Origin of the sequence: Ditibartonella apihabitans (assembly GCF_002007485.1) — a bacterium.
Lineage (GTDB): Bacteria > Pseudomonadota > Alphaproteobacteria > Rhizobiales > Rhizobiaceae > Bartonella > Bartonella apihabitans.
This window is the reverse complement of sequence record NZ_CP015820.1, coordinates 1,845,485-1,960,827: the sequence shown is the minus strand read 5'-3', so window position 1 is coordinate 1,960,827 and position 115,343 is coordinate 1,845,485. Positions and strand designations below refer to the sequence as shown.

Below are 115,343 nucleotides of genomic sequence, written 5' to 3'. Positions count from 1 at the left end.
AAAAGAACAAGCAAGTTATTTACCGGATGAATATAGAAATTGGTCCCAATAAATTCATGTACTTAAGAATAAATGATTTTTCATCAAAGTTTAAATCACTGCCATCTCTATCAACCCGAGTCGGGCGATTATCTTGCGCGTTTTCGCTTTCCTTGTCATTGCAGGGTGATAAATCGCGCAAGGTGTAAAAGAAAAGGCAGGGAAGTGTCTGCCTTTTAGAAATCGTGTTTTGTGTTGGGATAAAACGGCGGGTTGGACTTCCGCTTTACGGGGGTGACCTCTTTTATAAATTTACGGGGGTAACCCCTCTCATAAGTTACAAGCCAAGTTTGCTCTTTCAGGCTGTAATCTTTGCTAAAAATAGACCTCGCTAACAAAATAGTCTTTCCGGCCGAATAACAGAATTGTAACAAAATCATAAAATTCCGGTCGCAATATAAATTTCCCACCACCTAAGAAATTCCGTTTGGAAAATAGAATTTCCGTTGCACCATCAGGGTCATTAAAAATTTAATGACCTTTATTGGCAAGGAAAAAATGCCGGTTTAGCGCGTTGAGTACAAGCCTTGTTGCGCCGACAAGGTGCGGCAATTCGAGATCTTCCAGCACGATATATTGCAAGGCGGCATAAAGGTTATCAATTCTGTTATCGAATTGTGCTTCCTGAATGGCTTCTCTTGCGGCAAGATATTGCTTTTTGGCGCGCTTGCAAAATGCTTCATAAAGTTCGGGATTAGGCGTGCTGTTAAAATCGTCGTAATAGGCGGCAGGCGAAAGCAGTGCCTTTTTATAATTGTTATCCACCTCGATAAATTTCAGTGCGGCATTGTACTGGTCTTCGCTAATGCCGCCGCATTCGGGACCGGCCAAAAAAAGCCTGCCAATATAGGTGGAAGCGCGCGGGTCTTTTGCCTGTTTTTCGGAAAGGCCTGTGTGCTTTGCACGCATCAAAATAGCCAGACGATCAATCGCCTCGCGCGGTTTTTTTGCGCGGCTGCGCCTGCCATTCGGTTCGCGCGCAATACCTTCGATACGCGGCCTTCCGCGCCCCCGCTTGAGCCGGAGTTTGCCTGCTTTTGAACGGGCTTTCAATCTGATAATTTCAACTTCCTGCATGGTTAAAGCCTTTCATGATCGCTTTTTGTCGGGTTGTTGTTTGAAGTGTTGAATTTGAAGTGTTGTTGTTTGAATTCTTGTGGTTCGCGTTTTGCCGCCCAAAAACCATTGGCCTTTTCATAGATGTCCCACGTTGTCTCTTATCGTCTCACACTGTCTCACATCGTCCCATCTCGTCCTATCTCGTCCCACATTGTCCCATTCCGTTTCATTCAGCTTCATCGAGCGCGCATTTCTTTTGCGGGCGGGAAACGTGCTGCCTTGTTTTCATGTTCTGTTGTTTTGTTTTCGCTTGCGGTGGTGGTTTGGTGGTGACAGGTCAGTTTTTCTTCCCGCGCCTTCGGAATTAAAACGTCGTTTGGCTCTTCTTCACCGGCTCTTAAAAGCCGTTCCACATGGTCGATTTTCAGCCATTCGGTTTTTTCGAGATGTTCGCAAAAAGCGGCAAGTTCCGGTGCTGTCGGCATGAAGGTTTTGTTGAAGCCTTCCGCCTTGCCGCGAATAATCAAAAGCACCGATTGCATAATGGCAAAGCTTGAAAAGCCGGAAAGCGCGATCATATAGGATTTGGCAGCACTTTCCCCGTCTATATCACGCGGCAGGCGCATACCGCCCGAAAGCAGCAAAAACTGGTCCATGATTTCGTCGCTTCGCACCTTTTTTAAAAGTGTGTTTTTTGCTTCCTCAAGCGTGTGCCTGATTGTTGCAATTTGAGCGTTTGTCGGTTTCTTTCCCGCTTTGAAGCGGGGCGGAAAGCCTTCACCTGTCGTGAGGGAAACGAGTTTGGTAAGCGTCAAATCGAGGTGCGAGGCGGGCCATCGCATCGGTAACTTTTCTGGCAGTTGATCTTTTATCATATTTAAATTTTGCATTTTTTCGCTCCAGAACGGGGGCCGGTTGGTCATTCCAGCGTTCCTGATTGAGAAACGTTGTCGGGTTAAGCCAGGGGCGGTCGGGCGGCTTGTCGGCAATATAGCGTTGAAGCCCCGCCAAAATGGCGGCGAGACTGTCTTTTTTGCGCGCTTTCAAAAACGCCGTTAGTGCCTTCGGCTTGCCGCATTTGTTCGGGAAAGCAGGCCAGAAAATTTCATGAAATTCGGCTTCAAAACTCCGTTTGTCAGTGCGGTTCTTTGCAACCTCTGGAATTTCGCTGTTCTCAAAATTCCGGCTTCCAAAAATTTCTGAAGGTGAAGATAAATGCGGCACGCCCGCGCTTTCACCGGAAACTGACATTGCGCCCGAAACTTCCTCCTTTCCAGCCGCAGACAACGTTCCGGTGATCTCTGAAAGTGGCGCACTTTTCGCTTGCGGCAAAGCGGAAATTTCTGACAAAGTGCAAGCCTTGGCTTTAGGCAAACTCTCTGCAAAAGAACAAGCTTTCTCAGGCTCGCACCCTGCGGGAAGTTCCGGTAAATTTCTATTTCCGCAAGGGGAGAAACCATGCCCGCTTTTTTTCTCTGTTGGTTCTTCGACAAGCGCATCCGAAGATGTTTCAGAGAAAGCGGGAAAGGGGTTATTTTCTTTAAGGGGGTGTGGGGGAACCTTTCTTTTAGGGGAAAGGGGTAATGTTTCCTCGCTGTTACAATTTTCCTCTTGTAACGTTACATTGTTTTTGCGTGTCAGCCTGAAACGGCGCACACGCTCGCGTGTACGGGCACGGCGTAAGTCTTCCCGCTCGTCTATATCGGCAAGAAGTTCAAGAATGGCCGACATTTGTTCGGTAGAAAGGTTCAAACCGGCAAGGCGGCGCAGTGTTGACGAATCCATTTTATAAAACTCTCTTCTCTGCCTTGAAAAATGCTGGTCGGCCGCACAACTCACGCGCAAAAAATTCTGATAATTCCGGAGGAAAAACGGTTTTGAAAAGACTTTCACCTTCAGGTGTCAAAGCACTGATTTTTCGGGTCATGCCTTTGATTTTTCCGCTTGCGCTTTTTGCTGACAAGCAGACTTTTGCTGCGCTTAAAACAATGCTTTTAAAAATTCGGTCTGATTTTTGTTGTCCTGCACGGGCAAGAATTGGCGCGTTGAAACAAAGCCTTTTCCCGAAAGCAGAAAGGCTCACCGGTTGAAAAATCGCGATTGCCTCTGCCTTGATAAAAACAACAAGTTGTTTAACTATTTCATCACGTGATTGATGAAAGACAAAGGAAAGAGAATGCCCGTTATTAACCCGATAAGATCTGCAACTGTCAATGCAGCAGCCACACCGGAAGAAGTCGCATTCCGTTTGTTCAGTATTATTGCCGGTGCTTCCGAAAATACGATTGATAGCAAAGATATTCTGCCGCTTTTTGCCAAATGTATGATTGCTGTCGGCAAACCGGAAAATATCCTTTCCGAGCCGCAGAAATATGATGTGACACTCGAAAACACCAATGCCAGAAAGGCTTCCGCCGAAGATGAAGGCTCGCCGGATAATGCCTCCGGGAGCGGCAAGAACGAATAAGCATAATTTGCTTTTTTTGGGAAAAAATCGGGCTAAAGAAGACGAGCTGCATAAAAGCGTTCGGCATAATGAACGGGGCGCAAGCATCGTCAGCCCGCAACAAGTGCTTCCCCCAGCAGTTTGAAATACGCTTTGAAGTTTAAATACGCTTTGAAGCTTGCCAGAAGAAGGCGCAACGCAAAAGCCGCACGTCAAGGCCTCTTCGCTTTTAAAAACATTTTCCCCTGCGGCTTCATTTTCTGCCGCTTCATTCTTGGATGAAACTTCTAAAGGCCAAGTCAACAGTGCGGGCTTGCGGTTAAAGTAGTTCACCAGCTGTTTTTCATGCAAAACATCAGTGTCGAATAATTGTGACACGCCAATATCTGACAACACGCCAATATCTGATTTGTCCATTTGTTCCACCCCGAAACATGGCAAATACGCCGTCTAAAAAACTCACAGGAAAGCGCACACTGCACTTTCCATCTCTTACCCGCCACTTTTAAACACTAATAATGTTATAATACACTCAAAAGTAGCGGATAGTTGTATAACAACATCATTTATAGCAGATTGTCAACATGATTTATGTTTATTATTCTGACATAATGTATGTTATGGACACGATGGGACAAAGATTGCGCGAAGCACGGCTGAAAGCGGGCTTTTCATCTGCGACGAAAGCTGCGGATGCAATTGGTGTGAGTCATTCGACCTATCGGGCGCACGAAAACGGGCAGAATGATTTTAGCCCTGAAGACGCGGCAATTTATGGCCGCAAATTCGGCATAAGCGCATCTTATCTTTTGACAGGTGAAAATGCCGCAAAACACAAGATTGTATCGAGTTTTGACCCTGATATTCCTGACCGGATTGATAGCGATGTTAAAATAAGATCGCAATTGAAAGACGGTGAAATTCCCGAAATTGATGTCAAGGCGGGCATGGGGGCCGGCGGGGAAATTATGATCGTCAACGGTGCCAAAAATGCTGTTCAAATTTCAACTGAAGTCATACGGGATTTTTGGCGTTTACCCGAAAGCCTGTTGTCGAAACTCAATGTCGTCGCGTCCAATGTTGCAGTCCTTCCCGCTTATGGGGATAGCATGTCGCCCACCATTCATGATGGTGATGCGGTGTTTATCGACATATCGCACCGCGTTCCGTCACCTCCGGGAATTTATGCGCTGGCTGACGAGCTCGGCGGGGTTATCATCAAACGGCTGGAAATTGTCTCGCGCCCCGGTGCGGATGAAATCGAGGTCGAGGTCATATCGGATAATCCTCACCATAAACCACGCATTCTGAATTTAAGCGAAATCACCATTCTTGGCCGCTATATCGGCCGTTTTACCCGCTAAATTCTCTAAAAATGGTGGTTTTCAATACGAATACATGTTGAATCATTTATATAGGCGAACATGGTCTATTTCGATAATTAAAAATTTAACAATTATGTTAATTATTATTTGTTGCTTTATAAAAAATTGTATAAAATATAATTTTTATTTCTATTTTGTTGCCAAATAAAATAATGAATAAAATAAAGGGCTGGGTAAAACTCAGCCCTTTATTTTACTTATTCGGCAACGAGTATTGGCCATGCTTTTAACCCGTATGCCGGTGCATAAAGCACTTTACCGGTTTTAGGGCATTTCCGACTAACACGGAAAATGTACTTGTAACCGTCGGGGGCCTTCAATGATTTTTTCATTGAATACCTCATCAGGGCGCTATTGCCTTTTTGCGGATGATGACATATAACAACGCTTGGGAGCAATTATTAAGGTTTTCATCCGAGGCTTTCTTATCAGCGAGCCCGGTGTGCCTGATAAGAAAAAATCTAACAACCTGAGTCTTTCTTACTCAGGTTGTTTCGTCGATTTAATCGGTTAACAGCGCAAGTATGCGAGATGCCGAAATTGTTCTCCAAATCACTAACAGTATCGTACGATTCGATGAGTTGTAAAGGTGCTAAAAGGCTAGCGGCAAAAACGTTGGCTTGAGGTTCTGTAAGTTTGTAGGGAGGCACAACTGCTCCGAACGGAACTCTTGACAATACCGTGTTTGAATGTAGGACGAAATGTCCGATTTCATGAGCGACCGTGAAACGCGCTCTTGGATCGTTTCTATGTGCTTTTTTATAGACATCTTCACGGAATGCTATAAAACTACCATCTGGAGCAGTAAATCCTTCCGCAGTTCCCATATCTTGTACTGTTTCGATACGGAGCTCTACTAGCATTAAAGATTGCGACATAATAATTTCTAATATATCCATTACAGGTAAAAATTTTTCACCCGTGGCTCCTATTGCCGTTCTGAATTCCCAAGCTTTATGCTCAATTTCATACCAAGATCGCGCTGTGGTCAAAAAGCTTTCACTCATTACTTTTCTCTTACCTTGATTGCTCACTCGAATGGCAGGCATTGAATTTTCGATCCCCTTCATTTTTTATTCCTTAAAATCTTTTGAATGCTATGAAGTTGATCTTCAGATAGTTCATTCATTCGCCTTGCCATGAGACTTACAGTATCTTTACTTAGGTCAGACTCGGGAAACAAAGTGAAATGTCGTCTAGAGCGCGAACACGCAGTTCTAATCCTTGCAGCACTTTCACCAGTAAGATTGTAAGCACCTATAATCAGGTCATCAAATGTAGCAGGAATAGATTTTTTGCCTCGTTCTATAGCTGAGATAAAAGCAGGCGACTTTTTGATCTTATCAGCCATATCTAATATCCGTTCGTTACGATCAATCCTCAATTTGCGTAATTCTTTACCTAAATCGTTCAGCATAGCCCATCTGCTCCTATTTTTTTTAAATTTACCACATAGGTTAAAATAATCAACCAAATATTGAAAAATAATTACAAAAATATAAAGATTTTGATGTGGGGGGAGTAGTTTAGATTGATTCGGTAACTAAGAAATAAGAATAACATATATCATGTTAAATTTTAAAGTATTGACATACAATATGTTATATCTTATAACTGAACTCATCAATGCATTACAATTTTAACTATGCTTTGAATCGAAGGATTTAAAGTTTTAGAAATAATGAAACCAGCGTTTCATAAAAAGGCGGCTTCTAACATCTTAGCTCAAGTCCAGTCGGCTAAAGTGGAAAATCCGTGAAATCGTCATATTCAAAATCGCATGTCAACGGCGGTTATTTTGATCGTTACGTTCTGTGCAAAAATGTATCATCGTATTTATAAGCGAACGGGAAAAGGCTTTTTATCGGGGGCCAATTAGTCTCGGAAATTAAGGCGAGGGGTGGGCGGGATGAAAAAGCCTAAAAATCATGGAAAAACTTTAAAGCCGCAAGCCGGATTTTTTCGTCCCCCTGATGAACCAAAAGGTTCGCCGGACAATGGTTCAAGCACTGACGAAGAAATACAACCTCCGTTCGATAAAACTGACTTTTCTTGCAAAGAAACAGGTCGCGCAGAAATAGATCACGGGCAAAGTAAATCTGCCGATGTAACAAGTAAAACTTTGGATAGCCAAAAATCCGAAGGGCTACGTCAAAAAAATCCGGTTAACCAAGCCGACAATGCAAGAAAAAAGCAGAATGAAAACGACTATTTCTCGTGGGGCGATATCAAGCCTTTTTTGAAAAGCCTGAAGACCCATTCGCGGGCAGAAAAAGTCATGGCGCTTGCATGGAAACTTTATCGTTCAAGCCCGATGACTGACGAGACATTCGATCTTTCAAGGTTTGCTCTTTTCATGAAAACGGCGCAGGCCGAAGTCGACCACGAAAACGACCCGCCGATCACTATGACGCGTAAAGAAATCCTCTTTATCGGTTCCGATTGCGCTACCAGACCAGACGAATGCTAATTGGCAGCGCCTTTCTTTTTTCTCCGCGGATAAAGCAAAATCGCGTTAAATAGACTTCTCTAAAGAGATTGCATTGTTTCATGACAGAATAGCTTCACTGATAAAGCCAAACTGAACCGGCTTAAAAATGAATGAAATATATATAGTTTTCCCGACTTCTATCATAAGTTCGTTACACGTTCTGGCGGTATCTTAATCACCTACCGCCTCGTTACTCGCGAAGGGGGGTACCGATTTTATCGGATAATGACCAACAACGTCATTTTTGCTTGATTGCTTTTATATAAGCCAACAACGCCAATCGCTTTCAATGGATATTTTAGTAGTGTCATGACATTCTACACGATATAAATAAAACTGACGGTGCAAAATGTACTTTTTCTAAACAAAACTATGGATTTGAAAGAACGTATAAAAAATTCGCGCATTGCAGCGAAGATGACACAAGAAGAGCTAGCAAGAGCCGTTGGTAAAACGCGTAACGCTGTAGCCCAATGGGAGTCTGGGTTGACTCACCCGCGCCTGAACACCCTTGAAGATATTGCCGGAGCACTTAATGTCTCAATTGATTGGCTTCTTACCGGTAACACTCCGAATGTTGCTGGAGCGGAAACGACCCGAACAAATAGCGAAATGAGCGATGTGAAGTTCAATAATAGTACTTTACCGCCGCGCCAATACATGCCGCAGGACGTTCCGGTAGTGGGGACTGCTGCTTGTAACACCGACAACGGTTTATTTAAACTCGATTCATCAATCATTGATTACGTTCATAGGCCACCCGCTCTGTTGATGACCAAGGATATATATGCCTTATACGTGGAAGGGGACACTATGGAACCACGTTTTAAAGCTGGTGATCTGGTTTTTGTCCACCCGAATAAACCGGTGCGTATCGGTGATTCCGTAGTGGTGCAGATTGCCAAAACTATAGATGAACCAATCAAGGCCATGATTGCAGTTTTGGCGAAACGAACATCGCACGAAGTGTTTCTACAGAAATATATCCCCGACAAAATCATCAGTTTTGATAAAAAATATTTTGGCTATTCATAAAATACTGGAAATTACAGAGTTATTCGGTCTATAATGCACATGGCGCTCAGCTTTTGATATGTAGGGAGAGAAATTATCATGGGATGCGACGTATATTATTATTGTGGCGCCATAAATTACCCAGGTTATTGGTTGCTGACAAAAGAAATTAAAAAGCAGAAAGAGGAATCGGATTTAAATAAAAGTGTTATTTTGGGTATAACCACTTTAGGAGGCGATCCCGATGCGGGCTATAGGATTGGGCGCGCGCTACAGCACAATTACGAGGATTTTTCTGTATTAATATCGAGCTTTTGCAAGAGTGCAGGCACACTTTTAGCTATTGCAGCCAACAAACTTATAATAGGTGATACGGGCGAACTTGGCCCTCTGGATATACAAATAAAAAAGAATGACGAGTTGGACGAGTCTAATTCTGGCCTCGACATAATGACGGCTCTGAATAGTTTGCAGGCGGTGTCCGCTGACTGTTTTGCAGAAACGATGAAAAGCATACACGATGACACCAGAATAAATGCTAAATTATCGGGGGATATGGCAGCCAAGATTATTGAAGCGATGATATCGCCGATAACTGCACAAATTGACCCTATAAAATTTGGAGAACACCAAAGAATCTTGAATATTGCAACAAGATATGGGGCCAACCTTAACCAAAAATTTGGTAATCTTAAGCCAGGAGTTTTAAATAAAATTATTGCAAATTATCCATCGCATGGATATGTGATAGATAGAAAAGAAGCTAGAGAATTGTTCAAGCGGGTTGTGGAACCTGAAACGCGTGAGATCGTTGACCTTTATGATACGTTTTATAGCCGCTTTCACAAAAGGGATTTCAGTTTTCAAGGAATTCCACAAGTAGAATATTTTTGCGAGCTCTCGGAGAATTGTGATGAACGATATGGATCTAAAGAGGAAGAATGTGACGATGAACGGGGCCATGAAGGAACTGCTGTTGCAAATGGAGCAGACAAGAAAACTGACAGTCGAGCAAATAAACGCAATAAGAAAGGCTCAAAACAAAACGATCCCATACCAGATCAAGCCGAGCAAATAAATTAATTTTTTTAAAGAAATCAATCCACCCCGCTTTTTGCGGGGTTTTTTATTGCCTTGCTTCGGTCTCCTATAACCGCTTAACAAGTTTAGCATTCGCGCTTATACAAAATATGCGAAAAATAACTTTTGCTTTTCATTGTGAACAGTTTGACTGGGCAAATAATTTATATGAAATTGATTGAGCACCACGAAGAAATGAAAGCCGATCGGACATTATCGGGGCGATCAACATATTTGCGATGAAACGAAATAATCGGTTGTTTATCAACGCCACAAAAAACTTCGCAAAATCTGCTAATGCTTCCGGAAATCGTTTTTCTTGGGGGGGTATAAAGCCTTTTTTGAAAAGCCGGAAGAACCATTCGCGGGTAGAAAAATTACGGAGCTTGCATAAAAACTCTATCGTTAAAGCCTGAACAGCATTTCCCAAATGCCGGTGTTCTGCTGCTTTTTACGGCTCGTTTTTCAGTTTTAAAAGCTCATTTCCACTGGTTTCCGGTTTTCACCGGTCCCGGCCGTTCCGCTTTGTCTTGAATGCCGAGCTGCCGCTATTCCCCAAATCCGTTTAAAAGTTCACTCCCACCGTTTTCCGGTTTTACCGGTTACGGCCATTGCGCTTCATGTTAAACGCAGAGTTGCTGCCATTCCTCACACCGATTTCTAATGTGAAAACACAAGCATTCAAAAATGCCGTTTTTTAAAAAACAGGTAATCGCGTGATGAACGCCAGAAGCAATTACCTGCGCGCTGGCGGGAAGCTTTTCGGCATATAAGTACCGGTCGGCTGATCGGTCAAAATTTCGTTTGGCCGCGAAGCATTGGATTGAGCAGTGGCAAGTTGTTCGGCCGCTTTTCCGTTTGTGGAATTCTCTCCGTTCCGGTTCAGAATTTCTTTGATATCGTTGAGTTCACTGTCAACCTCAGAAGAGGCTTCACCATCTTTCCCGAAATAGACATCAAGCTTTTGGTCAACTTCTTCCGCCTTTTTTGAAGATGGGTCAGCCATTGCCTCGACAATGTCTTCCGCCTTCAAGCCTAATTTATCAAGGCCGAGCCTTTTAGTGATGCCTTCCATAAATTCTTCATAACCTACCGGGTCTTGAGATTTCATGTAAGCCAATTTGCCGCGGATAAAATTGGCCAGACGTTTGAGATCTGCTCCACCTTTATCAAGATCAACGCCAACGCTCCTTGCTATTTCTCTCAGTATTTTTGCTTTGAATTCGGTTTTGCTCATACGGCTATTATCAAATACCGTAGCGCCTGCTATCTTGCTGCGGATTTTGTCATAGGTCGATTTTTCTTCCGCTTTCAAAGGAGAGCCTGTTTCTTTGGCTTTAAAAATCTGTTCCGTGGTCGTGGGAGCGCGTTTGGCCTGTTGTTCGACCTGATCAATTCTCTCTTGCAAGATTTTGACAGAAGCGAATTTCAAATTCTGGACCGGCGTCAGTGCCATGATAGTCTCTCCCACAATTTACTCGTGTTACAGTAGTCGGGCTACATCAATCTCTTAATAGATCATGTATTATTATATTATTATTTTACACGTTAATTTTTTGAAAGTAAAGTTTCAATATAAAACATGAAATTACTGCGCCGGCATTGAAGTTAAAAACAACATATCGAGAGAAATGTTTAACTCTGCTGGAAGATTGCGAAAATCTATTTCGCCAAAAGTTTAACTGACACTATGGCTTTTTGAATAAAAACAGAAGGCCAGAAAGCCGCTTTCCAAAAGCAATAGGATAATTTCGAGAATATCAACTAAAAACAAAATGTTAGGTAATACTTGCGCTTTAAAGGGAAGTCCTTTTTGTGAAAGCCGGAGCGGTCTTCAAAGGAGAGATAGGCTTCCAGAGCACAGTTTTATGGGCAAAACCGTGTCAGCTCACGGGCAGATTTCATCCGGTTACACAATTTTGATGGAGCACAATTATTTTTCATTGAATAGAAGAAAAACTGCCCACAATTCCTGCGCGTTAGCCAAATTCCAAGTGAAAAATGAAAAAAACCAAAATTAATAAACGACCATTTATTTTCATCAATATCCTCTCAGTTCATATTTAATGCCTATAAGCCAATTGTTTATTACACTATTGCTATCTATAATGAACCAGTTTTAATACCACGTGGGCCGTATTCATGAACAAAATAGCTTTCATACTTCCAGTGCTTTCGCTTTTAAGTGGATGTCTAGTTCCTTTTGACATTCCGTCTAAAACACAGGAAGCATGGAGAGGACGTCCTATCAGTGAGTTACAACAAAAAGTCGGACCGGGTGGATCATTTGGTACTGATAACAATGGTGAACGTTATTATTTTAGAAAACAATCAGGTGACTTTAGAATTATTAATCCAAGTGGCGGCTTAGTGAATCGCTCTTGTGAGTTTCGTGCTTATATAGATAACCAAAATAGGATTACACATTTCAAGAGGATCAATAACGGCCTTAATTGCACTAACTATATCTATCTCCTTGATTAATAGATCATTTGCAGTTTACCATTTTTACCGCACATGACATGAGCAGAAGTCGATCGTCATAAATTTGGCAGGAATTTTTCAGAAGTTCGTTTTTTGTTTATCTTATTGAAACTGTTCATTGCTTAAATGGCGTGGCATAGTTTTCTCTGAAGGGTTATCAAGAGTGGAATCGGTTGTCGTGATATTGATATTGCTGGTCGCTGTTATCATCAGCGGCGCAATATCGCGCGCGCTTCCATTACCCATTCCGCTACCGCTTATCCAGATTGCTGTTGGCGCAGTGGTTTCTCTTGCTGGCGACATGGGCGTAAAATTGCGGCCGGAAATGTTTTTCCTTCTGTTTTTACCGCCGCTTTTATTTCTTGATGGTTGGCGCATCCCGAAAGATGGTTTGAAGCGCGACCGCTGGACAGTGCTTGAAATGGCACTGGGGCTTGTTGTCTTTACGGTTTTGGGGGTCGGCTTTTTCACCTATTGGATGATTCCGGCCATGCCGCTTTCGGTCGCTTTTGCGCTTGCTGCCATTGTTTCGCCAACCGATCCTGTGGCCGTTACAGCAATTGCCAAACGCTCTCCCATCCCGAAACGCCTGATGCATATTCTGGAAGGTGAATCCCTGTTGAACGATGCGTCCGGTCTTGTCAGTATGCGCTTTGCTGTGGCAGCGGCCATGACCGGCTCCTTTTCGCTCATTGCGGCTTTCGGAACCTTTTTGTGGACAGCCGTTGCCGGTCTTATTATCGGGGCGGCAACCACCTTCTGTGTCACTTGGGTGAGCAATTTCTGGAACAATAAATTCGGCGAGGAAACAGGTTCACATATTCTCATAAGCCTGCTTATTCCTTTTGCTGCTTATCTTGCCGCCGAACAGGTGGATGCATCGGGAATCCTTGCCGCCGTTGCTGCCGGTATTTCCATGAGTTTCACCGAAGACAGTTTGCGCAACCTTGCTTTAACGCGCATTCGCAGGCTTGCTGTCTGGGACACGGTGCAATTTGTTGCCAATGGTGTCATTTTCGTCATTTTGGGCGAGCAGCTTCCCCATATTGTGAGCGGTGCGGCAATCGTGGTTCAGGAAACCGGACACCATGAACCGATCTGGCTTGTGGCCTATGTCATTTTAATCAATCTTGCACTTGCCTTACTCAGATTTATCTGGGTTTGGGTTTCTCTGCGTTTTACGCTTGCACGTGCTTATCGGCGCGGTTTCAAACCTTTCGTGCCAAGCTGGCGGCTCGTTGCTGTGACATCGCTTGCCGGTGTTCGCGGTACGGTGACCCTTGCCGGTGTTTTGACCTTGCCGCTGTTTTTGCCTGACGGTTCGCCTTTTCCCGCCCGCGACCTTGCAATATTTCTCGCAACCGGCGTTATTCTGATTTCGCTTGTCATGGCTAGTGTGTCTTTGCCATTCCTCCTCAAAGGTTTGGAATTGCCGCCCGAACCTTCCCACCAGAAGGAGGAAGAACGCGCCCATATTGCGGCTGCCGAGGCGGCCATTAAAGCGGTTGAACAGGCGGTGCACAATTGGGGTGAAGGCCGCAGCGATGCCGACCTTTATACAAGTGCGGGTGCGCGTGTCATGGCGAACTATCGTGATAGATTGGCCGACCAGAATATTTCGGATGCAGATGCAGGCAATACCCAAAAGATTGCCGAAATCGAGCGGCGTTTGCGCCTCGAAGCTTTGAAAGCCGAACGCCAAACCTATTTTGCTTTTGGCCGTCGTCACCAGCTTTCGGAAGAAACAACTGCAAAATTGATCCGCGAAGTCGATCTTCTGGAAACCCGTTTTTCAAACGGCTAAGGAACACATTTTGGAAACGGCTTATTGCCCGGCCTTTCCAAACCTGTAGGCCGGAAGTGTGCCGCCTAAATGGTAGAAAAGACTGGCCAAAAAAGAACAGCCAAAAACAGAAAGCAGAGTTCAAGATTTTTTGGCTTTTCCGCTTGTTAGCCGCAAGCCGCCTGTCAACACAGCAAGTAAAAAGCAGATTGTGCCGCACCACAAAGCATAGCGCGAGCCGTAATGGGAAGAGACAATCAGGAAGAATGCAACAAGTGTACTTCCCACCGATTGGCCGATAAGCCTTGCTATGCCCATAATACCACCGGCAGCGCCACTTCTGTCGGCAGGGGCGGAAAGCATGATAACGCGCTGGTTGGGCGCATTGAAAAAGCCCATGCCGCAACCACACACCATCATGCAGATCACAATCACAAGAACCGGCGTTCCCTCACCAAGAAGGCTTAACGAAAACATTCCGCTTGCACATAAGAGCATACCGATAGCCACAAGCAGAACCGGTGAAAAATGGTCGGAAAGCCTGCCGGTAAAGGTTGAGGTGAGTGCCGCAAAAGCAGGCCACGGCGCAATCAGAAAGCCGGTGGCAAACTGGCTTTTATGCATCAACATCTGGAACGAAAAGGGAAGCGCCACAAAAGCAATCCCTTGCGCGATAAAGGCAAAAAGGACGGCAAGAATGGAAAGGGTAAAAATCCGCGAGGAAAAAAGATCAAAGGCGAGAAACGGGGCAGGATGGTTTTTCTGGCGAATGATAAGGGCAAAAATGGCAACAAATGAAACGACAAAGGTCGGAATAATCATGGAAAGCGGCTGGCGGTGTGCACATTCGCCAATGCCGAAAATAAGAGCGGCAAAACCGATGCCGCAAAAACAGGCGGCAAGATTGTCAAAACGATAGTGGCTCAAAGGCGTTTTTGGTAGCGAATGGAAGGAAATAGCAAGCGCCACAAGGCCAAGCGGAACATTCATCAAAAACAGCCAGTGCCAGGTGGTAAACCACAAAATAAGCGAGGCGAGTGTCGGTCCCAAAGAAAAGCCAACCCCCATGCAAATGGCATTGATACCAAGCCCGACACCCAATTTTTGCGGCGGAAAAGTAAAGCGGATAAGCGGAAGGTTGGTACTCAATATTCCGGCCGCACCAATACCTTGCAAAATGCGTGCACCAACCAGCGTTGGAAGCGACCATGAAAGCCCGCAAAGAAGCGAGGCGAGGGTGAAAACCATGAGCCCGACAATGAAGATAATGCGAAAACCGATCACTTCGCCAAGGCTTGCGAAGGGAAGAGTCATTGCAACCATGGCGAGAAGATAGGCTGTCACCGCCCAAACGGTTGAAGCTTCGCTGGTTTTGAATTCCTGTGCAATTGTGGGAAGGGCGGTATTGGTAATGCCAGTGTCGATCATTGCCATGATAACGCCGAGGCAAATCGCAAAAATAGCGGCCAATTTATAGGATTTTGTTACTTCAGCATTTCTATTCACGTGCAACGTCTCTTTAACAATGCGAACTTCAACCTTGTGTCAGCCATCTTTTCGGCCAAGCTTTTTGCCCCATGACTATAAACATGAATAGGCTCTAAAAGCACAAGAATATTTTTGTGAAGAAAATCATTCCAACACATTTTTCGGGCAATTGTTTTTGCCCTTATTTTCTTATGTTTTATTGTTCTTCGACCGTTTTATTGATTTTTCCCTATTTATTCTTTTTTACCCGTCTTTTCGCCTAAAATGTTTCTGAATTGTTTGAGCGGCCGCTTTTTCTAAGTTTTTATCTCTAACACCCTCCAATGTTTTCGGGGGGCAGAGTTTTTTAAAAAAGCCGATCTAGCGGTAATAAACGGCAATTTTCTGCCCGTCTATATCTTTGACCTTGATATCGATATCATAAATTGCCGAAAGGATTTCATCTTTCATGACATTTTCAGGAGCACCGGAAAAAACGAGTTTTCCTTCTTTCAAAGCAATGATGAGATCGGAATAGCAAGAAGCAAAATTGAGGTCATGCATCACCATAATAATGGTTTTGCCCAATTCGTCGGCCGCATTGCGAAGCCGCTTCATCATTGAAACGGCATGGCGCATATCAAGATTGTTCAATGGCTCGTCAAGCAGGATGTAGTCGGTGTTTTGAGAAATCACCATGGCAACAAAAGCGCGTTGTCTCTGCCCGCCCGACAATTCATCAAGAAAACGTTTGCGATAGGGGTCTAGCCCCAGATAGCTTATGGCATTATCGACAAATGTCTTGTCTTCTTTGGTCAAGACACCATGCGAATAGGGGTAGCGGCCGAAGCTTACAAGATCTTCCACAGTGATGCGCGCTGTGAGCGTGTTTTCCTGTCGCAAAATAGAAAGCCGTTTGGCAAAATCGGCTCCTTTTGCCTTTGTCACATCAATCCCGTCAACCGTAATTCTGCCCTTGGTGATCGGCAGCAGCCGGCTTATCATGGTTAAAAGGGTGGATTTACCCGCACCATTCGGGCCGATAATCGAAACCATTCCGCCTTTGGGGATTTGAAGCGACAAATCCTCGATAATGCTATTGTCGTCATAGCTTTTGAATACATGGCTAATTTCAATCATCTCAATTTTCCCTTGATGAGCAGGGTCAAAAACACAATGCCGCCGACAAATTCGATAATAAAGCTCAACCGGCTTGCCATATTGAAAAGCTGTTCGAGAATGAACTGGCCGCCGACAAGGAAAATAATCGAAAGCAGAATGGCAACCGGTAACACGCTCATATGTTTGGCCGTGGGTGTAAACTGGTAGGCAAGGCTTGCAACCAGAAGACCGAAAAAGGTGACCGGCCCCACAAGTGCGGTTGAAACGGCAACCATGATCGAAACCAGCACGAGAATGCGCGTGACAGCCTGTTTATAATCGATACCGAGATTGATTGCCATATCGCGCCCCAGTGCCAGCACATCGAAAAGATAGCGCATACGCCAGCCGATCAGGGAAACAATCACAACAATAATCACTGCAATGCCGATGAGATTGGTGTTAAAGCGGTTGAAATTGGCAAACATCACATCGGTAAGATTGACCGCCTCGTCGGGGTTCAGTTGCAGTTGCAACAACATGCGCAAGCTGAAGAACAGGCCGCCAAACACAACGCCGATCAAAAGCGTCATGTGGAGTCCCTTGATGGTTCCCGAAAAGAGCCATGTGAAAAGGCTTGTCGAAAACAGTGTGAGAATAAGTGCCACAGCGATGAAACGCACTTCGTCGCTCACCCCGTAAATAACGGTCGAGCCGACAAAATAAACCACCACCGTCTGGATGAGAATATAAAGCTGGTCAAAGCCCATAATCGAGGGGGTAAGAATGCGGTTGTTGGAAACCGTCTGGAAAAGCACCGTCGAGACAGCAATGGTATAGGCAATCAGAACAAGCGAAACGAGTTTGCCCAAACGGAACGGCCAGATCACAACCGACATATTCCATGAAAGGTAAAGCGCAATAAAAATGGCCGCAACAACACCAAGGCCGATAAGAAGAGGCAGTGTCGAGCGGATTTTTTTTGATTGTTCGGGCTTGCTGAAGCTCAAATCTGCGGAGCCACTGCCGGTAATAGCCGTTTTGAAAGAATCCGCTTCTTTGGTGCTGATAAAGCCGGATTGAACGGCTGCATTTTCCCTTTCCGCTTCCTTGCCCAAATCCCTGTCTGTTTTCTTGTTCAGGATGTTGACTTCGTCAAGGCCTGCCTCGCCAATTCCGGCTTCGCCAATATCTTTTTCCTCAATTTCTGCTTCGACAATATCCGCTTGAACAGAAGCATTTTTTTGTTCATCCGGCGTGCTGGCATCCGTTTCGATAATTTCTGTTTCTGTGAAATTATCCTCGCCAATTGCAGTTTCGATATTATCGGTTTCAAGAAGGCCGGGTGTGGCAATGCCGGACTCGACCGCATTTGTTCCGGCAACGTCTTTTCCGGCCGCATTTTGTGGTTTCTCACCTTTGAGAGCGGGCTTGTTATTGTCCGGTGTTGTTCTAACCAAGGCGCTTTCTCCATTTCAAGAGAAGTGCGATGAAAAGCACACTGCCAAGAACGCCCATAATGGTTCCAACCGGTATTTCTGCCGATTTGCTCATCAACCGGCCGAGAATGTCGCAGGTAAGCACCAGTCCCGCACCGGTTATCATGACAAAAGGTGCTGTGCGGCGCATATTGTCGCCCATGACGATAGAGACGATATTGGGCACGACAAGGCCGATAAAGGGTATCCGCCCGACAGTGCAGATAACGGTTGCCGTTATCATGGAAATAATGACAAGGCCGAAAAGCATAACTTTTTTATAATCAAGGCCGAGATTACTTGAAAAATCCTCGCCAAAACCGGCAACGGTAAAACGGTCGGCCGCAAGATAGGCAATAAGGCAAAGCGGCAACGACAGCCATAATAATTCATATTTGCCTTCAACCACCATGGAAAAGCTGCCAAAAAGATAGGATTGCAGCGAAGGCAACAACATTTCCTGATCGGCAATGCCATTTGTAAGCGCACCAATCACATAGCCGAGCATGATACCTGTTAGCGGCACAATCAGTACGGATTTAAGCGGGATTTGCCGCAACAAAAACATGAAAATGAGCGAGCCGAAAAGCGCAAACAGGGCTGCCACCAGCATTTTTAAAATCACATCAAGACCGGGGGCAAATATCATCACCACAAGAATACCGAGCGAGGCCGATTCAACAGTTCCCGCTGTTGAAGGTTCGACAAAACGGTTCCTTGTCAGCATTTGCATAATCATGCCGGCAAGGGCAAGTGAAGCGCCTGAAAGAATAAGCGCAATGGTGCGCGGAACACGGGTTTGGAAAAATACAAGGAAGCTGTGCTCGTCACCGGCAAGAAGGCCGGAGAGGGTAACACTGGAAAACCCCAGAAACATACTGATAATCGACAGGACGATAATAACCGTTATGCCAATAATAAGAGCGCGCACTTCAATCTTTACCCGATTAAAAAACATCAGAAGCCGGCAGATCAATCTGCTGCTTCCGATGTTTAAGCGTTAAAGCTTGAAACAATCAACCCGTTTCATGACTTTTTCAGTCAACAACAGGCTAAATGCTTATTTTGCTTTTGAAAATACGTCATCAAGTTGATCGGCTGTCTCATGAAGACCCGAAAGTCCACCACCGATGAGATACCAGTTTTGCGGGTCGAGATAAACGATATGCTTGTTCTCTGCCGCTTTGGTTTTGTTGATAAGGGCATTATCAAGCAATTTTGCAGCCGCTTCCCCTTCGCGGCCAATCGCTGCATCACGGTCGATTACAAAGAGCCAGTCGGGATTGGTTTCCAAAATGAATTCGGGTGAAATCATCTGCCCGTGATTGCCCACTTCCAGTTTGTCGTTCGCCGGTTTGACACCAAAACCGGAGTGCAACAGGCCGAAACGCGATCCCGGCCCGAAGGCGGAAATTTTGCCACCGGTGGTCATAACAAGAAGGCCTGTTCCCTTGTCAGCCGCAACTTTCCTTACCTCTTCAAGCTTTTTGTTAAGGCTGTCGATTTCGTCTTTTGCTTCTTTCTGCTTGTTAAAAATCTGGCCTAAAATTGTCACATTGCGATCAACATCGGCAAGATAATGATTGTTGTTGACTGACAAATCGATTGTCGGGGCAATTTTTGCAAGATCGTTGAATTTCGCTGCCGAACGGTCGGCAATAATGATAAGATCAGGTTTCAGGCTTGCCACTGTCTCATAATTGGGTTCAAACAAGGTTCCGACCTTGGTGTATTTTGCATCATTATATTGCTCGAGATATTTCGGCTTTATCCCTTCCGGCACACCCACAATATTATCAATTTTTAACCGGTTCATATTGTCGAGCGTGGCAAGGTCGAACACCACAACCCGTTTCGGATTATCGGGAATAGAGGTTTCACCGGCGGCATGTTTGATGACAACATCGGCACTTGCCGGTGATTGAAATGACAAAACGGAAGCCAGTGCACCAAAGAGCAGTGCGGCGAGAGTATTACGTCTATTAATCATTTTTACCTCATTTCTTTTCGACTGGTTGAAGGGAGTTTGGGGGAAATTTTTGTTGTTTGAAATTTTTTGCATTCAACGCGAATTGCAGACAGTCTTTGATCGCAGGCGAAAGCATTGTGCCGTGGTTTTTATCGGAAAAGCTGTAAAACGTGTTGTCAACTGCCTTTGCCTTTCTCAAAATCTCTGAAACATCTTTGCCATTCGGACCGGAATGTAAATCCTTAACCGGCTTTTTATTCGGTTCAGTCACATTCTTATGATGGGTTTTAATGCCCGATGTTTCAATCAATAGTCGTGATTTTAACCCTTCCGGCTTGTTATAGGCGGCAAGTTTTTCCATAAATTCATGCCCGTTCCACCAGATTGACGGGTCGGCAGCACAATAGGTAGAAAAACCGTGACTTTCGGCCGATAAAAAACTCTTCATCACAAAAAGCCCGCCAAGCGAATGGCCGAAGAAGGTGATATTGTTGCGATTGACCGGCAATTCCATCAATATTTCGGGTAAAATCTTTTTTTCGATAAGGCTGCGAAATTCTTCTTCGCCGCCGGTTTTTGGCGCTTCCATGCCTTCACGCAGCGGAATTTTATCGGCCGGTGCATAAGAGGTGAGGTCATAAAAGCGGCGTTTTACAATCTCTTTTTTCTCGTCGGTGGAATAGCCGATTGCCACAATTACGGCATCGGGTGCTTGCCTGATTGCAGGCTTGAATGTCGTGTTGCCATCAAGGAGTAGAACGAGCGGAAAGCCCTCTCTTGGTGCCGGCTTTTCCGGCACAGCAATAAACAGGCGATAGCGCCTTATCTCGCCGTTTTCGTGCCTCTTTCCAGCCTTGATTGTTTCTTCGCTTGTTGCCTGTGCGGTGTTTATCCCTTGATCACTTTTTTCATCAGCATTTTCAAGCACGGCGCTCTCAGAACCGTTATTCCCGGCGCCATGAAACCCGTCGCTTGTTTTGAGCTCGTCCGACTTTTCCCCGCCGGTTTTTGTCGGGCTTTCTGCTTTGTTTTCCTTTTCATCTTCTTTGTTGCCAGCCGGATTTTGCGCTTCATCCGTTGGTAACAAAGCAATATGTCCATCCACAAAAGAAACGTCTATATCTTTGGTGAGGATGCGCATTTTTTCTGTATGTTCGTTTGTCACATTCGCAAAACTACAGGAAAGGCCGAAAAAAAGGCCGGCAACAACAAGAGCAGACATCTTCAAGCAGGAAAATGAAAAGCAGGAAAGTGGAACGCGGGAAAATGGCAAGACTTGCAAGCGGCAAACGCCCGCCCGTTGTGCGCGAATATCTCCTGCCTTTTCAGCCGGAACAATTCCCGCCCGTTCAGCCGGAACATTTTCTGCCTGTTCTGCCCGAATATCTCCTGCCTTTTCAGCCGTAACAATTCCTGTCCTTTCAGCCGGAACAATTCCCGTCCTTTCAACCGTAACAATTCCCGCCCGTTCAGCCGGAACATTTTCTGCCTGTTCTGCCCGAATATCTCCTGCCTTTTCAGCCGGAACAATTCCCGCTCTTTCTCCCGTAACAATTCCCATTCTTTCTACCCGAACATTTACCCCCTGTTTTTCCCTCACAAAGCGGGGGCTTGAAATAAACCGGCGCGTTCCGGAGAAGCAGCTTTCCAAACTTCGGGCTTCCGCCAAATTTTCAAGTTTTGCCAAAGCCAAAGATTTTTCACGAACAAAAACAATTGCCTGAAAAGGAGCGTTTTCCAGAGTTAAAGAATTTGCCGGAGCAAAAACATTCTTTGGAAAAAGGCCATTTGCCGGAAACAGGGAAGGCCGGTTTTTAAAAAACCGGCACATGATGTTTTTGATGTTTTTCATCAAACGCGAACTTTCAAAATTGATCCTGTCCTTCAAGAGTTGATCACTCTGTTCATCAGGGCATTAAAATTGCGAGTTCATGCTCAACCAGAGGCGGCGGCCTTCCACCACATCATTGAACTGGTCAACACCGACACTTTTGTCAAACAGGTTGTAGATTGCGGCATTCAGTTTGACATTTTCGGAAAAAGCGTAAGAACCGCCAATATCGAAGGTGACATAATCATCATATTCACGGCCGACAATTTTGCCGTTTTTGTAAACCGCCTTACCGGCAGTACCGGTTCTAAAACCCGCATTGGTTTCCTTGCCGTGATAGGTTGCGGCAGCAAAACTTTCGAGCTTTTCAATCGGTGTTTGCCATTCGGCGCGCAGATTGGCTATGTGTTTTGGCGTTCTTGCCAAAGGCAGCCCCTCATAATCGCCGCTCTTTTGTTCGGAATGGGTGTAGGTGTAGTTGGAACGGATAGTCAAAACATCAATCGGTTTCCACGAACCGGTAAGCTCCACCCCTTGCATCACAGCATCGTCGATATTGAGGTTTTCATAAAGCACATAATTCGGGTCAACCGACCATTCAACCGGATTGCCATTGCTATCCAGAACCTGCCGGTTGGTGATTTTGTCTTTGAAATCGGTGTAGAAATAGGTTGCCCCCAATTCGAGATTATCAAGATTGTCCCAAATGGAGGAAAATTCATAAGAGGTACTTTTTTCCGCTTCCAGATTGTCGGCACCGACAATCACACCGCAGCGGTTGCGCCCTTTCGGGGGATTGCGCCCGTAAAAGCAGTTACCACCTCCGGTTGTATAAGCATATCCGGGTGCAATTTCACGAATTTCCGGTGCTTTGAAACCGGTTGAAACACCGCCTTTGAAAACCAGATTGTCGGTGGCATGCCAAACAGCATAACCGCGCGGGCTCCAATGTTCGCCATAAATCTGGTGGTGGTCCATACGCACCCCGCCGGTTAGCGAGAATGTATCGGTCAGCCACCATTCATCTTCGGCAAAACCGGCCCATTGTTCGATGGTAAATTCTTCATCAAGTCCGGTGCGCATACCGGGGTTCTGGTCGGTCAATGCCCCACGGTTGAATTGCCCGCCTGTTACCAATGTGTGGCGGCCAAAAATGTCGAACGGGGTAGTAAATTTGCCATCGACAACGGTGTTCCTTATTTCCGGCGAACGCAAATTGGCAACATAATCATGGGTCGGGCTGTCCCATGTGTAATTGGTGCGGCTTGCGGTTTCCTGCAACACGGAAAAATCGGCAGTGGTAAAGCCGTAACGGCCGGTATAGCCGACAACCCAATGGTCGCGATCATTCTTGTTATAGGTGTCAACCGGTTTGCGGCTGATATTTTCGGTTCGCTCGATATTGTGGCCCACCGAACTATAGCGGCGCAGCCTCGTGTGACCGGCTTCAAAGGTTAAATCGTTGTTTTCGTCCGGTGTTACGGTAACTTTGCCGGTAATGTCGATTTCCTTTTTCTTCGGCGTACCGGAAATAATATCATCTTCCTCGCGCCCCAAACCTCTTCCCCAAAGCTGCATTCCCACAACATCGGGCGCCAGAGGGCCGCCGACATAATAGCTTCCTTGAGCGGTATTGCCGAATTTGCTGTACTGGTTTGCCGTGCCATCAATGGTAAAGGAACCGGTCCATTTGTGCGGCACTTTGCGGGTGATAATATTGATAACACCACCCATTGCATCCGAACCGTAAAGCGACGACATCGGCCCGCGCACAACTTCAATCCGCTCGATTGCGGCAGCCGGCGGAATGAAACTTTGCTCGAAACCGGAATTGCCATTGGTGCGTGCTTCACGCGTACTCTGACGTTTGCCGTCAACCAGAATAAGCGTATAGGCACCGGGAAGCCCGCGAATGAAAATATCCTGTTCGGCAGCCGTTCCCGTCACTGCAACACCTTGAACATTCCTCAAGGCATCGGTCAAATCGCGGAACGACCCTTTTTCGATTTCCTCGCGCGGGATCACCGAAATACTGGCCGGTGCATCTTTCACATTCTGCTCGAAGCCGGTCGCACTTACCACCACTTGGCGTAACATTGTACCTTCATCGGCAAGTGGAGCGGGATTATCAGCCGAAGCGGCAGCAGCAGAATTCGAAGTGGCTTCACTATCTTCACTTTCCGCCTTTTCCCCCGTCGCGTTTTGCTTTTTTTTCGCAAGAGAGGGTTTGCTTTCTTTGCCATTATTGGCAATTTTTAATTCGTTATTGACGGTCTCGGCAAAAGCTGCGCCATCAAAAAACAGGCTTGTTGAAAAAAACGTGCTGCAAGCAAGTGCAACCAACATTTTCCGGCTTGCGTTGAAACCTTTTGCCCCCGAGAAGCTTTCACCCGCACTGAATTCTTTCCCCCGACCGCTTTCGTTTTCCGCTCTGAAATCTTTTGCCCCCGAGAGGCTTTCACCCGCACTGAATTCTTTTCCCCGACCGCTTTCGTTTTCCGCTCTGAAACCTTTTGCCCCCGAGAGGCTTTCACCCGCACTGAATTCTTTCCCTCGACCGCTTTCGTTTTCTGCTCTGAAACTCTTTGCCCCACCGAAGCTTTCACCCGCACTGAATTCTTTCCCCCGACCACTTTCGTTTTCCGCTCTGAAGCTTTGGGCAGCCATGTCTCGGTGGCTTTTCAAAATTTTCTTTTCCGTCATTACATTCTGACAAGACGAAAATTCCTGATCGTCTGAAAAATGTTCTCCTTCACCGTACCCGATCGACATACGCAATCCCTCGAATTTTAAAGTTGATAAAAAAGGTATAGAATTGAGAAACAGTTAAAAAAATATTTAAACCTAATGTCAACACTCAAGTTTTAGAATAGTTCGAATATACTGTAAAAAACATTTAATAATAGGAGCTTAGACGCGAAAAAAATAAATTCATGAAATATAGAATGCAACTTCCGGCATGTGGATAGTTTTTCATTTATCGTTCTACTATTTATTTATAGGGGTGAAATAAAATATATTTTCGAATCGCTAAGGGAACGATCGTTATATTTTTGATCAGATACGAAATTCACTCGATAGAGTGCCTGTTATTTGGTTGAAATATTATGAACGACAATCAGAAAAAATAGCAAAAAACGGCGAGAAAATCGGAGATAAATTTAAAGAAAGTCCATGAAAAGAACCAAAAATTTTAAGCCTTTATAATCCGGCATTAAACCGGCATGATCCGTTCTTTTCCGTTCTTGTCGGTCAAAAATCAGGGCTTTGTGCCCTGCAAGTTTGCAACATAACACTTGATTCAATCGGTTACGATTTGGCTTTTAAAAAACAGGTGGGCGGAACAGCAAAATATGAAGCGGCTTTTCGAAGTTTGAATTTCCAAAAAAATCCAATTTCCAAAAAGCCCGCGTTTTTAAAAAACGACTTTGAATTGATGCACGCCACGTTGAAGGCAATAGGCTCTCGATGGGTGATTTTCATTTTCGGCAAGAAACTTCGTAACAGTTTCCAAGGAAAACAAGAAACTTTGTCACACTTTTCAAGGAAACTTGCCCACCATTTGCCCAAAGGGAGCAATCAAGTTTCTTGCCGGTCTTTTTAGCATTTTATAATTTCAGCACTTTATGAAATGCAGAGGTTTGATGACGTGCAAGGTTTTGGAATTCAGCTTTCTTTACTTTCCCTTATATTGCTCATCGGTCACTTCTTCCATCCAGTCGGCACTTTTGCCATCCACTGTTTCCTGTATGGCATAATGTGACATGGCCGTGTCGGGGGAAGCACCATGCCAATGTTTTTCACCCGCTTCAAACCAGACAATATCACCGGCAAAAACTTCCTTGACTTCTCCATTTTCACGGCCAATAAACCCGCGCCCGAATGTGATAATCAAAGCCTGCCCCTTCGGGTGCGTGTGCCAATGCGTGCGTGCTCCGGGCTCGAAGGTGACATGACCGGCAAGAAGGTTAGACCCTTGATGCGGGTCGATTGCCGGATCAAGTCTCACCCGACCGGTAAAAAACTCTTCCGGAACTTTGCCGGAAGGGCGGCTGCCACTTCTTTTAATTTCCATTGTTTTTCTTCCCTGAAATGTAGTTTGGTTATGAATTCCGGCTTTGCTTTGGATTTCAATATTCAAGCGCTGCCAACAAAAACATTCTCCCAAACATTCTTCCAAACGTTCTTTGAAAGCGCATGAACAGTACCCGCAAAAACACTTTTCCAAACAGTCTTTGAAAGCGCATAAACATGATTGGCTGAAAGAGCAGGGGCTTTGCCGGTTTGGGCTTTCGCTCGCTCGGTCAAGCCAAGCGCCAACAAGTTTTGTTGTGAGCGGGGCTTGTTGTGAGCGGGGCTTGTTGCTCGCCCCGCTTTCTCGACTTAAAACCTTTTTCCGGAATAAAATTTTTAGAACACAAGCGTTTTTCAGAATGACGCCATGTCAATGACAAAGCGGTATTTCACATCGCTTTTGAGCATGCGTTCATAAGCCTTGTCGATTTCCTGTGCTTTGATAAGTTCTATATCGGCGGTAATGTTGTGTTTGCCACAAAAATCGAGCATTTCCTGTGTTTCGGCAATGCCGCCAATGCAAGAGCCGGCAAACGAACGACGTGCCATAATGAGGTTGAAAACGCCAACCGGCAAAGGTTCGGCCGGTGCACCGACCTGCACCAATGTGCCATTGACTTTAAGAAGGTCGAGATAAGCGTCGATATTGTGCTTGGCCGCAATGGTGTCGATAATCAAATCAAGCGTTTTTGCCGCTTTTGCGAGGTTCTCGCTGTCGCGTGTCAAAACCACATGATGGGCACCAAGACGACGCGCATCGGCTTCTTTGGAAGGCGAGGTGGTGAGCATCGTCACATCCGCCCCCATAGCGTGGGCAAGTTTCACCGCCATATGCCCCAAACCGCCAAGACCGGCAACACCCACTTTCATGCCTTTACCGGCTTTCCAGTGGCGCAAGGGCGAATAGGTGGTAATGCCTGCGCAAAGGAGCGGTGCGGCTCCTGCAAGATCAAGATTTTCCGGCACCGACAAAACAAAGTTGTCGTTCACCACAATGCGTTTGGAATAGCCGCCGAAAGTATAACGGTCTTTTCCGGTTTCAGGGTCTGGGCTGTTATAGGTAAGGGTGTTGCCCTTTTCGCAATATTGTTCAAGTCCGGCGCGACAGCAATCGCACGTTCCGCAGGAATTGACCATGCAGCCCACACCCACCGTGTCACCTTCTTTGAAACGGGTTACTTTTTTGCCCACGCGGCGCACCTTACCGACAATTTCATGACCTGGAACACAAGGATAAAGTGTGCCCGCCCAGTCACTGCGCGCGGTGTGAAGGTCGGAGTGGCAAACGCCGCAATAGAGAATTTCAATATCCACATCATGGTCAAGCGGGTCACGCCGCTCGAATGTGAAAGGGTGGAAGGTCTGGTCAGCTCCGTCAACGGCAAATGCATCACATGTAAACATATAGGAAATGTCCTTTGAATAGTTGTTTTACTATCGGTTTTTCTTCATTTTGCTTTTTTGTTTTTTACTTTTTTATTTTCCGGTTTTGAATACCGTTTTTACTTCTCCGGCTTTTTTTAAAGCTCAAGCGGCGGTATTTCATCCGAAATTGAAATCATCCGGTTTCATCCTCTTTCCTTGCTCAAGCAATTATTCGCTTTTTCTAGCGGTTTTATAAGCGCAATTCTTGTTTAAAAAATTCCGCTCTTTTTAAATCCGGTTTCCCCAAGAAAATGACGGTCAAGAATGAAACGGTTTAACCGCAAATAGAAAGCGTCAATTCTATTTCCGGTTGTTTCGGGCTCAATTCTTTTTCCTGTTAATAACAACTATATTCTTCAAGATGAATTTGATAAGCTCTATCAAGATCATTGGGCTTATGAATATTTTTCATAAAACCCGACAAATGAAAAATAATTGAACGGCAAAATAATCGAACGGCAAAATAGAAAGTAGCAAAATGGCAAAAGTGGCTTTTATCGGTTTGGGTGTGATGGGTTATCCTATGGCAGGGCATTTGAAAAAGGCCGGCCATGATGTGACGGTTTATAACCGCACGGCAAAAAAGCCGGAAAAATGGGTGGAGGAGTTTCACGGCAAAAAAGCCGATACACCGGCCGAAGCGGCAAAGGGGCAGGATATTGTTTTTGCCTGTGTCGGCAATGACAATGATATAAGAGAAGTCACAACCGGCAAGGATGGCGCGTTCAAAACAATGGCAAGGGGGAGTGTTTTTGTCGACCATACGACAGATTCGGCAAAAGTTGCCCGCGAGCTTGAAGAGGAAGCCAAAAAATGCAGCATCGGTTTTATCGACGCGCCGGTTTCAGGTGGTCAGGCCGGTGCAGAAAACGGCAAACTCACCATTATGTGCGGTGGTGAGAAGGATATATTTGAAAAAACTGCCGATGTCATGAAAGCCTATGGCATTTCGGTAAAGCTGCTTGGAAAAAGCGGTAGCGGGCAATTGTGCAAAATGGTCAACCAGATTTGCCTTGCCGGTGCGGTTCAGGGTCTTGCCGAAGGGCTTGCTTTCGGCAAAAAAGCCGGTCTTGATATGAACGAGGTTCTTGATGTCATTTCCAAGGGGGCGGCCGGTTCATGGCAAATGTCAAACCGCGGCACCACTATGGTTGAAGGCAAGTTCGATTTCGGTTTTGCTGTCGACTGGATGAGAAAAGATCTCGGCATCTGCCTTGATGAAGCGCGCGCTAACGGCGCGGTTTTGCCCGTCACCGCTCTGATCGACCAGTTTTATGCCGATATTCAGGCAGAAAATGGCGGCCGGCTCGATACATCAAGCCTGATCAAGAGGCTCCCGCAATAGTCTCGTGACAGTCATTCATCTGCTGCAATTGGCTGCGTGGCATTCCGGTGAATGCGCTGCGCTTTCATTGCCGGTCAAATAACAAGCCGCCTGCTTTGCCTGAACCATTCTTGCAAGCGGCGGCTTTATTCGCCGTTTGAACCCGCGCAGCAAAATCGGCCGGTTCAACACCCATGCGTATTTCATTGAAAGCGTGGGTCGAAGAGAAGAATCCGGGGCGTGAACCCAATTCCGGAAGCTCCAAATGTGCCAAAAGAAGAAAACTCGTGCCTTATTTTATCGTGCCTGATTTCATATCTGTCTCGTGCGGGCTTTCAAGGTTGAACCGCGAAGAATCAATTTGCTTTTCAAAACGGTTTGCCGCACAGGTTTTAACGGGTTTTCAAGTCTTTCCATCAAACAATGATAGGCTTCGCGGGCAATGTCGCCAACCGGCTGGGCAATGGTGGTAATGCCGTTAAAGACAAGTTCCATCCATGGTTCGTCATCAAAGGCGGCAAAAGCCAGTTGATCGGGCACAACAATACCGGCTTTTTCTAAAAATGCCGCCGCTTTCAAAGCGAGAACCCCGTTGGTGACAATGAGCGCATCGCTATCGGGATTAGTTGCGAGCGCGTTTTTTAAAGATTTCGCCAAATTATCTTTTCCGTGTTTTATGGCTACACTTCGACCGGAAAGGTGAAGCGCCCTGATTGCGTCATCAAAGCCTTTTTGCCGTTCAAAACCGGTTCGGCTATCCGCTCCGTAAAGGCAAAGAATGTTTTTCCGGCCATTTTCATAAAGGTGGTGCACAAGTTTTTTGGCGGCAGCATGATTATCGATCAGTACTGAATCATAAATCATTTCATCGGGCGTGCGATCAACAAGAACAAGCGGGCGATGGAGTTTTGCCGGCTTTTCTTTGCGGCTTGTTATGTGTTTGCGGCTTGTTAAAAGCGTGGGAGAAAGAATGATGCCGGCAACATTTTCTTCCTCCATCAAGTCGAGATAGGCCTTTTCCTGCTCGAAATTTTCATCCGTATTACATAAGATCACATGCTGGTTTTTCGTTTTTGCTATGTCGTCGATTGCGCGGGCAAAGCGGGTAAAAAACGGGTTTCTGATGTCGGCAATGATAAGGCCTATCATATCATTGCTATGCCCTCGCAAACGGCGGGCGGCAAGGTTCGGCCGGTAACCGGTGGCAAGGATTGCCTTTTCCACTTTGCTTTTCAATTCATGGCTCACAACTTTACCGGAAACAGCACGCGAAACGGTGGCAACCGAAACACCGGCAAGTTTTGCAACATCCTTAATTGTGGCAGCCATTCGATTTTTCTTTCTTTCTTGGTGCCTGAACACGATAAATAGGCGTTTTTTCCTTGAAAACGTTTCCAGAATTTGCTGTAAAATTATATGACAGAATTAAACAGTTGCTTGATATTTTTCAAGAAAACGTTTTCAATTCATTTTGAAAAAGCCCGAGGGAGGAAACCCGTGGCAGCAGCATCTGAAAAGACAGCAATTCTTTCCGAAAATGCAATTTTGTTGAATGCGGATTTTCCCGACAAGGAGTCGGCCATTCTTGCCGCCGCTCAACTTCTTGTTGATGAAGGCGCAATTGAACCGGCTTATGGAAAAAGCATGTTGGCGCGTGAAAAAGTTGCCAATACGTGGCTTGGTTCGGGCGTTGTCATTCCCCATGGCATGGTGGAAGACCGCAACCTTGTCAATCGTGATGCGATCTCGGTTATTCAGGTGCCAAACGGGGTGGATTGGCAAAATGGCGAAAAGGCAAAACTGATTTTTGCTATCGCCGCCAATTCCGACGGCCATATTGAAATTTTAAAGCGGCTCACCCGCCTTCTCAGCCATCCCGACGCGTTGCAAAAACTTGAAACCACGGGCGACAAATCGGCCATTATGGCAGCCCTTGTCGAAAATGACGATGCACCGCAAAGTGAGGCTGCCGATCTTCGAGTAACCAAAGAATGGGTTCTTGATTATCCGTCGGGTCTTCATGCGCGTCCGGCGTCGATCTGGGTGGAATTTGCCAAAAAAAGCGGGCAGAAAATTCTGGTTCGTAATGGCAATAGTCAGGCCGATATGACAAGCCTTGCCGGCCTCTTGCAACTGGGCGGGAAAAATGGTGACACGCTCGTTTTTTCAACCGATGCGGAAAATGGTGAACAGCTTCTGGATGATGCGGTTTTAATGGCAAGAAAAATCACCTTGAGCGAGCGGGAAGCGGCCGAAAAGGCGGACGTAAAACCGAAGAAAATCTATGGCTTCCGGCCACCTTCAGGAAAAGCGGGAATTGACGGCCTTTCGGCAAGCCCCGGCCTTTCACTTGGTACAATTTTCATTCTCGAAAACGGGGCAGGCGAAGTTGAAGATAAGCCGGAGAAACTTTCTGAAGATGCAGCACGGCTTGAAAACGCTTTGGGGCGCACCAAAGACAAGATGAAAGCGATTGTTGATGATGTGACCCGTCGCATCGGCGCGTCGGATGCTGCCATTTTCAAGGCACAGGCCACCCTTCTTGATGATGATAACCTTATCGCTTCTGCCTGCCATTTGATGGCGGAAGGCCATGGCGTGGCATGGAGCTGGAACAAGGCGGTCGAAGAGGCGGCCAATGCCCTTCAACATATGGATAATCCTTTGCTTGCCGCCCGCGCGGTGGATTTGCGCGATGTCGGCGGGCGCGTTCTCGCCGAAATCGACCCGCTTTATGCCAAAGGTTCGTTCGAGAATATCGGTAACGGGGCAATTATTGTTGCGGAAGATTTAACACCCTCTGATACGGCCAATCTTGACCCTGAAAAAGTCCACGGTCTCATCACGGCATCGGGCGGGCCAACCTCCCACACCGCCATTCTTGCACGCACTTTGGGGATTCCTGCGCTGGTTGCAGCGGGAAACAAGGTTTTTGAAGCAAAGAATGGCGAAAGCGCGATTGTCGACGGCTATAACGGCATTTTATATCTTTCGCCCACAAAGGAAGATGTCGAGGCTGCACAAAAGCAAATCGTCAAATTGGCAGAAGAGCGTGAAAAGGAAGTTGCCGAACGTGCCAAGCCCGCAAAAACCACCGATGGCCATGTAATCGACATTGCCGCCAATATCAACCGCCCCGATCAGGTTGCCTTTGCATTGGATGAGGGGGGTGAAGGTGTGGGGCTGATGCGCACGGAATTTTTGTTTCTGGAAAGCACCGAAACGCCCGACGAGGAAACGCAATTTAAGGTCTATCGCGATATGCTTTCGGCATTAAATGGCAAATCGCTCATTATCAGGGCGCTCGACATTGGTGGCGACAAACAGGTTGCCCATCTTGATTTACCGAAAGAAGATAATCCGTTTTTGGGGGTGAGAGGTGCGCGGCTTTTATTGCGCAGAAAAGACCTGCTGGTGCCGCAATTGCGCGCAATTTATCGCGCCGCCAAAGAAGGCGGGGATCCGTGGATTATGTTTCCGATGATTATGTCGGTGAACGAAATTAGAGAGTTGAAAACGCTTGCCGAAAAAATCCGCAAAGATCTTGCCGCGCCGGTTTTGAAAATCGGCATCATGATCGAGGTACCGGCGGCTGCCATTATGGCCGATATTTTTGCCCCCCATGTCGATTTCTTTTCAATCGGCACCAATGATCTCACCCAATATACCATGGCGGTTGACCGGCAAAATCCCGATCTTGCGGCCGAGGCTGACAGCCTCGACCCGGCGGTTTTGCGGATGGTGGAAAGAACGGTTGCAGGGGCAGAAAAAGCAGGAAAATGGGTAGGCGTTTGCGGCGGTATTGCCGGCGACCCGTTTGGCGCGATGCTGCTTTCCGGCCTTGGTGTCAATGAATTGTCGATGACCCCGCGCGATATTGCAACCGTCAAGGCAAGGCTCAGGGCAAAAAGCCTTGCCGATATGCGCAAACTTGCCAACAAGGCTTTGCAATGTGAAACCGCCGAAGAGGTTCGCGCCCTTGACGAGGCCAAGTCATGAAAATTGCAACACTCACCGTCAATCCGGCAATTGATGAAACAATCCATTTGAAAAAACTTGAACGCGGCCACGTCCACCGTGCCGAAGAGGCACGTTTCAATGCGGGCGGCAAGGGGATTAATGTGGCAGCCTGCCTTGCCGATTTTTCTGTCAAAACGGCGGTCACGGGTTTTCTCGGAAATGCCAATAGCCGGCTTTTTGAAGAGCTTTTTCAAAGCCATCATATCGAAGACCGCTTTATTCGCTATGAGGGGGAAACGCGCACCAATATCAAAATCGTTGACGAGGGCGAAACCACCGACATCAATTTGCAAGGGGTAAGCCCGACGGTGGAAGAAATCTCGAAATTGCAAAATATTGTCGATGATTTTGTCGCCGAAGGGGCGCTTATTGTCATGAGTGGCAGCCTTCCCCCGAAAATGGATCCGCGTTTTTATAGAAACGAGGTTGAAAGGGCGGGAAAAGGCGCAAAAATTATTGTCGATTGCAGCGGAAAAGCGCTTCAGGAATTGTTGAAAGCGGAAAAACTTCCCCTTGCTATCAAACCCAATATTGACGAGCTTTCAGCCTTTTCAGGTCAAAAGCTTGAAAATGAAGGCGAGGTTTTAAACATTGCCCGCTCCTTGATTGAGCGTGGAATGAAGCTTGTTGCCGTCTCTATGGGCGAAAAAGGCGGGCTTTTTGTTTCCCGTGAAGGGGCAATCCACGCGCAATATTCGCTTTCGGGCGTCAAAAGCACCGTCGGGGCGGGCGATGCCATGGTTGCAGGCATTGCAAAAAGCATTTCCGACAATGCAAAACTTGAAGATATTGCACGCCTTGGCACAGCCTTTGCGGTTGGCAAACTTCAAAAATTCGGACCGGCTTTGCCGGAAAAGACGATAATCGAAAATTTGGCTCAAAAGGTAGAATGTCGGCAGGTCGGTTGATCGCCGCATTTGAACGAGGAGAAGAACATGACTTTGATAGCCTTGATAGATGGTGCGGGCGGTGATGTGCATAGTTTGCTTGCTCGCGAAGTTCTTCAAAAAGCCGCAAGCGAAAGGGGCGCACTTTTAAGCCTTGAAATCGTCGAGCCGGGAAGTTTGCCGCGCATTCCCAAAGATGCCGGTTCCGATACATTGCTGCTTGTCAGCAACAATCATGATTGGCAAAGCGATCACATCAAAAGCTTCAAAGGGCAATTGCAAAGGGTCACATTTGAAGAGCTTTTCAAAAACCCTTCTGCCATTATTTTTCCGAAAGATGGCGAAAATATTCTGGCAAAAAACGGGACAGAAAAAACAGCCGGTTCCGATGAATTTCGTCAGGATTTGAATGGCGCCAATCGCAGTCTTAAGATTGTCGGGGTAACATCCTGCCCGACAGGCATTGCCCACACATTCATGGCGGCCGAAGGGCTGACAGAAGCGGCCAAAGCTTTAGGCCATGAAATCAGGGTTGAAACGCAAGGGTCGGTCGGTGCCGGTACACCTTTGACGTCAGCCGAAATAGCCGCGGCCGATCTTGTTATTATTGCCGCAGACCGTGAGGTTGACCGCACCCGTTTTGCAGGAAAACGCGTTTATTCCTGCCCGACAAAACCGGCCATCAATGATGGCCAAGCTTTGATAAAGAAAGCCATTGAAAGCGCCGAAGTGCAAAAGCAGAAAGCGGTTCAGGACGGGGAAAGTGCTGAAATGAGCGAAACTGCCGGCGGTGTCTACAAGCATTTGATGACCGGTGTTTCTTTCATGCTTCCCTTTGTTGTTGCGGGCGGGCTTTTGATTGCATTATCCTTTGCCATTGGCGGCGTTGGGGTTACCAGTCAGGAAGGCACATTTGCCAATGCACTTTTTGTCATCGGCTCCAAGGGCGGTTTTGCGCTAATGGTGCCCGCACTTGCTGGCTTTATTGCCTATTCGATTGCCGACCGGCCGGGCATTGCACCGGGGATGATCGGCGGGTTATTGTCGCAAAATATCGGCGCCGGTTTCATTGGCGGCATTTTTGCCGGTTTCATTGCCGGTTATTCGGTTCGCCTCGCCATCAAATGGATCAAATTGCCGAAAAGCTTGCAAGGCTTGATGCCGGTTCTGGTCTTGCCACTCATTGCCACATTGATAACCGGCCTGTTGATGATGTTTGCCATCGGAACGCCGGTCGCAGCACTGCTTAATTTCCTCACCGAATGGCTCAAAGGCCTGCAAGGCACCAATGCCTATCTCCTTGGCGCCATTATTGGCGGCATGATGGCGGTTGATATGGGCGGGCCGGTCAATAAGGCCGCCTATGCAACTTCGGTTGCACTCATTTCATCTGGCGTTTATGGGCCGATTGCCGCAACCATGATTGCCGGTATGACTCCGCCCATGGCCTTGGCACTTGCCGCATGGCTTTTTCCCAACCGCTTTACAACCGACGAACGTTCCTCGAAAGTATCAACCTTCATTCTGGGGCTTGCTTTCATTAGCGAAGGGTCCATTCCTTTTGCCGCACGCGACCCGTTCCGCGTCATTCCCGCACTTGTTGTGGGGTCTGCTGTTGCCGGTTCCATTGCTATGGGGCTCGGCACGGGCCTGCGCGCACCCCATGGCGGCGTATTCCTTGCCTTTATTCCGGGTGTCGTTATCAATTATATCGGCTATTTTGCAGCCCTTATTATTGGTACCATTGTCACCACAATTGTGCTCGGGGTTTTGAAACAACCGCTTGTTACGGCAGAAAAAAAGGCCTGAACAATATAGCTTCCTTTCCGCCATATGGTTTATGGCGGAAAGCGGCTTCATGCGAAAAGTAATTGACTAAAACGAGTTTTACAAAATTTTGCTTGGGGCGCGAGGTCACAAAACCGGAACAGCTTTGTTGGGAAAAAACGCCTTGCCGGTGCGACGCTCATTGCCCTTGCTCCCTTCAAACTTGCTTTCAATTGGCCACAATGAAATCTGGCATTTCGGCGATAATCAAGTAGAACAGCTTATCAGAAAAAAGTTTTAAAACTTTCATTTAGTAAGTCAAAAGCACTTGCTGCACCAATTCATTTTGCCTTTAAAAACCGGAGGCGAAAGTTTACGACCTGTACTAAAAACATTCCTTTTAAAACCTTAAGTTGTGGAAACGTTGTTGAATAAAGACGTGCAATAAAAACATTGCCTTTACTTGCTTTTTTCCCAGTGAGAGATTTTATTAATTGGCGCATTGTGGCGGGCTTTTTTAAAAGCTTCTCGAAACGCAAGCAAGTAAGGCAATCTGAAAGGCAAAGCCGGTGGCAAATAAAAAACAGAAATGGCAATCGCCTATGACTTTGATGGCACATTGGCCGACGGGAACATGCAGGAAGCGCAGTTTTTGCCTAATATCCGTATGAAGCCGAAAGACTTCTGGAAAGAGGTCAATCAACTGGCAAAGAAAAATCAGGCCGATAACGTGCTCATCTATATGACACAGATGCTCCGCAAAGCCGATGAGGCAGGAATTTCTGTGCGGCGTGAAGATTTCAAGAAATTTGGCAAAACGGTCAAATTGTTCAAAGGTATCGAAAGCTGGTTTCAACGCATCAACCTTTACGGAAAATCAAAAGGTGTGGATGTCAAACATTACCTGCTTTCTTCAGGAAATTATGAAATTATTGCCGGAACGGCGATTGCAAAAGAGTTTTACAAAATTTACGCCTCCAAATTTTTGTTTAACCCCAGTGGTGCTGCTTTTTCTCCGGCCTTGGCTGTCAATTACACAACCAAAACACAATATCTTTTTCGCATCAACAAAGGCGCGTTCGATCTGAGCGACGATGTCAAGGTCAATCAATATGTGAACAAGGCAGACCGTCCCGTACCCTTTGAAAATATGGTCTATATTGGAGACGGAACAACAGATGTTCCCTGTTTTCGCCTTGTCAAAGATCAGGGCGGGCTTTCTATTGCGGTTTATAAAGCCAATAAAAATGGCGCACACGAAACGGCATCGAAATATATTGATGATGGCCGTGTCCAATGTGTTTTACCGGCAAATTATTCGGAAGGCAGCAAGCTTGAAGAGGTGATCAAAGCCAATATTGATGTTGTTGCCGCACGCGCTGCCCTTAAAAATCTGCTCTATCATAAAAAACAACCGCGAAAAACCCGCGCAAAAAAGAGCGATCAATAGTTCGGAATTTTAAAGAACCCGCAATTCTGCCAATCCCGCCAATTTTGAAAGCAGGAAATATTAGTCAGAACAATCCAATCTTTTTGATTGGTGGGGCAAAATCTTTCCGGAAAAACCACTGGAAAATTGCGCTGCAAAAGTCTTTTAAACACTGTCAACTGTTTTGCGATTGTTTGTAGCTTGCCTGATTTTCAAAAAACCGCACTAAATTAATGTGAGCAAAATCCGCTTCTTTTTGCCAAACGTGCAACGCCTCTTTAAAAAAATTGTAAAACCATCTTCAAACCAATAAAGCCTCATTTGAATAGCGGAAGGTCATCGGGAATATCGTCAAGTTTATCACGATAGAGGCTCACAAAAGTTTCAAGATCACAAAGCGTCCCAAGATCAGAAGCACCACTGTTCGCGCTTTCGTTTTTTTGCGGTGTTTTGGCGCTCTCCTGTTTTTCCGGTGCTTTAACACCCTTTGCTTTTTCCGGCGTTTTATCCCCTTTCTCGTCCATTCTGCCGGTTTCATCTTTTCCGGATAAACTGCATTCCGGATTGGTATAAATTTCGCGGGCAATCGGGTTTTTCTCTGAAAGTGGCGTTAAAAACCGCCATTCGTCAAGTGTTCGCGCAGCAAATGACAATTGCACAGCCAAGCGGCCGGTTTTGTTATTTTTATAACGCTTGAATATCAACATGCCACCGGGGGGAATATCGTCTGCCGGATAGGAAGCAAGTTTCCAATGAAAATCCAATATGGTTTTGATTTGTGAAATATTGGTGTCGTGGCCAACAAATATAACAAGAGGGGACCCGAGTTCTGGATAGCTTTCTTCATTTTCCGCCACGCTACCGGCAATAAGGCTATCGGTTATTTCATGCATTAAAATATTGCCGCCGGTTCTTGCAATTTCCATTGTATTGTCGAGAAGATCATATTTTGCCGCATGAAGGCTCATGAGCTTCAACACATCGCCCGCATTTTTTACGTGCCCGAATGCCACATCATGAAGGGGTAATCCCTCACTATATTGCAAGCGGATTGTCTCCGAAATTGCACTGGCAGACGAGACAGGGCCGGTCAATTTGTATTTTCCGGATTTTGTTTTTTTGAAGCCCCATTGTTCATCCAGAAATTGGCAGTCTTTCGGTTTTTTGCCACACACGGTTTGGCGCAATAGCGCCACATCATCGGCATATTTTTGTGCCGCTTTTTCGGGCGAGCCGCCCATGGCTTCCATCACTTCATTGTCAACCTTTTTCGGGTCCGGTCGCGCCAGCCCCATTTCCACAGATTGAAAAAGCGGGTCTTTTTTTTGAAGCGGCAAATGGCTTGGCGTTATACCGCATCCGGGAAACATCCCGTCGGTTAAAGCTTGCGCTGTTGCAACAGTCCGCTCGATAGGGCTTGCCCAGATGAAGACTTCATTTTTTTTCGGGCAAGGGGAGGAGAGTGCAAGGCCTTCGCTTTTCCAGTTTTCAAACATATAGCGGGATTGGTCGACGATACCGGCGTATCCATGGCCGCTCAAATTGCCGTCTGGAACTAACCATTGCGACCATTTCTTGCCGGTTGCTTGATCGAGTTTTGCGGTGTCGTTTTGCGGGCGCACGCCATGGCGCATTAAAACCACCACCTTGTCCAATGTGTAATCAGAAAAATCATCACCGGCTATCGCCTCCGGCTTTGATATAGACAAATTCAACAATAGAACGACAATGAAAACCGCCATCAAGCGGCATATTTTAGCCCGCAAAAAACGGATTGTCGCAATAGACATGTCGGTTGATTTTTTCATTGTGTGATCGCCTTCAAGCTCCGGCTTCAAAAAAATCGTCGTTCCACTCGAAAGAATGTCGTCAATTTTACAAATAGTCATTACGCGCTTTTTTGACAGGAAAAACGCAAAAACAAGCCGAATATTTTCCACCGCTATTTCAGCAAAAACGCATTATGCTTTTAAAAAATCGCATCTTTTTTCTTTTCCACCAAGCACAAAGTGGCCGGAATGATGACAGGTCTTCTAAACGAATAATACGTAAACAACCACGAAGCCCGTGCGAGAAAAAATGTGCGAAAAATAAATGAAAGTACAATAAAAAACAGCCCCCTGAGGAGCTGTCTTATTTGGTGCATATCTAGCTTGTTAACAGCCAGACCGCATTTTCTAATCTGTGAACATTAAATTATATGAAAATAACCAGTTGTCAATAGTTTTTTATTCTTGCTTATTTTTTCCTCTTGTTTAAATTTTTCAACGATTTTGCGTGAGGGGAGCGGTTATGACTGCAGAAAATTATTCCAATGTTCGTTTTTCTTTCGATATTGGCACGAATTCCATCGGCTGGGCGGTTTTTCAATTAAACGACAAGCGGGAAGCGGTAAAAATTCTCAATGCCGGTGCACGTATTTTCAGCGATGGTCGGGATCCGCAAAGTGGCGACCCGTTGGCGGTAAGGCGGCGTACCGTTCGTTCGGCTTCCCGCATGCGCGACCGTTATCTTCGTCGCAGGAAAAGAACATTGGATAAATTGATAGGCTATGGTCTTCTGCCTGAAGATAAAGCCGCGCGTGATAAAATACTTCTTGAAACAAATGACAAACCATCCGGTTCTAGAGATAAAAAGACCGACCCCTATTCGTTAAGAGCACGGGCACTTGAAGAAAAATTACCCTTGGCTTATGTGGCGCGTGCACTTTTCCATATCGGGCAAAGGCGCGGCTTCAAATCCAACCGTAAAGCCGACCGTAAAAGCAATGAAAAAGGCAAAATTGCTGTCGGTATTGAAGAATTGTCAGGCTTGATGCACCAAAGCCACGCACCGACTTTGGGCGCTTATCTTGCCAAACGGCGGGATGAGGGGCATGTTGTGCGCCTTCGGGCCAATTCCGAAGCGTTAACGGATAAGGCTTACGCCTTTTATCCCGAACGTTCCATGCTTGAAGACGAGTTCCGCAAAATCTGGCAAGCGCAGGCAGAATATTATCCCGATGTTTTAACAAAAGAGCGGGAAGAAGAATTGTTCCATGTCATGTTCTTCCAGCGCCCGCTTAAAGAACAAAAGGTGGGCTTCTGCACCTTGGTTGAAGGCGAAACAAGGCTTGCCAAAGACGACCCGCTTTTTCAACAATTCCGCCTCTATAAAGAAATCAATGAATTGGCGATTATCCTTCCCGATCTGTCACAACGCAAATTGACCATGGAAGAGCGCGATACACTCATCACATTGATGCGTCCGGCCAAAACAAAAACATTTGCCGCACTTCGCAAAGCATTAAAAATTCCGGCAGGCGGGCGCTTTAATAAAGAAACCGAAAATCGCAAGCAGTTAACCGGCGACGAAGTCTATTCGGTCTTTTCAAAACCGGAACTTTTCGGGGGTGATTGGGGCAAATTTTCAACAGTGCAACAGCGCGAAATTATTGACCAACTCAATAATGAAGAAAATCCCGATAAACTCGAAGAATGGTTGAAGGGCAAATTCCCGAAATTGTCGGATGAACAGCGGGCTGAAATCATCAATGCCAATCTGCCTGACGGTTATGGGCGTTTCGGGATTACAGCAACATCCAGAATTCTGGAACAAATGAAGAAGGATGTGATTAGCGAAGCCGAAGCCGCCCATCGTTGCGGTTTCGATCATTCATTGGCAAATCGCAATTGGAAGGGATTGGACGAGTTGCCACGCTATCAGGAGGTTCTGGAACGCCATATCGTTCCGGGAACCGGCGACAAGAATGATATTTATGACATTTATAAGGGCAGGCTCACCAATCCCACAGTTCATATCGGGCTCAATCAGGTTCGTCGCCTCACCAACAGGCTCATCAAGGCTTATGGCAAGCCGCAGCAAATTGTGGTGGAGCTTGCGCGCGATCTACCCTTGTCGCAAGAGCAAAAACGTAAAGTTAATAAAACGATCAAGAATAATACGGATGCAGCTATAAGACGTTCCGAACAACTTGGGGAAATCGGCAAAAGAGACAATGGTTATAACCGGCTATTACTGAAACTTTGGGAAGAACTCGGAGATGACCCGAACGATAGAAAGTCCATTTATTCAGGAATACCTATAACCGAACAGATGCTGTTTTCCGGCGAAGTTGAAATCGATCATATATTGCCTTTTTCAAGTACGCTTGATGATAGTTATGCTAATAAAATTCTCTGTCTGCGTGAAGAAAATAGATTGAAAAGCAACTTTGCGCCGGCAGATGTCGGAAAGTGGCAAGATCACTATAATGAAATCCTTGAGCGGGCAAAAATATTGCCAAAAAATAAGCAATGGCGTTTTGCACTCGGTGCAATGGATAAGTTCGAGGACAAGAGCGAATTTATTGCCCGTCAATTGACAGATACCCAATATCTGGCAAAGCTTGCCCGCGAATATTTTGATAGCCTTTATCCGGGGGAAGAGGCGAACGCGGATGGCGAGTTCAAAAAAGTTCAACATGTATGGGCAATTCCTGGCAAGTTAACAGAATTGCTTCGTCGCAATTGGGGGTTGAATTCTCTGCTAGCGGCTGAAGGTGATGAAAACGCAAATAGCCCTAAAAACCGTAAGGATCACCGCCATCATGCCATTGATGCCATGGTGATCGGCGTCACAACGCGCTCGCTTTTAAAACGTATTGCAACGGCTGCCGGAAGGTTCGAGGGCGAAGATTTCGAGAATTTTGTCAAAAAGGCAGTTTCCGAAATTTTGCCGTGGGAGAATTTCAGGAACGACGCGAAAGACGTTGTCGATAAAATCATCATCAGCCATAAGCAGGACCATGGCACAATAAGCCGTGCCGGTTACGCTCAAGGCAAGGGCAAAACCGCCGGACAGTTGCACAATGAAACAGCCTACGGTCTAACCGGTGAAACGGATGAAAAGGGCAACAAAATTGTTGTCACGAGAGAGAATTTCCTGTCGCTCGAAAGTAAAGATATTCCAACAATTCGTGACACGAATTTGCAAGCCGAGCTTTATAGTGCAACGCAAGGTTTGGACAAAAAGGAATTTCAGGAAGCTTTGCTCCGTTTTGCACGTGATCATAAGCTTTATAAGGGTATTCGCCATGTCAGGGTACTCCTGCCTCGTAATGTCATTGAAATAAAAGACAAAAATGGTGAACCCTATAAAGGCTATATGGGAAATTCAAACTATCGCTATGATGTTTGGGAAACTTTGGAAGGCAAATGGAATAGCGAAGTTGTTTCAATGTTTGATGCGCACCAACCAAAATGGAGTTCGCAATTCCATAAAAATAACCCGACAGCACGAAAGGTGTTGAGCCTGCAACAAAATGATATGGTCGCTTATAATGATCCGGAAAAAGGACATGTGATTGCCCGCATTGTCAAATTCGGTCAAAACGGTCAGATATTTTTCGCTCCCCATAATGAAGCGGATGTATCGAGGAGGGATTCAAATAAAAACGACCCCTTTAAATTGACTGTTAAAACAGCAACGGGGTTGAAAAAAATGCAATTCCGGCAAATTCGTGTGGATGAAATGGGGCGCGTTTTCGACCCCGGTGCGCAGGACAGAGAGTCCAAACAGGCAAGGTCATAGGAAATGAACCCTGTTTATAAAAAACTGTTGAGAACATGCCGTTTTGCGGCATGCTCTTTTCATGGAAAGAATAGTTGACATTACTGCCGATGGCTTACACCTTGCCATAAAAAGAGGTTTTTTAACCATTTCCAATCGAGAAGCGGAAGTGGGACGGGTTGCACTTGATGATATTGGAGCCTTAATTACTCATTCTTATGGTTTGAGCTGGACAAATCACGTCTTTATCGAATTGTCCGAACGTTCTATTCCAATCGTTTTATGTGGAAATAACCACCGTCCGGTTGCTATCGTTTGGCCGGTAGAAGGCCATTCTGTTCAAGCTGTGCGGATGAAAGCGCAGGCTTCGGCACCAAAGCCGATACAAAAACAGATTTGGGCAGAAATCGTTCGTTGTAAAATCAGGCTACAAGGCGCAGTGCTCAAAGCTTGTGGCAAAGAGGGGGCGGCTTTTGTCTCCATTGCCCGTCAGGTGCGTAGCGGTGACCCGGAAAATAAGGAAGCACAGGCCGCCCGCAAATATTGGAAAGCATTATTCGGAACCGCCTTCAAGCGTGACATAGCACATGAAGGCACCAACAGCCTTTTAAATTATGGTTACATCGTTCTACGTGCACTTGTTTCACGCGCCATTTGTGCGGTCATCCAACATTGGGCGTTTTTCATTCACATCGTGCCAATGCCTTCGCGCTTGCTGATGATTTGATGGAACCTTATCGTCCTTTTGTTGACCGCATGGTCTTCCACCTGCTTACTTAAAGGAAAAACAAAAGTTGATGCCGAGGTAAAAACTTATCTTGCTTCACTTTCAACACTTGATTTGAAAAGTCATGTGGGAACGTCGCCTGTCAGCCAGCAAGTTCAATACTTTGTACATTCGGTTGCGGAAAGTTTTGAAACGGGAAAGGTCAAGTTGGCTTTACCCGATGAACGTTCAATTTTTTCTTTGCAAAACGATCCGGTCCAAATTGATGACGCATGGGGAGAAAATGACAATTATGACAGCCTATCTTGAGCGTGCAACATCGGGTCCTAAACATTTAAGCGGGTATCGATTAATGTGGATATGAGTTACTTTCGACTTACCGGTAGAGACAAGAAAACAGCGCCACGACGCAACGAAATTCAGACAATTTTTGTTGGATATTGGCTTCGAGATGAGCCAGTTCTCGAATTATCTGCGTTTCTGTAACGGAAAAGAACAATTCGAATCTTATGTCAGGAAGATCGAATCCTCCTTGCCTGAACGAGGGAACATCTATATTTTCCAATTTACCGACAAGCAATATGAAAATATCGTAAGATTTTCCGATCAGGCACGTAGGAAACGTCAAAAAAATCCCGCCCAACTGGTGTTATTTTAATGAAAAACAGCATTTTTTTTAAAAAAAATGTCCACTTAAACCTTATAAAACGAAGGGTTAAGTGGACATCGGTTGTAACAGATTAGAAAATGCGGTCAAGCCGCAACTTCGGCGACAACTGTTCCATCACTTGTTGTGTTGTAACAGATTAGAAAATGCGGTCAAGCCGCAACATATTAGGCTAACGGGTGATCGTACGAACGGTTGTAACAGATTAGAAAATGCGGTCAAGCCGCAACAAATACGTACAGTCGGTGTAGGCAAAGAGCGTTGTAACAGATTAGAAAATGCGGTCAAGCCGCAACTACGTGTAAACAGACCCAATGCCAAAAAATGTTGTAACAGATTAGAAAATGCGGTCAAGCCGCAACTGAGAACCAACGGCTGACATATTTATTTGGTTGTAACAGATTAGAAAATGCGGTCAAGCCGCAACGCTATTGTGTGTAAATGTTTAAACGGTGTAGCATTGCAGGGGGAGGAACAAAATGGATGTAATAGTGAGCATATGGCTTCTGGTTGGCTTTATACTGTGCTGCTTCGCTGCAATAGGAAAGCTTGGGCACGTGATAAGACGGCGCACCGAGCACCCAATCAATCCTGAACCACGGCAGAATTATCAGACTAATCTACTTGATACTTCCATCCGTCCTGACAATCTAGAATTTGTCACACCGGGCGAGGCAACGAACCATCGCATCACCGATAATATTCAGTTTATGATTGAATATGTTGACAGGGACGGCGTGATAACCGAGCGTGTAATAGAGCCTCTGAATATCTATCGGATAGCCGGCAAAGCAACAATCTATATTGATGCTTTTTGCACTGTCCGCAATGCCATGCGCAGCTTTCGCAACGATCGCATTCTGTCGGCACGTGACATGCAAAACAATCAGGAAATTGCTAACCTTGGACGCTATTTGTGGGAGCGATACTGAATTTACTCTCTTCATGTGTTCGCTTCACAGCCTGCGGGTTGGACAAACTCCGACTTGACGCGAATGCCTTTACAAATAGTCGTGCCCTTTTTACTTTCCAAAATCGCCGCGTGTTGTTGTTTGGCAAAGTATGGCCAACGTTTTCATTTTTTTGGGCTTGGATTTCCAAAGGCACGAAAAACACGCGTCGCTAAATACCATCTGACGTGTTGTCAATGCGCGGCTAGTGGTTGCCTGACAGGATGATTTTGGATTGTGCTGGCAACAGATTAGAAAATGCGGTCAAGCCGCAACACCATTGGAGGATTGCAATGCTAACTGATTGTTGTAACAGATTAGAAAATGCGGTCAAGCCGCAATAGAATGATGCAATCTATGTGCGCGCCAAAAGTTGTAACAGATTAGAAAATGCGGTCAAGCCGCAACTTCAGGCGTCGATGTGCCATAAATTGTTATAGTTGTAACAGATTAGAAAATGCGGTCAAGCCGCAACAACCACGACGGGTTCCAACACGCCCGTGTAGTTGTAACAGATTAGAAAATGCGGTCAAGCCGCAACTCATTCTGCTGCCTCCGCTTTGTCTGCATTGTTGTAACAGATTAGAAAATGGGGTCAAGCCGCAACATTAAAGGCGGCTTCAAGTGCTTGTCTAGTGTTGTAACAGATTAGAAAATGCGGTCAAGCCGCAACGTGTCATTCATCTTCTCCTGTCGTTAAATAGTTGTAACAGATTAGAAAATGCGGTCAAGCCGCAACTTATACGTCGCGTCTTCACCTTTCCAATCCGTTGTAACAGATTAGAAAATGCGGTCAAGCCGCAACTCAACACCTTTCTAACACATGCTAATGAAAGTTATATCGGCCTATAAAATGCGATCAGACTGCAAGCATGGTCAAGAAAGCCATTATTGCAGCCTGAACACAACAGATTAAAAAATGCGGTCAAGCCGCAACTAAAAGTGTCAATAAACTAACACGTAATATTCTATCAGATTGGAACAAGCGGTCAAGCACGGCCATTCCGAATAGGCGCATAACTAAAGAAGTCGTTTCAAACAAAAAGGAAAATCATGGCGGAGAGGGAGGGATTTGAACCCCCGATAGAGTTGCCCCTATGCCGCATTTCGAGTGCGGTGCTTTCAACCACTCAGCCACCTCTCCATAAAGGCGAACGTTGTTTGTTAAACAAATATCCGAGCGCGTTAGCGGCTAAATAGCTGGCAATTGGCTTTGACACAAGCCCCTTTTTTGTTTTTTTGGAAAATTCCGCTCACCATTTCAAATCTGTTTTGTTCATTTTGCGCGGGGCCACGGGCGCGTTTTTAAAAAGCAACAGAGTTTTTCTGGCCTATTGCTCTTTGCCCGACAAAAAATGTTCATTGTCAAATGCATCCGGTTTTTTGCCATGATTGCCGGTTAATTCACAAAAAAGCTTTCCGGTTTTTTAAAGCTAGTCGATTGACAAGTGAAGAAAACTTCTGCATAAATCAGCCAAAGGCGTAGTGTGTCTACATTTGTGTGAAAAAGTGTATCTGCACTTGTCTAAAATTATGCCGGTCGGTTTTTAGGGCTGGCAAATTTTAAAAGACGGATAATTTAACGACTGATAAAAAGACGGGCTGTCTTATCGCTTTGAAGTGTTGGACAAGATCCGGATGGAACGAAAGGGTAAAAAATGTTCGCAGTCATCAAGACGGGTGGTAAACAATACCGTGTTTCCCCCAGCCAACTTGTGAAAGTTGAAAAGGTCGCTGGCAATGCCGGTGATATTGTGGAGTTCAATCAGGTTCTCGTTGTTGGCGAAGGTGAAACAGCAACAATCGGAACTCCTGTGGTTGCCGATGCGTTGGTAACAGCAGAGGTTGTTGAACAGGCACGTGCACGCAAAGTTATTGCTTTCAAAAAGCGCCGCCGCCAGAATTCGAAGCGCATTCGTGGTCATCGTCAGGAATTCACCACAATTCGCATTTCCGAAATTCTTACAGGTGGTGCAAAGCCTTCCAAGGCTGCAACAAAGCCGGCTGAAAAAGCAGCAAAACCGGTAGCCGCCAAAGAGGCAGCACCAAAAGCTGAAAAACCGGCTGCAAAGAAAGCCAAAACAGAAACAACCGAAAAAAAAGCAGCGCCGAAAAAGGCAGCCGCTAAAAAGTCGGAAAAGTAAGAGAGATTAAAGGAGAACAACCATGGCACACAAAAAAGCTGGTGGTTCCTCGCGTAACGGTCGCGATTCAGAATCAAAACGCCTAGGCGTTAAAAAATTTGGTGGTGAAGCAGTTATTCCGGGTAACATCATTATCCGGCAACGCGGCACACAATGGCACCCTGGCGAAAATGTCGGCATGGGTAAAGACCATACATTATTTGCCCTTAAAGCGGGCAAAGTATCTTTCTGCGTCAAAGCGAATGACCGCTCCTATGTGTCGGTGATTCCGATGGCGGAGGCAGCAGAGTAAGCCGGAGCTCTTAAATAACACCGGCGTCCCGTTGGACCCCGGTTAGCTTCCAAAGCAAATTAAAGGGAAAGATGGGACACCATCCTTCCCTTTTTCTTTTGCTCCAGGAGGTAACTATGAGCACTGAATTATTAGAAGAAATAAGAAAGAGGCCGCCCAGAACCTTGGATTGCCCGGTTCTGGTAACTGAAAGGCTTGTTTTACGCGCACCCAATGTAGAAGACATGGACGCCATTGCCGATCTCGCCAACAACCGGAATGTATCTGCCATGCTTCAATCTGTGCCTTTTCCATTCACACGAAAACATGCAGCAGAATACATTCTTCGTTCGGTGGCGGGCGAGATGGGCTATTGCGCCTATGCCATTACAAAAGCCGAAGATGGCGCATTTATCGGCGCCTGTCATATAAAGGACCGCGAAGAGGGCGAAGGCTTGAGTCTGCGCTACTGGATTGGCAAACCCTATTGGAATAAAGGCTATGCAACAGAAGCGGTTGGCAGCCTGATTGATGCCGCTTTCCGTGCAACCGATATTGATGCGCTTTATGTTTCGAATTTCGCGGCCAATAAAGCTTCCCGCCGCGTTATCGAAAAACAGGGCTTTGAATATATCGGAACATCCGAACAAAACTCGCTGGTTTCCGGTCTGGTTATCGCCGACAATTATGTCCTCGAACGCGAAAAATGGATCGGCCAGTTGAGCAAATGCGCCTGAGCAAGCCCGCTTCAATAAAGAGGCCTGAATAAACCAAGTTGAACTGGCAGGCCTTAAAAGCTTGGCTGAACAATCAGGCCTTTTGTAAAAAAGCCTGATGAGGCCGTTTCAATCGAGCCGATTGGATGAAACTGGCCGAGTGGGGCAGGCGTGTTCGGCTTTAGCCACGCTTAAAAATTGGAGCAGGCTCGTTCATTTTAGCCACGCTTAAAAATTGGCAGAAATAAACCGTATGTGCAAAAACGGTTTATCACGCTGTCTTACGGTTTTACACGCTGTCTTAAAGTCCGCTTTATCTAAGCGGGCTGCTTGTTAGATAGCACGGTGCATTCACAAGCATTTTAACAACGGAAAGCTCTCTTAAAAAATTGAAAACCGTGGGGGCGCAAAATTGCATGAGGTCTTTGTAAAAAAAAAGCCCGAACATGCTGGCCTAACCAGTTTTAAGAAGATCGCAACAACCTTGCCCAAACGATGAAATTTCGATATTTTTTTGCCTTACGGGACAAGCAAATTGATCGTGTGCTTATGTGAAAATCTTGTTAGATTTTCGGGGAAAACGTGGAAGCATGTCAAAAAAATCGAAAATTACCGGTGTTATTTTAATGAAAAACAGCATTTTTTTACAAAAAAATATCCACTTAAACCTTATAAAACAAAGGGTTAATCGGACATCGGTTGTAACAGATTAGAAAATGCGGTCAAGCCGCAACACTTTCACTAGTGGATTCATACCAGCATTGGTTGTAACAGATTAGAAAATGCGGTCAAGCCGCAACCTCAACAGTTGTTTTGACGTCGGTCTTTTCGTTGTAACAGATTAGAAAATGCGGTCAAGCCGCAACAGAACGGTAGCAAAATCTTGTTATACTCAATCTTTACTTCCTTCATGATGCTGTTTGTTGATTTTATTTGCCAATTCCAGTATATTTTCCTTGGACACCGAGCCATCCGGAGCGCCACCTTTTTGGTGTTGGGGGTTTCCGACCCAACGGTGTCGTCAAATTTTTCCTTTTTGGCTTTCTCAAATTTTCCAGCAACGTTTGATGTAAATTTGCTGTAAAGTCGTTATACCGAATGATGAAAGTTCGATATTTTTCTACCTTGAGGGACAAGAAAATTGATTGTGCACTTAAGTGAAAATATGGTTAGATTTTCAGGGAAAACGTGGATGACACGTCAAAAAATCGAAATTTACCGGTGTTATTTTAATGAAAAACGGCATTTTTTTTAAAAAAATATCCACTTAATCCTTATAAAACAAAGGGTTAAGTGGACATCGGTTGTAACAGATTAGAAAATGCGGTCAAGCCGCAACCCATTCTGTTTTGACCTGAACGCCGAATTTGTTGTAACAGATTAGAAAATGCGGTCAAGCCGCAACGAGAAACAAAAATAGTTATTGTTGCGGCCGGTTGTAACAGATTAGAAAATGCGGTCAAGCCGCAACCCATCGCATGAACTGCCGTCCAGCCGAGCAGGTTGTAACAGATTAGAAAATGCGGTCAAGCCGCAACAATAAGTTCGTCGAATTTTTCTGCTGAAATGTTGTAACAGATTAGAAAATGCGGTCAAGCCGCAACACCTTTCGACACATTCAGACAACCCACCGGGGTTGTAACAGATTAGAAAATGCGGTCAAGCCGCAACACAACATGGGTAATATTAACAATCAGTTTAGTTGTAACAGATTAGAAAATGCGGTCAAGCCGCAACGTATTTGCGTGCTACCATTTTCGCTAATAGGTTGTAACAGATTAGAAAATGCGGTCAAGCCGCAACAGAAGTCACACTGTCTCTTAAGACGGTGACGTTGTAACAGATTAGAAAATGCGGTCAAGCCGCAACAATATTTTGTATGGTGTCGTTTTAATTCCGTGTTGTAACAGAGTAGAAAACGCGGTCAAGTTGCGACGGAACGCCGGTAAAACTTCGTCATAATCAATCTTTACTTACTTCTTGATACTGTTTGTTGAATTTATTTTTCAATTACATTATATTTTTCTTGGACACCGAGCCATCCGGAGCGCCACCTTTTTGGTGTTGGGAGTTTCCGACCCAACGGTGTCGTCAAATTTTTCCTTTTTGGCTTTCTCAAATTTTCCAGCAACGTTTGATGTAAATTTGCTGTAAAGTCGTTATACCGAATGATGAAAGTTCGATATTTTTCTACCTTGAGGGACAAGAAAATTGATTGTGCACTTAAGTGAAAATATGGTTAGATTTTCAGGGAAAACGTGGATGACACGTCAAAAAAATCGAAATTTACCGGTGTTATTTTAATGAAAAACAGCATTTTTTTTAAAAAAAATATCCACTTAAACCTTATAAAACAAAGGGTTAAGTGGACATCGGTTGTAACAGATTAGAAAATGCGGTCAAGCCGCAACGGTGACCGCACAGAGGTATTGGATGTGCTCGTTGTAACAGATTAGAAAATGCGGTCAAGCCGCAACTAACAAAGCTAACTTTTTTTTTCACTGGCCAGTTGTAACAGATTAGAAAATGCGGTCAAGCCGCAACTGATGGATGCACAAGATCGGTGGGATAAAAGTTGTAACAGATTAGAAAATGCGGTCAAGCCGCAACTGCATCGTAAACGCCTACGGCTGTTCGGCAAGTTGTAACAGATTAGAAAATGCGGTCAAGCCGCAACTCCACTTGACTTATCCCCGTTTTTCATTCTGTTGTAACAGATTAGAAAATGCGGTCAAGCCGCAACACGGATTTACCCGTATTCGAAATGCCCTCGTTGTAACAGATTAGAAAATGCGGTCAAGCCGCAACAAAACAGTAAGAATTGTACGAACCAAATGGTTGTAACAGATTAGAAAATGCGGTCAAGCCGCAACATGAAAATACAAACGCCATTTCGCATTAAAGTTGTAACAGATTAGAAAATGCGGTCAAGCCGCAACGCATATGACCGAAACAATTTACGATCGCATGTTGTAACAGATTAGAAAATGCGGTCAAGCCGCAACCAGGGTCATATGGTGCTCGTGCAAGGCGGCGGTTGTAACAGATTAGAAAATGCGGTCAAGCCGCAACAATCAATCGGGTTCAGTACGTGCCCAGTTGGTTGTAACAGATTAAAAAATGCGGTCAAGCCGCAACTATGAAACCAATTGAGGCAATTAAAACCGCGTTGTAACAGATTAGAAAATGCGGTCAAGCCGCAACAAAACGAGATCCGCATCCATTTCCAAAAAGTTGTAACAGATTAGAAAATGCGGTCAAGCGACTGTAGAATATGTTTTGGTTTCATCTGTGTTGTGCGGTGGATTGTTTGCTTTTTTCGTTCAAGGCATGGCCTGCATCACGTGGCAATGTGCGGAAGATGAAGAAAGCAAGTGCCGAGATGAAGCCGACGACGAAAAAGCCCGTATGAAAATCGCCAAGTTTCAATATATTGTCGTGAAAGGAGCTGGCAATTTCCAGAACTGCGCCAGCAATTGCAATGCCGAGCGCCATTGAAGCCTGTTGGGCAACAGCGGCAATCGGCGTTGCCTGACTAATGTCTTCTTTGGCAATATCGGAAAAGGCAAGCGCATTGACACCGGAGAAGAAAAGCGAGCGCAAAAAGCCGCCGAACAAAAGCACGATAATCATCAGCAAATAGGGAGTGGTGGGGTAAAATAGACCATTGGAAGCGGTAAACATTGCCGAGACGAGAGAACCCGCCATCAACACTTTGCGAAAGCCGAAACGGGCATAAACTTCTTTTGCCCCGAACTTCATGCCGAGCGAGCCGATGGCCGCGGCAAGAACCATAAGGCCGGATTCAATCGGCGATAGGCCGAAGGCAAGTTGCAGCATCATGGGAAGCAGGAAAGGCACGGCCCCAATGCCAAGCCGGAAAACGCTGCCGCCGATAATGGCACGTGCAAAAACCGGATCGGAAAAAAGCTTAAGGTCGAGAAGCGGAGCTGTGCGGTTTTTTGCGTGTTTGATATAAATGGCGCCGAAAATTACACCCAAAATGGTGACACTGATGCCGACACTTTGCGGCAAGGCGGGAAGGCTTACAATCGAAAGGCCGAAAATAAAGCCGGAAAGGCTGATTGCCGAAAGGAAAAAGCCTGTCCAATCAAGCGGGCGGATATATTTTTTTTCATTTTTTGGCAGATAGATTGATGAAAGAAGAAGCCCGATAAAACCGATCGGGATGTTGATGAGAAAAATCCAGTGCCATGAAAAAAAGGTGGTAATGAAGCCGCCAAGCGGCGGGCCGACAAGCGGGCCGACAAGGGCGGGAATGGAAAACCATTGAAAGGCAATGACAAGCTGGTTTTTCGGGGTGGATTTAACGAGAAGAAGCCGGCCGACGGGTGTCATCATTGCCCCGCCTATGCCTTGCAAAAAACGCGACAAAACAAAGGAATGGAGCGAAAAGGAAAAAGCACAGCAAACAGAGCCGGCAAGAAAAACCACAATGGCAACACGGAAGATAATGCGTGCAGTGAAACGGTCGGAGATCCACCCGCTTATGGGGATAAAAACCGAAAGTGCCACGAGATAGGATGTCATGGCGAGTTTGAGCGCGATGGGGCTTGTGTTCAAATCGGCGGCAATGGCGGGAAGGGATGTAGAAATCACATTGGAATCCACATGTTCCATAAACAAAGCGACAGCCAGAACCATAGGAAGAATGCGCATTAAATACCCCGAACCCGACTTTTGAACGATGGAACCTTTATAACCAGTGTGCCTATATAGACTGAAAAACCTTTATGACTCTAAAACCTTATACATGAAAAACTGATATGGCCTAAACCGATAGAACTTGAAAACTGTTTATGACTGAAAATCGCGACAATCCCGATAGCATCATTTAGGCCGACATTATCTTGACCGGTTTCAACTGTGAAGAACAGTGAGAGCGACAAAAACCGGCTTCACTTTATCGTGGTTTTTCATTTCATTCTTGACCTTGAGGGAAAAATAAATTCTTCATCACATGTGTTCATGGAAAGTCCGAAAGGGCTACACATAACATTTACGACACCTATATGTTTTATATCATTATTTAAAAAACGAAGTTTTATCCGCTTCGGGTCAATCATTTTAAAAAAAGCGCTGATGGAGCGTCCACTTGCCGCATAAAAAAACAATTGTTCTCACTAATCTGACTGAAGGCCCGATCACCAGAACGTTGCTTCTCTTTGCCATTCCGACATTGCTTTCCAATGTTTTGCAATCGCTCAACGGTTCGATCAACACAATCTGGGTGGGGCGGTTTTTGGGCGAAAGTGCACTTGCGGCAACGGCCAATGCCAATATCATCACCTTTCTTTTGTTTGCCCTTGTTTTCGGTTTCGGTATGGCGGCAACCATTATGGTTGGTCAATCCATCGGGCGCAAAGATTTGCACCGTGCGCGACAGGCATTCGGCGCTTCTATCGGCTTTTGTCTGTTTCTCTCGGTGGTTCTGGCCGTTTTGGGCTGGTTTTTTTCGCCCGAAATCCTGCGCTTTCTTGAAACACCGGCAGATGCTTTTACGCTAGCTGAAGATTATTTGCGGGTTATCTTCCTTGCTGCACCCCCCGATCTTTTGATGGTTATGATTATGATGGGGCTTCGCGGGGCGGGCGATTCCATGACGCCGCTGATTTTCATGTGCGTCAATGTTGTGCTCGATATTATTTTCAACCCCGTACTGATCCTGGGCTTGTGGATTTTTCCGGAAATGGGCATTGCAGGGGCTGCCGCCTCGACATCTGTTTCGGGCTATCTCGCGCTTTTTGCCATGATTATCTATATCTATGTGAAGAAATTGCCTTTGCGGCTTAAAGGGCGGGAACTCACCTATATCTGGCCGGATTTCAGCCTGATGCGCTTTATCGTGCTGAAAGGCTTCCCGATGAGTCTGCAAATGGTCATTATTGCGACATCCGGCCTTGTCATGATCGGTCTTGTCAATCAGGAAGGGGTGACCACCATTGCCGCCTATAACATCATGCAGCAATTATGGACCTATCTGCAAATGCCTTCCATGGCGGTGGGAGCGGCAGTTAGCGCAATGGTTGCACAAAATATCGGCGCCGGTCACTGGAACAGGATTTCCAAAACCACATTGATCGGCTGTGCTGCAACATTTGTCATGACAGCCATTCTGCTTGGCCTATTGCTCATTTTCGATCGTCCGGTCATTATCCTGTTTTTGGGCAATGACAGCGCGGCCGTGCCAATGGCACAGCACATTCAGGCGATTGCAAGCTGGAGCTTTCTGTTTTTCGGCCTCGCAATGGTGCTCTTTTCAACAGTTCGTGCCAATGGCGCGGTTCTTGTGCCGCTCATTTGCCTGTTCATTGCCGTCTATCCGGTGCGCCTTGGCTTCTATTACATGTTTTATGGTTCCATGAAGGCTGATGCCATCTGGTGGAGCTTCACCGTCGGTGCTTTTGCCTCACTCATTCTGGCGCTTTCCTATTATCTTTCAGGCACTTGGAAAAAACAAAAAGTGCTCTAGCTTTCTATGAGGTGTGAAGCAGCAACAGCTTGATCGCGCTTGGCTCTTCAAGCAAATTTAACAGGAAAAGCTTGCTTCAAAAGAGAGCAAAAAAGAGGGAGAAAAGCTCTTTTGTGGCAAGGGATAAAAAGCTGCTTGAAGGGAGGCCCAAGAATAAGCGGCTTAAAGCAAAATCTGCCAAAGCTGGTGGACTTTGAAGAGAGTGACGAAACAGCGAAAGGCCGGAAGCGCGCTCTAGTCAGGAATTTTCAAGAATGGTTTTCGGCTTTGGTGTTTTGGGTTTGAGATATTTTTGCCCGAAAACCGTTAAAATCAACGCAAGAAAGCCGCCGACAATGGAAACATAAAAGCCGCTTTCGGGGTTAAAAGCATCAATCAGTTTTCCGGAAATGGCAGCTCCTGCTGCAACACCCATTGCCATTCCGGTAATTCCCCACGACATGCCTTCGGTGAGTTTTTCTGGCGGCACAATTGTGTCGATCAATGACATGGCAATGATGATTGTGGGTGAACAGGCGGCACCGGCAATGAGAAGTACGATGCTCAAATTCCATAAGTTTGTAACAAGCAAGAGTGGCAATGTTGTAACCGCTGCAATGGCTGTGGCAACGAGAAGCTGTTTTGACAATGTCATGCGCGCGGGCAGTGCACCATAAACAATGCCGGCAATGAAAGAGCCGGCCGCATAAAGCACAAGTGGCAGCGCAGTGTAATTTGACTGTTGCAGCGATTTGCCGATCGCCACGGCCGAAATTTCCGCAGTGCCAAAAATAGTACCGACGCAAAACATAATCACTGTTAATAGCGCAATCGAAAAAAGCCGGATAACCGAAGTGGAGCCTTTTTGCCGCTTGCCATGGGCGACCGGCTCGGTCGATTTTTGTAAGGTAAAGACCAGGCCGGCAATAAGCATGATAAGACCGGCGGCAAGTGGCCCGGCAGCCGGAAACAGATGGTTTGTAAGCTCGATCGCAATAATCGGGCCGACCATGAAGATCAATTCATCAACAATCGATTCATAGGCAAAAGCCGAACGCAAAAGCGGCGAACCATGATAGAGTTGCGACCAACGTGTGCGCACGAAAGAACCGAAACTCGGCATAAAACCGATAAGAATTGCGGCAATAATCAAGATGAAAAGTGGTGCTTTATAATGTGCGGCAATCAACAAGCCGCAAAGCGACAGAAAAGAAATAAAAAGTGCCGGACGCGCCACACGGGCTTGCCCGTATTCATCGGCAAGTTTTGATATTTGCGGCGTAATAATGGCATTGGAGAGAACATAACTTGCCGAAACGAGACCGGCGGTGGCATAGTCCAAACCTTCAATGGCAAACATCGTCATGATGCCGATCGAAATCATCGATATCGGAATACGTGCGAATACCCCCGTTACCGAAAAGGCAACAGTGCCGGGTTTTCTGAATAATTCACGATATATATTGGCCATGACAAATGTCCTCAAGCGCCCTTCAAAGGCGTTTCCTTCATCTATTGACATCACGTGCTTATGTCAATTTCTGCAGCCTTTAAATGAATGCCGTTTATTGTGGGATGAATAGCTGCTTGAAAAACTATTTATCCATTCTGCCTGATTGGCAGGGGAAAAGCAAAATTATCTCAAAAAAACACGAATGCAACGCAAGCAGATATTGTTCAAATGAAACGCGTTATCAATTCTGTTCAAAGCATTCTGATTGTTTTTTCAGGAATGCGGTTGATGGATTAAAATCCTGACCATTTTGCCAAGACTATCGGCGGGAAGAAAAAAGAAGCGCGACAGTCCCATTCGGTTTATTGGAAAAATGTAAATATAATGCGCTTACTCGCTTGTGCTGCATAGAGAAAAGGGAGGCGTTGAATTCATCCGCAAAGATTTGCCGCAATCGCTTTGAAAGCTACGCTGGAAAAATTCTTTTCCTGAGCGGGGCGGTTGCCATGAGCCTCAAAATTGTTAAAGGAAAATGTATCTTCGCCAGAACTTTAGTGAGACAAAAGATATTCCCGTTAAAACTGTAGCGTTTTGATGCACGGTGGTATTTCAATGCAGGCAACACCGGTTCACGTACCAGTGTTGTCTTTTTCTTTATGCCGTAAATAGCAAAAACATATTTTGCTAATGCAATTCAACCGGCCGAATGCATTGGCTTTTCAAAACGCTTTATTCGCCCCAAGTCCGTTCCAGAACCGAGATCCAGTTTTTCGAGGTAATTTTCTCGATCTCGTCATGGTTGAAACCGGATTTTTCCATTTCGGCCACAAGCTTCGGCAATTGTGAACAATCATGCAATTCATTCGGAATTGTTGTGCCATCGAAATCCGAACCGAGGCCCACATGTTCCACACCGACAATATCGACAATATAGCGCATGTGGTTGATAATGGTTTTAAGCGGTGTGTCGCGGTTGCGTTCGCCATCTTCGCGCAGGAATTTGACCCCGAAATTGATGCCGACCAACCCCTTGCTTTTTCCGATAGCGCGCAATTGTTCATCGGTGAGGTTACGGCTTTGATGGCTCAAGTGATAGGCGTTGGAATGGGAAGCAACAAGCGGCGCGTCGCTCAATTTTGCAATGTCCCAGAAGCCTTTTTCATTCATATGAGAAAGATCAACCATAATGCCGAGCTTGTTACACTCGCGAACAAGTTTTTTGCCGGTTTCTGTCAAGCCCGGTCCGATGTCGCCGGTCGAACCATATTTGAACGGCACTCCGAAACCGAATATATTGGGTCTGCTCCAGACGGGACCGAGGCTGCGCAATCCATCCTGATAAAGGCGGGCAAGCTCTTCCAGATTTTCGCCAATGGCTTCCGCACCTTCAATATGAAAAACCGCAGCAAACTGGTGCGCCTTGATTGCCTCTTTAATATCACGCGCGGTTTTGCAAATTTTGAAACGTTCGGGTTTGAGTTTTTCAATATCATGGAGAAGCTTTGCCATTTCCATGGTGGGTTTTGTTGCATCTTTTAACAATAATTCGGGATAGACACCGTTTTTATCGGGATGAAGATCAACCGATGGCGGATAAACCGCACAAAGCCCGCCAATCAGGCCGCCTTTTTCAGCCTTTGGCAGGTCAAGTTCTGCACTTTCAAAACCATTGATGAAAGCCGAAGGGTCAAGGTTTTTCTCGTCGCGGATTTTGGAGAGAATGTCATTGTGCCCGTCAAAACATTGGATGAGTGTTTCAGCCATAAAAATTGCCTTATCAGAATGTGTTTTCAATCATTATTCTTATACGCCACTATAGAGATTTAAAACAGCAACTGACAAAAGTTTGATTATAACGAGACAACACACTCCGCGCTGATAACGGTGACATGCTTGAGGTGCTGACTTCCCGTCATTGCCTGTTTAAGCGTGGGGCAGTGAAAGCTTGGGTTTGCATCAAGATTTTTATTTATGCCAAGCCCTATATTTATGAAAATTTTAAAAGCTCGTCATCAAGATTCCAGCCAATCAAAGCTGTCTTCACACGGGCACTCTTTTCGCGTTTCAGATAAAATCATCTTTAAAACGGTCGATCTGGTGCATGCGCTCATGCAATATTGTGACGATACCTGTATTGTTGTTTTTCAGCTTTTTCCAATAGATATAATGATGTTTAAAGTGATAGAAATAGCCGTGAACGGAAAATTCGGCAGGTATCGGTCGGGACATCACCTGACCATCGGCAATTACCTGAAAACAGTTGAATAAACCATTCAAATAGTCTTCCGCCCGTGCCGCGCCCGATTTGTTTGACGTGTACCGATAGATCTCGTCGAGACGGAAAATTGCTGCCTGTTGCAGCCGAAAACCGCTCATGACTTGTTCTTGTTTCTGGAAATAATGTCTGCCGCCGAAGCAGTAACGTAACTCTCGTCAGGTTCGGAAAACGCAAGCCGCAACTCGGCTTTCAGCCGGTTAAACGCCTGTTCGTCGTGGCGTTCCTTGTCTTTTCTTATGAGATCACGCACATATTCGCTCACATTTTCATAAGGCCCGTTATCGCCTATCTGGCGGGCAACATAATCACCCAGTGTTTCGCCAATGCGTACTGTCATTGTTGTTGTGCGAGCCATGCGATCTCCTTTATTGTATTACAAATAACCAATATTGAAGACAAGTCAAGGAGAGCTTGCAACAGTCACCACAACCGTTCACCCGATTTGCTTATCGAAAACTGCCACGAGGTGACCTGAACATCCTGAAGACAAGATGTGGCGATTCCTCACGACGACGATGAGCATTTTAAAGCATGGATGGCTTTAACGGCTATTTGCTATTCAAAACTCGCAATTTCAAAACATGAGTAGAGTTTTGGCTTCGAAAATTTTCGCTTTACTAAAGTTTTGCCCGCCAAAATTTTGCCTTCGCAAAGTCTCGCCTCGACAACCCAGAGTTTCGCTTTACCAGAGTTTTGCATGCCGGTTTATATCTTTATAGAGGAGATAACGGAATGGTTCCGGCCCGCCGGCATAGCAGGCTTGCGGGCAAAATGCGCGCAACCACATAAAATCGCCTTTTTCGACTTCCACCCAATCATCATTCAGCCGATAAACGCCTTTGCCTTGCAAGACATAAAGCCCGTGTTCCATAACGTGGGTTTCCATGAAAGGAATATGGGCGCCCGGCATAAAGGTGACAATGGCAACATTCATGTCATGGCGCATGTCGTTCATATCCATGAAACGGCTTGTCAACCATACACCCTCATGGCCTTTCATTTCGGCAGGCGTTATTTGCTGGTCGGAAGAAAAGATTGCATCAGGTTTATCAAGCCCTTCAACTTTTTCATAAGCCTTGCGGATCCAGTGAAAGCGCGCGGTGGTTTTTGCTTCATTAAGTAATTGATAATCTTGCCCCGCTGGAAGATAGGCAAAGCCACCTTTGTGAAGAACATGTTTTTTGCCTTGAAGCACAATGGTGAGTGCACCATCGGTCACAAAAAAGACCGCTTCCGCACGCTTGTCATTTTCCGGATGTGTTGAGCCGCCCGAAGGTTCGATCTCGCCGATATATTGGGAAAATGTTTCTGAAAAACCTGTCATCGGGCGCGCCAACACCCAGAAGCGGGATTTCGTAAAAAACGGCAATTGGCTTGTGACGATATCCGTCATGACAGAAGCGGGCATCACCATATAGGCGTCTTTGAAGGTCGCTTTGCTGCTTAAAAGTTCGGAACGTGGTTGTAATCCGCCAAGCGGAAAATAATAGTCTTTCTCATTCATCGAGTTGATATCTCCTCTTTTGTGAACGCTTTTTCAAAAAGTCTCACTTGTTAAAAAGTCTCTTTCATCGCAAGCCCGGCTCGTCAAAAAGCTTTTAAAACCGCTTCAAAAATTTGCTCGAATTTATCGTTGCTTTGCGCGTCTCGTCGGTCAAGTTTTCTAAAAAATTTATCGGATAAGCTTTGACCTTCTTTTAAGCGATGGCAAAGAGAGTCCATAATATTCAATCTGCCTCTTTTTCTTCTCCGGAAAAGCTTTGATTGCGTCGGCTAAGACTTTCTTTCATTTTTCTCGTCAATACATGTTGAAACTGTTGTTCAACCGGTTTTAACACGCGGTTTATCTGGTGGAACAATGTCAAAATGCGGTAGGCCGGATGGGTAATCACGGGAATGAAGAGAAATTCGTTGTCAAACCCTTCCGGCAATTCTGTGCGGCTTAAAATGGAAACATAGTTTCCCGTTGCAATGAGCTCAACGATCAATGGAATGGATGATGTTTCGACAATCGGAACAGCGGTCACAAGCGGGGGCCCAAGCGTTTCGATGAGCGATTTCAATTTTGTGCCTTTTTCGGGAAGCACCAAAGCTTCGCCGATAATTTCGGCAAGATTGACTTTGGTTTTTCCTTGCAAACGTTTTTCGAGACTATGACCTTTACGAAGAAAAAGCCCAAGCGGGCATTTCACCTCTTTATCAATTGCAAAACGGGGCTGCTTTTCAATGTCATAGGCCAAAGCAAGATCGGCTTTGCCATCAAGAAGCACATTTTGCACATCTTCATTTTGCGCCGTCAATACATTGATTTTGGTGGATTTATGGTTTTGCTGGAAGTCGACAATTGCCGAAAAAAGAAGGGTGCTAGCGAGATTTTCTTCGCATACAATTGTCAAATTCTGGCGGATAACACCTTTGAGAGCCTTAATCTCGCTCAACATCCGCTCTTCATTGCGCATTGTTTCGCGGATATGGCCAAGCACCAGTTCGCCGGTGGCCGTGAGTTCCAGCCCCTTATGGCTGCGGGAAAAAACCGGCGTGCCGATTTCTTCTTCAAAGAGCTTTATTTGCCGCTGGATGGCAGAAGCGGCAACATGGAGCTTTTGTGCGGCACTCCGTATCGAGCCGGAACGCGCCACCTCGTCAAGATATTTCATCAAACGGTGTTGCAAAATGCTAAATCCCCCCCTTGTCCGTTTTTTTTCTTTTGGAGCTTTCCTAATTTCAACCCTTTTTGATACTCCATGGGAAAAACAGTTTCTGGGTAAAAATAACAAGTTGGAACAAGATAAGCGAAATGGCAGCCAGCACAAAAAGCCCCGCCCAGGCTTGCGGTATTTTATAAATCGAGGTGGAAAGCTGGAGGAAGAAACCGATGCCCTTGTCGGCCGAAACAAATTCGGCAACAACCGCACCGATAACGCATAAAGTAATGGAAATTTTCAAGGCCGAGAAAATATAGGGCACGGCATAGGGCAGGCGGATTTGCAATATTTCACGGCGAACCGGTGCGCGGAGCGATTTTGACAATTCGATAAGTTCGGGCGGTGTAGAAAGAAGCCCTGTCGAGGTGGCAATGACGAGTGGAAAAAACGAAATAAGAAAGGTGATGAGAATGCGCGGAAAATCACCTGAACCGAAGGCGACAATGACAATCGGTGCAATGGCAACAACCGGTGTCGACTGGATAATGACCAACAATGGATAAACCGTTTTTGATAAAAGCGGCGAGCGGATAAGACAGACAGCAAGCGGCAAGGCAATCAGAATGGATACAAAAAAGCCGAGTAGTGCCACCCGCAAGGTTGCAAATATATGAACAGCCCAACGCGATCCATCAATGACATGGAAAGCTTTAAAAATTTCAACCGGCGCCGGCAGGATGAAAGAGGGAATGGCAAAAACCGTCACCGCTATTTGCCAGATCACAAGAATGGCCACAATGAGCAACACTGCCGGTAAGCCAGAGAGCAGCGAGGAGAGGTGAAACAGCTTTATCTTTTTCCTCTTAAGCGAGCTTGGGCTTGATGAGGAGGTTTCTGAGGGTGTGAGCGAAGTCATGGACCACCTTTTGGTTTGCAGTTTCGGCGTTGCGTGGCCGTCCGAGCGGCACGTCGAGTTCGGTTAAAACAGTTCCGGGACGACCGGCGAGAACCAGCACACGGTCGGCAAGAATGGCAGCTTCATTGACAGAATGGGTAATGAACATCACGGTTTTCGGCCTGTCGGCAAAAATTCTTAAAAGCTCAAAACCCATTTCATCGCGGGTTAGCGCATCAAGGGCGGAAAACGGTTCATCCATCAACAAAATATCAGGGTCGAGATGAAGCGCACGGGCAATGCCGACCCGCTGCTGCATACCGCCCGACAATTCGTCCGGCATACGTTTTTCAAAACCGGTAAGACCGATCATGCGCACAAGTTCGTGGGCTTTATCAATATCGGCGGAATTGACCTTGCCGAACTTGTGTTTGATGGGAAAAGTAATATTGTCCACAATATTGAGCCATGGCAGCAATGTCGGACGCTGAAAAACAATGCCGACATCTTCGCGCGGCTCCGTAACCGGCATCCCGAAAACTTCCACCTTGCCTTGTGTCGGTTTCAAGAGTCCGGCAATCAACCGCAAAAGCGTGGATTTGCCACAACCGGAAGGACCCAATACTGCAAGAAATTCGTGATAGCGAACATCGAAACTAATGTTGTGAAGGGCTTCTGTTCGCCCTGTTGATGTTGTGAAAAACTGGCTTAGCCCTTCAAAGCGGATAGAGGGGGGAGAAATCGCATTGCTGGATTTCATTTCAACGGATTGCAATTGGCTTGGTGTCATTTGAAGCCCTCCAGATTTTCGGAAAAACCGGTTTTTACGGCACTTTCAGCAGTCATCGCATCGGGGTCGAGGTTTAAAGCTTCGGCCGTTTTTTGCCATGTGCGTTGAAGCTTGTCGCGGCGGTAAGTGCCAAGGCCGTATTGATCTGTTTCGTCGTTGTAAATGAGCTTCAATGTATCCTGAAGTGACCCTTTAACACTCTGCCGATCAAGTTCGGGAACACTTTCCATCACCGCATCGACCGCCTCATCGGGATGTTCATGCATGAATATGATTGACTGGCGATAGGCCTTGATAAAGCGGGTAAGAACCTCGGGGCGCTCGGAAATGAATTTGTCTGCGGCAATCAGCGAACTGCCATAAAGATCAAGGCCGCTTTCCACCCACGGAAAGGCTCTGATTTCTTTATGCGCAATTCTGGCTTGTTCTTCGTAACGCGTATAATCGGTGAGCCAAGCAATAATCACATCGGTCTTTCCTGTTATCAACATCGGCCCCAAAGCACCGGAGTCGACGCGTGTAAGCGCAATATCATCCATGGATAAATTCTGCGTTTTCAGGAAAGGCGGCAAGAAAAGATTGGAAGCGGTAAAAGGCGAGGTGGCAACGGCTTTTCCCTTTATGTCGGCGATTTTCTGAATGGGGCTATCGGAAAGGACATAAAACGCATGTGGCGTTTTGTTGAAGATTGCCATAACCGCGCTTACCTTCACATTTGCTGTTGCGCGCGCCGCCATCAGCGCAGTAATGTCGGCTGCCCCCACATCGCTCACTCCGGCAGCAATGCGGGTAATGGCATCATTGCCGCCACGCCCGGGTTCAATGGCAACATCAAGCCCTTCGGATTTGCAAAAGCCTTTGTTCACACAAACATAAATCGCGGTTTTATCGCCACCGGGTAACCAGTCGAGTTGAAAACGCACTTTGTCAGGGGCCTTTTGAACCTCTTTGGCCTCAAGCGTTTGAGAAAACAAAAGAAGCGCCAAACTCCCACAAAGAAGGCTTGATGAAAGAAAACTGGCCGAAAGAAGCCTTCTTGGAAAAAGACTTTTAAAAGCAACTTTGGCTGCTGAAAAAGTGGCAAGCGGAAAAGCGTGTTTAAAAGTCGAAAATGCTTGTTTGAATTGCTTGCGAATAAAGCTTTTTATATCCGCCCTTTCGAGGCGTTGTATTTTCGAAGTTGCAATTGTCTTTTGGCCGTCGGGGCAAAAAGTGAGGTCCCGTGAAGAGCCGGTGCAAGGGAGGGAATAAAAAGCACTGTCGCTATTGTTTCGGCATTTTGCCTGCATGGACTTTTCCTCCCCGCTTAAAAAAGCATTCCGGTTTTTTTGAAAAACCCGAAAAACCGAACGGGCATCATGAACAATTTTGAGTTATGCCATTTGTGCTGTCGGGTATTATCCGTTTTCAAAAAACCGGATAATCAGCACAAGAAAGGCGGCGTATAGATATTCAACTTACGAAACCAAGCGTATTTTTTAACCTATAGTGTCATCCTGTATTTGCCGGAAAACCTTATTCTCTCTCTTTGAAGATGTTTCTTTTCTTCTTTTAAAAAAGAAAACCGGTTTTATTTCCGACGACCTAAGACTTACACGAACAACATCTGAAAACAAGAGAAAAAACTTAAAAAATAGGCGTTTTTATTTATTGATTAAATTTTATGCAATTTTAAAAAAGAAAAAATGAAAGAATAAAAAGATCAAATAAAATCAATGATTTGAAAAAACACTATTGACCGGCTCCGGTGCAGTCTCTGCGCTTTTATTAAGCGTTCTTAAAATTCGTACGGGTTGCTCTAAATTCTCTTAATACTGCTTTCGACTTTCGAGCGGGGGAAGAGTGAAATCAGAGCTTAAAAAATCAAACATAAGAACAATAAAAATCGCGCCACAAGGGGCGCGATTCTAAATGATTGAAAGGAACATGAAAGTTCCTGTTACTTTTCAGGTCAAGCCGGTTTTGGCAATTGCCAATTATCCGTTCACCCGAATGGCTTTTAACCTGCTTTTCCCATGGCGACCGGCTGGGGTGCTGTCAATTCCTTTTCGTCAAATGATCTCAGAAGGTCATAATGATAATCGGCATCTTCGCAGAACAATTCACTGCTTACCCCATAGGCAAGTCTCCGCACGCCGAATTTCAAAGCCGAAATTCCGGCCGATGCGGCAAGGCTTGGCATACCGGCAAAAGTATAAGTGAAAATGCGTTTGAGATAAGGCGCTTCACCTTTCACCTTTTCCTGAAATTGGAAGTTTGGTCCAAGATAAGGACAGCTTGCAATCACCGCATGTTCTTCGCCCGCCGGTGGGGTAAAATGGTCGCCCCAGGTTTCGATTTTATCGGCAAAACGGGCAATTTCCGGCCGCGTTTTAAGGTCGATAATCAAGCCTGTGCCGACAATCAGAAAATCGAATTCATCACTTTCATGCGGTGTGACAAGAACAAGCTTGTCTCCATCCATCCGGCAGCTTTTAATAGGGCTTGCAAGTTTCAATTCATAATTGCAGAATTTTGTGCACCGTAAATAGGAATCCTGTGTCGGCGGCTGGTTGACATCGAAGAGATATTTCATGAACTGCCATTTCTTGTTGTCATCAAGATCGGCAAAATGGCGCAAAAACCCGCTATATTCCATAAAACGGTAAGGGTTGACTGTTGGCAAAATGGAACGTCTGACAAAATGCGTTACCGATTTTGCACCGTGTTCCAAAGCTGTGGCACTATTGTCAAAAGAGGATGAACCACCACCGACAACGGCAACACGCTTGCCGGCAAGCTTGTCAAAATTGATTGCTTCGGCCGTGTGTGCATAAACTTTCTTGTCAAGAGCATCCTTGAACATATCCGGCACAACCCATTGGCCGCTTCCCTCAATACCGGTCGCTAAAACCACAAGGCGCGTATAGATCATATCGGGTTTGCCGTTTCTTTCGATATGAACTGCAAAAACATCATCTTGCAGCGGCTCTATGTCGGTTACAATTGTCCGGTTTGTGACCTCTATATGGGTAACTTTTTTCAACCAGTCGAGATATTCTGCCCAAAGATTGGTCGGTATTTTATAAAGCTCTTCCCAGGATTTATGCCCGAAACGCGCTTCCCACCAGGCACGCACTGTCAAACTGCCAATGTCGAGATCGGGCCCCGTCACATATTTCGGTGTGCGCAATGTGTGCATACGGGCGTAAGTGCGCCACGGCCCTTCAAAGCCGGCTTCACTTTTATCCAGAATGGCAATGTTTGTAACGCTTTCCCGCCGCAATTGTAGCGCCAATGTCAAACCGCTTTGTCCGCCGCCAATAATCACAACATCCTTCACCGGATTGCCGTGATATGTCTTCGGTTTTACCCATTGACGGGCAGGATAGTTCAAACATTCAAGATCGTATTTTGCCTGTCGCTCAAGCTTGGCAAGATTTATTTCGCTATTTTCTGGCATGTCTATTCCCCATTATTGGCAGGCCAAGGAACAAGCTCCGGCTTTTAAAAGAACCTTGGCTGCCGGTTTAAAACGGGGATGACACTTTGTGTCCGGATCGACCCGATCGACCCGCAAATACGCTTTTGCCGGTGGTTGAAAGGCTAAATATAAGGCAGAAAGTTGTCAAGATTAAAAATTAGGCAAAATCAAATATAATTTGCTGTTATTTCAAGCATAACCCACTGGTCAGCACGTATAAATGGGCTTTTATTTTGCTTGTTTTCCGTTTTGTTTTTTTCTTTTTCGCCAGTTCATCCTTTGTTCAATAGTATTGATTTTATTTTTGGGTAAATAAAGTAACGGAAACGATCTCTGCGGTCTGCTGCGCCGCAATTAAGCGAGGCTCCGACAATCAAGTGAAACACCGGAAGGGCATTACGTTCTCATAAAAAGCACTGGCGGAATGGATGAAAGCGGACAGATAAAAAGCACTGCCGGAAAGGAAAAACACGCACAAAAACTTTTCCTGAAATATCGGCGCATTTACGCCCCGAAAGCCAAGTGGCATGGCTCTTGCTTTTCATATTTTCAGCAACTGTTCAGATGCGGAAATTCCATTCGACTTCCGGACAGTGTTTTCAATTTTGTTCTTTAGGGAAGAAGAACCATGCAATCACTAAAAGACTATCGCGCCCGTGAATTTTATGGCTATGGGGCGAACCCGCCAGACCCCGAATGGCCGGACGGGGCAAAAATTGCGGTACAATTTGTCATCAATTATGAAGAAGGGGGAGAGAGCAATATCCTTTATGGCGACAAAGCCTCCGAGCATTTATTGTCCGAAATTGTCGGCGCAGTTCCTTGGGAAGGGCAGCGCAACCTCAATATTGAATCCTTGTATGAATATGGTGCGCGTGTCGGTTTCTGGCGGCTTTACCGGCTTTTTACCGAAAGGAATATGAAGCTTACAGTATTTGCCGTAGCCAAGGCTTTGGAACTCAATCCGGCTGTTGCGAAAGCCATGGTCGAGGCCGATTGGGAAATTGCCACCCATGGCTTTCGTTGGCTTGAATATAAGGATGTTGACGAAGAGGAAGAGCGTTTTCACATTCGCGAAGCCATACGCATCCAGAAACAACTAACGGGTGAACGCCCATATGGAATCTATCAGGGGAAACCGTCAATCAATACTTTGCGGCTTACCATGGAAGAAGGGGGCTTTATCTATTCGTCAGATAGTTATGCCGATGAACTTCCCTATTGGGTGGAAGGCATTGATAAGCCGTTTCTGATGATTCCTTATACATTGGATGTCAATGATATGCGCTTTGCAACCGCGCAAGGTTTCAACAGTGGCGAACAATTTTTCAACTATCTGAAAGACAGTTTCGATGTTCTTTATGAAGAGGGTGAAAAAGGCGCGCCGAAAATGCTTTCTATCGGCTTACATTGCCGACTGGTCGGCCATCCGGGGCGGGCAAAGGCACTTGAAAAATTTCTCGATTATGTGGCAGCCAAAAAGTCGGTTTACATTGCGCGGCGAATAGATATTGCTCGCCATTGGCAAAAAGTGCATCCGGCCAAATAAGCCTGAAACAGAATAAGAAAAACCGGAGAACAGGAAACAATGGTCGAGCACAAAAATCATAAAAAACAATTGCACGAGCTTGCCGTTTTAAAAATCGGAAAAGCCGAATTTTCTCCTTTTGGCGATGTAATCGACGTGAGGGAAGAAACAATTGCGCCCGACCAAATGGGTAAAGAAAATAATAGAGGCTCGGCTTACCAAAAAAATCCGGTTATGATCCCGATCAATCAGGGGCGGGCAACCCGTTTTCATGATCTTGCAAAGGTTGAAGCGGAGGGGGAAAAGTCCCGCGTTCTCATCAATGTCTTCCGGTCTCTGCCGATCAGTTTTCCCTTAATCATCGACATGATGGAGCGTCACCCTTATGGCTCGCAGGCATTTTTGCCAGTGGGCGACAATCCGTTTCTCGTTGTTGTGGCAAAGGATGAAGGGGGCAAACCTTCCGCCCCGCAAGCCTTTTATTGTCCGCCACGTGTCGGCGTTAATTATCATAAAAATGTCTGGCATTTTCCGCTTCTTGCACTTTTCAAGACAAGCGATTTTTATGTGGTTGATCGCGGTGGTGTCGAAAACAATCTTGAAGAATATTTTTATCAAGATGAGGCTTGGCAAATAAGCCATTTACCGGATTTTGGTAAATGACGGAAAGACTTAGCGAACTTGCGTTTTAAAGAACTTTAATAAGTGGAATATCAGAAGACACAAAAATACCGGCAAACAAATTAAGGAAAAAAGACCCCGTGAAAATTGAACAATTGAACACTCTTAGAGCCGCCGCTTTTATTGATTGTTTAAGCGGCATTTTCGAGCATTCCCCTTGGGTGGGGGAGAGTGTTGCGAAAAAACGGCCATTTGAAAATCTCGATGCGCTTTATGAAGCCATGGTCGAAGCGGTCAGACAAGCTCCGGAAGAGTTGAAAGACAGGTTGATTTTGGCTCACCCCGATCTTGCGGGTAAGCTTGCCCGTTCATCAAAATTGACGGCGCAATCGGAAAAAGAACAAAAAGGGGCAGGGCTTGATCGTTTGAGTGAAGATGAATTCGATCAATTCCAGAAATTGAATGAAGCCTATCGTGCAAAATTTTCCTTCCCCTTTATTATTGCCGTGCGGGGGCATGGCGGCAAAGCCCATGACAAATTTTCCATTCTCGCCAATATGAAAAAGCGCTTGAACAATGATAAAGATGAAGAAAAAGCCACAGCATTAACGGAAATCTTCCGCATTGCGCGCTTGCGGCTTGAAGATCTCATCGATAGCGAGGGATAAAATATGACCGGTTTGACAACCCATATTCTTGATACAGCATCCGGAAAACCGGCTTCCGGCGTCAAAATTCAACTCTACAAGCTTTGCCGAAAAAATGTTCCGGAAAACGAAAATAACAGGACAATAAACAAACCTCATGGGATGGATGAAAAAACGCATTTGGCGGGGGAAAAAACGCAATCCGTCGTCAAAAAATTGCTTGTTGAAACAAAGAGCAATCAGGACGGGCGAACGGAAAAACCGCTTCTTGATGAAAAGGCAATGGAAAAAGGGCAATATGAATTGCATTTTTTCACGGCTGCCTATTTTTTAAACCAAGGCGCAAAACTTGATAACCCGCCTTTTCTTGATGAAATCACCATACGCTTTTCAATAGCCGATAACACCGCCCATTATCATGTGCCGCTTCTTGTAAGCCCGTGGAGCTATTCGACCTATCGCGGTAGTTGAAAAATCAAGCTCGATATGCAGTTGAAAAATCAGACCCGATATTATGACCAGATATTATGACCGGATATAATGAGACGCGCACATCATTCTCGCCGCCTTTTTCAGGCATAAGTTTGTGAGCACTTGTTCCAGGCTTGTTGAATATTTTTTAGCGCTCTTGGGTTTAAAGTTCGTCGTAACGCTTGCCGATTTTCTTTCCCGAAATTGCCCAGAGACAGGATAAAATAAGTGCAAGCAGCATAATCACCGGCGGCTGGACAAGGTTGTTCATAAGCGTATCAATCCAGCCCCAGAATGCATCCGACCCGCGATAGACAAAAGTATCAATAGCGTTTTTTGCGCTGAAACGCGAATTTTCATCAACTGCCGAAAAGAGCATTTCACGGGCAGGGCGGGCAAGTGCATATTCTCCCACACGCCGCAATATCATCGCAATTGCCAAAATCGGAAAACAATAGAATATGCCGAGCAGGCCAAACAGGATCACCATCATGACAGGCAGGCTCACAAGCAAGAATGTCACGCCGAATTTTTTTGCAATGCGGGCGGTAACGAACATCTGGATAAGAATGGACGAGGTTTGCACAACCGCATCCATAATGGAAAAAAACTGTGTCTGTTCATTGGGATTGCTAAAGGTCGCCTGAACAAGACGCGCCTGCGCGTAATAAAGAAAAGTGGTTCCGGCCGAAGTGAAAATGGCATAAACGGCAATTTGGCGGAGATAAGGCGATTGCACGATAAGTTTCAAGCCAATCCATATGCCGGAATAGGTTTCACTTTTTTCTTTTTCCGTTTCGGTTCCCGTGTGCAGGTTTTGTTTCATGTCTTTGCCGCGGCCAAAATCACTTCGCCAGTGCACGAGAAAAAGCCAGAGAAAAAGTGTTGATAAAAACAGCGCTGTCGAAATTAAAAGCAGCCCCGCATAGCCCACTTTTTCAACCAGAAATGCGCTTATCAGCGGGCCTGTTATGCCGCCAAGGCTTGCCCCTGCCGATAGGGGGCCAAACAGGCGCTGTGCCTGTTCTTTGGTAAAAACCTCGGCCAAAAAGCTCCATGTCAGCGAAATAACAAACAGGTTATAAACCGACACCCAGACAAAGAATGCGCGCCCCACCCAAACATTGCCGCTATTATAATAAAGGCTTATCGTAAAGCCAAGCATGACAAGGCTACAAAAGAGTGTTGAATAGATAAAGAGATTGGTCTTTTTAATTTTCTGGCTGATAAAGCCGAAAATGGGCACAACGAGAAACATGGCGCAAAAAGTGGCAGTAAAAAGCCATGAGAGGTGATCAACACCACCGGCAATGCCGAATGTTTCACGCACCGGCCGCAACATGAAATAGCTGCAAAAGACAAGAAAAAGTGTGAAAAAGCCACCTAGAAAAGCAACTGTTTCATGCGCTTTTAGCGCGAACAGATGTTCAAATATATGTTGCAGCTTATTTATCATTATAAGCCAAGGCGTTTTCGCAATTTATCTGCCGGAAGGTGGGCACGAAAACCCGGCTCGCCGGGAGCAAAAATATGCGCTGTTTCAAGTTTGCCGGTCATGACAGGTTCGCAACCGGTTTCGCGCACAAGCTCGGCTACAACTTGCAATGCTTTTTCATCGTCACTAGCGATCGGCATACCAACAGCTTCTATTCGTTTATTGAAACAATCTTCAATGACTGTGGCGTCAACTGCCGAAAAAGCACGCACAAGGCGCACATCCGGCACATATTTTTTTACTGTTTCGGCAACGCCATTTTTCTTCGCTTCAATTGAAAGAGGCTCTAAATCTCCTCCCCACAAAGGCGGGTTTGTCGCATCAATAACAATTTTTCCCTTCATTTCGGCGGCAAAATCTTTGCCGATCTGCGGCCAGGCCGAAAACGGCACTGCAACAAGAATAACATCACCAAAATTTGCCGCCTGGCGCGGCGTGCCAATTGAAGCTTTTTCGCCAAGCGGGTTTGTCAAGCGCCGCAACTCATCCGGATGGCGCGAAGAAAACATCACCGAATGGCCGGATTTCACAAGGAGGGTTGCAACGGTTCCGCCAAGCGAGCCGGCACCAATGACCCCGATTTTAAGATTTTTGACATCAGCTTCCGTTTTTGTTGCGGGGCTATCATTTATTGTTTCTGCTTTGGATGAATTTGAAGTTTTACCTGCCGAATTTTCTGTATTTTGTGAAAAAGCATTGGACAGCGAAAAAATCTCTGCAAGAGACAGAGCTAAAGCCGATTTCAATATAAAACGACGATCAAGAGACATGTTGAACCTTCTTGTCTTGAACCTTGTTGTCCAGAACGGGAAACCTTCTTGTTCAAATCGGGAAAGCCTTATCAAGTCGGGCAAGATCGTCTTCATCAAGATGAAGAGAAAGTGCGGCGCTGTTTTTACGGCAATGTGCGGGCGAACCTGATTGGGGAATGGAAATGGTAAAATTGTTTCGGATTGTCCAGCCGATTGCGATTGCCGCAGCAGTCATTTGATGTTTTTGCGCGATGTCTTTTAACACCGCGTTTTGCAAAAGCGGTGTCTTGCCGGAGCCAAGTGGTGAATAGGCCATAATCGGCATAGCGTTATTTTTTGACCAATCGAGAAGGCCACCTTCGATAGAGCGGTCAACAAGTGAATATTCCACCTGATTGGTTGCGCATTGGTCGCCTTTTTCAAGGCTGAAAAGATCATTCATGTCATTGACGGAAAAATTGGAAACGCCCCAATCGACAATGGCACCTTCGCTTTTTAATTCTTCAAACGTATCAACCACAGTTTTGAGGTTTGAAATTCCGCCACGCCAATGCAAAAGATAAAGATCCATCTGCTTTAATCCCAAGCGTTGAAGGCTGTTTTTGCAGGCATTGCGAATGTCTTCGGCTTTTGTTGCGTGCGAAGGCATGACTTTGGAAACCACGTAAGGCTTTGTTCCGGCCTTTTTGATGACGCGGCCAACCATTTCTTCAGCTTTACCGGAACTATAAAGCTCGGCAGTGTCAATGAGGTTCAAGCCAAGATCAAGACCGGTTGCAAGCGCTTCCTCTTCCTGTTCGAGAGGGCGTTGACCGGCTGCAAGTGTCCATGTTCCCATGCCAAGCGTCGGGATCATCCGGCCGGTTTTAAGACGGATTGGAGGGTTTTTTATAGCTGTGGCTTGTGTTCTTGCCGAAATTGTCGGGCTAACCATGAAAGCTGCACCACAGGCGATAGCAAATTGTCGACGTGTTATGTCCATTCTAGCGCCTTTCCTATTTTTGTTGAGAGCAAGTATAATCGAGCTTTCAAAAACGAGAAAGATATTATTGTTCATTTGAACGATGAATGAAAATCATGAATGAACTTGCCCGTTAGATTTATTAACGATTGGAAGACGAATACGATTACCTCGCTTCCGTCAATAATGTTGATAAAACACTGTTCGCCAATGTTTATCTTTTTACCTACGACGGCAGGCAGTTTAAAGGGGCACCAACGTTGTCTGGATAAAAGGCGACATATTAGCTGCATAAAAATCCTGAGAGAAACGCATAACGGAGCAGCGTTTATTTACATTCTTACTTGCGGTAGTCATTATCTGGTTTGTTTTGGTCAACCTCTTTATTGGGACTGAAAAACTAGAAAAACCCGTTGACAGGTGGTTCTATTTCCAAGTTCAGGAGCCCACAGTTAAAGAGTGGAAACTTTTTAAAAAACCATGCACAGTCTTTATTAAATCTTTGGAATCTTATTATATAATGAGACTGACAAAATATTCTTGAAATAAGGCATGTGTCTTTAAATGTGTAAATCGGAGAAGTTAGTATACTTACTCATTGGCTGTGTTTCCGGGCTAATATTAATTAAAGTATTGGCATGTGTTTTTCGATTGATTCCAGACGATTGGATGAGTGGCTTTGCTGGTAACATTATAGGCGGGTTAATGACGTTGGTTGCTGCTGTGGTGGCTTGGCGGTCCGTTATGAAGCAAATAGAGTCAAATGAAAAATTGGCTAAAGAACAGGTTGCCCGGGAGGCAAAGCAAGCAGAGGAAGCACGGGATAATGCTCTAAGGGCAGTAAAACCACGCCTATTAAGATGTTTGTCTGCACTGATGGTCATTGCGGAGCGCAACATTAACCTACACTTCGTCTGTGAAACCAAGCCTCCTGTGATTATAGACGGAAAACGGTTAGACTTTTCGGATATTCCTGAAGCGAATGTTGAAATAATAGCTAAAGCGATCGAGCTAAGTAAAGGCACTGTTTCAAAGCGTTTAACTGACATTATCCAGAGTTTTCAGGTTGCTATTGGGGAAGAACAAGACGACGATGAAGAAGTTTGGGTTAAATTGACTAGAAATGGATGCGCAGAAAGCACAACGAGTGAGGGCATCAGCTCAAAAATGGCACATAATTGTCAAACGATGTGTAGTCGTGTAATCGAATGGATCGTAGTATATGCTATAGCGCAGTCCGCCTTAGGTTTTGCTCGGAGTATGAGTGGCAATATAGCGGAAACAGTTGATAAAAATACTGTCATTAATAAACTAACATCATTGTGTAAATTCGATACTTTACCTGATGAGTTTAATAAGGCTCTTGATAATTTGGAAAGTTATGGTGGTTTAGAGAGTTGGTATAGAGGTAACCACGCAAAAGGCGACATTAAGATGCGACGTTTTAAAAGTAATGGAAAGATTAATAATGGGTAACCACCTTCGGGTAGCTGCTAAGGGTTACATAGGTTCTCCGTTTCTTCTTTAACTCGCACAGTCATCCAACAGGGCACAATTTTCTCTTGCCAATCTCGAACTGGATGAAGAAAATAAAAAATATAAGTGTAAATTCATGTCATAAATGATTCATCATTCACTTTCCAAAGCCATTTCATTGAGGGGGGGCTGCAGTGGAATTAAAGCGTGAATTTGTTGTTTTTTTTAATTTTAAATATAAAAATATTTATTTGGAAGAAACGTATGGTCTGATGACCCGATTAAAATCCGAGATTATTTTATATGCCTCTTCCTGGGTTTTCAAATTAGAAAAGGATAATATTAATCCGCTCAAATCTTTTCTTTCTATTTGCCGGTTTGAAATGCAGCCAATTCCAAAATTTTCTTTTTGTGCAATTGTCATTAATTCCAGATCGTCACACTCAACACGATTTTTGAATAGCAATAATGTATTAAGTCCGTGATCGAAATTTTTTACATGGAATATATCGGAAACATATCTATTCAATGCATTTTGTAAAAATATTTGTCTTTTTTTATAATTAAGCCTCATTTTGTTCAAATGTTTGGCAAAATTACCAGAATCCATAAATTCGGATAATACAGATTGATTTAATATTGGAAATCCATCTATCCATCTTTGATAAAAATCGGTTATTTTTGGAACCATATATTTTGGAACAATAAAATAGCCTAGTCTTAGGTCAGGATTAATTAATTTACTGAAACTACCAATATAGATCATATTGGCGTTTCTATGATTATTGAGACTGGTGAGAGCCGGTAGTGGTTTGTTATCATATCGGAATTCGCTATCGTAATCGTCTTCTATGATAAATGTACCATTTTTCTCCGACCAATCTAATAAGGTGTTTCGATTATCATCTCCCAGAGCGTAGCCGAGAGGGCTCTGATGATTGGCTGTGACGATAATAAATTTAACGTCGGGATGTTTTTTCAAAGCATCAGAAATTTGCATTCCGTTATGATCAACAGGAACTGCGACAATATGTGTACCCGAACTTTTAACAATATCCAAAGTGGGAGGAAAACACGGGTCTTCCAAAAAGACTGTGTCATCCGGTTCACCAAGAGCTTGCATGAGCAAATTTAAAGCTCCGCGAAAGCCGCTACTGATGAAGACCTGATCGGGTTCGCAAACGATTCCACGGGACAGCCCGACGTAACGGGTGATGCTTTCTTTTAGCTTTTTAAGCCCGGTCGAATGGGGATAAAATAACGAGTTATGCGTTTCAGCAATCTTTCGCTTGAGAAGACCACTCCAGTATTTTGCGGGAAATAAATCAATGGCCGGTAAACCGATCTGGAGCTTTTTGAAGGCCGTTCCTTCGGCATAAATGGACCGATGTTTTACGGAATTGGTCTTAGTCTTTTTTGACGAGCTTTCAGGGGCGAGGGAATGGCTTGCAACATATGTGCCGGCAGGCCCTCTGGAGACGAGATAACCATCTCCAATGAGGCGACTATATACGCTTTCGACGGTGTTTTTTCCAATCCCCAGTTCACGCGAAAGAGCCCTGATCGAGGGTACGCGCTGTCCTATTTGAAAAGTACCGCTATCAATTAAATTAATAATCTGTTGGTAGAGGCTATCACCAATTCCTGCGCGAGACGATTTGGGCGAATAGCTTGTGCCCGTCAATTTTACGTTTTTAAGCCCGTTTGACATTCGTTTCCTCGCCGTCAGAAACATTCATAACAATCGATTTTAGAAAGAATATATATTCGCATTGAATGGGTCAAACCGGTGAAGAGTAGCGCGAAAATTTTAAACATGAGCGAGAGCGGATTTTTCTGCCCGACTTTGCCTCTAATGCCTTAAACGAATTATAATCATGACGAGGCGACCCACGGCTCATCACAATCCGGTTTCCCGTCATCGGTTGAAAGTAAAGGCATTCTTCAAGAGGTCGGCATCATGAGTTTAACGAATGGCAGAGGGGTTGGCGGGACAATGTCGTTTTCATAAGAAAAATGAACGCATGTTTGGTATTTTTTGCATCTTTTTTTTCAAAAACGAAACATGTCTGATTGATACCCGGACGCGCCCGAAGAAGTGACGCCCGAAAAAGCGTAGAAAAAGCCGTTTTCTATTTTTCATGCGGTAGCAGAATTATTAATACGGTAGTAGACGCCATCAAGAGCACAGCCTACCGCGTGCCAAAGTGAACTCTCCTATTCAAGCGATCATTCTTGGACCATAGGTTTTTGGACCAAAGAAGTGGTTCATTCAGCAAAGAGCGCTCTTATTTTATTCTCGATGACATCCAAAGCCGCGGTATCTTTTGCAACGGCGGTAATAATACCGGGACAGTTGGCCAAGTCGGTGGTCAACGGGATGGGACTATTGTCACCGAAAAAAAGTTTTACAGTGGAAACACCCGGAATAGATTGGAAATCTCTGATCAAGCGTGACGTATCGCTGACATGTCTATCCGCTTTTTCATTTATCAAAAAGATGATACGCCCATTTGTTCCAAGAATTGCGGGTTTTGAATTGAAGTTATCCGAGCATACAGAAACGGCCGTCTCGAGCAATCCGTTACTATAGCACTCGTTGAACAAAAGCGGGGCAATGCCGCCGTGTAATCTCGCTCCGACTTCAACCATCACCGGACCTGTCTTTGTCCATATAAGTTCCAGATGAGCCGGACCATATTCGATAGCGACAGCTTTGATGCACTCGACAGCACAGGACAATAATGGCGCATAGTCCTTGATTGTCAGGTCCAGAACCTCCAGCGCTTCATAAACAAAATGGCTGTTATTATGCGTTCCTTTTCTGTACCGGCATAAACTACAAACTTTTGTCACTCCTTTGAAGGAAACGAGATCAACGACATATTCATCGCCCGTCAGTCTTTCTTGCAGGAGAAATGACGTGTTTTTCTGGCCAACAGCATTTGTTCTATCCCAGTCGATTTCTTTGATGTGCTGCTTCACGTCATCAGGGTTTTCAAAAAACAGAACATCATCGGTTAAACAGGATTCGTTCGGTTTTAATACATATCCGGTTGGAGACGAAAATATTGGAAAATCCTTCATTTCCCGAGTGATCTTAATTGTCTTGATATGTTTTAGGCCATTGATTTCGAGGCGCTTCTGCATGTCAATCTTGCTACGGCGCCAATTTGTATGATGTACATCATTGCTTGGAGTGCCGAAATAATCGGCAAGCGCTTCTGTGCAGTAGACACCCGTTTCAGCGCCGCATAAGACCGCAAACACATCGTTAGAACCGAGCTTTTCTTTAATTTCGTCAGCCGAATATAAATTTTTGTCGAAAAAACCTTCACCGGTAAAACTATTCGCAAATTTGGGGGGAAGATTTGGGTCAGACTGAACACAATAACACAAATATCCAAGTTTCGATATTAAAGGGGCATAGAGAGCACCTGTTGACATCGGATCAACAATAATAACGCAATTTTTATTCATTCCGTTGCTCCCGATGAACTTCTGACTAAGACTATCCAAACAAACATGATCAAAGCGACAGCCGGAAAAAGATATATTGCTGAATAGGCCCCAGAACGGCGCTGCCGGTCAGGATGCCAAAAACCATCGGCCCGATGGACTGCGCTAAAGTATACATAAGCGCACTAACGCTACTTACCTGATCGGCCTCGTTGTCACTGCTGGTCTTATCGATGACTGTTTTACGTGCGTGAATGCGTATGGTGTTTATTGAAAAGCCGATAAATAAGCACGCCACGATCGCCATATAGGGATGCCAGGAGAGGGTAAAAATCAAATCCGCAAGAAGGAGCGTTATGGCCGGTATCAAAAGCCGGAACCAGCCGATGTTGATAAAGGCTGCCGAGAAAGCGCCAAGGCCAGCTACGGCACTGCATAAGCCAAAATATTCGCTGTTCAAATTTTTTACTTTTTGAAAAATGATCGGCGTAAGGACGTTGAATGCGCTAATATGAAGCCCCACCAAGGCAATGACGATACAAAGATAAATCAGACTTCTGGCGAGAGGCTTTCCTGAGAAATGTGCTGGTCGATCTGCTTCCTCAATTGTTGTTCCGGATTTTTCGGAAAAAATAAATCGTGCTGTTGCGCTGACGATGATGTCGAAAATGCATATCAGCGCAATCAGCTTATTATAATTTAGAAACAATAACAGATATCCACTCGCCATCGCTCCGAAAAAGGAACCGAGCTGAACGATTGTCTGCATCGTTCTGGATGCCATTTGCGAGCTGATGTGTCCCTGAAGAACAAGCTTTGTGTTTGCCGCTTCCAGTACTGTCAGTGTGAGTAGGGAAAGATAACCAATGCAAAGCGATGTGATGATAAAACCAATCCACGTGTCGGCAATAGAAAATAGGCTTTCCACCAATATCACCGCGAATACAATTATTCTTCGAAGATAAAGGCCGGCTAAACTTATCGATTTCTGCTCGTGACCACGTGCCAATTTTTTTAAGATTAATGGAAATATCACGCCTATCGAGAGTATGCAGCCAAGGAATAATGGTGAATTTGTAACCCGAAGAGAATTCCAGATATTGGAAAGCAACAACACCATATCGGAAAAATAAAGAAGGACGAGCACTGAATAAAATCTGTAGGCATGTGGATTCATAATTTCCATGACAGCGCTCGAGGTCAAAAAGACAAGAAACAGATCTTTACGTTTGTTCTAAAGACATATCCCTACAATGCATTTTTTGTGTTCGAAACCGAAATACATATGTCCCTATCAAATTGTCCCGATATGTCCCTATCGCTGTCAAAGGGTTTGCGACATTGTCTCATTCACAGAATTTGAGAATGGTGACGCATGTTTGACTTTGGCAAATCGTCTACGCTAAGGCGGGGCATATTTTTTGCTAAAGGGGGAATATATTTTGCTAAAGTCAGTTTAGCTATCAGCTATCTTTCGGCTGTATTTGACCGTTTCGGTTTTTGGGGTCATTTCGGTGAAACAGGTGTTTCATGGGGCTCGATGACCCAATTTTTTAAACATGTCTCAATACTGTGTCCCTGGGCTCCGGAAAACATGATTCCTGTTATTGGTTGGGTGGTCACAGTTTTAGAGGCAGTCATCGCTTTATCATATATTATCAACGCAAATAACAAAATCATTAACATTGCGAATATATTTATATTAATATTATTTATTATAAGTATGTCATTTTTTCAAAGTATAAAAATGATGATTAATTTTAATGTTATAGTTTGTTTTGCGCTTTCGTTATTAATATATTTTGCAGACAATAATGAGAATAAGGAGAAGAGAATATGAAAAATCTCAGATTGAAATATTTTGACTTGTCACCAGAGCTGATGAGTGGTTTTAGAGCCGTGAAAGTCGCCCTTGAGAAAAGCGTTGTAGAACAAAAATTGATTGAACTGGTCTATCTTAGAGTTTCTCAAATCAATGGATGCGCATATTGCCTCAATCTCCATACAAATTCCTTGCTAAAAGATGGCGAAACACAGCGCCGCATATCCGAAGTGGCCGGTTGGCGTGTGAGTGACCAATATTCTGAAAAAGAACAAGCAGCACTGAACTGGGCAGAGCAGTTAACAAACATATCGACAAGTCACGCCGATGACGAGTCCTACGAGGCATTAAAAAAGGTCTTTAGTGACAAAGAAATATCAGACCTTACATTTGCAATATCGCTGATGAATGGAATGAACAGACTTGCCATTTCTATGCGCCAGTGAGGCACATTAACGGCAATGTTGAATAGTTGGGTAAGTAAAGCATAAGTCATTTTACGGATTTTAGTTGAGGCGCTGGTCATTTCTTTTCTAAAGCTTTAAGCGCTTAATCAGGATAGAGACGAGATCTATCTTGAAACAGAAATGACCGGCGCTTGAGCAAAAGGTCTATAAAAGCTTTTGATTAAATTCTTTCCATGAAGACTTTAAAAGCATTGTGGAATGGTATTGAGACGATAAAATTTATAAAAAATACGTTGTTTTTATTTTGTTGAATTTTGTTTTGCACGAATTATTCATTTTTAGCACTCGATAGTTTATTTTTAAGACCCGTTACGATTAATAGAAAAATACATTTTGATATACTTGGTGGATCAGCCGAGAAATTTGCGTTTTCTTCAAGTATTGCGGATAGCCAGACTTGATCTAACAAACATTGAAAGACGTGAAAATATCAGAATTGTCGACGCAAACTTCATTTCTCATTTGAAGATGGAAGTTGTCCGATCGTATCTTGGACTTACTGGTTTTCGGGCGATGATATAGGAATGACTTGCTATTGTTCGGGAGCGATCGGGATTCCTCACGCTGTAACATGTCAACATAAACAATTTTTTGATGGTAAGTGTGAACACGTTCTCGGGCTTGTTCGGAAACAGATTTGATTAGACTTAACCGCCATGCGCCCCGACAAACGCTTAAGATCTTTTGGTAATATGTGTTCAAGATCTGCTTCAGTGCCATACAAGCATTGTGCTGGAGTGTTGATCTCTTCGAACTTGATGGCTGAGACAAGTGAGCGGAAGTGTTTGAAGCAGTCTGACGCGGACTTTTGCCAAGGAGCGGGATGAAAAGCGAAGATCGGGTTGATAAGTGAAGATAGCAAGATCGTCTCGCACCTTATAAACAGACGACGACCAATAGAAGATTCAGAAGTCGTATTTCTCTTCGAAATATGCTAATTCGAAATTATTGGGTGGAGGAGCAATTCAGTGGTTAAAAATACAGACAAACCATTCGAACCTGTGTTTGCTGTTTTGGATTATGTTGCCAGTTCTCTCAGAGCTGTCTCTACCACTGAAATTTCAGAGGAACTGAAGCTGCCTTTGAATACAACTCACCGGATTGTCGCTAACCTTGCAGCACAGGGATTTTTACGCCGCGTAGAAGACGCAAGAAAGATAGTTGTCGGTCCGGTTCTTGATCCCGAAACGGGCTTTGCTCGCCGAAAGGTTGCCGACCGCATTGTATTTATGGATCACGGCGCAATCGTTGAGGAAGACACACCTGAGACATTTTTTAAATCACCGAAAACCGACCGTGCGCGCGAGTTTTTGAACCAAATCCTTCACTAAAAAGAGCTATTATCATGACACTACAATTACGAACTGAAACGGATACATTGGGAACTGTAACTGTACCTGCCACAGCCTATTACGGGGCTCAGACAACGAGAGCAATTAACAACTTCCCGATTTCAGGACAACCCATTAGCCGTTTCCCTGATTTGATTAAAAGTCTGGCCTATATCAAGTGGTCGGCAGCGAAAGTGAATATGCGTCTTGGACTGCTTGATCGAAAAAAGGGAGAAATTATTTGTCAGGTTTGTGACGAAATCATCAAGGGCGATCATCTCGACCAGTTTCCTATTGATCTTATACAAGGGGGAGCCGGCACGTCCACAAACATGAATATGAATGAGGTCATCGCCAATCGCGGCCTTGAGATCATGGGCGAAAAGAGGGGACAATATCAGGCACTTCATCCCAATGATGATGTCAACATGTCACAGTCGACAAACGACGTTTATCCGACAGCCGTCCGTCTGGCCATCTTGTTCACTCATGAAAGACTGGTGAAATCCATTTCTGTTTTATGTGCAAGGTTCAAGGAAAAAGGCGTCGAGTTCAAAGACATAAAGAAGGTTGGACGCACACAATTGCAGGACGCCGTTCCTATGACGCTGGGTGAAGAGTTTCAGGCTTTCGCTTCTACACTCGAGCAAGACATCAGCCTCATCAAACAAGCCGTTTTACTCGTTCAAAAAGTCAATCTTGGCGGAACAGCCATTGGAACCGGCATCAATGCGAAGCCCGAATATCAAAAATCAATTGTGGAAGAACTGTCTGAAGCAACAGGGTTATCACTCGAGCAGACACCGGATAAGATCGCGGCAAGTTGGGATATGGGCGCTTTTGTTTCGATTTCAGGTGCTTTGAAACGGACTGCGATCAATTTATCGAAAATATGCAATGACCTGCGTTTGCTTTCAAGCGGCCCACGAGGCGGACTCCATGAAATCAACCTGCCGGCAATGCAACCCGGATCATCGATCATGCCCGGTAAAATCAATCCTGTCATTCCAGAGGTCGCCAATCAGACGGCTTTTCTGGTCATGGGCAATGACCAGATCATCACACTTGCCGCTGAAGCCGGACAATTGCAGCTCAACGCGATGGAGCCGATTATTGCGTTCAAAATTCTGGAATCGATGGAATTCATGTCTAATGCCATTCATATACTTGCTGAAAAATGCGTTGCAGGGATAACCGCTAACAAAAATATCTGTCTTGAATTTTTGGAATCCAGCACAGCAATGGTCACGGCCATGTCACAACAAATAGGCTATGAAAAGGCTGCACAGCTGGCTAAGGAAATTATTCAAAATGACCTGAGTTTTTCAGAGGCACTTAAAAAGCATAAGGAAATAAATGCTGAAAAATTCATCTGAAATACGTTTATGAAAATGCCAGAATGGTCAATAATCTCGAAGCCCCTATATAAGGATCTTCAGAATAGATTGAGGGTATAATGTATTATAAAAACTTATTTATTAGCCTACTGGCAATTGTTGTGCTGTATGGATGTGGAGCTCACCACAGCAGATTTGAGTCTCAATACCCGGATCGTCCTAGACCAGATAGCGAACGTGATATATTGCAAACTTTTGTGGGTAACCTGCCTCAACCTTAAACCGCTACTTGGGTAGCCCAGATGACCAACGTTTAGGTATTTGGGTATGGGGAGAAGAAAAATGGGTTTATGCATCAGTTAGTCAGAGCCATATAGGATCAACTGATATGAAAAGATCTAATAGAGATACATGTAGGGTTGTAGCAAAGACTAATGAACAAGATATCATTCAAAGCATTTATTATGAGGAAGATATTCTTGAATCAGGAAGCGTTAGATGCCCGACTATAGGAAATTTGAACAAACTTACATATATAGTAAACCCTGCATTGTATGAATATGATAAGAAACATGGGATAAAAAGAGATAATTACTGGATACCTAACTGATGGGAAACCTCATTGAGTTATTTACTCAGGCGGGTTTTAGTTGGCCTCACTCACGTTTAACATATTCAATTCGTTTCCTTTACCATCAATTGCGTTTCATAACCGAATAGAGATGCTGCAATCAGCCTTCGGAATCAAAAAAATAGTAACTTCATTTGTCAGCCGAATATGCTCATCAGCGTACTGGTGCTGTTGATGCTTCTATATATTTCCGTTTTTTCCAAAGAACCAATTCGTTTATCCCTGAAATAATGGTTTCTGATTATCAGGAAATACTCGAAAATGAATTTCGGTCTATGACAAATTCTAGTACTGCTTTGATAGGTTGTGGTGAACAATAGGACTTGCAACGTCTGGAAAAATTATGCGCATAGCCGTGGTTCAATGGCATGATTTATTTGCAAGGGCAGCACTTGATAAACGTGGAGAAACAGGAGTCTTATCCAATACTGATGTTCATTATTATGGACCTGTTTTGTTGTGTGCTTTAGCTGTTATAGCTTATGACAATAAGGAAAAATGTCGGTATGAAACCGCTTTAACGTTCGTCTTCTGTCGGCTGTTCATGCCATTATTATAGCCTCGCATAATAAAAAATATTTGAGACATTTTTACTTTTATAGATTGACACCTTGGTTTTTTGCTAGTGTTTTATGCCGAGTTTTTGAGGCAATTAAAAAGTTTCTGCAGCTCTTCGGCGCTTAAACCCCATTACCCGGCTCTGGTGTGATACTTATGGTCCTGCAAAATCTAAAATTATCAAAGCTCAAGGACGCTCGTTTAAAAATGTGGAAACCAATATGAATAGAAAAATTGTTCTATTACTATGCTTGTCTTCATTAAGTGTTTTTAGTGGTTGTGGTGTGTTTGAGCCTGGTTATATAGATCACGGCCCACCAGTTGCGGCTGCATGGTATCAAAAGCCAGGCGCAACACCGAAAGAAATAGCTGATGCATATTACAAATGTGAAGAACGCTATCCAGATGATCCAAAACTTGACCCAAATGTTGGACAGAATATCATTTTTAAACGAATATTTTGTATGGAAGATCAAGGATATTTTGCTAAGGATGGAACCAGAGCGATAAAGTCTTGTAGAAACTTTCATAATCCAAAAGTTCCCATTTGTGAGGCGAGGGGCGCTTATAATTAAAATAATGGAGTAATAATTATTGAGCTCTGGCCCAGAAGCTCATGCACAATAAACTGTCAATTTATTGAACAAATTGAGTGTTGGTAAAAAAGATGAAATGACTTTGTAACTTCATAATCGGGATTTTGTTGGGGGCTCGTTGGTGGCAATTCGGCCACGATGTGGGGGCTTCTGGTAGTAGTATGATGTTGGAATGGCTTAATATGTTTGGCAGTTTTGTTGGGAAGCGTGGTTTCTCTATCTATAGCTGCTAGAGACCAACAGCTTGATTGTGGCGATAATTATAATTCTGTAATATCTACAAATACCAAAGTTTAAAGACGCTCGTTTAAAAATGTGGAAACCAATATGAATAGAAAAATTGTTCTATTATTATGCTTGTCTTCATTAAGTGTTTTTAGTGGTTGTGGTGTGTTTAAGGATGGTTATGTAGATCACGGCCCACCATCTGCTAGTCAATGGTATCAAAAGCCAGGCGCAACACCGGAAGAAATATCTGAAGCAAATGACAAATGTGAAAAACGCTATCCAGATGATATAAAGCTCGACCCAAATGTTAGACAGAATATCGCCTTTCAAACATTGTTTTGTATGGAAGATCAAGGATATTTGCCTAAGGATGGAACCAGAGCGATAAAGTCTTGTAAAAATTTTCGTAATCCAAAAGTTCCCATTTGTGAGGCGAGGGGCGCTTATAATTAAACTGTTGGAGTAATTATTGAGCTTTGGCCCAGCAGCTCATGCACAATAAACTGTCAATTTATTGAACAAATTGAGTGCTGGTAAAAAAGACGAGATGATTTTGTACTTTCATAAGTATGATTTTGTTGGAGGGCTCATTGGTGGCAATTCCGCCACGATGTGGGGGGCTTCTGGTAGTAGTATGCTGTTGGAATGGCTTAATATGTTTGGCAGTTTTGTTGGGAAGCGTGGTTTCTCTATTCATAGCTGGTAGAGACCAACAGCTTGGTTGTGGCGATAATTATAATTCTGTAATATCTACAAATACAAAAGTTTGAAGACGCTCGTTTTAAAATGTGGAAACAAAAATGAAGAATAAAATTATTACATTACTATGCTTGTCTTCATTAAGTGTTTTTAGTGGTTGTGGTGTATTTAAGGATGGTTATATAGATCACGGCCCACCATCTGCTAGTCAATGGTATCAAAAGCCAGGCGCAACACCGGAAGAAATATCTGAAGCAAATGACAAATGTGAAGAACGCTATCCAGATGATCTAAAAATCGACCCAAATGTTAGACTGAATATCCACTTTAAACAAAGATTTTGTATGGAAGATCAAGGATATTTGCCTAAGGATGGAACCAGAGCGATAAAGTCTTGTAGAAATTTTCATAATCCAAAAGTTCCCATTTGTGAGGCGAGAGGCGCTTATAATTAAAATAATGGAGTAATTATTGAGCTCTGGCCCAGCAGCTCATGCACAATAAACTGTCAATTTATTGAACAAATTGAGTGCTGGTAAAAAAGACGAGATGATTTTGTACTTTCATAAGTATGATTTTGTTGGTGGGCTCATTGGTGGCAATCCTGCAACAATGTATGGGGCACTCGAGGGGTATAACCAATTAAAAGCAATTGGCGGTATGTTTGATCTTGATGGCAAACACTACTCTGTTCATAGTTGTTATGGTCTTGGAAAGAGTGATTGTGGGATGACTTATGGTCCTGCAAAATCTAAAATTATCAAAGCTCAAGGACGCTCGTTTTAAAATGTGGAAACAAAAATGAATAGAAAAATTGTTCTATTATTATGCTTGTCTTCATTAAGTGTTTTTAGTGGTTGTGGTGTATTTAAGGATGGTTATGTAGATCACGGCCCACCATCTCGTGCTGCATGGTTTCAAAAGCCAGGCGCAACACCGGAAGAAATATCTGAAGCAAGTGACAAATGTGAAGAACGCTATCCAGATGATCCAAAACTTGACCCAAATGTTAGACAGAATAACATTTTTAAACAAAGGTTTTGTATGGAAGATCAAGGATATTTTCCAAAGAGTGGAACCAGAGCGATAGATGCGTGTAAAAACTTTCATAATCCAAAAGTTCCCATTTGTGAGGCAAGGGGCGCTTATAATTAAAATAATGGAGTAATTATTGAGCTCTGGCCCAGAAGCTCATGCACAATAAACTGTCAATTTATTGAGCAAATTGAGTGCTGGTAAAAAAGATGAAATGACTTTGTACTTTCATAAGTATGATTTTGTTGGGGGCTCATTGGTGGCAATTCCGCCACGATGTGGGAGGCTTCTGGTAGTAGTATGATGTTGGAATGGCTTAATATGTTTGGCAGTTTTGTTGGAAAGCGTGGTTTCTCTATTCATAGCTGCTAGAGACCAACAGCTTGGTTGTGGTGATACTTATGGTTCTGCACAATCTAAAATTATCAAAGCTCAAGGACGCTAATTTTAAAATGTGGAAACAAAGATGAAGAAAAAAATTGTTCTATTACTGTGCTTGTCTTCATTAAGTGTTTTTAGTGGTTGTGGTAGTGTGTTCGACCCTGATTATGTAGCTCAACCTCGACTATCTGGTCCTGCATGGTTTCAAAAGCCAGGCGCAACACAGGAAGAAATAGCTGATGCGTATTACAAATGTGAAGAACGCTATCCAGATGATCCAAAACTTGACCCAAATGTTAGACAGAATAACATTTTTAAACAAAGGTTTTGTATGGAAGATCAAGGATATTTTCCAAAGAGTGGAACCAGAGCGATAGATGCGTGTAAAAACTTTCATAATCCAAAAGTTCCTATTTGTGAGGCAAGGGGCGCTTATAATTAAAATAATGGAGTAATTATTGAGCTCTGGCCCAGCAGCTCATGCATAACCAACTGTCAATTTATTGAACAAATTGAGTGCTGGTAAAAAAGATGAAATGACTTTGTACTTTCATAAGTATGATTTTGTTGGGGGCTCATTGGTGGCAATTCGGCCACGATGTAGGGGGGCTGGTGATAGTATGTTGTCGAATTGGCTTAATATGTTTGGCAGTTTTGTTGGGAAGCGTGGTTTCTCTATCTATAGCTGCTAGAGACCAACAGCTTGATTGTGATGATGCTTATGGTCCTGCAAAATCTAAAATTGTCAAAGCTCAAGGACGCTCGTTTTAAAATGTGGAAACAAATATGAAGAATAAAATTATTACATTACTATGCTTGTCTTCATTAAGTGTTTTTAGTGGTTGTGGTAGTGTGTTCGACCCTGATTATGTAGCTCAACCTCGACTATCTGGTCCTGCATGGTTTCAAAAGCCAGGTGCAACACAGGAAGAAATAGCTGATGCATATTACAAATGTGAAGAACGCTATCCAGATGATCCAAAACTTGACTCAAATGTTAGACAGAATAACATTTTTAAACAAAGGTTTTGTATGGAAGATCAAGGATATTTTCCAAAGAGTGGAACCAGAGCGATAGATGCGTGTAGAAACTTTCATAATCCAAAAGTTCCCATTTGTGAGGCGAGGGGCGCTTATAATTAAAATATTGGAGTAATTATTGAGCTCTGGCCCAGCAGCTCATGCACAATAAACTGTCAATTTATTGAACAAATTGAGTGCTGGTAAAAAAGACGATATGATTTTGTACTTTCATAAGTATGATTTTGTCGGAGGGGTCATTGGTGACAATTCGGCCACGATGTGGGGGCTTCTGGTAGTAGTATGATGTTGGAATGGCTTAATATGTTTGGCAGTTTTGTTGGGAAGCGTGGTTTCTCTATCTATAGCTGCTAGAGACCAACAGCTTGGTTGTGGCGATAATTATAATTCTGTAATATCTACAAATACAAAAGTTTAAAGACGCTCGTTTTAAAATGTGGAAACAAAGATGAAGAAAAAAATTGTTCTATTATTGTGCTTGTCTTCATTAAGTGTTTTTAGTGGTTGTGGTGTGTTTAAGGATGGTTATGTAGATCACGGCCCACCATCTGCTAGTCAATGGTATCAAAAGCCAGGCGCAACACCAGAAGAAATATCTGAAGCATATGACAAATGTGACGAACGTTATCGAGATGATCCAAAACTTGACATACATGTTAGAGAGAATATCGTCTTTCAAAAATTGTTTTGTATGGAAGATCAAGGATATTTGCCTAAGGATGGAACCAGAGCGATAAAGTCTTGTAGAAACTTTCATAATCCAAAAGTTCCCATTTGTGAGGCGAGGGGCGCTTATTAAAAAAGTATAAATTGTATTTTACAATTCGTATATTTTTTGAGGAAATTGAAATGAAAAACAAAACAACCGCTGATCATTCGGTTAGGGATAAAGGTTGGCGGTTGTTTGGCATTGAGCGTTAATTACTATTTTGAAGCTTATGACGCCAATTAACAAGAAATAACAAGTAGAATTCAGTATTCTGCCCACGGTTATGGTATTTATCGAGTGTGTAATGCATTTTGCTTGAGCCATGAAGGTTCTACTTTGCGCATTACTGTTGCCGATAAGGGCAATGAGATAATAAGCGAAAGTTCTTACAAGTGTCGTTCATGCATGAAAATGATATTATCAAAAAATAATCCAAGGTGAAGATTCAATGAGAAAATTTTTATCTCTTTTATGTGTCGTCTTTATGCTGAGTGGCTGTTGGCTTTCTCTCAACTTTAGTCAGGAAATTCAAGATAAATGGCGTGGGCAACCTATCGAAAATATCATTAAACGGTTAGGCCCATTCCATGTTGCACAAAATAAAAAGGGAGAAAAATATGTATACTGGGAACGATCTTTTCAAAAAAGTACACCTACAGGATATGAGTTAGCTTATTGTGAAGCCCGCGCGTTTTATGACGAGCACGGCAAAATCACAAGGCTGGATACTTATTCGAGAGGAGCTAATTGCGCTTTTGGTTTTAAAGACGCGCTAAAGTAGAACAGTTGTTATCGGTTGGTTTTTAATTTATTCAGCATGTAGAAAAATTGTCTTTATTAGGGCTGTTGTTAAAATGAAAAAACGTGCAATAACTATATTTGTTTTCATCGTTTCAGGTCTCTTCCTCACCGCTTGTCAACAAACCACTGCGACGTCGTCTCAAGAAAAACCGGCTATGGTAAAAAAAAGCGAAAAGCTTTGTGAACGACTAGGGTGTCATGTGACATATCACCCATAATTCTGAGTTATTTTCATGGCCTTTAGAGGCGTTGTCAGAATAAAGTTGTACTTGGGCAAAGACTTAACCCTTTAAAGACGAGATACATTCATGGTGGTGACTTTAGCGCGATGAAGTCACGTGACTGCATGTTGCTACGCGAAAGCCCTTATAAATGTAGATAAACCCACTACTTCAAATCCTAATTATAATGAGCGCAATTCAGTCCTTTATTATAAGTGACAAATCTTGTGATCTTGTCCTCATTATCAACATATACACGCAATTCACATGATTTAGTAGCATACCCCCCGAGCGGATTACCTGAACCACCTACTAAGAAGTTGCCTTCTTTTTGTCGGTAATAATATTTTTCGCCCTTTTCATCCACGCTGAAACCACCACCTGGCCCGATGGCTTTTTGTAAATCACTGATTGGCCGACCTCGCCATGCTTCCTGTATTTTAGCAGGGATATTGGTTGAAAGCCAACAGCCGCCCAAAAGCACGAAAAGCGGTGCCAGTATAAGCAACTTACGCATTGGCTTTTCTCTCAGTTGGATTGATAAGTGCAATTTCTATTGTATAGAGTGTAACATATTCAAACAACAATTTATTGCACCAAAATTTTAGAAACATCTTGGTATAACAAAAGAATAAATTAAATTGCTTTGGGAAGACGAAACTAGGTTTCGTCGGTTTTTTCTACCGTTTTGTTGCAGAATTATAAACCAGTCGGGCTGCAACCAAATAAGATAATCTATTCCGACAACCCAATTCCCGCCGGATATGATCGGGTTTATTGTCGGTTTACCGTTGTTCTCTCCAACACTATCAGTTCTGCAAGGGAATTTGGTCTCAATGATTGATGTCCCCGCAAATTTATCACCGACCTTCATTTTTCCGCATACGTAAAGGACAGCCATTCTCGCTGAACAGCCGGTCATCTATATTTTTAACAGCGATTGCGGGTTTGCTTTAAGGAACCTGAATAATGGGGGATTTTCTTCTTGGGGACAGACGAGAAAGGGCGCATCTTCGACCGTATTTCATCAATAGTTATAAGCGCCACAGATGGAAAAAACGGCTGGCATAAAAGCGCTATCCTCAGAAACGCCGGCGAGACGTTATGGAAAAGGAAAAGAAGTTTATCCATTTTGAAAAAGGCGGTTAGAGCCTATTTCATAATGGCTTCTTCGTGCGTCGCTTAGCAGAGAGTAATATGAGCAGTTTTTGAAATCATTTCACATTGATCAGGGGAGTAAGGCAAGGAAAAGGTGCCCATCACGACCATGAGCCGTCATAAAAAGGAAGAGGGAACATCCACTTAAAAGCGCTCATGATGAGTGTGATTGATCAGTCTCGCTTGTTTTTAAATACAATAAACAAAATGCTGTTTTTCCACTCTGGTTCGGAAAGACAACAGAATTTCGGACGGCAAGCCTTTTGAAGGAAATTGGGAGGATAGTTTCAAATCATGATTGATTGAAAGCAATATCAATCAAAAGCAATTCCCCTCACATATTTTTAAAAAATAGTAGAGACTGGTGTTTGTTTTTAAAAATGGAAAAGTTTGGTGTTTGGAAGCTATAGTGAAATGCCAAAATTTAAATGGCGCACCCGAAGAGATTCGAACTCCTGACCCCCAGATTCGTAGTCTGGTGCTCTATCCAGCTGAGCTACGGGTGCATTTTTGAAAACCACCGAAATGATGTTTCCAGCCAGTCTCCTCGTCGACATCCGGTTTCGAATATCTTCAATCGACTGACAAGCGGTTTCCTAATTGGTTCGCGAAAGAAATGCAAGAGAAGATTTTATTTTTTTGTTCATTCTTGTTGTTCATTCGCCCATATAAATGCGAAATTCCAGCCTTTCGCAGGTTGAAAGCAAAAATTCGTTATTGGCGTTTCATATTGGCAAAACGATAGAGTGAAGCTTTTTCTAACATCGCAAGGCTTCGTGAAAGCCATGATGATTTGTTGTCATAAACGCAATAAATCGCTGTTCCGGCTTAGTTTTTCGCTCCCCTGTCATTTTTCGCTTTCTTTCTCATTCTTCGCTATGTGAGGGGAGATCGGGAACGCGGATTTCAAAATGCGCGCCCTCCTGTTCGTTTTCAATGAGTGTAATGGTGCCACCAAGAGCATGGATAAGCTCTTCGCATATTGTCAGCCCCAAACCCGAACCATTGCGGCTGGTCGAGCCCTGAAATGGTGAAAACAGGTGTTCTTTTGCTTTTGCCGGCAAACCGGGGCCGGTGTCTACGACATCGATAACGGCTACATTGTCGATTCGGTGTCCGCTAATGGTGAGTTTTTTCTGGAAATTTTCGCCGTCTTCCCGCTCCAGCATTGCCTGAACAGCATTGCGGCATAAATTGGTGATGACACGGTGGAGCTGTTCTTCATCCGCATCAATGGTCATATCAAAGGGGACGGAATCAATAAATTCGACCTGATCGGAACCTGGAAGAGTGAGCGATTCAAATACGTCTTCGACAAGATCGTGTAGGAGAAGTGTTTTGCGCTTTGGTGCTTCTTCCTGTGTGCGCCCGTAAGTGATGACGGTCTGGCTATAAGTGACGGCGCGGTCGATCGCACGGATGAGTTTTGGCGCGATCTTCTTCACCATAGGGTCTTTTGCATCGGCAAGGTGATCCGACATCAATTGAGCAGAAGCCAGAATATTCCTCATATCATGATTGATTTTTGAAACCGCAAGCCCGAGATTGGCGAGATGTTTCTGGTGGGCATAGCTTTTTTGCAATTCGCTTTCGATAACCGAAATACGTTTCTGCGTGATACCGAGTTCGTCGCGCCGCGCTTCCGGAACAAGGATTTTGCTCGGATTATGCGGTTCCATCACAAAATCCAGCATATTGGTGTAGATATTCTGTAAAGGGCGCACCAGAAGTTCATGCACAATCAAGTAAATCGTTGTTGCCGCAACAATCGCAATGGTAAGTGAGATGACAATAAAATGCCACGAAAAGTCAATCATTGCCTCACGCAATTTCGCGTCTGCAACTGTTACTTCAAGTGTAATATCTGTTCCTTCGATAGGACCGCGAAGGAGCAGAATATTATTGCCGCCAAAATAGAGCGTCGAGAGAGAGTCAAGCAGCGCCTTGGTTTCGCTATAATCGGGAAGGTTGATTGTTTCATTGACTTTTGTCAAATCCGGCGAGGTGGCAAAATTATATTTTTGGTTATTTTTAACAATACTGATAGCCAATGCGTCGGTGGCGGTCAGAACATTTTTCTGCAAATTCGGGCTTAAGGTGATTTCGGGGCTTGAAGCCAGAATCATGCTGATGGCTTTGGCCGACTGGTGGTGGTCTTCAAGCCAGCTTTGTTGCATGCTGGCAATAGAGGGCATGAAAACCATAATTTCCGTGATGAAAACCGAAAGCGTAATGAGCAATATGAGGCGCACACGCATACGCCGGTGGAACGGTATTTGTTCATGCTCATGTTGAAGCGACAGGCCTGCCGATGTCGGTGCTTGTTTACCGCTTGTTTCTTCTTTAGCCATTCGACCTCTTTGGACGACTGTCCTCACGGCAAAATGTCGCGTCGGTTTGACCTATAACGAGTCAGTTTTGCCCTATAAAACCCGCAATTCCAATTCACTCTATAAAAATCCTTGATTAAGAACAAATTGTTTTTTGCACTATGCGTTCGCTATTTGTGATCGCTCTAATATTACCGAAAATTAACTGGACTAAAAATTGCAGATTTTGCATGAATGAACATGATTAAAATCGGGGCAATAATCTAAACCCCGTTTCACGAGACTCTGAGGAATGTTAAAATTGGTAGAAGATATTAAAACAGAGTGACAAAAAACAATATCGGATAATAATCTGTCCGATTTTCTCATCCTTTGATGAAAGCAGCGCGATGAAACGCCCGTCGAAAATTGCTCTTGTTGTTATTATTGGTCTCATTATCGTCGGCCTGTTTGTCTGGCAGGGATTAAAGAACGGGAAAAATGTCGGGCACAGCTCAGCATCGGCCCCGAAAACAAACGAGGTGGTTGTAAAACCGGTAAGCCAAAAGCTGATTAATGACCGTTTAAGCGCCATCGGCACGGGTAGAGCACTTGCAACCGTTGCCGTCACCCCCTGGTCTAGCGGTGTGATGGACAAGATTTATGTGAGTGCGGGAATGCACGTTAATGTCGGCGATCCGGTTGCAAAGCTTGATTCCGATAATGAAGAAATCGCCGTCGAGCGCGCCAAAGTGGAAGTCAATGATGCGGAATTGACCATGGCAAGAACGGTGAAGTTGCGTGCCTCCAATACGGCTACCGAAGTGCAGGAATTGTCGGCAAAACTCGCTCTCGACAAGGCAAGGCTTGCACTGCGCGATGCCGAGCTTGCAGCTGATCGGCGCACAATCCGCGCGCCGGTAAGCGGCATTGTCGGCATTTTGCCGGTTGACGCGGGAAATTACGTGACATCCGATACAACAATCGCCCGCATTGATAATCGCGACCATATTCTGATCGACGTGTGGGTGCCGGAACGTTTTGCCCCGCTCATTAAAATCGACCAACAAGTCAAAGCCACATCTATTGCCCGCCCCGGTGAAGAATTTGTCGGCCGCATCAGCGCCATTGACAATATGATCGACGAGCAAAGCCGCACTTTGCGCATTCGTGCGGAAGTCGATAATGCCTCCGGTGTGCTCCAGTCGGGCATGTCTTTTTCTGTGTCGCTTGCTTTTCCAGGTGACCCTTATCCGGCCGTCGACCCGCTCGCAATCCAGTGGAACGCCGAGGGTGCCTATGTCTGGCGGGTGAAAAATGGAGTTGTGGAACATGTGCGTGTCGGCATTGTCCAGCGCAATGCGGATTCGGTGCTGGTCACTGGTGCACTTCAAAAAGGAGATCTTGTTGTCACCAAGGGCGTGCAAAATCTGCAAGATAAAAGTACCGTCGATATTTTGCCGGATGAGGGCGTAAAAGAGGCCGGAAAAGACGTTTCTCTTGGCAATCAGAATGATCATTCGGCTCAATCGGGTGGCAATAGTGGACACCATGAAAAAGCAACTGAAGGGACTTCGGATGAAGCCAAGAAAGCCGCCGGTGAACCTCCGGAAGTGAAGGGATACGAAAAGAAAGCCCCTGAGGGAGCAAACCGGTAATGGCAGGCGCTTCTCAAAAATCCGGTGAACACGAAAAGGAGCGCGAAAAGGATAAAGGCGGGCTGGTTGCGCTTTTTATCCGCCGGCCGGTTTCGGCCTTTGTGCTCAATGTGCTCATCATGGTGGCGGGGCTTGCCGCACTTCAGGGCATTGATGTGCGCGAATTGCCGGATGTTGACCGTCCGGTGGTAACCGTTTCAACCGATTTCGATGGCGCGGCGGCAGAAACAATCGACCGTGAAATCACCCAGAAACTTGAAGATGCTGTGGCGCGTGTTTCAGGTGTCAAAACCATTTCCTCGCGTTCTTCTTTTGCCCGCTCGCGGGTAACGGTCGAATTTAATGACGGCGTTGATCTTAATGTGGCGGCAGCCGATATTCGCGATGCCATTTCGCGTGTTACCAATGATTTACCCGATGATGCTGATTCATCCCGCATCATCAAGGCCGATTCCAATGCCGATGCGGTGATGCGCCTTGCCGTAACGTCAACAACAATGAGTGTCGATGATTTGACGGTTTTGACTGAAGACCAGATTGTCGACACACTTTCGGCCGTTTCCGGTGTTGCAGATGTGCAGGTCAATGGCGACCGTGACAAGATTTTCAGAATAGACATTAATCCGGCGAAACTCGCAAGTTACGGCCTGACCATCGCCGATGTCACGAAAACACTTTCCGATATGGCACTTGATGCGCCGGCCGGTTCGCTCAGAAGTTCCAGTCAGGCGCTGGTGGTGAGAGCAACTGCCAATATTTCCACGCCGGAAGAATTCGAAAATGTCTATCTCAACAATCGCGTCCGTATCGGCGATATTGCCAATGTCACTCTGGGGCCGGATGTGGAAACCTCGATTGTACGGGTCAATGGCAAACCCGGTGTCGGGCTTGGTATTGTGCGGCAGGCACAATCAAACACACTCGATATTTCCGAAGGAATAAGGTCGGCCGTTGACAATCTCAACAAAACACTTCCTGAAGGCGTGCATATTACCATTACAAGTGACGATGCAAGCTTCATCAAAGGCGCTATTCACGAAGTCGAGGTGGCGCTTATTGTTGCGGTTTTAAGCGTTGTGGTTATCATTTTTCTGTTTTTGTGGGATTTGCGCGCCACTTTCATTCCCGCCCTTTCTATTCCCGTCGCCTTGATCGGCACATTTGCCGCCATTTATCTTGCCGGTTTTTCGGTCAATATTTTAACCCTCCTTGCACTTGTTCTTGCGACCGGTCTGGTGGTTGACGATGCGATTGTCGTTCTGGAAAATATTGTGCGTCACCGCAATCTTGGCGCAGGGCCGAGGGCTGCGGCGGTCATTGGCACAAGAGAAGTGTTTTTTGCCGTGATTGCGACAACACTGACGCTTGTTGCGGTTTTCGTGCCGATTTCCTTTTTGCCGGGTCAGGCAGGCGGGCTTTTCCGTGAATTCGGTTTTGTGCTGGCAATTGCCATTCTGCTTTCGGCAATTGTGGCTTTGACACTTTGCCCGATGCTTGCTTCAAGATTTCTGAAAGATGTCAAAAAGCCTGCCGGAGCCGTTGCCGATAATGAGGAAAATTTAAACGGTGAGGAAAACCGGCGCGTTCAGGAAAACCAGAGCGTTCGGGAAAATAACGAGCAGGAGGGCCTAAGCGGCGGGCATTCCAAACCGGCATTGCTTTTGAAATTTGCCCATGCATTACAGAACTTCTATGCCCGCAGCTTGCACCGTGCTCTTGACCATCCGTGGATTGTGGTTTTGCTTTCGATCGGCTTTGTTATCCTAAGTGCGGGTGGCTACCTCACTTTGCGGCAGGAACTGACCCCGTCGGAAGACCGCGCACAGGTGTTTTTGCGCATTAACGGGCCACAAGGAATTTCTGTCGATTATCTCAATGATGAAATGCGCAAAATCGAGGATGCGCTTTTGCCGTTCAAAGAAAGGGGCGAAATCATCAATACCTATGCGGTATCAGGCACTTTCGGCTCGTCCAATAACGGTTTTCTCATGCTCAATCTTGCTCCCTGGGGTGAGCGTCACCGCAGCCAGCAGGAAATTGTTCAGGAAATCAATCAAATTATGAAGGGTTTTCCGGCCGTGCGTGTCATTGCGGCGGAAGGCAATTCGCTCGGTATCAGAGGAGCAGGACAGGGCTTGCAATTTGCAATTCTCGGCACCGATTACGCCAAACTCCAGCCGGTTGCCGATGCGCTGGTCAGGAAAATGCAGGAGGACCCGCGTTTTGTCCAGCCGCGCTTGAGTGTTGAAGCAACGCAGCCGCAATTGTTCATTGACATTAATCGCGAAAGGGCAACCGATCTCGGTATTGACATTACCGGACTTGCCAATGCCGTGCAATCCATGCTGGACGGGCGCAAAATCGGCTCGGTCTATATTGGCGACCGCTCCTATGATGTGAAGCTTGTGTCGAATAGCACACCCGTTAATGACCCGACCGATCTTGAAAATATTTTCATGAAAACGGCAGACGACCGTTTCGTGCCGATGTCGGTGGTGACAACAGTTAAAGAAAAGCCGGTACCGCCTGAACTCGGGCGGGAATCGCGTATGCGCTCCATTGCCTTGACGGCAAGTCTTGCACCGGGTTTTGCCCTCGGTGAAGCTTTTGAGCAGGCACTTGACCTTGCAAGACCCATATTGCCTGCAGGAAGCTATATCATTCCGCTTGCCGAGGCTGCCACATTGAGCGAAACCTCTTCCGGTCTCATTATCGTCTTCGGCTTTGCATTGGTCATTATTCTTCTTGTTCTTGCCGCACAATTTGAAAGTTTCATTTCCGGCCTCATTGTTATGGCAACAGTGCCGCTCGGCCTTGGCAGCGCCGTTTTTGCCATGATGGTGAGCGGGGTAAGCCTGAATGTCTATAGCGAGATCGGGCTGGTGCTGCTTGTCGGTATTATGGCCAAAAACGGTATTCTGATTGTCGAATTTGCCGATCAGCTCAGAAACCGCAACCAGACTTTGCGCGAGGCAGTGGAAAATGCTGCCAATATACGTTTGCGGCCGGTATCAATGACAATGATTTGCGCCATTCTTGGCGGTGTACCGCTGATCCTTGCAAGCGGGGCGGGTGCGGAAGCGAGAATTTCTTTGGGCTTTGTGATTGTCGGCGGGCTGGGCCTTGCAACCATTGCAACGCTTTATGTGACACCTGTTACCTATCTCTTGCTTGGCCGCTTTATCCGCCCGAAAGCCGAAGAGGATTTCGAGCTTGAGGAGGAACTCGATGCCGCACAAAATGCCAAAACAACCGGCTGAATGACGAGCGAAACAGGAGACAAACAAAAAAAGCGCGGTGATGCACTCGCATTTAAAGGGGAGCAATTTTAAAATCGTCTTACTCCGCTCAAGCGGCGATGATAAAAGCAAACGATAAACACAAAAAGCGCGGGCAGGATAATAGAGATAAGAGATAAGCTATTTTGCTGGTTTGTTGGCGGCCTTGCCGGTCGTCCATCGGGAGCCTCAAGAAAACCGGCCTTTAATGGTGCGATAAAGGGCTCTCGTTAAAGCCCCGTCGAGTTTATTTTTCAGTGAAGTTGAACTTTCTTTCAAGCGAAATGGATAAAGGCGATTTTACCTCTTTTACTTCACTATGTTTCATCTTAAATTCTATTTATACAATGGAGGGTAGCTTGCCATGTTCCGCAACGAAGAAAAATTCCGCGCCGCTTTTAACGCATTGAAAACCCATGCAAAAGATCCGGAGCTTGGCGATATTCGCTCACTTTTTAAAAATGACCCGCAGCGTTTCGAGCACTTTTCATTGCGGCTTGATGATTTGCTGTTCGATTTTTCCAAATGCGGGGTTACAGCGAAAACCTTGGAGCTTCTTGATAATCTTGCCGATGCTGCCGGTTTGAAAGAGCGGCGCGAGGCCATGTTTAACGGCGAGGCGATCAATCTGACCGAAAATCGTGCGGTTCTTCACGTTGCATTGCGTGCACCGGAGGGAAGCACAATTATGCTTGGCGACAAAAACATTGTCGAGGATGTGCAGTCGGTTCTCTCGCATATGGAAAAATTCTGTGAAGGGGTGCGCTCCGGTGCCTTGAAAGGAGAACATGGCGGCAAGATTACCGATGTTGTCAATATCGGTATCGGCGGTTCCGATCTCGGGCCGAAAATGGCAACGCTTGCCCTAAAACCTTATCATGACGGGCCGAATTGCCACTTTGTCTCCAATGTCGATGGTGCCGATATTGCCGATACATTGTCGCGGCTTGATCCGGCAACAACATTGATTATTATTTCTTCCAAAACCTTCACCACAGCCGAAACCATGACCAATGCGCGTGTTGCGCGCCAGTGGATTGCCGAAAAACTGGGCGAGATGGCGGTTTCAAAACATTTTGCGGCGGTTTCGACAGCACTTGGCAAGGTGGCCGATTTCGGCATTGACCCGTCGCGCGTTTTCGGCTTCTGGAACTGGGTTGGCGGGCGTTATTCCGTCTGGTCGGCAATCGGCCTTTCGGTGATGATGGCAATCGGGCCGGAAAATTTCAGAAAGTTTCTCGCCGGCGGCCATGCAATGGACGAACATTTCCGCACCGCACCTTATTCTCGAAACCTTGCCGTCCGGCTGGGGTTGATCGGCTTTTATAACCGCGTCATCTGCGGTTATCCGACACGCGCTGTCATCCCTTATGAGGAACGTCTGTCGCGTCTTCCCGCCTATCTCCAGCAACTCGACATGGAATCGAACGGCAAACATGTAACCATTGATGGCAAGCCGGTTACAATGCCAACAGGTCCCGTTGTTTGGGGGGAACCGGGAACCAACGGTCAACATGCTTTCTTCCAGCTTTTGCATCAGGGAACCGATATTATACCGGTTGAATTCATTGTTGCTGTGAACGGGCATGAAGAAAACCTGCGTCATCAGCATGACATGCTTCTTGCCAATTGTTTTGCCCAATCGGAAGCATTGATGCGCGGTAGAAGTCAAGAAGCTGCCAAAGCCATGTTGATGAAAGGTGGTATGAGCGAAGCGGAGGCCGAAAGGCTAGCCCCGCATAAAAGCTTTGTCGGCAATCGCCCGACATTGACGCTCGTCCATGACAAACTTACCCCCTTCACATTGGGGCGGCTGATTGCACTTTATGAACACAGGGTATTTGTTGAAGGCACGCTTATGAATATCAACTCCTTCGACCAATGGGGCGTTGAATTGGGCAAGGAACTTGCCAATGAATTATTGCCCATGGTTTCAGGTCAAGAAAGTACTGACGGCCACGATAGTTCGACAAGCGGTTTGATCGCTTATGTCAAAGAGCGCCGCACACGCTGAAATTTTTGAGTTTGAAAAAATTTTAAAGGCAGTGTCATAGAAGGCGCTCCCTTTATTTCGGGCTTTATATCCGCTTTATCTTTTCTGGCGCTTTTTATTTTTCGTCTTACTTTTCTTTCACTTGTCTCGAAGTTCGGACAATAGCTCGTTTTCGGGTTAGGGTGGCCATCTGACAGGCTGGCTTTTCTGTTGCCTACATCCTTTCTTCAAGCTTCAGCAAAATAACTCATCCGGTTTTTGAAAATTCCGGCTCGTTAGAAATATGAAGGCGGGGTAAAAAATCTCTTCGAGAAGCGGGCTTTTCTTTTTGGAGAATTTCAAGGGCGGCGAGGCTCACATAAAAACTCTAAAAAAATTTTGCCGCCCGCTTTTGCTGTCCCCTTTGCCGATAGCTAATTTAATGAAAAGCCGAAACCTGTAGGTCAAGAGTAAGGTCTCGAATAAAACAAAAGAGAACAGGGGAAAGGCCAAAATAAGAAATAGTGTAATCACTTTGCTTTTTTAAAAGGCAGGGCGATTTTTAAATGAAATGCTATAATTTTTTAAAAGCGCGGTAATCCATTTACAAAGCGGGATAATTATAGAGTGGGGCAAATGTTTCCAAAGCGTGGCAATTTTATAGATTCGCTATGTGTTTTGAGGAGAGGGCGCAAAGTGAAAAGTTATTCACCCGACAAGTTGGCGGGAATTTTTTCGGAAAGAGCGGGTTTGGCTTAGAATCAATCGTGTACCGAGCGCATAGAGGTCAAAATTCTTTGCCGAATTCAGCCACTCGTGAAGAATGCCGCCTACCACACACACAAGCACGCGCGCGCCATCTTCGGGCTCCCATTCATCGGAAAGCATATCGCGGCTTCGCGCCACATAGAGCATGCGCGTAAAAAGATCGAGCATACTGTCATGGGCTTCCCTCAAGCGTAATATCATTTGCGAAAATTCATCAACATATTCGCAACGCAAAGTGATGATTGTCATGACCCGCTGCTGGTGCTCGTCCTCGGCAAAACGGCTGAGTGAAGCACAGGCCGATTTTTCTAAAACATCAATCGGATTGACAGAATCATTGCGGCTTACTTCATCAATAAGGTCTTCTTGCGGAAATTTGATACGGTCGATAATGGCATTGTAAATGGCCGGTTTGTCGCGGAAATGGAAATAGATTGCTCCGCGTGTAACGCCGGCCCGTTCGGCAATTTCATTCAATGACGTTTTGGAAACACCTTTGGTTAGAAAAGCCGTTTCTGCAGCGTCAAGAATGGCTTCACGTGTCTCGCTTGCCGCGGCTTTTGTCCGGCGCATCTTGTTACCCCTTTTTGTCCCGTCATAGTCCCCGCAAACACCACATCTTGTCCTGAAAAAAGCAAAATCCTGATTAAAAAAGTTCGATTAGGTCTTTGCAACCGGTTGTGACGCCTTATTATTGCTGTTATTAAGTGGTTATTAGCGAATTAGCTATTTACAAACATCCATGTATGTATATTTTACCGGACACGAAAAAAATATCAAGGTCTGACATCCTATGACACTATTAAGGAAAATATCGGCCGCTCTTTTTGTTGGCGTGCTGTCTTTTGGACTCGTTGCCTGTGGCAAACAGGAAAAACATATGCCGCCGCCATCACAAGCCAGCGGCAAGGTTATCCATCAGGCAGAAGTTCCGTTAAATTACGAATATGCAGCCCGTGTTGTTGCCTATCGTGAAACCGAAGTTCGTGCCCGTGTCGGCGGTATTTTGTTGCACCGCAATTTTGTTGAAGGCTCGGAAGTCAAACAGGGCGACATATTGTTCGAGATTGATCCGGACAAATACGAGGCTGCTGTTGCATCGGCGCGCGCACAGGTTGCACAGGCACAAGCCAATTACGACCAGTCGGTTCGTGATGCCGACCGTGCCGAAGAACTGGTGAAACAGAAGGTGCAATCAACGTCATTGCGTGATCAGGCTTTTGCCAAACGCGATGCCGATGAAGCAACATTGATGCAGGCAAAAGCAGAATTGCGCACTGCCGAACTCAATCTCGAATATACGAAAGTTGCCGCCCCGATTAGCGGGTTGACCAGTCGCGAGGCTGTTTCGGAAGGTTCGCTTATCGGAACCGACCCGACGTCGAGCTTGCTTACCACCATTACCCAGCTTGACCCGATCTATGTCAACTTCTCCTTTGCCGATGGTGAATATGACCAGATTCGCCATTTGATGGACGAGATGCAGAAGCGCGGCGAAAAGATCGACAATCTGAAAGTCACTGTCCGCCTTGGTGAAGGGGTTGATTACCCCGAACAGGGTACGGTCGATTTTACCTCGCCGACAATTGACAAGCAGACAGGAACCTTGGGTGCACGTGCTGTTATTGCCAACCCCGATCGTCGTCTGGTTCCGGGTATGTTTGTACGCGTAACGGTCACCGGTATCAAATTAGCGAATGCCATGACCATTCCGGAATCGGCTCTCATCCAAAACAGCAGTGGCCAGTTTGTCTATTTGTTGAAAAAGCCCGAGCCGCCAAAGGCCGACCCGAACGCTCCGAAAGGTGCTGAGGCTCAAGCTCCGGCTGCCACCAATGGTGGAGATGCTGGCAAGGGGCAGCCACAAAAGCCGGCCGGTCGGTTGATGGTTGTCGAGCAACGTCCGGTCAAGGCCGTGCGCAAGATGCAAAACGGCGACTGGCTGATTGACAGTGCCGAATTTGATTCAAAAGACAAAAACAAGATCGTTCAGGGGCTTCGTGACGGAGATGAAGTTGTCACCGAAGGCCAGGTTTATATTGAACAGGGGCTGATGCGTGTTCCTGAGGGCAAGAGCCTGATGGTTAATGTCACCGACGATGCGCCGCAACAGGCACCTAACGGGGGCAATGCAAAAGCTTCGGGACCTGCACAATGAGCTATAGTTTCTTTATTAACCGACCGGTTTTCGCGTCGGTTATATCCATTATCATCGTATTGGCCGGCTTTATGTGTATGCGCATATTGCCGATTGCCCAATATCCTGATTTGTTGCCACCGCAAGTGGTGGTTTCGGCGCAGTACCCGGGTGCCAGTGCCGAAACAGTGGCGCAGACTGTGGCTGTGCCACTTGAGCAGCAGATCAACGGCGTTGAAGACATGATCTATATGCAATCGACCAGCAACGCGTCCGGTACATTGCAGATCACTGTTACTTTTGCGCTTGGAACAGACCCTGATCAGGCAACCATTAACGTCAATAACCGCGTTCAACGTGCTTTGACAACTTTGCCGCAGGAAGTGCAGCGTCTCGGTGTTGTTGCCGATAAACGCTCCTCGTCCATTCTCGGTCTTGTTGCCATGCGTTCGACAACCAATGCCTATGACCGTATTTATGTCGGCAACTATGCATTGCTTAACGTTGTTGACGATTTGAAACGTATTCCCGGTGTCGGTGATGCTCAGGTTCTCGGACATGTCGATTATTCGATGCGTATCTGGTTGCGGCCTGACAAGCTTGCCCAATATAATATGACACCGACCGATGTTATCAACGCGGTCAAGGAACAGAATAACCAATATCCTGTCGGTCGTATCGGGGAACAGCCAGATATTAATGGCGCTTTCACCTATTCGGCAACGACGCAAGGCCGCCTTGTTACAACAGAAGAATTCGGTAACATTATTCTCCGGTCGGATGATACCGGTGCTTCATTGCGTTTGAAAGATGTTGCGCGTATCGAACTCGGTACCCAGCAATATTTCATTGAATCCAATTTGAACGGCAACCCGATGGTGCCGATCCTGATCTTCCTGCAACCGGGTGCCAACGCCCTTGCCACCATGCAGGCGATCAAGCAACGTATGGATGAATTGAAAGTTGCCTTCCCTCCGGGGATTGAATATTCGGTACCTTACGATACCACCAAGTTCATTCAGGTTTCCGTCGAGGAAGTTGTCCACACCTTCATCGAAGCTATTCTGCTTGTTATTGTGGTTGTGTTCATCTTCCTGCAGAACTGGCGAGCGACGCTTATACCGATTATCGCGGTGCCAATATCCATTATCGGAACGTTTGCGGGTATTTACGTGCTCGGCTTTTCGATCAATATGTTGACACTGTTCGGGCTGGTGCTTGCCATCGGTATTGTGGTTGATGACGCGATTGTGGTGTTGGAAAACGTCGAACGTGTTATGTCGGAAGAAAAGCTTTCGCCTCATGATGCGGCAATCAAGTCGATGAGCGAGGTTACAGGGCCGGTTGTCGCTATTGTGCTGGTTCTGTGCGCCGTGTTCATTCCGGTTTCCTTCATGGGCGGTATGGCCGGTGTTATGTATCAGCAATTTGCTGTAACAATCGCCATTTCGGTTGTGATCTCCGGTACTGTGGCTTTGACATTGACACCGGCTTTGTGCTCGCTCTTGTTGAAACCGCGCCATAGCGAACCGATTGCACCGTTCCGCTGGTTTAACGAAACATTCCAGAAGATCACCAATCTTTATGTTTCCGGTGTCGGCTTCTTTGTCCATAAATTCTGGTATGGCATTATCGGTTTTGTGCTGGTTTGTGTCTTTGCTGTCTTTATGTTCGAGAAGGTTCCTTCCTCTCTCGTTCCGGATGAAGATCAGGGCTATGTGCTTGCCGTTTCGTTCCTGCCTTCGGCTTCCTCCCTTGAAAGAACACAAGGTGTTGTCGACAAGGCCTATAAAATTCTCAAGCAGAACCCTGCGGTCGAGAATATTGCCGAGCTTGCCGGTTATGACCTGCTTTCGGGCGGTTTAAAGACAAGTTCGGGCGCCATGTTCGTCATGTTCAAGGATTGGAAAGAAAGACCCGATCCAAAGGATGATGCACGTGTGATTGCCCCGCAAGTGATCGGTATGACGTCAGGCATCAAGGACGGTGTCACCATTGCTTTCAACCCGCCGCCCATTACCGGCCTTTCGACAACAGGCGGCTTTGAAGTGTATCTGCAGGACCGCGCCGGTGGCTCGATTGATGAACTCTTCAATATGACCATGAAACTCGTCAAAGCTGCCAACCAGCGTCCGGAATTGAAGAATGTCCGCACCACTTTTGACCCGAACGTTCCGAAGTACGACTTCCATGTCGATCGTGTCAAAGCCCGTGCTATGGATGTGCCGATCAATTCGATTTATGATGCCCTTTCGGCAACATTCGGTAACATCTATATCAACGACTTCACCCTTTACGGACGTAACTATCAGGTTAAAATCCAGTCCGAAGGCGAGTTCCGTAAAAGTGCGGAAGACATCAAGCAGGTCTTTGTGCGGTCCAATTCCGGCAGCATGATACCGTTGAATGCGCTTGTCCAAACAACGCGTATTACCGGTTCCGACCAGCTTGAACGCTTCAATGCTTTCTATGCCACCAAGATCATGGGTGATCCGGGAACCGGCTTTACCTCCGGTGATGCGATCAAGGCCATGACCGAAGTTGCCGGTAAGGTTTTGCCCAATACCTACCAGATCGCCTGGACAGGTTCCGCCTATCAGGAAGTTGTGGCCGGTGGTGCCGGTTCAACCGCTATGATCTTCGGTATCATTATGGTGTTCCTCATTCTGGCTGCGCAATATGAACGCTGGAGCCTGCCTTTTGCGGTTGTCACTGCTGTGCCGTTCGCAATTGCCGGCGCCTTGACATTCACTTACCTAAGGGGACTGAGCAACGACGTTTATTTCCAGATCGGCCTCGTTACACTTGTGGGGCTGGCTGCGAAAAACGCTATTCTGATTGTCGAATTTGCTGTGCTCGAGCGTGAAAACGGCAAATCGGCTATTGATGCGGCGATTTCTGCAGCACGTCTTCGCTTCCGCCCGATTGTGATGACATCTCTGGCGTTTATCCTTGGTGTTGTCCCCTTGGCAAGATCTACCGGTGCCGGTTCCGCTAGCCGTCACGCAATTGGTACCGGTGTTATCGGCGGTATGTTGGCTGCAACATGTATTGCAACCTTCTTTATCCCGATGTTCTACAGGCTGTTTAGCGGAAACCGTGCCGGAAGAACTGCTGGTGGAGAGCCGACAAATGGCGGCAATGCACCGGAGGCTCAATCCGCACCCGATAATCAGTCAGGCAATAATGTCCAACAAGCCTGATTGCTTGTTGACAAAGCCAAAAACAAAACCCCGGTCTCCACCGGGGTTTTTTATTGCCCCGATTACTCCATAACTTGAATTTCAATGACTTGAATCTCGCGGTCATCCTTTCGGGTTCCACAGCGGCACACGGTACAAGTCAAAGGATTGGGGGAGCGATGTAATTTTAAGGATTTCAAGAAAATGATAGCCCGACGACGAATGGAAAACGGAAAGGGGCAAGATGCAGGCAGAAAAACCAGACTGCCGGCGGAAAAAGGATAGGGGGAGGATAAGAGAAGGAGCGCCGCCGGCAGGAACAATCATCAAACTCGGGGAAAAGGGCGGGGATGCGCTACTTTGTAAAACCAATAAATCTATTGAAGCTTAGGAGCAGAACGAGAAGATGGTGCTCGGCAGCGAGAAAATTCCTTTGAATTGAGGAACAGAGCAGCAAAACGCAGCTGACCTGCAAGAGTAGATCTCCGGAGGCTTGAAAACAGGTTAGCAAGTTAGCGCTCGGCAACAAAAATAAATTTACCAAAGTCGCTAAAAAGGCCGAGAATGCGATGCCGCAACACCTATTAAATCCATTGAAGCCTGCGAATGGGATGAGAAGCCGGTGCCCACAAGCAAGAAAAATTCCTCTGAATAGGGGAGCAGAGCAGAAAACGCAGCACACCAGCAAAAGGAAATCTCTGGATGCTTGAAAACGGAATAGGAAGTTAGCGCTCGGCAGAAAAATAAATTTACCAAAGTCGCTAAAAAGGCCAAGGATGCGATATACGGCGGCACCAATAAATCCATTGAAGCTTGCGAATGGGATGAGAAGCTGGTTCCTACTAGCGAGAAAAATTCCCTGCGTTTGAGGAACAGAGAGGGGATGCGCTACCCCATAGCAGTAATAAATCTAATGAAGGTCAGAACCAGAGTGAAAAGATTTCATTCGACCGCAAGATAATTCTTACGAAGTTCTATCCAGCACAGTTCACGGGAAAGGCGTAAAAGCTGCATGAAAGCGTCCGCTCGAATGTTATTAAGCCTGACAAAAACAGTCACGAGAACGGATGTTTCATGCACCTCGACCTTATAGAACGCGTGAAATGGCAGGTAACAGGATATATTGCCCGTTAGCCGATCTTATTCATGAAAACGGACTGAAGATTACGAAAGGCCTTCAATATTCCCGTTTTCATCAAGGTGGATTTTTTCAGCCATGGGGTGGCGGGGAAGCCCAGGCATGGTCATGATATCACCGCAAATCACCACAACAAATCCGGCACCGGCACTCAATTTGACTTCACGCACGGGAATGGTGAAATTTTCCGGTGCTCCCAGCAGTTTCGGGTCGGCCGAAAATGAATATTGCGTTTTTGCCATGCAGACCGGTAAAGTTCCATAGCCTTCCTCGTCCCAGGCCTTCAATTGGTTCAGAATATTGGCCGGAATATCGGCACCGCGCCCGCCATAAATCTCGCGCACAATGGTGTTGATCTTTTCTTCCAATGACAAGTTGTCGGCATAGAGTGGGTGGAAGTTGCTTTTGTTTTCGGCAATCATTTTTACGACAGCACGCGCCAGTTCCTCGGCACCTTCACCACCTTTTTCCCAATGGTGGCAAATAATGGCTTGATGGCCGGTTTCAGCAACGATTTTCTGTAAAGCCTCTATTTCCGCATCGGTGTCGGAATTGAAATAATTGACCGCCACAATGACTGGCACACCATATTTTTCCATATTAGAAATATGGCGCAACAAATTGGCTGTGCCTTTTTTCAATGCCGCAACATTTTCATGGGCAAGATCGCTTTTTTCAATGCCACCATTCATTTTCAGCGCACGGATTGTTGCAACAATGACGGTTGCATCAGGCTTCAATCCGGCTTTGCGGCATTTGATGTCGAAAAACTTCTCGGCTCCAAGATCAGCACCGAAACCCGCTTCCGTGACGACATAATCGGCAAGCTTCAATGCGGTTTTGGTGGCAATGACCGAGTTGCAGCCATGGGCAATATTGGCAAAAGGGCCACCATGGATAAAAGCCGGATTGTGTTCGATTGTCTGCACCAGATTGGGCGCGAGCGCATCGCGCAACAAAACTGCCATTGCACCTTCTGCATGAATGTCGGAAGCGGTGACCGGCGTTTTATCGTAACGGTAACCGATAATAATTTTGCCCAAGCGTTTTGTCAGATCGGCAAGGTTTTCGGAAAGGCAGAAAATTGCCATGATTTCGGAGGCCACCGTAATGTCGAACCCGCTTTGGCGGCAAAACCCGTTTTTGACCCCGCCAAGGGAAAGAACAATATCACGAAGCGCGCGGTCATTCATGTCGACCACGCGTTTCCATGTAATCCGGCGGGAGTCGATATTCTGTTCATTGCCCCAATAAATGTGGTTATCCACCATTGCGGCAAGAAGATTATTGGCCGATGTGATGGCGTGAAAATCACCGGTGAAATGCAAATTGATGTCTTCCATCGGAATGACTTGCGAACGTCCGCCACCGGCGGCTCCACCTTTTTGTCCGAAATTCGGCCCTAAGGATGGTTCGCGTAATGATGCGACAGCTTTTTTTCCAATATGATTGAGCGCATCGGTAAGGCCGATTGTTGTCGTGGTTTTTCCTTCACCTGCCGGTGTCGGGTTAATGGCGGTCACCAGAATAAGTTTGCCGTTTTTATTGTTTTTGAGCGTTTCGATATATTTCGCGCTGATTTTTGCCTTGTCATGGCCGTAAGGAACAATATCTTCGTAAGGAATATCAAGCTTGGCGGCAATGTCACGGATAGGCAGTTTGGTTGCTTGACGGGCTATTTCAATATCTGAAAGATTCATCAAAATTCTCTATTATCAGGCGCAACAGGTAAAAATTGCGGTCATTTCTTCGATTTGGCAAAATGATTGCCATTTTGTCAATCAATGGGGGTTTCTTACCCCACATTTAACAATAATGCCATTTTTAACCGGCAATAAACAATGACCGTACCATAAAAATTGTCTTTTCTTTTAGGCTTTCAACCAAGACCAATTGCCTTTGCGGCGCGTGTAGCCGGCTGGAAACAGCATAAACTCCGTAAAGTTATTGAACGGAAATAATTTTGAAAAAAGCCTAAAAGAAAACGGCCAAATGGCGCGAAACCGCTTTAATATTTCGGGCTGTTGAAAATTTAATCCCGCCGCTGCGCAATTCTTCCCTGACAATTTATTTTTTGAAGGAAAACTCTCGCACGAAGACTCATAGGTTAAGCAAGACGGGCAAAAAATAGCTGGAAAACAGTGGATAGCGAAAAATCGGTAAAATAATAAGATGGGGAGACGTTGAAATAGTTAACGTTTTTTACTCAAAGCTCATGTTTTTGACCAGAGACGAGGAAGCCAAAACGAATCACAATCCACCACATGGGTGGCTTGCCAAAAAAAGCGAGCAGCAGAAACAAAACAACAAATCCATCCGGATTGGTTCGTTCATTTGCCGGTGTTTTTAGTCTCCAAAACACGAGATCAAAGGTTTCAATAAAACCGGATAAGCCCGACTTGGAAAAGTAACAAAAATGATGGGGGAAGAGGAGAAACAAGCCGGAAAGCTCATAATTACAAGACATTCGCGGCTTCAAAACGAAAATAGAATAAAGATTGAAGCAGAAAATATGAAACCGGTTGATTTGCCCCATAATGATACAAAGATTACTTAAAATTGATGAGGAAAGAAAAATCGGAAATTTTTCTATTCAAAAAAGAAAAACGCTTTTTTAAATAATTGAACGGATTTTTTAAGGGACGGTTTTTAGAGCGCATTTTTTAAGATACGTTTTATCCGGATTTTATAGACTTTTTCGTGCGGGAGACAAATAATCGCGCTGCTTTTTCGCTTAATGTTCAGATTTTTCGTTTAACACGCTACTTTTTCGCTAGATATATAACTCTTCCCATGAAGCGGATGAAATCTAGATGCGACGTGGCTACCGGTTTTGACGGTTTCATGCGGTGGAAAGTGCGGCAAAAAGTGCGGCGGCGCGGCGTTTTAAGTTGAAACAGCAAGACTTGGAGGCAGCACCGCGGGACCAAATTTTTTAAAAAATCAAAAAGCCCGATTTTCCGAGACGAAAGCCATTATAAAAGACTTTATCGTTATGAAGAAAGCGATCAAGCGGGAAGCGATCAAAAAGGGGAGAAACGGCGGCTTTGGTAGCGGAGGAGGGATTTGAACCCCCGACACAAGGATTATGATTCCTCTGCTCTGACCTACTGAGCTACTCCGCCACAAAAAATGTCTTTTTAAAAAACATTTAGCCGTGGCGGCGATATAAGGGGTTCAATCCCACTATGTCAAGCATCGTTTTTGAGCTTTTCTCTTGTCAATGGCGTTCATGACCGATATTGAACAGATAAGATATTGCTTTTCAGTTCAGCAATAAGGATAAGGCATAGACAATGGCTCCACGCGTAGCAGTTTTGGGATGTGGTTATTGGGGGAGCAATCACATACGTACTTTGAAAAGTCTGGGAGCGCTCGCAGCCGTTTCCGACGTGAACGTTCATCGTGCGGAAGGGTTTGCAGCAGAACACGATGTCGAGGCAATCCCCGTTGACGAGATTTTTACCCGTAAAGATATAGATGCTATGGTTCTGGCACTGCCGCCGCAATTTCATGCGGAAAACGCCATCAGGGCGATTGAAGGCGGAAAGGATGTGCTGGTTGAAAAACCGATTGCGCTTAATGTCGAGGATGCAGAGCGCGAAGTGCGCATTGCAAAGGAACACAAGCGCATCTTCATGGTCGGGCATGTTTTGCGCTACCATCCGGCATTTGAAAAATTGCTTGAACTTGTCAATCAAGGCGCATTGGGCGAAGTGCGCTATATTCATGCGCACCGTCTGGGGCTTGGCAAGTTCCACACCGAAAGTGATGCATTGTGGGATCTCGCGCCCCACGACCTTTCAATGATTTTGGCTATAACAAAATGTGAACCTTCGGAAATTCACGGCGAGGGCGCGGCGATTATCGACAATTTGTCCGATTTTGCCCATGTCCATATGAAATTTCCCAATGGCATGCGCAGCCACCTTTTTGCGTCCCGCCTCAATCCCTATCGTGAACGGCGTTTGACGGTGGTTGGCACCAAAGCCATGGCCGTGTTTGATGATGTCGAACCTTGGGGAAGAAAGCTTGCCATTTACCGTTTCGAGGTTTGGCAGGATAATAATCAATGGGCATTTACCGCCGACGAGCCGGAATATATTCCGGTTGAAGAGGCAATGCCGCTCACCCGCGAATTGCAGCACTTCCTGCACTGTATCGAAACCCGTGAGGAACCGCGCACCAATGGCGACGAAGCCATTGCCGTTTTGCGTATTCTGACAGCCGGCAGTGTGCATCACAAAGCAAAGGAAATTTCTGGTAAAACGCAGGCAAAAAATAAAGATACGGCGAAGAAATAATGTAAAAAGCTGTTACATGCGTCATAGAACTTTGATTACATATTGTTCGTCTAAGGCGTTATGTTAGGCAAGCCGTGCCAATGAATGATTCGGCCAGCTAAACAATTATAGCAACGGAGTGAATATGCAATTTATAGATCTTGGAGCGCAAAGGGCGCGTATTAAAGATAAAATCAATACGGCTATTGCCCATGTGATTGAAAGTGGCAAATATATTCTCGGGCCGGAAGTCGAAGAATTCGAAAAACGTATGGCCGATTATATCGGCGTTAAACATGTGATCGGCTGCTCGAACGGCACTGACGCATTGTTGATGCCGCTTATGGCTGAAAATATCGGACCGGGAGATGCTGTTTTCTGCCCAAGCTTTACATTTGCCGCAACCGCCGAAGTTGTTGCATTAACCGGTGCAGAGCCGGTTTTTGTCGATATTCTGCCCGATACTTTCAATATGGATCCGGCAAAACTTGAAGAAGCCATTGCAATGATCAAAAAAGAAGGCCGCCTGACACCACGGGCGATCATTCCTGTTGATCTCTTTGGTCTTCCTGCCGACTTTAATAGAATTTCGGCAGTTGCCGCCAAAGAAAACCTGTTTATCATTGAAGATGCCGCGCAAGCCATTGGCGGAAAACATGAAAATGCCATGTGTGGGGCTTTCGGCAATGTTGGCGCAACCAGCTTCTATCCGGCAAAACCGCTCGGCTGCTATGGTGACGGCGGCGCAATGTTTACCGATGATGATGACCTTGCCGAACGTCTGCGTTCAATCTATTTCCACGGCAAAGGTTCATCCCAATATGACAATGTCCGCATCGGTTTGAACTCGCGTCTTGATACCATTCAGGCTGCGATTTTGTTGCAGAAACTCGATATTCTTGAAGACGAGATGGAAAAACGCGCTGTTATTGGCAAACGTTATAGCGATGGTTTGAAAGATGTTGTCAAAACCCCGAAAATCGAAAAAGGGTCACGCTCTGCCTTTGCCCAATACACAATCGTTGTAGAAGACCGTAACGGGCTTCAGGCACATCTCAAAAATGCCGGTATTCCATCCATGATCTATTACATCAAGCCGTTGCATTTGCAGACTGCTTACCGTCATTTCCCGCAAGCCAAAGGTGGCCTTCCAGTTTCCGAATATGCAGCCGATCACGTTTTGAGCTTGCCGATGCATCCTTATTTGCCGGAAAGCGATCAGGACAAAATTATCGGCTTGATCCGGGAATTTTGCGGTAAGTGAGAATAGCTTTGCTATTGCCGACTGGCGATCACAAATAGCGATTGAGAATAAAAGAAGAAGACCGGTTTCATGCCGGTCTTTTTTATTCCCTAAAAAATTTATCGGCTGCAAATTTAAAACATAGCAAATTTATAACGTAGCAAATTGATCGGATAATAAATTTATCGCGTAATGAATTTATTCGTCTCGAAAACGTCTTTTTCATTGGGCTTAGCTTTTCCATTCGTCTTGATGAACTTCTCGTCGCACTTGTCTTTATCCCATCTGAAAGGGTAGACGATGAAATCGCTTATTTAATAAAACATTGGCAGCAAATTTTGGGCCCGCTTTCTTGTCCCAAGAAATTCTTTCAGCTTTATTGATTTCAGAATTCGGGCAGGCTGTTCAATGAATGGATGAAAAGCAAAAACTTGGAATAGACCAAGCTCTTGAATAAAAGAGAAGTCCTGACCTTAACAAATGGAAAGGCTGAATAAGCTACAATTGGCAATTGGCGAGTGCTCTATTGCAGAGAAGCGCGAGAGGGCCTCAGCCCTCCGCAATCCCCGCCTGAATAAGGGGTAGTGCGTATATCCACTCTGGACCCCCCACCTTGATGACGGGAAAACGGCATAGAAGCCTTAGAACACTCCGCCTTCCATCAGAAAACGTATGATGAAGAGGAAAGCGATAATCCACGTTGCAGGGTGCACCTCGCGCCATTTGCCGGTAATTGTTTTCAAAATAGCATAGCTTATGAAGCCGATGGCAAGTCCATTGGCGACGGAATAGGTAAACGGCATCAAAAGCGCGGTAAGTGCTGCCGGCACCGCTTCGACAATGTCGTCCCAGTTGATTTCAGCAAATTCACGCATCATCAGACAGGCAACAAAAATCAATGCCGGTGCGGTGGCATAGGCGGGAATAGCAAGCGCAACAGGAGCAAAAAACAGAGCGAGCAGGAAAAACACACCTACGGTGATGGCGGTAAGCCCTGTGCGCCCGCCAGCAGCAACGCCCGAGGCACTTTCAACAAATGCGGTGGTCGAACTGGTACCGATAAGGGAGCCGGCGAGAATGGCCGTGCTGTCGGCAAAAAGTGCGCGGCCGAGATTATTGGGTTTGTCGTCGGGAATAAGACCGGCGCGTTTGCCAACGCCGACAAGTGTGCCGGTTGCATCGAATATTTCGACCAGCACAAAAACCAGAAGCACGTGGAAAATGCCGGTATGCAGTACACCCAGAATATCAAGCTTAAGAAAGGTCGGTGCAACAGAAGGAGGAAGCGCAATTCCGCCTGAACTAACCAGAGTTTGAAAACTCTTATATCCGTCATCGGTAAAGATGAAAGAGAGAATGGTTACAGCAATAATACCAATCAGAATGCCGCCGCGTATCTTGAAGGCATCAAGGGCAACAATAATAAAAAGCCCGATACCGGCAAGCACCGGTCCCGCTTTGGTTACATCGCCAAGCCCCACCAGAGTGGCATCATTATTAATAACAATGCCCGCACTCTGGAATGCCACAATGGAAAGAAACATGCCGATACCGGCACCGATAGCACTGCGCAAAGACTTTGGCACACCGGCAATCAGCCATTGTCTGACACCGGTTGCTGTCAATATCAGAAAGACAATGCCCGAAAGGAAAACCGCTCCCAAAGCCTGTTGCCAGCTATAGCCCATGGTAATGACAACCGAATAGGCAAAAAATGCATTGAGCCCCATACCGGGTGCCATGCCGATCGGCCAATTGGCAAGCAACCCCATGATGAAAGAGCCGACCGCGGCAGCAATACAGGTCGCAACAAAAACCGCCCCCTTATCCATTCCGGCAGCGCCCAGAATAGTGGGGTTGACAGCAAGAATGTAGGACATGGTCAAAAAAGTTGTAAGACCGGCACCAATTTCAATTCCGGTACGCGTATTGTTCGCTTTCAAGTGAAATAGTTTTTCGAGCATCCTACCGATCCCTGTTAAAACTGTTTTTCAAGGTGGCTTTGCTATTTTGTTACCGCCACTCAAAACCCTGTCGCGGGTGCTGAACCAGTTAGCCTTTTATAACATTTTGTCGGCATTAGGCTATAAGGGGAGAAGTCTTCAAAGCACAGTTATCGCCTTTGATTCACAGCTTTCTCTTTTTTCGGAAAATTTCTTTTTGTGTGTAGAGGGGCGAAAGCGCTGAAGCCAAAAGATCAAGCAACCCATTTTGGCGTGTGGCGGGCTGTTGAATGAGCCTCTCTTCAGGAGGCTTTCAGTAAAGAAACGATATTTTCGAACTCTCCGAAGAAAAAATAAAAACCGGAAAATATGACGGATAACTTTCTTTTCCCTATCCGATTCGTATTAGCGGTTTATCATGCATCCGTTTTCAAAGACCGGCTGTTGGGTTTCAGCACTGGTCTGAAAAGAAAGGTTTCATCAAAGCTCTTTCGGTGAGCTTATGCTCTTTTACGAAAAACTTTCCAGTAAAATTGTCATTCAACAATATTTTCACAGCGTCCGGCACTTTGCCGGTCGAGCAGGTGAGACTTCAATTTTGTGCCGATTTGGTTGTTTTTTTACGTGTTGACGTTTTCTTACGGGAAGCGGGTTTTGCAACTTTTGCAGTGCTTTCACCGGATTGTTTTTTGTGGTTGTTCAGTTCTTTTTTTATGCGTGCTGCCAGACTTTTTCTATCGCGAACTTTTTCAACAAGCTCCGGTATGGGGGAAGATTGACCTTCGGAAATTGCTACTTCTGCGGTGAATTTTGCAGCAGTGTTCAAAATTTCCTGCCTGAGATTTTCCATATCGGTTTTGGTGGTTTTATTTGCCAAGGCTTCCTTTTTTGCGACCGCGACTTCTTCTTTCAAAGTTGCGACTTCTTTTTCCAGTGCTTTTAACTGGTTAGTCCGGTCCGCCTCAGCGTGGCTCGCCTGTTTTTCCTGTTGCAACAGATCACGGATTTCGGCAAGTTCCTTGCCTTTATTGGCGGAAAGTGTGGCGGTAAGCTGCCGCTCGGTTTCGAGTTCTTCTGTCTGGTCTGCCAATTGTTCGGCAAGCAGTCCGGCACGGTGTTCGGCATCACCAAGACGGAAAAGCTCCTCTTTGGCGTGGTCGAGTTCACGTTTCTGAGTGGCAAATTTTTCGCTGAGACGCTCGAATTTTTCATCGCGCGTTACGAGCTCAACCGCCTGTTTTGCACGTAGAAAATCCCTGTCTGCCTCGACTTCGGTGAGGGAAAGCGGTACCTCGGCGGCAATTGCCTGACGGGCAAGATAAAGCGCACGTCGCCAGATTGCCGGCGATAAAAGAATAAGAACAAAAGTTGTGGCTGCAACGCCAAGAATGAAAAACAGTACCGATTGGATAAGCATAAAATGCCTCGGGAGC

The 115,343-nt window shown here is 45.4% G+C and carries 89 protein-coding genes, 3 tRNA genes, 2 pseudogenes and 4 CRISPR repeat arrays (1 of these 98 cut by a window edge); of the genes and pseudogenes, 49 read left to right on the top strand and 45 right to left on the bottom strand.

The annotated features are described in order from the left end of the window. On the top strand, positions 1-52 hold the 3' portion of the coding sequence (locus BBC0178_RS08820; protein WP_078039882.1) for a hypothetical protein. It extends 167 nt beyond the left edge of the window; only the last 52 of its 219 coding nucleotides appear in the window; the start codon falls outside the window, past its left edge; it ends in the stop codon at positions 50-52. Positions 53-510: 458 nt separating this feature from the next. Here the strand turns inward: BBC0178_RS08820 and BBC0178_RS08815 are convergent, their stop codons facing one another. The 3 genes from BBC0178_RS08815 to BBC0178_RS08805 form a co-directional block, all read right to left on the bottom strand. Then, complete coding sequence (locus BBC0178_RS08815) at positions 511-1,116, bottom strand: hypothetical protein (RefSeq protein ID WP_077972416.1); 606 nt, start codon at positions 1,114-1,116, stop codon at positions 511-513. 218 nt (positions 1,117-1,334) lie between these two features. Beyond that, complete coding sequence (locus tag BBC0178_RS11715; protein WP_149867467.1) at positions 1,335-1,940, bottom strand: hypothetical protein; 606 nt, start codon at positions 1,938-1,940, stop codon at positions 1,335-1,337. After that, positions 1,876-2,883 (bottom strand): hypothetical protein, encoded by a 1,008-nt coding sequence (locus BBC0178_RS08805; RefSeq protein ID WP_078039881.1) that lies wholly within the window; start codon positions 2,881-2,883, stop codon positions 1,876-1,878. Before BBC0178_RS08805 ends, BBC0178_RS11715 begins: the two co-directional genes overlap by 65 nt. A gap of 92 nt (positions 2,884-2,975) precedes the next feature. Between BBC0178_RS08805 and BBC0178_RS08800 the strand changes: the two genes are divergently transcribed. The 3 genes from BBC0178_RS08800 to BBC0178_RS08790 all read left to right on the top strand — a co-directional run bounded on the left by BBC0178_RS08800 (position 2,976) and on the right by BBC0178_RS08790 (position 4,908). Then, positions 2,976-3,188: a hypothetical protein gene (locus BBC0178_RS08800; protein ID WP_149867466.1), complete on the top strand. Its 213-nt coding sequence runs from the start codon at positions 2,976-2,978 to the stop codon at positions 3,186-3,188. 86 nt (positions 3,189-3,274) lie between these two features. Beyond that, entirely contained in the window at positions 3,275-3,565 is a 291-nt protein-coding gene (locus BBC0178_RS08795; protein ID WP_149867465.1) for a hypothetical protein, read from the top strand. A 608-nt stretch (positions 3,566-4,173) separates the two neighbouring features. Further along, positions 4,174-4,908: a S24 family peptidase gene (locus BBC0178_RS08790; protein WP_225868305.1), complete on the top strand. Its 735-nt coding sequence runs from the start codon at positions 4,174-4,176 to the stop codon at positions 4,906-4,908. A 482-nt stretch (positions 4,909-5,390) separates the two neighbouring features. Here the strand turns inward: BBC0178_RS08790 and BBC0178_RS08785 are convergent, their stop codons facing one another. Then, the gene (locus tag BBC0178_RS08785; RefSeq protein WP_078039877.1) at positions 5,391-5,999 is read right to left on the bottom strand and encodes an ImmA/IrrE family metallo-endopeptidase; all 609 of its coding nucleotides are present in this window, start codon (positions 5,997-5,999) and stop codon (positions 5,391-5,393) included. Further along, positions 5,996-6,346 carry a helix-turn-helix domain-containing protein gene (locus tag BBC0178_RS08780; RefSeq protein WP_078040440.1) on the bottom strand — a complete coding sequence of 117 codons (351 nt, stop codon included), beginning with the start codon at positions 6,344-6,346 and terminating at the stop codon, positions 5,996-5,998. Before BBC0178_RS08780 ends, BBC0178_RS08785 begins: the two co-directional genes overlap by 4 nt. Positions 6,347-6,838: 492 nt before the next feature. On the opposite strand from BBC0178_RS08780, the gene BBC0178_RS08775 reads away from it, so the two are divergent. The 3 genes from BBC0178_RS08775 (at position 6,839) to BBC0178_RS08765 (ending at position 9,517) form a co-directional block, all read left to right on the top strand. Next, positions 6,839-7,399, top strand: a complete 561-nt coding sequence (locus BBC0178_RS08775) for a hypothetical protein (protein WP_078039876.1) — start codon at positions 6,839-6,841, stop codon at positions 7,397-7,399. A gap of 393 nt (positions 7,400-7,792) precedes the next feature. Continuing rightward, the gene (locus BBC0178_RS08770) at positions 7,793-8,455 is read left to right on the top strand and encodes an XRE family transcriptional regulator (protein WP_078039875.1); all 663 of its coding nucleotides are present in this window, start codon (positions 7,793-7,795) and stop codon (positions 8,453-8,455) included. 78 nt (positions 8,456-8,533) lie between these two features. After that, positions 8,534-9,517, top strand: a complete 984-nt coding sequence (locus BBC0178_RS08765; protein ID WP_149867464.1) for an SDH family Clp fold serine proteinase — start codon at positions 8,534-8,536, stop codon at positions 9,515-9,517. Positions 9,518-10,250: 733 nt separating this feature from the next. Here BBC0178_RS08765 and BBC0178_RS08755 read toward each other — a convergent pair. Further along, a complete protein-coding gene (locus tag BBC0178_RS08755) occupies positions 10,251-10,970 on the bottom strand; it encodes a hypothetical protein (RefSeq protein ID WP_078039873.1) in 720 nt (239 codons plus the stop codon). Positions 10,971-11,656: 686 nt separating this feature from the next. Here BBC0178_RS08755 and BBC0178_RS08750 point away from each other — a divergent pair. After that, entirely contained in the window at positions 11,657-11,998 is a 342-nt protein-coding gene (locus BBC0178_RS08750) for a hypothetical protein (RefSeq protein ID WP_078039872.1), read from the top strand. A 163-nt stretch (positions 11,999-12,161) separates the two neighbouring features. Further along, the gene (locus BBC0178_RS08745; RefSeq protein WP_078039871.1) at positions 12,162-13,802 is read left to right on the top strand and encodes a Na+/H+ antiporter; all 1,641 of its coding nucleotides are present in this window, start codon (positions 12,162-12,164) and stop codon (positions 13,800-13,802) included. 120 nt (positions 13,803-13,922) lie between these two features. On the opposite strand, the gene BBC0178_RS08740 is transcribed toward BBC0178_RS08745, so the two are convergent. From BBC0178_RS08740 to BBC0178_RS08695, 9 genes are all read right to left on the bottom strand, one after another. Continuing rightward, positions 13,923-15,287, bottom strand: a complete 1,365-nt coding sequence (locus tag BBC0178_RS08740) for an MFS transporter (protein ID WP_078039870.1) — start codon at positions 15,285-15,287, stop codon at positions 13,923-13,925. 342 nt (positions 15,288-15,629) lie between these two features. Continuing rightward, positions 15,630-16,388 (bottom strand): iron ABC transporter ATP-binding protein, encoded by a 759-nt coding sequence (locus tag BBC0178_RS08735; RefSeq protein WP_078039869.1) that lies wholly within the window; start codon positions 16,386-16,388, stop codon positions 15,630-15,632. Continuing rightward, the gene (locus BBC0178_RS08730; protein WP_078040439.1) at positions 16,385-17,248 is read right to left on the bottom strand and encodes an iron chelate uptake ABC transporter family permease subunit; all 864 of its coding nucleotides are present in this window, start codon (positions 17,246-17,248) and stop codon (positions 16,385-16,387) included. The genes BBC0178_RS08735 and BBC0178_RS08730 overlap by 4 nt, the downstream gene beginning before the upstream one ends. Before the next feature lie 553 nt (positions 17,249-17,801). Further along, entirely contained in the window at positions 17,802-18,785 is a 984-nt protein-coding gene (locus BBC0178_RS08725) for an ABC transporter permease (protein ID WP_210326489.1), read from the bottom strand. Positions 18,786-18,887: 102 nt separating this feature from the next. Further along, positions 18,888-19,817, bottom strand: coding sequence for a siderophore ABC transporter substrate-binding protein (locus BBC0178_RS08720; protein WP_078039868.1), 930 nt, complete (start codon positions 19,815-19,817; stop codon positions 18,888-18,890). A gap of 7 nt (positions 19,818-19,824) precedes the next feature. Continuing rightward, positions 19,825-21,648 carry an alpha/beta hydrolase gene (locus tag BBC0178_RS08715; RefSeq protein ID WP_149867463.1) on the bottom strand — a complete coding sequence of 608 codons (1,824 nt, stop codon included), beginning with the start codon at positions 21,646-21,648 and terminating at the stop codon, positions 19,825-19,827. A 63-nt stretch (positions 21,649-21,711) separates the two neighbouring features. After that, a complete protein-coding gene (locus tag BBC0178_RS08710; protein WP_078040437.1) occupies positions 21,712-23,973 on the bottom strand; it encodes a TonB-dependent receptor domain-containing protein in 2,262 nt (753 codons plus the stop codon). Positions 23,974-25,303: 1,330 nt separating this feature from the next. Next, positions 25,304-25,702: a (R)-mandelonitrile lyase gene (locus BBC0178_RS08700; protein WP_078040436.1), complete on the bottom strand. Its 399-nt coding sequence runs from the start codon at positions 25,700-25,702 to the stop codon at positions 25,304-25,306. Positions 25,703-26,055: 353 nt separating this feature from the next. Next, entirely contained in the window at positions 26,056-27,105 is a 1,050-nt protein-coding gene (locus BBC0178_RS08695) for an NAD(P)-dependent alcohol dehydrogenase (protein WP_078039865.1), read from the bottom strand. 484 nt (positions 27,106-27,589) lie between these two features. On the opposite strand from BBC0178_RS08695, the gene BBC0178_RS08690 reads away from it, so the two are divergent. Continuing rightward, positions 27,590-28,471 (top strand): NAD(P)-dependent oxidoreductase, encoded by an 882-nt coding sequence (locus tag BBC0178_RS08690; RefSeq protein WP_257787879.1) that lies wholly within the window; start codon positions 27,590-27,592, stop codon positions 28,469-28,471. A gap of 64 nt (positions 28,472-28,535) precedes the next feature. Here BBC0178_RS08690 and BBC0178_RS08685 read toward each other — a convergent pair whose 3' ends face one another. Together BBC0178_RS08685 and BBC0178_RS08680 are read right to left on the bottom strand one after the other, a co-directional pair. After that, the gene (locus tag BBC0178_RS08685) at positions 28,536-28,724 is read right to left on the bottom strand and encodes a hypothetical protein (protein WP_078039863.1); all 189 of its coding nucleotides are present in this window, start codon (positions 28,722-28,724) and stop codon (positions 28,536-28,538) included. Positions 28,725-28,762: 38 nt separating this feature from the next. After that, positions 28,763-29,779 (bottom strand): LacI family DNA-binding transcriptional regulator, encoded by a 1,017-nt coding sequence (locus BBC0178_RS08680; protein ID WP_078039862.1) that lies wholly within the window; start codon positions 29,777-29,779, stop codon positions 28,763-28,765. A 168-nt stretch (positions 29,780-29,947) separates the two neighbouring features. Between BBC0178_RS08680 and ptsP the strand changes: the two genes are divergently transcribed. The 4 genes from ptsP (at position 29,948) to BBC0178_RS08655 (ending at position 36,574) form a co-directional block, all read left to right on the top strand. Further along, positions 29,948-32,449: a phosphoenolpyruvate--protein phosphotransferase gene (gene ptsP / locus BBC0178_RS08675; RefSeq protein WP_149867462.1), complete on the top strand. Its 2,502-nt coding sequence runs from the start codon at positions 29,948-29,950 to the stop codon at positions 32,447-32,449. Further along, positions 32,446-33,378, top strand: coding sequence for a 1-phosphofructokinase (gene pfkB / locus BBC0178_RS08670; protein WP_078039860.1), 933 nt, complete (start codon positions 32,446-32,448; stop codon positions 33,376-33,378). Before ptsP ends, pfkB begins: the two co-directional genes overlap by 4 nt. Before the next feature lie 27 nt (positions 33,379-33,405). Then, positions 33,406-35,166 (top strand): PTS fructose transporter subunit IIC, encoded by a 1,761-nt coding sequence (locus tag BBC0178_RS08665; protein ID WP_078039859.1) that lies wholly within the window; start codon positions 33,406-33,408, stop codon positions 35,164-35,166. 547 nt (positions 35,167-35,713) lie between these two features. Next, positions 35,714-36,574 carry an HAD family hydrolase gene (locus BBC0178_RS08655; RefSeq protein WP_078039857.1) on the top strand — a complete coding sequence of 287 codons (861 nt, stop codon included), beginning with the start codon at positions 35,714-35,716 and terminating at the stop codon, positions 36,572-36,574. Positions 36,575-36,870: 296 nt separating this feature from the next. Here the strand turns inward: BBC0178_RS08655 and BBC0178_RS08650 are convergent, their stop codons facing one another. Beyond that, positions 36,871-38,442, bottom strand: coding sequence for a histidine-type phosphatase (locus BBC0178_RS08650; RefSeq protein WP_149867461.1), 1,572 nt, complete (start codon positions 38,440-38,442; stop codon positions 36,871-36,873). A gap of 403 nt (positions 38,443-38,845) precedes the next feature. On the opposite strand from BBC0178_RS08650, the gene cas9 reads away from it, so the two are divergent. The 6 genes and pseudogenes from cas9 (at position 38,846) to BBC0178_RS08630 (ending at position 44,429) form a co-directional block, all read left to right on the top strand. Then, positions 38,846-42,124 (top strand): type II CRISPR RNA-guided endonuclease Cas9, encoded by a 3,279-nt coding sequence (gene cas9 / locus BBC0178_RS08645; protein WP_078039855.1) that lies wholly within the window; start codon positions 38,846-38,848, stop codon positions 42,122-42,124. 61 nt (positions 42,125-42,185) lie between these two features. Then, a pseudogene (gene cas1, locus BBC0178_RS08640) lies at positions 42,186-42,704 on the top strand (type II CRISPR-associated endonuclease Cas1); the annotation flags it as partial. Positions 42,705-42,757: 53 nt separating this feature from the next. Next, positions 42,758-42,883, top strand: coding sequence for a CRISPR-associated endonuclease Cas1 (locus BBC0178_RS12185; protein WP_335617863.1), 126 nt, complete (start codon positions 42,758-42,760; stop codon positions 42,881-42,883). Continuing rightward, positions 42,849-43,139, top strand: coding sequence for a hypothetical protein (locus BBC0178_RS11930; RefSeq protein ID WP_198243120.1), 291 nt, complete (start codon positions 42,849-42,851; stop codon positions 43,137-43,139). Before BBC0178_RS12185 ends, BBC0178_RS11930 begins: the two co-directional genes overlap by 35 nt. A 67-nt stretch (positions 43,140-43,206) precedes the next feature. Beyond that, positions 43,207-43,488: pseudogene (gene cas2 / locus BBC0178_RS08635) on the top strand (CRISPR-associated endonuclease Cas2); the annotation flags it as partial. A gap of 71 nt (positions 43,489-43,559) precedes the next feature. Continuing rightward, positions 43,560-43,924: direct repeats of the CRISPR family, unit length 36 nt; unit sequence GTTGTAACAGATTAGAAAATGCGGTCAAGCCGCAAC. A gap of 52 nt (positions 43,925-43,976) precedes the next feature. After that, on the top strand, positions 43,977-44,429 hold the full coding sequence (locus BBC0178_RS08630; RefSeq protein WP_078039854.1) for a WYL domain-containing protein: 453 nt from the start codon (positions 43,977-43,979) through the stop codon (positions 44,427-44,429). A gap of 257 nt (positions 44,430-44,686) precedes the next feature. Then, positions 44,687-45,252: direct repeats of the CRISPR family, unit length 36 nt; unit sequence GTTGTAACAGATTAGAAAATGCGGTCAAGCCGCAAC. A 249-nt stretch (positions 45,253-45,501) separates the two neighbouring features. On the opposite strand, the gene BBC0178_RS08625 is transcribed toward BBC0178_RS08630, so the two are convergent. Then, positions 45,502-45,591 (bottom strand) — tRNA-Ser (locus tag BBC0178_RS08625). Between the two features lie 514 nt (positions 45,592-46,105). Here BBC0178_RS08625 and rplU point away from each other — a divergent pair. The 3 genes from rplU (at position 46,106) to BBC0178_RS08610 (ending at position 47,599) form a co-directional block, all read left to right on the top strand. After that, the gene (rplU, locus tag BBC0178_RS08620) at positions 46,106-46,591 is read left to right on the top strand and encodes a 50S ribosomal protein L21 (protein ID WP_075868983.1); all 486 of its coding nucleotides are present in this window, start codon (positions 46,106-46,108) and stop codon (positions 46,589-46,591) included. 22 nt (positions 46,592-46,613) lie between these two features. Further along, positions 46,614-46,883 carry a 50S ribosomal protein L27 gene (gene rpmA, locus BBC0178_RS08615; RefSeq protein WP_075868982.1) on the top strand — a complete coding sequence of 90 codons (270 nt, stop codon included), beginning with the start codon at positions 46,614-46,616 and terminating at the stop codon, positions 46,881-46,883. A 116-nt stretch (positions 46,884-46,999) separates the two neighbouring features. After that, positions 47,000-47,599, top strand: coding sequence for a GNAT family N-acetyltransferase (locus BBC0178_RS08610; RefSeq protein WP_225868304.1), 600 nt, complete (start codon positions 47,000-47,002; stop codon positions 47,597-47,599). A gap of 1,281 nt (positions 47,600-48,880) precedes the next feature. Continuing rightward, a CRISPR array of direct repeats spans positions 48,881-49,514; the repeat unit is 36 nt; unit sequence GTTGTAACAGATTAGAAAATGCGGTCAAGCCGCAAC. A gap of 438 nt (positions 49,515-49,952) precedes the next feature. Beyond that, positions 49,953-50,847: a CRISPR direct-repeat array (repeat unit 36 nt; unit sequence GTTGTAACAGATTAGAAAATGCGGTCAAGCCGCAAC). 16 nt (positions 50,848-50,863) lie between these two features. Here BBC0178_RS08610 and BBC0178_RS08605 read toward each other — a convergent pair. Continuing rightward, positions 50,864-52,258, bottom strand: coding sequence for a DHA2 family efflux MFS transporter permease subunit (locus tag BBC0178_RS08605; protein ID WP_078039852.1), 1,395 nt, complete (start codon positions 52,256-52,258; stop codon positions 50,864-50,866). A 436-nt stretch (positions 52,259-52,694) separates the two neighbouring features. Here BBC0178_RS08605 and BBC0178_RS08600 point away from each other — a divergent pair, with 436 nt between their 5' ends. Then, a complete protein-coding gene (locus BBC0178_RS08600) occupies positions 52,695-54,071 on the top strand; it encodes an MATE family efflux transporter (RefSeq protein ID WP_078039851.1) in 1,377 nt (458 codons plus the stop codon). Between the two features lie 238 nt (positions 54,072-54,309). Here the strand turns inward: BBC0178_RS08600 and BBC0178_RS08595 are convergent, their stop codons facing one another. From BBC0178_RS08595 to BBC0178_RS08545, 10 genes are all read right to left on the bottom strand, one after another. After that, positions 54,310-55,521, bottom strand: coding sequence for an MFS transporter (locus tag BBC0178_RS08595; RefSeq protein ID WP_078040435.1), 1,212 nt, complete (start codon positions 55,519-55,521; stop codon positions 54,310-54,312). Positions 55,522-56,232: 711 nt separating this feature from the next. Continuing rightward, on the bottom strand, positions 56,233-57,267 hold the full coding sequence (locus BBC0178_RS08590; RefSeq protein ID WP_078040434.1) for a dipeptidase: 1,035 nt from the start codon (positions 57,265-57,267) through the stop codon (positions 56,233-56,235). A 300-nt stretch (positions 57,268-57,567) separates the two neighbouring features. Beyond that, positions 57,568-57,879 (bottom strand): type II toxin-antitoxin system RelE/ParE family toxin, encoded by a 312-nt coding sequence (locus BBC0178_RS08585; RefSeq protein WP_078039850.1) that lies wholly within the window; start codon positions 57,877-57,879, stop codon positions 57,568-57,570. After that, entirely contained in the window at positions 57,876-58,136 is a 261-nt protein-coding gene (locus BBC0178_RS08580) for a ribbon-helix-helix domain-containing protein (protein WP_078039849.1), read from the bottom strand. Before BBC0178_RS08580 ends, BBC0178_RS08585 begins: the two co-directional genes overlap by 4 nt. 327 nt (positions 58,137-58,463) lie before the next feature. After that, a complete protein-coding gene (locus BBC0178_RS08575) occupies positions 58,464-59,285 on the bottom strand; it encodes a bifunctional allantoicase/(S)-ureidoglycine aminohydrolase (RefSeq protein WP_078039848.1) in 822 nt (273 codons plus the stop codon). A 223-nt stretch (positions 59,286-59,508) separates the two neighbouring features. Then, positions 59,509-60,453, bottom strand: a complete 945-nt coding sequence (locus tag BBC0178_RS08570; RefSeq protein WP_149867460.1) for a LysR family transcriptional regulator — start codon at positions 60,451-60,453, stop codon at positions 59,509-59,511. Between the two features lie 52 nt (positions 60,454-60,505). Next, positions 60,506-61,234 (bottom strand): ABC transporter permease, encoded by a 729-nt coding sequence (locus BBC0178_RS08565; RefSeq protein WP_225868303.1) that lies wholly within the window; start codon positions 61,232-61,234, stop codon positions 60,506-60,508. 55 nt (positions 61,235-61,289) lie between these two features. Further along, the gene (locus tag BBC0178_RS08560) at positions 61,290-62,063 is read right to left on the bottom strand and encodes an ABC transporter ATP-binding protein (RefSeq protein ID WP_078040433.1); all 774 of its coding nucleotides are present in this window, start codon (positions 62,061-62,063) and stop codon (positions 61,290-61,292) included. 44 nt (positions 62,064-62,107) lie between these two features. Then, positions 62,108-63,400 (bottom strand): ABC transporter substrate-binding protein, encoded by a 1,293-nt coding sequence (locus tag BBC0178_RS08555; RefSeq protein WP_078039845.1) that lies wholly within the window; start codon positions 63,398-63,400, stop codon positions 62,108-62,110. 710 nt (positions 63,401-64,110) lie between these two features. Then, entirely contained in the window at positions 64,111-65,553 is a 1,443-nt protein-coding gene (locus BBC0178_RS08545; protein ID WP_078039843.1) for an FAD-dependent oxidoreductase, read from the bottom strand. Between the two features lie 649 nt (positions 65,554-66,202). On the opposite strand from BBC0178_RS08545, the gene puuE reads away from it, so the two are divergent. From puuE to uraH, 4 genes are all read left to right on the top strand, one after another. After that, complete coding sequence (puuE, locus tag BBC0178_RS08535; protein ID WP_078039841.1) at positions 66,203-67,123, top strand: allantoinase PuuE; 921 nt, start codon at positions 66,203-66,205, stop codon at positions 67,121-67,123. Between the two features lie 39 nt (positions 67,124-67,162). Next, positions 67,163-67,765 carry an ureidoglycolate lyase gene (locus tag BBC0178_RS08530; RefSeq protein WP_078039840.1) on the top strand — a complete coding sequence of 201 codons (603 nt, stop codon included), beginning with the start codon at positions 67,163-67,165 and terminating at the stop codon, positions 67,763-67,765. A gap of 98 nt (positions 67,766-67,863) precedes the next feature. Beyond that, complete coding sequence (gene uraD / locus BBC0178_RS08525; protein ID WP_078039839.1) at positions 67,864-68,391, top strand: 2-oxo-4-hydroxy-4-carboxy-5-ureidoimidazoline decarboxylase; 528 nt, start codon at positions 67,864-67,866, stop codon at positions 68,389-68,391. 3 nt (positions 68,392-68,394) lie between these two features. Continuing rightward, positions 68,395-68,841: a hydroxyisourate hydrolase gene (gene uraH, locus BBC0178_RS08520; protein WP_078039838.1), complete on the top strand. Its 447-nt coding sequence runs from the start codon at positions 68,395-68,397 to the stop codon at positions 68,839-68,841. 163 nt (positions 68,842-69,004) lie between these two features. Here uraH and BBC0178_RS08515 read toward each other — a convergent pair whose 3' ends face one another. The 3 genes from BBC0178_RS08515 to BBC0178_RS08505 are packed head-to-tail and all read right to left on the bottom strand — an operon-like array spanning position 69,005 to position 72,070. Then, entirely contained in the window at positions 69,005-70,297 is a 1,293-nt protein-coding gene (locus tag BBC0178_RS08515) for an NTP/NDP exchange transporter (protein ID WP_078039837.1), read from the bottom strand. Then, positions 70,297-71,106, bottom strand: a complete 810-nt coding sequence (locus tag BBC0178_RS08510; RefSeq protein ID WP_078039836.1) for an NADPH-dependent F420 reductase — start codon at positions 71,104-71,106, stop codon at positions 70,297-70,299. Before BBC0178_RS08510 ends, BBC0178_RS08515 begins: the two co-directional genes overlap by 1 nt. Before the next feature lie 52 nt (positions 71,107-71,158). Further along, entirely contained in the window at positions 71,159-72,070 is a 912-nt protein-coding gene (locus BBC0178_RS08505; RefSeq protein WP_210187164.1) for an aldo/keto reductase, read from the bottom strand. A gap of 648 nt (positions 72,071-72,718) precedes the next feature. Between BBC0178_RS08505 and BBC0178_RS08495 the strand changes: the two genes are divergently transcribed. Next, positions 72,719-73,525 (top strand): hypothetical protein, encoded by an 807-nt coding sequence (locus BBC0178_RS08495; protein ID WP_078039834.1) that lies wholly within the window; start codon positions 72,719-72,721, stop codon positions 73,523-73,525. A gap of 247 nt (positions 73,526-73,772) precedes the next feature. Here the strand turns inward: BBC0178_RS08495 and pdxR are convergent, their stop codons facing one another. The 3 genes from pdxR to BBC0178_RS08480 all read right to left on the bottom strand — a co-directional run bounded on the left by pdxR (position 73,773) and on the right by BBC0178_RS08480 (position 77,912). Beyond that, on the bottom strand, positions 73,773-75,209 hold the full coding sequence (gene pdxR / locus BBC0178_RS08490; RefSeq protein ID WP_210187163.1) for a MocR-like pyridoxine biosynthesis transcription factor PdxR: 1,437 nt from the start codon (positions 75,207-75,209) through the stop codon (positions 73,773-73,775). A 584-nt stretch (positions 75,210-75,793) separates the two neighbouring features. Next, positions 75,794-77,005, bottom strand: coding sequence for an ATP-grasp domain-containing protein (locus BBC0178_RS08485; RefSeq protein WP_078039832.1), 1,212 nt, complete (start codon positions 77,003-77,005; stop codon positions 75,794-75,796). A gap of 49 nt (positions 77,006-77,054) precedes the next feature. Beyond that, positions 77,055-77,912, bottom strand: a complete 858-nt coding sequence (locus tag BBC0178_RS08480; protein WP_225868301.1) for an MFS transporter — start codon at positions 77,910-77,912, stop codon at positions 77,055-77,057. 447 nt (positions 77,913-78,359) lie between these two features. On the opposite strand from BBC0178_RS08480, the gene BBC0178_RS08475 reads away from it, so the two are divergent. The 13 genes from BBC0178_RS08475 to BBC0178_RS08405 all read left to right on the top strand — a co-directional run bounded on the left by BBC0178_RS08475 (position 78,360) and on the right by BBC0178_RS08405 (position 88,600). Beyond that, positions 78,360-78,824 carry a hypothetical protein gene (locus tag BBC0178_RS08475; RefSeq protein WP_078039831.1) on the top strand — a complete coding sequence of 155 codons (465 nt, stop codon included), beginning with the start codon at positions 78,360-78,362 and terminating at the stop codon, positions 78,822-78,824. Further along, a complete protein-coding gene (locus tag BBC0178_RS08470; RefSeq protein ID WP_078039830.1) occupies positions 78,821-79,252 on the top strand; it encodes a carboxymuconolactone decarboxylase family protein in 432 nt (143 codons plus the stop codon). The genes BBC0178_RS08475 and BBC0178_RS08470 overlap by 4 nt, the downstream gene beginning before the upstream one ends. A gap of 989 nt (positions 79,253-80,241) precedes the next feature. Then, positions 80,242-80,604 (top strand): helix-turn-helix domain-containing protein, encoded by a 363-nt coding sequence (locus BBC0178_RS12335; protein WP_149867459.1) that lies wholly within the window; start codon positions 80,242-80,244, stop codon positions 80,602-80,604. A gap of 14 nt (positions 80,605-80,618) precedes the next feature. Next, complete coding sequence (locus tag BBC0178_RS08460; RefSeq protein WP_078039828.1) at positions 80,619-81,980, top strand: aspartate ammonia-lyase; 1,362 nt, start codon at positions 80,619-80,621, stop codon at positions 81,978-81,980. Between the two features lie 1,371 nt (positions 81,981-83,351). Beyond that, positions 83,352-83,705, top strand: coding sequence for a hypothetical protein (locus BBC0178_RS08450; RefSeq protein WP_149867458.1), 354 nt, complete (start codon positions 83,352-83,354; stop codon positions 83,703-83,705). Positions 83,706-84,053: 348 nt separating this feature from the next. Further along, positions 84,054-84,407, top strand: coding sequence for a hypothetical protein (locus tag BBC0178_RS08445; RefSeq protein WP_149867457.1), 354 nt, complete (start codon positions 84,054-84,056; stop codon positions 84,405-84,407). Between the two features lie 347 nt (positions 84,408-84,754). Then, positions 84,755-85,108 (top strand): hypothetical protein, encoded by a 354-nt coding sequence (locus BBC0178_RS08435; protein WP_078039823.1) that lies wholly within the window; start codon positions 84,755-84,757, stop codon positions 85,106-85,108. Between the two features lie 100 nt (positions 85,109-85,208). Then, positions 85,209-85,439 carry a hypothetical protein gene (locus BBC0178_RS08430; protein ID WP_149867456.1) on the top strand — a complete coding sequence of 77 codons (231 nt, stop codon included), beginning with the start codon at positions 85,209-85,211 and terminating at the stop codon, positions 85,437-85,439. 15 nt (positions 85,440-85,454) lie between these two features. Continuing rightward, on the top strand, positions 85,455-85,808 hold the full coding sequence (locus tag BBC0178_RS08425; RefSeq protein WP_078039821.1) for a hypothetical protein: 354 nt from the start codon (positions 85,455-85,457) through the stop codon (positions 85,806-85,808). Between the two features lie 346 nt (positions 85,809-86,154). After that, positions 86,155-86,511: a hypothetical protein gene (locus BBC0178_RS08420; protein ID WP_078039820.1), complete on the top strand. Its 357-nt coding sequence runs from the start codon at positions 86,155-86,157 to the stop codon at positions 86,509-86,511. A 344-nt stretch (positions 86,512-86,855) separates the two neighbouring features. Then, a complete protein-coding gene (locus BBC0178_RS08415) occupies positions 86,856-87,212 on the top strand; it encodes a hypothetical protein (RefSeq protein ID WP_078039819.1) in 357 nt (118 codons plus the stop codon). Between the two features lie 346 nt (positions 87,213-87,558). After that, positions 87,559-87,909 carry a hypothetical protein gene (locus tag BBC0178_RS08410; protein ID WP_078039818.1) on the top strand — a complete coding sequence of 117 codons (351 nt, stop codon included), beginning with the start codon at positions 87,559-87,561 and terminating at the stop codon, positions 87,907-87,909. A 358-nt stretch (positions 87,910-88,267) separates the two neighbouring features. Further along, the gene (locus BBC0178_RS08405; RefSeq protein WP_149867455.1) at positions 88,268-88,600 is read left to right on the top strand and encodes a hypothetical protein; all 333 of its coding nucleotides are present in this window, start codon (positions 88,268-88,270) and stop codon (positions 88,598-88,600) included. Between the two features lie 419 nt (positions 88,601-89,019). On the opposite strand, the gene BBC0178_RS08400 is transcribed toward BBC0178_RS08405, so the two are convergent. The 4 genes from BBC0178_RS08400 to BBC0178_RS08385 form a co-directional block, all read right to left on the bottom strand. Beyond that, a complete protein-coding gene (locus tag BBC0178_RS08400) occupies positions 89,020-89,358 on the bottom strand; it encodes a hypothetical protein (RefSeq protein ID WP_078039816.1) in 339 nt (112 codons plus the stop codon). 87 nt (positions 89,359-89,445) lie between these two features. Then, positions 89,446-89,763: a proline racemase family protein gene (locus tag BBC0178_RS12210; RefSeq protein ID WP_078039815.1), complete on the bottom strand. Its 318-nt coding sequence runs from the start codon at positions 89,761-89,763 to the stop codon at positions 89,446-89,448. Positions 89,764-90,428: 665 nt separating this feature from the next. Next, positions 90,429-90,505 (bottom strand) — tRNA-Arg (locus tag BBC0178_RS08390). A gap of 360 nt (positions 90,506-90,865) precedes the next feature. After that, complete coding sequence (locus tag BBC0178_RS08385) at positions 90,866-92,350, bottom strand: ATP-binding protein (protein ID WP_078039814.1); 1,485 nt, start codon at positions 92,348-92,350, stop codon at positions 90,866-90,868. Between the two features lie 368 nt (positions 92,351-92,718). Between BBC0178_RS08385 and BBC0178_RS08380 the strand changes: the two genes are divergently transcribed. From BBC0178_RS08380 to pgi, 3 genes are all read left to right on the top strand, one after another. Beyond that, positions 92,719-93,966 (top strand): efflux RND transporter periplasmic adaptor subunit, encoded by a 1,248-nt coding sequence (locus BBC0178_RS08380; RefSeq protein ID WP_078039813.1) that lies wholly within the window; start codon positions 92,719-92,721, stop codon positions 93,964-93,966. Continuing rightward, a complete protein-coding gene (locus tag BBC0178_RS08375; protein WP_078039812.1) occupies positions 93,966-97,226 on the top strand; it encodes an efflux RND transporter permease subunit in 3,261 nt (1,086 codons plus the stop codon). Before BBC0178_RS08380 ends, BBC0178_RS08375 begins: the two co-directional genes overlap by 1 nt. A 382-nt stretch (positions 97,227-97,608) precedes the next feature. Beyond that, positions 97,609-99,258 carry a glucose-6-phosphate isomerase gene (gene pgi / locus BBC0178_RS08370; RefSeq protein ID WP_078039811.1) on the top strand — a complete coding sequence of 550 codons (1,650 nt, stop codon included), beginning with the start codon at positions 97,609-97,611 and terminating at the stop codon, positions 99,256-99,258. Between the two features lie 666 nt (positions 99,259-99,924). Here the strand turns inward: pgi and BBC0178_RS08365 are convergent. Next, positions 99,925-100,557 carry a TetR family transcriptional regulator gene (locus tag BBC0178_RS08365; protein ID WP_078039810.1) on the bottom strand — a complete coding sequence of 211 codons (633 nt, stop codon included), beginning with the start codon at positions 100,555-100,557 and terminating at the stop codon, positions 99,925-99,927. Between the two features lie 220 nt (positions 100,558-100,777). Here BBC0178_RS08365 and BBC0178_RS08360 point away from each other — a divergent pair, with 220 nt between their 5' ends. Both BBC0178_RS08360 and BBC0178_RS08355 read left to right on the top strand, forming a co-directional pair. Beyond that, on the top strand, positions 100,778-102,142 hold the full coding sequence (locus tag BBC0178_RS08360; protein WP_077972248.1) for an efflux RND transporter periplasmic adaptor subunit: 1,365 nt from the start codon (positions 100,778-100,780) through the stop codon (positions 102,140-102,142). Then, the gene (locus tag BBC0178_RS08355) at positions 102,139-105,324 is read left to right on the top strand and encodes an efflux RND transporter permease subunit (RefSeq protein ID WP_077972246.1); all 3,186 of its coding nucleotides are present in this window, start codon (positions 102,139-102,141) and stop codon (positions 105,322-105,324) included. The genes BBC0178_RS08360 and BBC0178_RS08355 overlap by 4 nt, the downstream gene beginning before the upstream one ends. Before the next feature lie 1,143 nt (positions 105,325-106,467). Here the strand turns inward: BBC0178_RS08355 and BBC0178_RS08350 are convergent. Together BBC0178_RS08350 and BBC0178_RS08340 are read right to left on the bottom strand one after the other, a co-directional pair. Next, entirely contained in the window at positions 106,468-108,141 is a 1,674-nt protein-coding gene (locus BBC0178_RS08350; RefSeq protein ID WP_078039809.1) for a formate--tetrahydrofolate ligase, read from the bottom strand. Between the two features lie 1,348 nt (positions 108,142-109,489). After that, positions 109,490-109,566: transfer RNA gene (locus BBC0178_RS08340), tRNA-Met, on the bottom strand. 171 nt (positions 109,567-109,737) lie between these two features. Here BBC0178_RS08340 and BBC0178_RS08335 point away from each other — a divergent pair. Continuing rightward, positions 109,738-110,745, top strand: a complete 1,008-nt coding sequence (locus BBC0178_RS08335; protein WP_078039807.1) for a Gfo/Idh/MocA family protein — start codon at positions 109,738-109,740, stop codon at positions 110,743-110,745. Positions 110,746-110,869: 124 nt separating this feature from the next. Beyond that, positions 110,870-111,988, top strand: a complete 1,119-nt coding sequence (locus BBC0178_RS08330; protein WP_078039806.1) for a DegT/DnrJ/EryC1/StrS family aminotransferase — start codon at positions 110,870-110,872, stop codon at positions 111,986-111,988. 620 nt (positions 111,989-112,608) lie between these two features. Here the strand turns inward: BBC0178_RS08330 and BBC0178_RS08325 are convergent. Beyond that, positions 112,609-113,931, bottom strand: a complete 1,323-nt coding sequence (locus BBC0178_RS08325) for an NCS2 family permease (protein ID WP_078039805.1) — start codon at positions 113,929-113,931, stop codon at positions 112,609-112,611. Between the two features lie 571 nt (positions 113,932-114,502). Continuing rightward, entirely contained in the window at positions 114,503-115,327 is an 825-nt protein-coding gene (locus tag BBC0178_RS08320) for a hypothetical protein (RefSeq protein ID WP_078039804.1), read from the bottom strand. Positions 115,328-115,343 lie beyond the last annotated feature (16 nt).

Bases quoted from the DNA above. Each gene is read 5' to 3' on its own strand.
- BBC0178_RS08435 (WP_078039823.1), top strand. From the start codon at position 84,755: ATGAAGAATAAAATTATTACATTACTATGCTTGTCTTCATTAAGTGTT.
- BBC0178_RS08750 (WP_078039872.1), top strand. From the start codon at position 11,657: ATGAACAAAATAGCTTTCATACTTCCAGTGCTTTCGCTTTTAAGTGGA.
- BBC0178_RS08530 (WP_078039840.1), top strand. From the start codon at position 67,163: ATGGTCGAGCACAAAAATCATAAAAAACAATTGCACGAGCTTGCCGTT.
- BBC0178_RS08715 (WP_149867463.1), bottom strand. From the start codon at position 21,648: ATGAAAAACATCAAAAACATCATGTGCCGGTTTTTTAAAAACCGGCCT.
- BBC0178_RS08585 (WP_078039850.1), bottom strand. From the start codon at position 57,879: ATGAGCGGTTTTCGGCTGCAACAGGCAGCAATTTTCCGTCTCGACGAG.
- BBC0178_RS08485 (WP_078039832.1), bottom strand. From the start codon at position 77,005: ATGAATAAAAATTGCGTTATTATTGTTGATCCGATGTCAACAGGTGCT.
- BBC0178_RS08805 (WP_078039881.1), bottom strand. From the start codon at position 2,883: ATGGATTCGTCAACACTGCGCCGCCTTGCCGGTTTGAACCTTTCTACC.
- cas9 (WP_078039855.1), top strand. From the start codon at position 38,846: ATGACTGCAGAAAATTATTCCAATGTTCGTTTTTCTTTCGATATTGGC.
- BBC0178_RS08795 (WP_149867465.1), top strand. From the start codon at position 3,275: ATGCCCGTTATTAACCCGATAAGATCTGCAACTGTCAATGCAGCAGCC.
- BBC0178_RS08385 (WP_078039814.1), bottom strand. From the start codon at position 92,350: ATGGCTAAAGAAGAAACAAGCGGTAAACAAGCACCGACATCGGCAGGC.
- BBC0178_RS08775 (WP_078039876.1), top strand. From the start codon at position 6,839: ATGAAAAAGCCTAAAAATCATGGAAAAACTTTAAAGCCGCAAGCCGGA.
- BBC0178_RS08580 (WP_078039849.1), bottom strand. From the start codon at position 58,136: ATGGCTCGCACAACAACAATGACAGTACGCATTGGCGAAACACTGGGT.
- BBC0178_RS08780 (WP_078040440.1), bottom strand. From the start codon at position 6,346: ATGCTGAACGATTTAGGTAAAGAATTACGCAAATTGAGGATTGATCGT.
- BBC0178_RS08450 (WP_149867458.1), top strand. From the start codon at position 83,352: ATGAATAGAAAAATTGTTCTATTACTATGCTTGTCTTCATTAAGTGTT.
- BBC0178_RS08655 (WP_078039857.1), top strand. From the start codon at position 35,714: ATGGCAATCGCCTATGACTTTGATGGCACATTGGCCGACGGGAACATG.
- BBC0178_RS08665 (WP_078039859.1), top strand. From the start codon at position 33,406: ATGACTTTGATAGCCTTGATAGATGGTGCGGGCGGTGATGTGCATAGT.
- BBC0178_RS08815 (WP_077972416.1), bottom strand. From the start codon at position 1,116: ATGCAGGAAGTTGAAATTATCAGATTGAAAGCCCGTTCAAAAGCAGGC.
- BBC0178_RS08515 (WP_078039837.1), bottom strand. From the start codon at position 70,297: ATGATAAATAAGCTGCAACATATATTTGAACATCTGTTCGCGCTAAAA.
- BBC0178_RS08555 (WP_078039845.1), bottom strand. From the start codon at position 63,400: ATGCAGGCAAAATGCCGAAACAATAGCGACAGTGCTTTTTATTCCCTC.
- BBC0178_RS08405 (WP_149867455.1), top strand. From the start codon at position 88,268: ATGAGAAAATTTTTATCTCTTTTATGTGTCGTCTTTATGCTGAGTGGC.
- BBC0178_RS08425 (WP_078039821.1), top strand. From the start codon at position 85,455: ATGAATAGAAAAATTGTTCTATTATTATGCTTGTCTTCATTAAGTGTT.
- BBC0178_RS08325 (WP_078039805.1), bottom strand. From the start codon at position 113,931: ATGCTCGAAAAACTATTTCACTTGAAAGCGAACAATACGCGTACCGGA.
- BBC0178_RS08710 (WP_078040437.1), bottom strand. From the start codon at position 23,973: ATGTTGGTTGCACTTGCTTGCAGCACGTTTTTTTCAACAAGCCTGTTT.
- BBC0178_RS12210 (WP_078039815.1), bottom strand. From the start codon at position 89,763: ATGACCGGCTGTTCAGCGAGAATGGCTGTCCTTTACGTATGCGGAAAA.
- BBC0178_RS08330 (WP_078039806.1), top strand. From the start codon at position 110,870: ATGCAATTTATAGATCTTGGAGCGCAAAGGGCGCGTATTAAAGATAAA.
- BBC0178_RS08475 (WP_078039831.1), top strand. From the start codon at position 78,360: ATGTTTGACTTTGGCAAATCGTCTACGCTAAGGCGGGGCATATTTTTT.
- BBC0178_RS08495 (WP_078039834.1), top strand. From the start codon at position 72,719: ATGAGTGGCTTTGCTGGTAACATTATAGGCGGGTTAATGACGTTGGTT.
- BBC0178_RS08410 (WP_078039818.1), top strand. From the start codon at position 87,559: ATGAAGAAAAAAATTGTTCTATTATTGTGCTTGTCTTCATTAAGTGTT.
- BBC0178_RS08770 (WP_078039875.1), top strand. From the start codon at position 7,793: ATGGATTTGAAAGAACGTATAAAAAATTCGCGCATTGCAGCGAAGATG.
- rplU (WP_075868983.1), top strand. From the start codon at position 46,106: ATGTTCGCAGTCATCAAGACGGGTGGTAAACAATACCGTGTTTCCCCC.
- BBC0178_RS08335 (WP_078039807.1), top strand. From the start codon at position 109,738: ATGGCTCCACGCGTAGCAGTTTTGGGATGTGGTTATTGGGGGAGCAAT.
- pgi (WP_078039811.1), top strand. From the start codon at position 97,609: ATGTTCCGCAACGAAGAAAAATTCCGCGCCGCTTTTAACGCATTGAAA.
- BBC0178_RS08375 (WP_078039812.1), top strand. From the start codon at position 93,966: ATGGCAGGCGCTTCTCAAAAATCCGGTGAACACGAAAAGGAGCGCGAA.
- BBC0178_RS08720 (WP_078039868.1), bottom strand. From the start codon at position 19,817: ATGATTAATAGACGTAATACTCTCGCCGCACTGCTCTTTGGTGCACTG.
- BBC0178_RS11715 (WP_149867467.1), bottom strand. From the start codon at position 1,940: ATGCGATGGCCCGCCTCGCACCTCGATTTGACGCTTACCAAACTCGTT.
- BBC0178_RS08470 (WP_078039830.1), top strand. From the start codon at position 78,821: ATGAAAAATCTCAGATTGAAATATTTTGACTTGTCACCAGAGCTGATG.
- BBC0178_RS08735 (WP_078039869.1), bottom strand. From the start codon at position 16,388: ATGATTGAAATTAGCCATGTATTCAAAAGCTATGACGACAATAGCATT.
- BBC0178_RS08630 (WP_078039854.1), top strand. From the start codon at position 43,977: ATGGATGTAATAGTGAGCATATGGCTTCTGGTTGGCTTTATACTGTGC.
- BBC0178_RS08680 (WP_078039862.1), bottom strand. From the start codon at position 29,779: ATGGCTGCCACAATTAAGGATGTTGCAAAACTTGCCGGTGTTTCGGTT.
- BBC0178_RS08695 (WP_078039865.1), bottom strand. From the start codon at position 27,105: ATGTTTACATGTGATGCATTTGCCGTTGACGGAGCTGACCAGACCTTC.
- BBC0178_RS08610 (WP_225868304.1), top strand. From the start codon at position 47,000: ATGAGCACTGAATTATTAGAAGAAATAAGAAAGAGGCCGCCCAGAACC.
- BBC0178_RS08765 (WP_149867464.1), top strand. From the start codon at position 8,534: ATGGGATGCGACGTATATTATTATTGTGGCGCCATAAATTACCCAGGT.
- BBC0178_RS08445 (WP_149867457.1), top strand. From the start codon at position 84,054: ATGAATAGAAAAATTGTTCTATTATTATGCTTGTCTTCATTAAGTGTT.
- BBC0178_RS08590 (WP_078040434.1), bottom strand. From the start codon at position 57,267: ATGGCTGAAACACTCATCCAATGTTTTGACGGGCACAATGACATTCTC.
- BBC0178_RS08355 (WP_077972246.1), top strand. From the start codon at position 102,139: ATGAGCTATAGTTTCTTTATTAACCGACCGGTTTTCGCGTCGGTTATA.
- BBC0178_RS08730 (WP_078040439.1), bottom strand. From the start codon at position 17,248: ATGTCGGTTGTGATCTGGCCGTTCCGTTTGGGCAAACTCGTTTCGCTT.
- BBC0178_RS08595 (WP_078040435.1), bottom strand. From the start codon at position 55,521: ATGGCCAATATATATCGTGAATTATTCAGAAAACCCGGCACTGTTGCC.
- BBC0178_RS08360 (WP_077972248.1), top strand. From the start codon at position 100,778: ATGACACTATTAAGGAAAATATCGGCCGCTCTTTTTGTTGGCGTGCTG.
- BBC0178_RS08380 (WP_078039813.1), top strand. From the start codon at position 92,719: ATGAAACGCCCGTCGAAAATTGCTCTTGTTGTTATTATTGGTCTCATT.
- BBC0178_RS08365 (WP_078039810.1), bottom strand. From the start codon at position 100,557: ATGCGCCGGACAAAAGCCGCGGCAAGCGAGACACGTGAAGCCATTCTT.
- BBC0178_RS08700 (WP_078040436.1), bottom strand. From the start codon at position 25,702: ATGGAAATTAAAAGAAGTGGCAGCCGCCCTTCCGGCAAAGTTCCGGAA.
- BBC0178_RS08350 (WP_078039809.1), bottom strand. From the start codon at position 108,141: ATGAATCTTTCAGATATTGAAATAGCCCGTCAAGCAACCAAACTGCCT.
- BBC0178_RS08725 (WP_210326489.1), bottom strand. From the start codon at position 18,785: ATGTTTTTTAATCGGGTAAAGATTGAAGTGCGCGCTCTTATTATTGGC.
- BBC0178_RS08460 (WP_078039828.1), top strand. From the start codon at position 80,619: ATGACACTACAATTACGAACTGAAACGGATACATTGGGAACTGTAACT.
- BBC0178_RS08790 (WP_225868305.1), top strand. From the start codon at position 4,174: ATGGGACAAAGATTGCGCGAAGCACGGCTGAAAGCGGGCTTTTCATCT.
- BBC0178_RS08605 (WP_078039852.1), bottom strand. From the start codon at position 52,258: ATGCGCATTCTTCCTATGGTTCTGGCTGTCGCTTTGTTTATGGAACAT.
- pfkB (WP_078039860.1), top strand. From the start codon at position 32,446: ATGAAAATTGCAACACTCACCGTCAATCCGGCAATTGATGAAACAATC.
- BBC0178_RS08400 (WP_078039816.1), bottom strand. From the start codon at position 89,358: ATGCGTAAGTTGCTTATACTGGCACCGCTTTTCGTGCTTTTGGGCGGC.
- BBC0178_RS08320 (WP_078039804.1), bottom strand. From the start codon at position 115,327: ATGCTTATCCAATCGGTACTGTTTTTCATTCTTGGCGTTGCAGCCACA.
- BBC0178_RS08785 (WP_078039877.1), bottom strand. From the start codon at position 5,999: ATGAAGGGGATCGAAAATTCAATGCCTGCCATTCGAGTGAGCAATCAA.
- uraH (WP_078039838.1), top strand. From the start codon at position 68,395: ATGACCGGTTTGACAACCCATATTCTTGATACAGCATCCGGAAAACCG.
- rpmA (WP_075868982.1), top strand. From the start codon at position 46,614: ATGGCACACAAAAAAGCTGGTGGTTCCTCGCGTAACGGTCGCGATTCA.
- BBC0178_RS08755 (WP_078039873.1), bottom strand. From the start codon at position 10,970: ATGGCACTGACGCCGGTCCAGAATTTGAAATTCGCTTCTGTCAAAATC.
- BBC0178_RS08575 (WP_078039848.1), bottom strand. From the start codon at position 59,285: ATGAATGAGAAAGACTATTATTTTCCGCTTGGCGGATTACAACCACGT.
- BBC0178_RS08415 (WP_078039819.1), top strand. From the start codon at position 86,856: ATGAAGAATAAAATTATTACATTACTATGCTTGTCTTCATTAAGTGTT.
- BBC0178_RS08420 (WP_078039820.1), top strand. From the start codon at position 86,155: ATGAAGAAAAAAATTGTTCTATTACTGTGCTTGTCTTCATTAAGTGTT.
- BBC0178_RS08505 (WP_210187164.1), bottom strand. From the start codon at position 72,070: ATGGACATAACACGTCGACAATTTGCTATCGCCTGTGGTGCAGCTTTC.
- puuE (WP_078039841.1), top strand. From the start codon at position 66,203: ATGCAATCACTAAAAGACTATCGCGCCCGTGAATTTTATGGCTATGGG.
- BBC0178_RS08650 (WP_149867461.1), bottom strand. From the start codon at position 38,442: ATGACTATTTGTAAAATTGACGACATTCTTTCGAGTGGAACGACGATT.
- BBC0178_RS08545 (WP_078039843.1), bottom strand. From the start codon at position 65,553: ATGCCAGAAAATAGCGAAATAAATCTTGCCAAGCTTGAGCGACAGGCA.
- BBC0178_RS08510 (WP_078039836.1), bottom strand. From the start codon at position 71,106: ATGTCTCTTGATCGTCGTTTTATATTGAAATCGGCTTTAGCTCTGTCT.